This window comes from Comamonas squillarum, assembly GCF_025309455.1.
Lineage (GTDB): Bacteria > Pseudomonadota > Gammaproteobacteria > Burkholderiales > Burkholderiaceae_C > Comamonas > Comamonas squillarum.
The window spans coordinates 3,616,693-3,732,035 of the sequence record NZ_CP104377.1 but is presented as its reverse complement, the minus strand read 5'-3'; the positions used below and the strand labels follow the sequence as shown (position 1 = coordinate 3,732,035).

The 115,343-nt window shown below is 61.9% G+C and carries 89 protein-coding genes (2 of these 89 only partly in view); 23 read left to right on the top strand and 66 right to left on the bottom strand.

Annotation, left to right across the window (positions count from 1 at the left end; translation table 11 throughout):
• Positions 1 to 2,257 carry the 5' end (the start) of a DUF5979 domain-containing protein gene (locus N4T19_RS17165; RefSeq protein ID WP_260718614.1) on the bottom strand. The gene continues 3,041 nt to the left of window position 1, outside the view, so 2,257 of the gene's 5,298 nt are visible here — the first part of the coding sequence; it begins with the start codon at positions 2,255 to 2,257; its stop codon lies off the left edge, out of view.
• 1,065 nt (positions 2,258 to 3,322) lie between these two features.
• Between N4T19_RS17165 and N4T19_RS17160 the strand changes: the two genes are divergently transcribed.
• The gene (locus N4T19_RS17160; protein WP_116925448.1) at positions 3,323 to 3,571 is read left to right on the top strand and encodes a TIGR04438 family Trp-rich protein; all 249 of its coding nucleotides are present in this window, start codon (positions 3,323 to 3,325) and stop codon (positions 3,569 to 3,571) included.
• A gap of 180 nt (positions 3,572 to 3,751) precedes the next feature.
• Positions 3,752 to 5,200 carry a CitMHS family transporter gene (locus N4T19_RS17155; RefSeq protein ID WP_260718613.1) on the top strand — a complete coding sequence of 483 codons (1,449 nt, stop codon included), beginning with the start codon at positions 3,752 to 3,754 and terminating at the stop codon, positions 5,198 to 5,200.
• A 46-nt stretch (positions 5,201 to 5,246) separates the two neighbouring features.
• Here the strand turns inward: N4T19_RS17155 and N4T19_RS17150 are convergent, their stop codons facing one another.
• Positions 5,247 to 5,501, bottom strand: coding sequence for a hypothetical protein (locus N4T19_RS17150; RefSeq protein WP_021026177.1), 255 nt, complete (start codon positions 5,499 to 5,501; stop codon positions 5,247 to 5,249).
• A gap of 635 nt (positions 5,502 to 6,136) precedes the next feature.
• On the opposite strand from N4T19_RS17150, the gene N4T19_RS17145 reads away from it, so the two are divergent.
• Positions 6,137 to 7,051 (top strand): LysR family transcriptional regulator, encoded by a 915-nt coding sequence (locus N4T19_RS17145; protein WP_182344501.1) that lies wholly within the window; start codon positions 6,137 to 6,139, stop codon positions 7,049 to 7,051.
• A 101-nt stretch (positions 7,052 to 7,152) separates the two neighbouring features.
• Here the strand turns inward: N4T19_RS17145 and dld are convergent, their stop codons facing one another.
• From dld to N4T19_RS17110, 7 genes are all read right to left on the bottom strand, one after another.
• Positions 7,153 to 8,907, bottom strand: a complete 1,755-nt coding sequence (gene dld, locus N4T19_RS17140; RefSeq protein ID WP_260718612.1) for a D-lactate dehydrogenase — start codon at positions 8,905 to 8,907, stop codon at positions 7,153 to 7,155.
• Positions 8,908 to 8,932: 25 nt separating this feature from the next.
• Positions 8,933 to 10,069, bottom strand: coding sequence for an FMN-dependent L-lactate dehydrogenase LldD (lldD, locus tag N4T19_RS17135; RefSeq protein ID WP_116925444.1), 1,137 nt, complete (start codon positions 10,067 to 10,069; stop codon positions 8,933 to 8,935).
• 61 nt (positions 10,070 to 10,130) lie between these two features.
• Complete coding sequence (gene lldR, locus N4T19_RS17130) at positions 10,131 to 10,907, bottom strand: transcriptional regulator LldR (RefSeq protein WP_116925443.1); 777 nt, start codon at positions 10,905 to 10,907, stop codon at positions 10,131 to 10,133.
• A gap of 67 nt (positions 10,908 to 10,974) precedes the next feature.
• Positions 10,975 to 12,657: an L-lactate permease gene (gene lldP / locus N4T19_RS17125; RefSeq protein WP_260718611.1), complete on the bottom strand. Its 1,683-nt coding sequence runs from the start codon at positions 12,655 to 12,657 to the stop codon at positions 10,975 to 10,977.
• A gap of 661 nt (positions 12,658 to 13,318) precedes the next feature.
• Positions 13,319 to 13,927 carry a hypothetical protein gene (locus N4T19_RS17120; protein WP_260718610.1) on the bottom strand — a complete coding sequence of 203 codons (609 nt, stop codon included), beginning with the start codon at positions 13,925 to 13,927 and terminating at the stop codon, positions 13,319 to 13,321.
• A 3-nt stretch (positions 13,928 to 13,930) separates the two neighbouring features.
• Positions 13,931 to 14,620 (bottom strand): hypothetical protein, encoded by a 690-nt coding sequence (locus N4T19_RS17115; RefSeq protein WP_133248106.1) that lies wholly within the window; start codon positions 14,618 to 14,620, stop codon positions 13,931 to 13,933.
• A 7-nt stretch (positions 14,621 to 14,627) separates the two neighbouring features.
• Positions 14,628 to 25,019 (bottom strand): putative Ig domain-containing protein, encoded by a 10,392-nt coding sequence (locus tag N4T19_RS17110; RefSeq protein WP_260718609.1) that lies wholly within the window; start codon positions 25,017 to 25,019, stop codon positions 14,628 to 14,630.
• Positions 25,020 to 25,606: 587 nt separating this feature from the next.
• Between N4T19_RS17110 and N4T19_RS17105 the strand changes: the two genes are divergently transcribed.
• The gene (locus tag N4T19_RS17105) at positions 25,607 to 26,317 is read left to right on the top strand and encodes a response regulator (protein ID WP_116925438.1); all 711 of its coding nucleotides are present in this window, start codon (positions 25,607 to 25,609) and stop codon (positions 26,315 to 26,317) included.
• A 29-nt stretch (positions 26,318 to 26,346) separates the two neighbouring features.
• Entirely contained in the window at positions 26,347 to 28,341 is a 1,995-nt protein-coding gene (locus tag N4T19_RS17100; RefSeq protein WP_260718608.1) for a sensor histidine kinase, read from the top strand.
• A 158-nt stretch (positions 28,342 to 28,499) separates the two neighbouring features.
• Here N4T19_RS17100 and N4T19_RS17095 read toward each other — a convergent pair whose 3' ends face one another.
• The 11 genes from N4T19_RS17095 to N4T19_RS17040 form a co-directional block, all read right to left on the bottom strand.
• Positions 28,500 to 34,409, bottom strand: coding sequence for a pilus assembly protein (locus N4T19_RS17095; protein ID WP_260718607.1), 5,910 nt, complete (start codon positions 34,407 to 34,409; stop codon positions 28,500 to 28,502).
• A 145-nt stretch (positions 34,410 to 34,554) separates the two neighbouring features.
• Entirely contained in the window at positions 34,555 to 35,139 is a 585-nt protein-coding gene (locus N4T19_RS17090; protein WP_182344487.1) for a pilus assembly PilX family protein, read from the bottom strand.
• Positions 35,136 to 36,293: a PilW family protein gene (locus N4T19_RS17085; protein WP_182344485.1), complete on the bottom strand. Its 1,158-nt coding sequence runs from the start codon at positions 36,291 to 36,293 to the stop codon at positions 35,136 to 35,138. The genes N4T19_RS17090 and N4T19_RS17085 overlap by 4 nt, the downstream gene beginning before the upstream one ends.
• A gap of 10 nt (positions 36,294 to 36,303) precedes the next feature.
• Positions 36,304 to 36,771 carry a PilV family protein gene (locus N4T19_RS17080; protein WP_182344482.1) on the bottom strand — a complete coding sequence of 156 codons (468 nt, stop codon included), beginning with the start codon at positions 36,769 to 36,771 and terminating at the stop codon, positions 36,304 to 36,306.
• A gap of 56 nt (positions 36,772 to 36,827) precedes the next feature.
• A complete protein-coding gene (locus tag N4T19_RS17075; protein ID WP_260718606.1) occupies positions 36,828 to 37,328 on the bottom strand; it encodes a GspH/FimT family pseudopilin in 501 nt (166 codons plus the stop codon).
• Positions 37,328 to 37,816 carry a type IV pilin protein gene (locus N4T19_RS17070; RefSeq protein WP_269780256.1) on the bottom strand — a complete coding sequence of 163 codons (489 nt, stop codon included), beginning with the start codon at positions 37,814 to 37,816 and terminating at the stop codon, positions 37,328 to 37,330. Before N4T19_RS17070 ends, N4T19_RS17075 begins: the two co-directional genes overlap by 1 nt.
• 676 nt (positions 37,817 to 38,492) lie before the next feature.
• Positions 38,493 to 39,485, bottom strand: a complete 993-nt coding sequence (locus tag N4T19_RS17060; protein ID WP_260718605.1) for a metal ABC transporter substrate-binding protein — start codon at positions 39,483 to 39,485, stop codon at positions 38,493 to 38,495.
• Positions 39,482 to 40,375, bottom strand: a complete 894-nt coding sequence (locus tag N4T19_RS17055; protein WP_260718604.1) for a metal ABC transporter permease — start codon at positions 40,373 to 40,375, stop codon at positions 39,482 to 39,484. The genes N4T19_RS17060 and N4T19_RS17055 overlap by 4 nt, the downstream gene beginning before the upstream one ends.
• Positions 40,372 to 41,106, bottom strand: coding sequence for a metal ABC transporter ATP-binding protein (locus tag N4T19_RS17050; protein WP_116925525.1), 735 nt, complete (start codon positions 41,104 to 41,106; stop codon positions 40,372 to 40,374). Before N4T19_RS17050 ends, N4T19_RS17055 begins: the two co-directional genes overlap by 4 nt.
• Before the next feature lie 652 nt (positions 41,107 to 41,758).
• A complete protein-coding gene (locus tag N4T19_RS17045) occupies positions 41,759 to 42,187 on the bottom strand; it encodes a Fur family transcriptional regulator (protein ID WP_021026186.1) in 429 nt (142 codons plus the stop codon).
• A 27-nt stretch (positions 42,188 to 42,214) separates the two neighbouring features.
• Entirely contained in the window at positions 42,215 to 42,475 is a 261-nt protein-coding gene (locus N4T19_RS17040; protein ID WP_260718603.1) for a hypothetical protein, read from the bottom strand.
• 172 nt (positions 42,476 to 42,647) lie between these two features.
• Here N4T19_RS17040 and zigA point away from each other — a divergent pair, with 172 nt between their 5' ends.
• Positions 42,648 to 43,889, top strand: a complete 1,242-nt coding sequence (zigA, locus tag N4T19_RS17035) for a zinc metallochaperone GTPase ZigA (RefSeq protein WP_260720313.1) — start codon at positions 42,648 to 42,650, stop codon at positions 43,887 to 43,889.
• A 75-nt stretch (positions 43,890 to 43,964) separates the two neighbouring features.
• On the opposite strand, the gene N4T19_RS17030 is transcribed toward zigA, so the two are convergent.
• The 10 genes from N4T19_RS17030 to N4T19_RS16985 all read right to left on the bottom strand — a co-directional run bounded on the left by N4T19_RS17030 (position 43,965) and on the right by N4T19_RS16985 (position 57,540).
• Entirely contained in the window at positions 43,965 to 45,134 is a 1,170-nt protein-coding gene (locus tag N4T19_RS17030; protein ID WP_260718602.1) for a glycosyltransferase family 4 protein, read from the bottom strand.
• Between the two features lie 94 nt (positions 45,135 to 45,228).
• Complete coding sequence (locus tag N4T19_RS17025) at positions 45,229 to 46,179, bottom strand: acyltransferase family protein (RefSeq protein ID WP_260718601.1); 951 nt, start codon at positions 46,177 to 46,179, stop codon at positions 45,229 to 45,231.
• A 28-nt stretch (positions 46,180 to 46,207) separates the two neighbouring features.
• Positions 46,208 to 47,548, bottom strand: coding sequence for a phosphoglucosamine mutase (glmM, locus tag N4T19_RS17020; RefSeq protein WP_260718600.1), 1,341 nt, complete (start codon positions 47,546 to 47,548; stop codon positions 46,208 to 46,210).
• 48 nt (positions 47,549 to 47,596) lie between these two features.
• A complete protein-coding gene (locus N4T19_RS17015) occupies positions 47,597 to 48,853 on the bottom strand; it encodes a glycosyltransferase (RefSeq protein WP_260718599.1) in 1,257 nt (418 codons plus the stop codon).
• The gene (gene wecB / locus N4T19_RS17010; protein WP_260718598.1) at positions 48,850 to 49,959 is read right to left on the bottom strand and encodes a non-hydrolyzing UDP-N-acetylglucosamine 2-epimerase; all 1,110 of its coding nucleotides are present in this window, start codon (positions 49,957 to 49,959) and stop codon (positions 48,850 to 48,852) included. The genes N4T19_RS17015 and wecB overlap by 4 nt, the downstream gene beginning before the upstream one ends.
• Positions 49,960 to 49,966: 7 nt before the next feature.
• On the bottom strand, positions 49,967 to 53,464 hold the full coding sequence (locus tag N4T19_RS17005; protein ID WP_260718597.1) for a glycosyltransferase: 3,498 nt from the start codon (positions 53,462 to 53,464) through the stop codon (positions 49,967 to 49,969).
• A gap of 2 nt (positions 53,465 to 53,466) precedes the next feature.
• A complete protein-coding gene (locus N4T19_RS17000) occupies positions 53,467 to 54,771 on the bottom strand; it encodes an ABC transporter ATP-binding protein (protein ID WP_260718596.1) in 1,305 nt (434 codons plus the stop codon).
• Positions 54,761 to 55,591 carry an ABC transporter permease gene (locus tag N4T19_RS16995; protein WP_260718595.1) on the bottom strand — a complete coding sequence of 277 codons (831 nt, stop codon included), beginning with the start codon at positions 55,589 to 55,591 and terminating at the stop codon, positions 54,761 to 54,763. Before N4T19_RS16995 ends, N4T19_RS17000 begins: the two co-directional genes overlap by 11 nt.
• A gap of 80 nt (positions 55,592 to 55,671) precedes the next feature.
• A complete protein-coding gene (locus N4T19_RS16990) occupies positions 55,672 to 57,150 on the bottom strand; it encodes a mannose-1-phosphate guanylyltransferase/mannose-6-phosphate isomerase (RefSeq protein WP_260718594.1) in 1,479 nt (492 codons plus the stop codon).
• Positions 57,151 to 57,186: 36 nt separating this feature from the next.
• Positions 57,187 to 57,540 carry a DUF2304 domain-containing protein gene (locus N4T19_RS16985; protein ID WP_260718593.1) on the bottom strand — a complete coding sequence of 118 codons (354 nt, stop codon included), beginning with the start codon at positions 57,538 to 57,540 and terminating at the stop codon, positions 57,187 to 57,189.
• Positions 57,541 to 57,845: 305 nt separating this feature from the next.
• Between N4T19_RS16985 and dinG the strand changes: the two genes are divergently transcribed.
• Entirely contained in the window at positions 57,846 to 60,029 is a 2,184-nt protein-coding gene (gene dinG, locus N4T19_RS16980; protein WP_260718592.1) for an ATP-dependent DNA helicase DinG, read from the top strand.
• A 134-nt stretch (positions 60,030 to 60,163) separates the two neighbouring features.
• On the opposite strand, the gene N4T19_RS16975 is transcribed toward dinG, so the two are convergent.
• Positions 60,164 to 61,078 (bottom strand): pirin family protein, encoded by a 915-nt coding sequence (locus N4T19_RS16975; RefSeq protein ID WP_116925423.1) that lies wholly within the window; start codon positions 61,076 to 61,078, stop codon positions 60,164 to 60,166.
• 324 nt (positions 61,079 to 61,402) lie between these two features.
• On the opposite strand from N4T19_RS16975, the gene N4T19_RS16970 reads away from it, so the two are divergent.
• Positions 61,403 to 61,645: a hypothetical protein gene (locus N4T19_RS16970; RefSeq protein ID WP_021026201.1), complete on the top strand. Its 243-nt coding sequence runs from the start codon at positions 61,403 to 61,405 to the stop codon at positions 61,643 to 61,645.
• A gap of 251 nt (positions 61,646 to 61,896) precedes the next feature.
• Here the strand turns inward: N4T19_RS16970 and N4T19_RS16965 are convergent, their stop codons facing one another.
• Both N4T19_RS16965 and gap read right to left on the bottom strand, forming a co-directional pair.
• Complete coding sequence (locus N4T19_RS16965) at positions 61,897 to 62,304, bottom strand: OsmC family protein (RefSeq protein WP_116925422.1); 408 nt, start codon at positions 62,302 to 62,304, stop codon at positions 61,897 to 61,899.
• A 154-nt stretch (positions 62,305 to 62,458) separates the two neighbouring features.
• Complete coding sequence (gene gap, locus N4T19_RS16960; protein ID WP_021026203.1) at positions 62,459 to 63,460, bottom strand: type I glyceraldehyde-3-phosphate dehydrogenase; 1,002 nt, start codon at positions 63,458 to 63,460, stop codon at positions 62,459 to 62,461.
• Between the two features lie 378 nt (positions 63,461 to 63,838).
• On the opposite strand from gap, the gene N4T19_RS16955 reads away from it, so the two are divergent.
• On the top strand, positions 63,839 to 64,834 hold the full coding sequence (locus tag N4T19_RS16955) for a glycosyltransferase family 2 protein (RefSeq protein ID WP_116925523.1): 996 nt from the start codon (positions 63,839 to 63,841) through the stop codon (positions 64,832 to 64,834).
• Between the two features lie 109 nt (positions 64,835 to 64,943).
• Here the strand turns inward: N4T19_RS16955 and tkt are convergent, their stop codons facing one another.
• Positions 64,944 to 66,983: a transketolase gene (tkt, locus tag N4T19_RS16950; protein ID WP_182344451.1), complete on the bottom strand. Its 2,040-nt coding sequence runs from the start codon at positions 66,981 to 66,983 to the stop codon at positions 64,944 to 64,946.
• 217 nt (positions 66,984 to 67,200) lie between these two features.
• Between tkt and N4T19_RS16945 the strand changes: the two genes are divergently transcribed.
• Entirely contained in the window at positions 67,201 to 67,719 is a 519-nt protein-coding gene (locus N4T19_RS16945) for a PepSY domain-containing protein (RefSeq protein WP_260718591.1), read from the top strand.
• A gap of 67 nt (positions 67,720 to 67,786) precedes the next feature.
• Here N4T19_RS16945 and N4T19_RS16940 read toward each other — a convergent pair whose 3' ends face one another.
• The 15 genes from N4T19_RS16940 to N4T19_RS16870 all read right to left on the bottom strand — a co-directional run bounded on the left by N4T19_RS16940 (position 67,787) and on the right by N4T19_RS16870 (position 82,050).
• A complete protein-coding gene (locus N4T19_RS16940; RefSeq protein WP_260718590.1) occupies positions 67,787 to 68,314 on the bottom strand; it encodes a GNAT family N-acetyltransferase in 528 nt (175 codons plus the stop codon).
• A gap of 33 nt (positions 68,315 to 68,347) precedes the next feature.
• Positions 68,348 to 68,917, bottom strand: coding sequence for a carboxymuconolactone decarboxylase family protein (locus N4T19_RS16935; protein ID WP_260718589.1), 570 nt, complete (start codon positions 68,915 to 68,917; stop codon positions 68,348 to 68,350).
• A gap of 35 nt (positions 68,918 to 68,952) precedes the next feature.
• Positions 68,953 to 70,293, bottom strand: a complete 1,341-nt coding sequence (locus N4T19_RS16930; RefSeq protein ID WP_260718588.1) for an aspartate aminotransferase family protein — start codon at positions 70,291 to 70,293, stop codon at positions 68,953 to 68,955.
• A 158-nt stretch (positions 70,294 to 70,451) separates the two neighbouring features.
• On the bottom strand, positions 70,452 to 70,754 hold the full coding sequence (locus tag N4T19_RS16925) for a hypothetical protein (protein ID WP_116925416.1): 303 nt from the start codon (positions 70,752 to 70,754) through the stop codon (positions 70,452 to 70,454).
• 98 nt (positions 70,755 to 70,852) lie between these two features.
• On the bottom strand, positions 70,853 to 72,085 hold the full coding sequence (locus N4T19_RS16920) for an ammonium transporter (protein ID WP_116925415.1): 1,233 nt from the start codon (positions 72,083 to 72,085) through the stop codon (positions 70,853 to 70,855).
• Positions 72,086 to 72,327: 242 nt separating this feature from the next.
• A complete protein-coding gene (locus N4T19_RS16915; protein WP_260718587.1) occupies positions 72,328 to 73,755 on the bottom strand; it encodes an FAD-binding oxidoreductase in 1,428 nt (475 codons plus the stop codon).
• A gap of 134 nt (positions 73,756 to 73,889) precedes the next feature.
• On the bottom strand, positions 73,890 to 74,717 hold the full coding sequence (gene hutG, locus N4T19_RS16910) for an N-formylglutamate deformylase (RefSeq protein WP_116925413.1): 828 nt from the start codon (positions 74,715 to 74,717) through the stop codon (positions 73,890 to 73,892).
• 3 nt (positions 74,718 to 74,720) lie between these two features.
• Positions 74,721 to 76,118 (bottom strand): formimidoylglutamate deiminase, encoded by a 1,398-nt coding sequence (locus tag N4T19_RS16905; protein WP_260718586.1) that lies wholly within the window; start codon positions 76,116 to 76,118, stop codon positions 74,721 to 74,723.
• 4 nt (positions 76,119 to 76,122) lie between these two features.
• A complete protein-coding gene (locus N4T19_RS16900) occupies positions 76,123 to 76,713 on the bottom strand; it encodes a HutD/Ves family protein (protein ID WP_116925522.1) in 591 nt (196 codons plus the stop codon).
• 16 nt (positions 76,714 to 76,729) lie between these two features.
• Positions 76,730 to 77,506, bottom strand: coding sequence for an amino acid ABC transporter ATP-binding protein (locus tag N4T19_RS16895; RefSeq protein ID WP_269780255.1), 777 nt, complete (start codon positions 77,504 to 77,506; stop codon positions 76,730 to 76,732).
• Positions 77,503 to 78,171, bottom strand: a complete 669-nt coding sequence (locus tag N4T19_RS16890) for an amino acid ABC transporter permease (RefSeq protein ID WP_116925410.1) — start codon at positions 78,169 to 78,171, stop codon at positions 77,503 to 77,505. The genes N4T19_RS16895 and N4T19_RS16890 overlap by 4 nt, the downstream gene beginning before the upstream one ends.
• Positions 78,172 to 78,234: 63 nt before the next feature.
• Entirely contained in the window at positions 78,235 to 78,975 is a 741-nt protein-coding gene (locus tag N4T19_RS16885; protein ID WP_260718585.1) for a transporter substrate-binding domain-containing protein, read from the bottom strand.
• 44 nt (positions 78,976 to 79,019) lie between these two features.
• A complete protein-coding gene (locus N4T19_RS16880; RefSeq protein WP_260718584.1) occupies positions 79,020 to 79,799 on the bottom strand; it encodes an IclR family transcriptional regulator in 780 nt (259 codons plus the stop codon).
• Between the two features lie 317 nt (positions 79,800 to 80,116).
• Positions 80,117 to 80,851, bottom strand: coding sequence for a 16S rRNA (uracil(1498)-N(3))-methyltransferase (locus tag N4T19_RS16875; protein ID WP_116925407.1), 735 nt, complete (start codon positions 80,849 to 80,851; stop codon positions 80,117 to 80,119).
• Positions 80,852 to 80,904: 53 nt separating this feature from the next.
• Positions 80,905 to 82,050: an aminoglycoside phosphotransferase family protein gene (locus tag N4T19_RS16870; RefSeq protein ID WP_116925406.1), complete on the bottom strand. Its 1,146-nt coding sequence runs from the start codon at positions 82,048 to 82,050 to the stop codon at positions 80,905 to 80,907.
• Between the two features lie 123 nt (positions 82,051 to 82,173).
• On the opposite strand from N4T19_RS16870, the gene N4T19_RS16865 reads away from it, so the two are divergent.
• The 3 genes from N4T19_RS16865 to rsmA all read left to right on the top strand — a co-directional run bounded on the left by N4T19_RS16865 (position 82,174) and on the right by rsmA (position 86,980).
• Entirely contained in the window at positions 82,174 to 84,639 is a 2,466-nt protein-coding gene (locus N4T19_RS16865) for an LPS-assembly protein LptD (protein WP_409935121.1), read from the top strand.
• Positions 84,640 to 84,653: 14 nt separating this feature from the next.
• Entirely contained in the window at positions 84,654 to 86,081 is a 1,428-nt protein-coding gene (locus N4T19_RS16860; RefSeq protein WP_182344438.1) for a peptidylprolyl isomerase, read from the top strand.
• A gap of 119 nt (positions 86,082 to 86,200) precedes the next feature.
• A complete protein-coding gene (gene rsmA / locus N4T19_RS16855; RefSeq protein WP_260718583.1) occupies positions 86,201 to 86,980 on the top strand; it encodes a 16S rRNA (adenine(1518)-N(6)/adenine(1519)-N(6))-dimethyltransferase RsmA in 780 nt (259 codons plus the stop codon).
• A 73-nt stretch (positions 86,981 to 87,053) separates the two neighbouring features.
• Here the strand turns inward: rsmA and N4T19_RS16850 are convergent, their stop codons facing one another.
• From N4T19_RS16850 to N4T19_RS16840, 3 genes are all read right to left on the bottom strand, one after another.
• Positions 87,054 to 87,479 carry a barstar family protein gene (locus N4T19_RS16850; RefSeq protein WP_027010748.1) on the bottom strand — a complete coding sequence of 142 codons (426 nt, stop codon included), beginning with the start codon at positions 87,477 to 87,479 and terminating at the stop codon, positions 87,054 to 87,056.
• A 135-nt stretch (positions 87,480 to 87,614) separates the two neighbouring features.
• Positions 87,615 to 88,025: a guanyl-specific ribonuclease gene (locus tag N4T19_RS16845; protein WP_182344436.1), complete on the bottom strand. Its 411-nt coding sequence runs from the start codon at positions 88,023 to 88,025 to the stop codon at positions 87,615 to 87,617.
• 165 nt (positions 88,026 to 88,190) lie between these two features.
• Positions 88,191 to 90,503, bottom strand: coding sequence for an NADP-dependent malic enzyme (locus tag N4T19_RS16840; protein WP_116925520.1), 2,313 nt, complete (start codon positions 90,501 to 90,503; stop codon positions 88,191 to 88,193).
• Between the two features lie 321 nt (positions 90,504 to 90,824).
• On the opposite strand from N4T19_RS16840, the gene N4T19_RS16835 reads away from it, so the two are divergent.
• From N4T19_RS16835 to N4T19_RS16825, 3 genes are all read left to right on the top strand, one after another.
• Positions 90,825 to 91,457: a hypothetical protein gene (locus N4T19_RS16835; RefSeq protein ID WP_116925402.1), complete on the top strand. Its 633-nt coding sequence runs from the start codon at positions 90,825 to 90,827 to the stop codon at positions 91,455 to 91,457.
• Positions 91,458 to 91,538: 81 nt separating this feature from the next.
• Positions 91,539 to 91,910 (top strand): hypothetical protein, encoded by a 372-nt coding sequence (locus tag N4T19_RS16830; protein WP_116925401.1) that lies wholly within the window; start codon positions 91,539 to 91,541, stop codon positions 91,908 to 91,910.
• Between the two features lie 61 nt (positions 91,911 to 91,971).
• Entirely contained in the window at positions 91,972 to 92,508 is a 537-nt protein-coding gene (locus N4T19_RS16825) for an ureidoglycolate lyase (RefSeq protein WP_116925400.1), read from the top strand.
• Positions 92,509 to 92,512: 4 nt separating this feature from the next.
• Here the strand turns inward: N4T19_RS16825 and N4T19_RS16820 are convergent, their stop codons facing one another.
• The 6 genes from N4T19_RS16820 to N4T19_RS16795 all read right to left on the bottom strand — a co-directional run bounded on the left by N4T19_RS16820 (position 92,513) and on the right by N4T19_RS16795 (position 99,501).
• The gene (locus N4T19_RS16820; RefSeq protein WP_116925399.1) at positions 92,513 to 93,697 is read right to left on the bottom strand and encodes an amidase; all 1,185 of its coding nucleotides are present in this window, start codon (positions 93,695 to 93,697) and stop codon (positions 92,513 to 92,515) included.
• Positions 93,698 to 93,738: 41 nt separating this feature from the next.
• On the bottom strand, positions 93,739 to 94,755 hold the full coding sequence (locus tag N4T19_RS16815) for an ABC transporter ATP-binding protein (protein ID WP_116925398.1): 1,017 nt from the start codon (positions 94,753 to 94,755) through the stop codon (positions 93,739 to 93,741).
• A 15-nt stretch (positions 94,756 to 94,770) separates the two neighbouring features.
• On the bottom strand, positions 94,771 to 95,820 hold the full coding sequence (locus N4T19_RS16810; RefSeq protein ID WP_260718582.1) for an ABC transporter ATP-binding protein: 1,050 nt from the start codon (positions 95,818 to 95,820) through the stop codon (positions 94,771 to 94,773).
• 3 nt (positions 95,821 to 95,823) lie between these two features.
• Complete coding sequence (locus tag N4T19_RS16805; RefSeq protein ID WP_116925396.1) at positions 95,824 to 96,726, bottom strand: ABC transporter permease; 903 nt, start codon at positions 96,724 to 96,726, stop codon at positions 95,824 to 95,826.
• Positions 96,727 to 96,753: 27 nt separating this feature from the next.
• Positions 96,754 to 97,704, bottom strand: coding sequence for an ABC transporter permease (locus N4T19_RS16800; protein WP_021024900.1), 951 nt, complete (start codon positions 97,702 to 97,704; stop codon positions 96,754 to 96,756).
• A 126-nt stretch (positions 97,705 to 97,830) separates the two neighbouring features.
• Positions 97,831 to 99,501, bottom strand: coding sequence for an ABC transporter substrate-binding protein (locus N4T19_RS16795; protein WP_260718581.1), 1,671 nt, complete (start codon positions 99,499 to 99,501; stop codon positions 97,831 to 97,833).
• A gap of 162 nt (positions 99,502 to 99,663) precedes the next feature.
• On the opposite strand from N4T19_RS16795, the gene N4T19_RS16790 reads away from it, so the two are divergent.
• Positions 99,664 to 100,917, top strand: coding sequence for a Zn-dependent hydrolase (locus tag N4T19_RS16790; RefSeq protein ID WP_116925394.1), 1,254 nt, complete (start codon positions 99,664 to 99,666; stop codon positions 100,915 to 100,917).
• A 60-nt stretch (positions 100,918 to 100,977) separates the two neighbouring features.
• On the opposite strand, the gene N4T19_RS16785 is transcribed toward N4T19_RS16790, so the two are convergent.
• From N4T19_RS16785 to N4T19_RS16770, 4 genes are all read right to left on the bottom strand, one after another.
• Positions 100,978 to 101,868, bottom strand: a complete 891-nt coding sequence (locus tag N4T19_RS16785) for an IclR family transcriptional regulator (RefSeq protein WP_182344425.1) — start codon at positions 101,866 to 101,868, stop codon at positions 100,978 to 100,980.
• Between the two features lie 89 nt (positions 101,869 to 101,957).
• Positions 101,958 to 103,475, bottom strand: coding sequence for a CoA-acylating methylmalonate-semialdehyde dehydrogenase (locus tag N4T19_RS16780; RefSeq protein ID WP_021024904.1), 1,518 nt, complete (start codon positions 103,473 to 103,475; stop codon positions 101,958 to 101,960).
• Positions 103,476 to 103,584: 109 nt separating this feature from the next.
• Positions 103,585 to 104,946 carry an omega-aminotransferase AptA gene (locus N4T19_RS16775; protein WP_021024905.1) on the bottom strand — a complete coding sequence of 454 codons (1,362 nt, stop codon included), beginning with the start codon at positions 104,944 to 104,946 and terminating at the stop codon, positions 103,585 to 103,587.
• A 91-nt stretch (positions 104,947 to 105,037) separates the two neighbouring features.
• Positions 105,038 to 105,187, bottom strand: coding sequence for a hypothetical protein (locus tag N4T19_RS16770; RefSeq protein WP_182344423.1), 150 nt, complete (start codon positions 105,185 to 105,187; stop codon positions 105,038 to 105,040).
• A 65-nt stretch (positions 105,188 to 105,252) separates the two neighbouring features.
• On the opposite strand from N4T19_RS16770, the gene N4T19_RS16765 reads away from it, so the two are divergent.
• Together N4T19_RS16765 and N4T19_RS16760 are read left to right on the top strand one after the other, a co-directional pair.
• Positions 105,253 to 106,860, top strand: coding sequence for an alkaline phosphatase D family protein (locus tag N4T19_RS16765; RefSeq protein WP_260718580.1), 1,608 nt, complete (start codon positions 105,253 to 105,255; stop codon positions 106,858 to 106,860).
• 149 nt (positions 106,861 to 107,009) lie between these two features.
• Positions 107,010 to 107,414 carry a VOC family protein gene (locus N4T19_RS16760; protein WP_260718579.1) on the top strand — a complete coding sequence of 135 codons (405 nt, stop codon included), beginning with the start codon at positions 107,010 to 107,012 and terminating at the stop codon, positions 107,412 to 107,414.
• A gap of 18 nt (positions 107,415 to 107,432) precedes the next feature.
• On the opposite strand, the gene N4T19_RS16755 is transcribed toward N4T19_RS16760, so the two are convergent.
• The 4 genes from N4T19_RS16755 to N4T19_RS16740 form a co-directional block, all read right to left on the bottom strand.
• Positions 107,433 to 108,296 (bottom strand): methylglyoxal synthase, encoded by an 864-nt coding sequence (locus tag N4T19_RS16755; protein ID WP_260718578.1) that lies wholly within the window; start codon positions 108,294 to 108,296, stop codon positions 107,433 to 107,435.
• A 169-nt stretch (positions 108,297 to 108,465) separates the two neighbouring features.
• Entirely contained in the window at positions 108,466 to 109,746 is a 1,281-nt protein-coding gene (locus N4T19_RS16750; protein WP_260718577.1) for a YeeE/YedE family protein, read from the bottom strand.
• A 91-nt stretch (positions 109,747 to 109,837) separates the two neighbouring features.
• Positions 109,838 to 110,794 (bottom strand): sulfurtransferase, encoded by a 957-nt coding sequence (locus N4T19_RS16745; RefSeq protein WP_260718576.1) that lies wholly within the window; start codon positions 110,792 to 110,794, stop codon positions 109,838 to 109,840.
• Positions 110,795 to 111,043: 249 nt separating this feature from the next.
• Complete coding sequence (locus N4T19_RS16740; protein WP_260718575.1) at positions 111,044 to 111,583, bottom strand: cysteine hydrolase family protein; 540 nt, start codon at positions 111,581 to 111,583, stop codon at positions 111,044 to 111,046.
• 395 nt (positions 111,584 to 111,978) lie between these two features.
• On the opposite strand from N4T19_RS16740, the gene N4T19_RS16735 reads away from it, so the two are divergent.
• The 4 genes from N4T19_RS16735 to N4T19_RS16720 all read left to right on the top strand — a co-directional run.
• Complete coding sequence (locus tag N4T19_RS16735; RefSeq protein WP_260718574.1) at positions 111,979 to 112,659, top strand: hypothetical protein; 681 nt, start codon at positions 111,979 to 111,981, stop codon at positions 112,657 to 112,659.
• Positions 112,660 to 112,673: 14 nt separating this feature from the next.
• Positions 112,674 to 113,780 carry an ImmA/IrrE family metallo-endopeptidase gene (locus tag N4T19_RS16730; protein WP_260718573.1) on the top strand — a complete coding sequence of 369 codons (1,107 nt, stop codon included), beginning with the start codon at positions 112,674 to 112,676 and terminating at the stop codon, positions 113,778 to 113,780.
• A 343-nt stretch (positions 113,781 to 114,123) separates the two neighbouring features.
• Complete coding sequence (locus N4T19_RS16725) at positions 114,124 to 115,287, top strand: NADH:flavin oxidoreductase/NADH oxidase (RefSeq protein WP_260718572.1); 1,164 nt, start codon at positions 114,124 to 114,126, stop codon at positions 115,285 to 115,287.
• Between the two features lie 48 nt (positions 115,288 to 115,335).
• On the top strand, positions 115,336 to 115,343 hold the beginning of the coding sequence (locus N4T19_RS16720) for a LysR family transcriptional regulator (RefSeq protein ID WP_116925381.1). The gene runs 979 nt beyond the window's last position; 8 of the gene's 987 nt are visible here — the first part of the coding sequence; it begins with the start codon at positions 115,336 to 115,338; its stop codon lies beyond the right edge, outside the window.

Below are 115,343 nucleotides of genomic sequence, written 5' to 3'. Positions count from 1 at the left end.
CACCGGTGTAGTCGGCAAAGCTCAGGTCATTGTTGGCTGCCACCAGGCCCACCAGCGGGTAGGTGCCCACAGGAGAGATATAGGCTGCCTGAACCTGGAAGGTGATGGCCGGGTGGGCCGTGGCATGGCCCTGGTACGGGGCCGGGCCCACCGCGCCACCGGGTGCTGCCAGGTCGCCCAGGTTCAGCACCAGCTTGGCGGGAGCGCCATCGTCAGCCGTGCCGGGCAAGCCGTCCGGGCCCAGATTGGCGGGCGTGAGCACATAGGTTGCCCCGGGCGGCAAGGCCGGTGCAATCGAGCTCTCCAGCGGCTGGATATAGGTGTTGGGAAAGTCAAGGGTGATCTGCACATTGCGTGAGACGCCATTGACCCCGGGCGTGGTCGCGCCAATGGTGGTGGGCGTGACGCTGATCGGGAAAATATCGCCAGGCGAGACGCTGCCGGGCAGCGCAATGCTGTGCCGCACCAGCGCAGAGGCCGCCTGCACATAGCCGCCACCGTTGGCGCCAGCGGTGCTGCTGTTGCCGTCAAAGGTCGAGTACACGCGTCCGCTGGCTGCCGTGAAGTACTGGAAGAACCAGGGCAGCGGTGCATCATCGGCCAGGGCCAGCGATGCCGCGCTGCTGCTGCGCTGCAGCGGCAGCACCAGGCCCAGCGTTTGGCCAGGCGTCAGATTGGGGATGTACGCGTAGCGCACGCTGGTGATGGTATTGGGCGGCAGCGATGCGTAGTTGCTGGTCCACAGCGGGTTGCCATCACCGGCGACCCCGCAGTTGGCCGCGCGGCGCGCCGCATCATCGGCATAGGGCTGGGCCGAGTACTCCATCACCATATTGGCGGGCGCTACATCGGGCGACAGCAGGTTGGTCGGCTGGTAGAAGATCGCCAGGTTGCTGAGCTTCAGGCTGGCGGCCGCGCGCAGCTCCAGCAAGGCCGGGTTCCAGGCCACGCAGGATTGCGCATCGGTGGCCGGGTCTTCGGAGGTCGGGCGGTTGCCCACGCCCATCAGCGCATTAAAGGCCTGGCCGGGTACCACCTTCTCAAAGTTCTGGGTATAGCCATGGCCATCGCCGTAGATCAGGTTGACGTTGTCATACACCGCGCCGCCACTGATGGCCAGCTGCAGGGTTTGGGTACGGCTGACCGTTGCAGTGGCACAGGTTTGCGTGCCGTTCGCGCCAGCCGGGCAGACATAGCCGGGCTGGTAGCCAGGCGCTGGCACCGCATCGGGCTGGCCGCCCAGGCCCAGTGGTGCAAAGTTGACCAGCTGCGCCGTGATAGCGCTGTTCTGGCCTGCCGGGAAGTTGGGAATCTCAGGCACACCAATTTGCACAATCGCCGTAGCGGTTTGCCGCCATGTCGCCTCATAGCCGCCGGGATTGACTGCATCAAGGAAATGGGTGGTGGGGCTAGTGAACTGCACCGTTACATCGGTGCCCGGCCCGCCGGGCTGGCTACAGGTAGCGCCAGCGGGGCAGGTACGGACCACGGCGCCCGTCTGCACCTTGATGGTGACGGACACCGGGTTTTGCAGCGCCTCATAGCCCTTGAAGTTGCCGCTGGCGGGCAGCAAAGCGCCCAGGCTGATGGTGACCGGCATGCGCCGCTCCCACACGTTGGAGCCGGTGGAGGTTTCCGCACGCACAATATTGGCAGCCTCCACTCGCGTGCGGGTGTCGGTTTTGGGCGTGGCAGACACGGTAACCGGCGCCGATGTGACCGACGAGCCGCTGGACGCGGCCGTCAATGCCACCGAGGCGCCATTGGCGACATTGCCCACCCAGCTGAGCACCTGGAACGACTCTACGCCCGCACTGGCGGGCTGGCGGTTACAGGTCAGCACGGTTCGGGCAGCATTCAAGCTGCCGCCGCCGGGGCCATTACACACGGAGGCAGCAGTGGCAGTGGGATCCCAGCGCATGCCCGCAGGCAATGTCGCGGTGATCACGCTGTTGCTGGTGTCCGAAGCGTTGTAGCCGATGGTGTAGAGGACGGTGTCCTGGCTGCGCACGACGCCATTGGCAGGCCCGCTGTCATTGCCGGGGTTGTTGTCGGCGTCGAATGGGCCGCTGCCGTCGGCACTGACCACCGCGCTGGTGATGGTGATGGCCGCTTGCGCCGGGCTGGCCAAGGCGCACAGGCCCGCCAGGGCCAACAGGGCCCTGCCAATCACCGCGCCGCGTAGGGCGCCTCCGTTGGGCCGGGTCGCAGGCCCTTGCGCCTCCCAGCGCATGCGATGCAGATAATTTTTTATCACATCAACTCCATTCATTGGAAATATTAATATGTACAAATTTTAATGGCCTCGTTACCTAAATTAGCACCGCGGACAATGGCTGGCACAAAAACCACTGTTTTCGTCTTGGTTTGAAAAAATTAACATTCATACGTTACATATGCCACAACCTAGGGTTTACGCGGGCGCTCCGGGTCGGCTGTTCGGTGCCTATTTTGTCGCCACCAAAACCTCGCAAACGCCTATGGGATAAGGGTTCTACCTCTGACATGCGACATCGCTGCAAACCCATCCGCCAAGGCATTCGGTTAACAATTCGTCGCCAAAATGGCATAACGCTCTCTTTGGTTTATTTCGTAACCTTTCGTTTTTTTGCATGCAACCCACAGTATTTACCGTTTATCAGCACGCGCACAAAAACTACCACTTCTCGAAAAATTTGTTGTATTAGCAATGCTCTAGGCATCTGCCGATTTTCATAAGTTCTGATCAGAAAAGTGTCAGATATGACTGGCTAGTTATTCAGTTAATGACTTTATCTATACACTTTTGATTTGTTAACTTCTGACAACCCAGCGCTGTACCTGACTGGCACCACAGGGCTCTAAAACCCTAGAAATTCACAGCAAAAATCGCATTTGACGCTTGCCAGGTCACTGCACCTGAACGCGCCCAATGGGCTGTAAAAAAAACCGCGCCCCCGCCATCAAACCCTGTAGCTCCAAGGGTTTGACCACCTGCAGGCATGGTATCGACGGCCTTTTTCCGCCCCCACACCCAGCAGCAGCGCCAGCACAGAATGCGCATTCAACATAGCTGTTAATGATTTGATTCATTGATTTATTAGCATAAAGCTATAATTTATGCGCATGTGTCGCTGTATGCCGCCCAGTCTCTACAGATGGCGGCCCAGACACGCTTTCTTCAGGTCTGCAGGCACAGGGTGGGGTACCGCCCAGCCATTGCGGGCCTGATTCCCCGCTTCATCCCGGGTGGTGAGGTCACCGCCCGCCTTGCGCTACCGCTGCCTGCGGGTCGTACCTATCCGCCCCTCGCAGGCAGCACAACACGCCCCTTCTTTCTGCCATGTACCTCTTGATCATTGCTGTCAGCCTGTTGATGCTGAAAATCTATGAAATTCCACCGATAGATAGCTGGCCATGGCCCCATGTGCTGGCGCCCTCGTTGCTGGCCCTGCTGTGGAAGCTGTGGGCCGACTGGTCCGGCTACACACGCCGGCGCAGCCGGGCGCGGCGCGCCCGCAAGCAATCGGCCCGCTATGTGAAAGACAAGGACCTTTTCAGATTCAACGCGACCCGGTCCCGCGACAGATAAGAGCGGCCCACACCGCCCCGGCAAACCCACCCCGTGTTTGCCCTGGAGACGAGAGGCGAGCCGCTGGCGGTGCCACAAGCACTGCCGGGCCTGGCTACCGGGCATGTGTGGGCCACTCAGCGCCGGCTGCATACCGCGCAAGGTATGCGCCATTTCCCCCACGCACTAGAAGAAGTAGTTATGCTCACCTTGATTGGCTTAGCCATTGTTGTTGTCATCGTCGCCTTGCTGCTGAGCGAGAAGGTCTCGCCCGTGATCAGCATGGTGCTGGTGCCCCTTGCCGGCGCCCTGATCGCTGGCTTCAGTACCAGCGAGATCACCGGTTTCTACCGCCACGGCATCAGCTCCGTGGTGCAGGTGGTGACCATGTTCATCTTTGCCATTTTGTTTTTTGGCGTGATGAACGATGTGGGCTTGTTTGACCCGCTGATTCGCGCCATGGTGCGCATCACGCGCGGCAATGTGATTGCCGTGGCCGTGGGCACGGTGCTGATATCGGCCATCGCACAACTCGATGGCGCAGGCGCCTCCACCTTCTTGCTGGTGGTGCCGCCGCTGCTGCCGCTGTACCAGCGCCTGAAGATGAGCCCCTACCTGCTGTTTTTGCTGCTGGCTTCCAGCGCCGGCGTGGTCAACATGCTGCCCTGGGGTGGGCCGGTGGGCCGCGTAGCCACCGTGCTGGAGATGGATGCCGTGGCGCTGTGGCGCGAGCTGGTGGTGGTGCAAGGCCTGGGCCTGGCCTTGCTGCTGGTGCTGGCGGTGTTTTTGGGCCTGCGTGAGCAGCGCCGCATCCGCCGCCAGGCGCTCAAGGCCGAGCTGGCGCAAGCCATGCCTGCTGCGGTGTCCGGCTCTGCGTCTGCAGCTGCGTCTGCGTCGGTGGCGACATCGGCGCCCGCATCCGCCCATCCCAGCCATGTCGACGAGCTGGCCGCGGCACTGCAGCCCCATGCCGCCACCGAACTGGCCATGCAGGCGGCTGCGGCCAAGGCGGCCGATGAGGCGCGCGCGCAGCTGTTGCGCCCCCGGTTGCGCTGGGTCAATGCGCTGGTGTTTTTGCTCACCCTGGCGGTGCTGGTGATGGGCGTGTTCCCGCCCGGCTATACCTTCATGATTGCGCTGTGCGTGGCCCTGGTCATCAACTACCCCCAACCCAAGGTGCAGATCGAGCGCATCAATGCCCACGCGGGCGGCGCCATCATGATGGCCAGCATCATCTTGGCGGCCGGTACGTTCCTGGGCATCCTCAAGGAGTCGGGCATGCTCAACAGCATTGCGCGGGCCTTGGTCGATGTGCTGCCGGCCGTGCTGCTGCCCTATATGCACCTGGTCATTGGCGCCATCGGCATTCCGCTGGAGCTGGTGCTGAGCACCGATGCCTACTACTTCGCGCTGTTCCCGGTCGTCGAGCAGATCACCTCGCAGGCGGGGGTGCCGTCGACTTCGGCAGCCTACGCGATGATCATCGGCAGCATTGTGGGCACCTTTGTCTCGCCGTTCTCGCCAGCGCTGTGGATGGGCCTGGGCCTGGCCAAGCTGTCGATGGGCCAGCATATCCGCTACTCGTTCTTCTGGATCTGGGGCTTGTCGCTGTCACTGCTGGTGCTGACCTGGATGCTGGGCATTATCTGACCGGCACGGCGCCAGCCCTGCCCCGGGGCAGGGCTGGCGCACCGTGCTAGCGGCGCAGCAGACGGCTCGCTGCAGCGCGCGCAGGCGCACTCTCCTCGGCCGGTGCCGGCCGCGCCTGCAGGGACTGCCGGAAATCGCGCGCATAGCCAAAGCTGGGCGCCGGGTGGCGCGCAGCAAACCAGAAGGTGGTGGCCGCGGCAATCTGCGGCCTGCAGTACCAATAGGCATGGCCATCACCATCCATGGCCCACCAGCGCGCATCCTCTGGCGCCTGGCTCCAATCGATGCTTGAGAAATTCATAGTTGAGCTTGTAAAAAAATAAAAGACATTCCCGCGCCGGCTGTCCGGCCCGTCGATGGGCCCGGTCTGCTGCACCAGCAGCGGAGTTTCGGAAAAGCACCAGGGGACGCCATTGCGCAGCGGCAGCGCCGGCCCGGTCAAGACATGGCATCCGGGCAAAGGGGCAGGCTGCTGCGGGCATGCACAGCGCATCGGCAGCATGGGCAGCAGGCTGCGGCAGGCAGTGCGCTGGCCCAGGGCCAGGGAGGCGCTGAACGCCACCGGTCAAAACGCCCTGTGGGCGGCACGCCAACCTCGGGTCGATCTGTGCGAAAAAACCAACTTAAATAATATACTATATCTATCGTTAATAAATAGCGATAAATTCAACAAATGTTAGGTATACCTACGATCTACCCCATCTGTGGCACAGTCGCTACCACCCCGGCGCCATCACTTCGCCATTCATCGGTAAAAACACCGATGAAACAGAGGCAATTTCGTAAAAATCTCTGGAACTTTTACGCTTCTGTTGGTGCAATCCAGCTGCCATCGGCGACCGTTCCCACCCATTTTTTTACGCATCTGTAAAAAATTTAATTACATAGCAATTTACAATTGGAGTAATTATTTTGATTTGAAAAAATGAATTCATCATGACCCACGTTTACCAGCCGCAGAGATCGGCATCCATCCCCACATTGCGGCAGCTCAGCTGCTTCAAGCAGGCCGCTGAGCACCCCACCTTCACCCAGGCTGCCCAGTCGCTGGCGATGAGCCAGCCGGCCTTTTCCTCCGCCATCCGCGAACTCGAAATCACGCTGGGCGTCACCTTGTTTGACCGCAGCATGCGGCGCGTGCGGCTGACACCAGCGGGCGAATCGGTGCGCGCCCAGGTCAGCTGGATGATTGCCACCTTTGACCAGGGCATGGAGGAGATGCTCCAGCGGCTGCAGCACCAGAGCCGCTCTATCCGCATCCACTGCATCCCATCGGCATCGCAGTGGATTGCGCCGTACATGGCCCAGTTCCAGCAGCGCCACCCGGAGGTGCATTTCGTGCTCGACGACATGCACAGCGACACGCTGATCGAGTCGATCACGCAAGGGGATGCGGATATTGCGGTCGGGCTGCATTTCGATATGCCTGCGCACATTGATTCGCGCCTGATCACCAGCGATGAGATCGTGGTCGTGGTCTCCCCGCGCCATCCGCTGGCCCAGCAGGCCAAGCTGCACTGGCACGATCTCAAAGACCAGCCGCTGGCGGTGCTGCGGCGGGGCAATACCTATGACATGATCACCACCGTGCTGCGCGAGCAGGGCGTGCATGTCAATGTGCCGCACAACCTGTCGTCGATCGAATCGCTGTACGCGCTGGTGCACAGTGATCTGAAAGTCGGACTGATATCCAGCCTGAGCAAGCAGGCGCACACTGACCCGCAGCTGTGCTACCTGCCGATCGCCCGGCCACAGCTGGCCAGAAAAATCTGTCTGATGAAGCACGGCAAGCAGGCCGACACCCCGTTGCTGGTGCAAGCCTTCTGGGACATGCTGTGCGAGACGCTGTGAGCCCGTCCAGACCACCGCCTATTGGCTGCAGGCCAGCGATTGCTTGCCCTTCCTTCCCCGGCGCCAGTGCGTTATCGCCAGCGCCACAGCCCCGCCCTGCGCTAGTCTGAATACCCTTTGGGCCAGGCACTTGGCCGCTCACAACAAGCCTCCCAGTTCTTGCCCCGCGCCGTATGGCCAATGCCGGGGTTCAAGCTGTTACTGGGGTCCAGCTGGCGGTAAAAATCGGCCAATGCAGGCTTGGCCACATAGAGGTGGCCCACATTGTGCTCGGCCGGGTACTCGGCCCGGCGCGCATCGAGCAGCGCCCACATGCGGTGCTCCATGGCCAGCGGATCGACGCCCTTTTTCACGATGTAGTCCTGGTGGAAGACATGGCAGAAAAAGTGGCCGTAGTAGAGCTTGTGCACTATGTCGGCCTCGACCTCGGCGGGCAACTGCTCCACCCAGTCACGGTCATTGCGGCGCAGGGCGACATCGAGCGCGACAATGTCTTCGACCTGGGCGCGGTGCACTTCGCGGTAGCGGATGGCAGCGCCGGCAATCGCAAAGCGGTGCAAAAAGGCCTTGCGCCCTTCATCGGCATCACACTCAAACCAGCCGCCACTGGCGCTGCCAGCAAAATGCGTGCTCAGAAACGCGCGTGTGGCGTCCGCCGTGTCGTTCGATACGCGCAGCAGCAGGTGGTGCTCATAGCGCTCGCGCCACTGGCGCATGCGCGCGGGCAGGTGGCTGGGCAAGAGGTTGGTGAACGCCTGGATGATGCGGTCGCTGACGCCGCGCAAGCCCAGCCGCTCAAAGAAGCCATCGACCCGGCTTTTGAGCGCAAAGGCCGCAGGCACGCGGGCGGTGCCAAAGCGGTCGATCAGCAAGAAGGTATCCTTGCCGTATTGCTCGCCAATGTCGTAGGCGGTGCGGTGGATGTACTCACCGGCAATCGGCAACTCCGGCAAGGCGGTGAGCAGATGGCGGCGCACCGTGGTCAGGTCGTCGGCCGCATTGCTGCCGATATAGAAGACGGTGCTGGGCACTTTCGGAAAAGTATCGAGCCGCACTGCAAACAGGCAGAGCTTGCCGGCCGAGCCCGAGGCCTCAAACAAGCGCGAGGGATCGGCATTGAAGCGCGCGGGCGAATCCTGGTCCACATCGCGCACGGCGGCGGCGTAGCGCGGGTCGGAGGCGGCGCGCTGCGCATCGTGCGTGATGTCGGCCTCGCGGTAGTCGCCGTTGTGCAGGCGGGTCAAAATCTCTTGCGGGCTATCCCCCAGCGCAATGCCCAGGTGGTTGACCAGCGCCAGCGAGCCATCGGCCCGCACCTGGGCGTAGAGCGCCAGCTCGGTATAGGCCGGTCCGCGCCGCACCAGCGAGCCGCCGGAGTTGTTGCAGATGCCGCCGAGCACCGAGGCGCCGATGCAGGACGAGCCGATGACCGAATGCGGCTCGCGCCCCAAGGGTGCCAGCACCTGCTCCAACTTGTCCAACGTGGCCCCGGGCAGGCAGATGACCTGGGCGCCACCGCCAATCACCTGCACTCCGGTGATGCGCAAGGTGTTGATCAGCACGATCTCGCGGTCATAGCCGCTGCCATCGGGCGTTGACCCGCCGGTGAGCCCGGTGTTGGCCGCCTGCATGATGACAATGCGGCCTGCGGCCACAGCGGCCTCCAGCACCTGCCACTGCTCCCACAGGCTGGCCGGGCGCACCACCGCCAGCACCGGGCCTTCGCCAGTCCGGTGGCCTTTGCGAAAACGGCGCGTGGCCTGGTCGCCCGTCAGCACATGGGCGGGGCCGACGGCGGCGCGCAGCTGGTCAAGCAGCGCTTCGCGCGAGACGGAGGTGGTGTTGGCAGCGGTCATGGCAGGTCTTGGTAGGGTGCGTCGTTTACTGGCGCACCAGCAGATCGCCGTTGATATCGGCGACCTTGGCCACGCTGGTCAAGGTCATCGCCACGCGCATTTCCTTTTCCATCAGCTCCAGCAGGTGCTTGACGCCGGCCTGGCCCGACGTGGCCAGCGCATAGATAAAGGCGCGGCCGAGCAAGGTGGCGTCCGCCCCCAAGGCGATGGCGCGCACAATGTCGAGCCCATTGCGGATGCCCGAGTCCGCCAGAATCTTGATCTGGCCCTTGACCGCATCGGCAATGGCCGGCAACGCGCGGGCCGAGGACAGCACGCCATCCAACTGGCGGCCCCCATGGTTGCTGACCACAATGCCATCGGCGCCAAAGCGCACGGCATCCTTGGCGTCTTCCGGGTCCAGGATGCCCTTGATGACCATCGGGCCCTTCCAGAAGTCGCGGATCCATTCCAGGTCCTTCCAGGAGATCGATGGATCAAAATTGCTGCCCAGCCAGCCGATGTAGTCGGCCAAGCCGGTGGGGCTGCCCCGGTAGGCGGAGATATTGCCCAGGTCGTGCGGTCGGCCGTTCAAGCCCACATCCCAGGACCAGGCCGGGTGGGTGACGGACTGCCAGTAGCGGCGCATCGCGGCGTTGGGGCCGCTCATGCCCGAATGCGCATCGCGGTAGCGGGCGCCGGGCACGGGCATATCAACGGTGAACACCAGCGTGGAGCAGCCGGCGGCCCGCGCGCGCTCGAGCGCGTTCTTCATAAAGCCCCGGTCCTTGAGCACATAGAGCTGGAACCACATGGGCCGGCCCAGGCCGGGTGCCACCTCTTCAATCGGGCAGACCGAAACGGTGGACAGGGTGAAGGGAATGCCATGGGCAGCGGCGGCGCGTGAGGCCTGCACCTCGCCCCGGCGTGCAAACATGCCCAGCAGGCCCACGGGCGCGAGGATGGCGGGGATAGAGAGCTTCTCGCCAAACAGCTCGATGCTGGTGTCGAGCTGGCTCATGTCCTTGAGCACGCGCTGGCGCAGGGCCACATCGGCGTAATCAGCCACATTGCGCTTGAGCGTTTGCTCGGCGTACGCGCCGCCATCGATGTAGTGGAACAGAAACGGCGGCAGGCGCTTTTGCGCGGCGGCGCGGTAGTCGGATGCGGAAGAGATGATCATGGTGGCGCTCTCAGGGCTGGGAGGTTTGTCTCGGTATGTTGGTTGTCAGGGTCCGCGCAGATCAGGGCGCCCCGGGCGGGCTGGGCATCAGCTCGGCCGGCAGGCGCATCGATCGCTCGCGCCGCGCGCGCTCTTCGTCCATCTGCAAGATGGTGTGGCGCACATGCTCCAGGTGCTCGCCAATGCAGGCGCGGGCGCGCTGCGGGTCGCCCTCCAAAATCGCCTGCATCAGGCTTTGGTGCTGCACGGTGAGCTGCTGCAGCGTGACGGGGGCGCTCAAGCGGAACATGTCATGGCGGTTGCGCTCCACGGTAGACAGCACCACGGTGAACAGGCTTTGCATCACCTGCACCAGCACCAGGTTGTGCGATGCCTCGGCAATCGCCAGGTGGAACTGCGCATCGGCGCGTGCGGCCAGCTCGGCATGGCCGCTTTGCTGGTGCTCAATCATCACATCAAAACAGCGCTGGATGCGTTCCTTGTCTTGCGCGGTGGCACGCTGCGCGGCCAGCCAGGCGGTGCTGCTCTCCAGCGCATGGCGGGTCTCCAGCACGTCATAGCGGTAGTTGGGGTCCGATTCAATCAGCCCGGCCAACGGCCCCATGGCCTCTTGCAGCCAATCGGCCGATGGCACCGTTTGCACATAGGTGCCATCGCCGCGCCGGGCCGACAGCACCCCCTGGCTGATGAGCTTTTGCAGCGCCTCGCGCACCGATGTGCGCGACACCCCCAGCTCCAGCGCCAGTTGCCGCTCCGCCGGCAGGCGCTGGCCCGGCTGCAAGCCACGGGCCTGCACCAGGGCAAGCAGTTTTTCGACAACATGGTCAGCGAGGCGCATGGGGAGAGCTTTCAGGTGGTATGTGTTGCCGTCGCGGGCTCCATCAAGGGCGATGGCGCAGCGACGCTCAATGACCCGGAATCATCCACGGAAACACATAGGCCTGCAGCGTAGTCATCAAACCGATGATGACCGCAAAGATCAGGCTGTGCTTTACCGTGAAGCGAAACAGATCCGATTCGCGCCCCGCCAGACCCACGGCCGCGCAGGCAATGGCGATGGACTGGGGCGAGATCATCTTGCCCGTCACACCGCCGGTGGTGTTGGCGGCCACGGTCAGCACCTGGGGCAGGCCCAGCTGCTGCGCAGTAGTGGCCTGCAGCGCGGCAAACAGTGCATTGGCAGAGGTGTCCGAGCCCGTCAGGAACACCCCTATCCAGCCCAGGAAGGGCGAGAAGAAGGTAAAGGCCTGGCCGGTGTGCGCCAGTGCCAGCGCCAGGGTGGCCGACAGGCCCGAGTAGTTGGCGACAAAGGCAAAGGCCAGCACCATACCGATGGAGTAGATCGGCACGGCCAGTTCCTTGAAGGTCTCGGCCAAGGTTGCCACTGCCTTGGACGGCGACAGGCGGGTGAAGGCAATGGTGATCAGCGCCGCAATCAGGATGGCGGTACCGGTGGCCAGCAGCCAGTTGAAGGTGTAGACGGCGCCGTAAGGGGCGGCAGCGGCCACGACGGGCGGTGTCTTCTCGACCAGGTTGTGCAGAAACGGCACCGGAATATTGATGACGGTGGACGCCAGCGGGCCACCCGCGGCAAACAGCGCCTTGAAGGGCTTGATGCTCCAGACCGTGACCATGGCCGTCAGGATGATGAACGGCGACCAGGCCTTGATGACGGCAACAGCCGTCAGCGGCGCGCCCGACGACACAGGCGCTGCGGGCACGGCCGTTGCAGCCGGCTCACCCGCCTCAGGTGTGAAGCGGAAGATGCGCTTGGGCTGCCAGACTTTGAGGAACAGGGTCAGCGCAATCAAGGACACGATAGCCGAGGTGATATCGGGCAGCTCCGGGCCAATGTAGTTGGCGGTGAGAAACTGCACGATCGCAAACGAGCCGCCACCGACCAGCACCGCAGGCCAGGTCTCCTTCACACCGCGCCAGCCATCCATGATGGCCATCAGCCAGAACAGCACCAGCACAGTCATGAAAGGCAGCTGGCGACCGGCCATCTGGCCAATCGCAAAGGCATCGACGCCTGAGACCTGGCCGGCGACGATGATCGGAATGCCCATCGCACCAAACGCCACCGGTGCGGTATTGGCGATCAGGCACAGGCCTGCGGCATACAGCGGCTTGAAGCCCAGGCCCACCAGCAAGGCCGCCGTGATCGCGACCGGCGCGCCAAAACCTGCCGCCCCTTCCAGAAACGCGCCAAAGCAAAAGCCCACCAGGATGAGCTGCAGGCGCTGGTCCGGCGTGACCGACAGGATCGACGAGCGGATCACATCGAACTGCCCCGTCTTGACGGAGATCTTGTACAGAAACACCGCAGCCACAATGATCCAGGCAATGGGCCAAAGGCCATAGAAGAAGCCATAGACGGCCGAAGCCAGCGCCGCGCTGACGGGCATGCGGTAGAACAACAACGCCACCGCCAGGGCCAGCACCACCGTGATGGTGCCCGCCTGGTAGCCCTTGAGCCGCAACTTGGTTAATGCCAAAAAGAAAAACAGGATCGGAATCAATGCCACCAGGGCCGACACCCAGATGTTGCCAGCCGGGTCGTAGTTTTGCTGCCAGAGAGTTTGCATGGCGATGTCTCGAAGTTATTGGACGGGCGCATGGCGCGCCTTGTTCTTGGGCTGTTCACTGGAGGCTTGGCGCTGACGGGCTGCTAGGGCTGCCCTGTGCTTGGCCTTGCTTGGTGAATGGCTTGTTCGCTATGCCGTTGGTTGGACCTTTGGTCTAAATTGGTATTACCAATAAACCATGAAATCGCCAATCTGCGGCAAAGTTGGGCGATTATTGGGGAATCATGCAAATTTATTGCCAGGGTAAACCCTTAATTTGACAATCTAGTGTGCCATTTTCCATATTGGTCATACCAATATGAAGCAATCAAAGCGCAATGGCTTTGCATGGAACACGTCCGGGTTCCATCAGGCATGGCCTGCCCATGTGCATGTCCAGACGCCGCGGAACCTGCGGTTTTGAGGTTGACTGGATGTGGATGGGGTTGGCGTCGCTGGCAGCAAGAACTTGTCTTGGTTACTGGCGCATGGCGTGTTCAGAGGAAAGCATGCCGAGGGAACCGTAAGCATGCGGGCCTGCGGCTTTCCAACTGGCATGCCGCATCGAAGAAGCGTTGCGCTTCTCCGGTTTTCAACATGGGGCTGAGCTGATCAGCCCCCGTGCAGCACGTTCATCAGCTTCTGCATACGTCACTGCCTTGGCGTATCAATTCTCAAGAGACTAAATTACCGCGTCTTTATAGGCAGCCATCGTGATATTTTTCATTTGCGCCCAATCCTCCAACGAAATGGACTGTCCACACCAAGACCAACGAGGGGCCGGATCATACTTTTCAAAATCATCTGGATATAAAAATTCAGAGAATTTCATAGGATTTGGAAAATCAAAATTATCCAACAGACTATATTTCGTCAAAAATAATCTAGATTTCTCTCTCAGCTCTTGCCAACATTCTCCATTCTCAAACCCATTCAAAGATGTATTAAATTCAAGATTTTCAAAAAATCTATTTGACACCTCATCATCAAACAGATTTTCTCGTTCATTGTTTATCTCGCGATATATATCACCACCAAACAGGCCCTCCAATAGCGGCATTATCTTTAGCGAATTCAGAAAACAAGATATAAACAGCTGATACAAAGGGTTTATAATGTTCGAATTGAAATCATGATCCAGATCGATGGCTTGAAAGTGCGACTCTGCACAAACAGGCATAATCCTCTTAACGTAGAAATGCGCCAGCTGTGATTCAGGCTTAATCAAAACAAAGTTCATTAAACAATAAACTTCGTATTGGTAAAATGCCTTGTCACTTAGAGAAAGCATTTATCACATTCCAGGCGGTAACTGCAGACGCAGCGGGTTCAAAACCGGATCTTTTAAATATTCTTCACGGCTGTAGTAGTCGCACTTCCCTACAAAGAAGGGATGGTTCTTAAGTTGCTCCACAACCTCAATCTGCTTACAAAAAAGAATGGGGCGAAATGGATCATCGCCTCCCATATCCCCCGTCAAATAAAAATCCAATGCCTCACCAACCATATCCATATCCTCAAATACAGTTAGTACTGAGTCATAGGCATTTAAGGCATTGAGCTCCAAATCAAAATTCAACGCATTTATTGCAAGTGCATGAAATTTTATCGCTATGTCTTTTGAGCAATCAGTACAAGAGTAAGCAATAAAATTAATATCCCAGCAATACCAAAAAGAAATCAACCACAAGAAGGATGAATTCACCTTGGTCAGCACATCAAAAGAGCATACACCTAGGCGTGGAAAATCAGCCAATTCCCAAACTGGTCCAATTGTCGGCCAGTTCTCCCTCAAAAATCTAGGTGGGTCGTAGTCTGCATCATACGACGCAACATTTTCCATTGCCTCTTTAAAACACGACTGCCAGTCCTCTTGGTGCTTTGAAATCAAACTGAAATGAGGAAATTTGCCATTCAACTCTGACAGCAAAATATTCATTTCATCGGTTGTCAGCTTCTCAAAAATAAGTGCATTTTTATTCATGGCATGCCTATTTTGCGCAGTGATAATGATATGACCCTCCTGCAATAGGAAAGCACAAACTTTGGGAGTTATGGCCCACAGCGCTATGCCAATCCTGCCGGAACCATTGCAAATTCCCTTCGCGGCTCCATCGATGACCGGCGCCGAGCATGCGGCCCCCTTGCTGCGATCTAACGCCAAATTCAACATATATGTCTCGATGCGATTTGCTGAGAGACAACGTGCCCACCTTAACCTGTTTAACCGGAAAAGGAGAAACTTTACCTGGTATTTCGGGGGTTGGCCCATAAATCAGCAGCGCATTTCTGGTACCTCTAATAAATTCCCCCATAGCTTTAGCGACCCCCTTATTTGCAAATATTGCAGCAGACTTCCCTGCCAGCTCTGCAACCGCTACATCAAAATTTTCCATGGCATTCACAAAACCCTTTTGATTTTTTGCATCCTTCATGGAATTTTGCCACTCTGGGCCTTGGAAAACACTCCATACCTGTTGGTATGCATGTACCAACTGCAGCAAGGTCAGCGCATGGTCTAGCTTGTCCAAAATCCCGAGCGCTCTGGTACCTGCGGAAGTTACGCGCATCAAATGTCCAAAATTGGGCATCGCCATGGATATAAAAATGTTCCCACTCGGATCCACCGTATTCACCGGGTCCGCATTGCCATACAGGTACTTGTTCAAAGTCAGCGGAATGCGACTCGCGCCGGGGTGCTCATCCATCGAGATAAACCGGCCAAGCTGTGGATCGTAATCACGCGCACGGAGATGCAGCAGCCCCGTCTGGCTGTCGGCATATTCGCCGGTGTAGCGGTGGCTGGTAGCAGCGGCATCGGCCGCATTGGCGAGCATGCCTTCAGTGGCGCCCAGCGCAATGCCGAATGCGTCGTAGCTGAAGACATGGCTGGTGGCAGCGGTTTGGGCCACACGCACGCTGCCCAGGCCATCGCTGAACAGCTGGGTTTGCGCGCCAGCCGAGGTGCTGGCGATCAGCTCACCTAAGCCATCGGGGGTGTGCACATGCACGGTATCGACCCAGGCGCCGCTGTTGACCTTGGTGCTCTCGACCAGGATCTCGCTGTAGCTTCGCTGGTGGTCGACCTTGTAGTGGGTCTCCGTGGTGGTGGCGCCCTCTTTGACCAGGCGCTTGATGCGGCGGCCGCTACTGTCATAACCGTACTCAACCGTTTTAGCGCCGGTGCTGACCTTGGCCAGGCGGTTGTCCACCGTCCAGGCATAGGTGGTGGTATCGGCGGGTGATGCCTTCTGCACCAGGTTGCCGCGCTCGTCCCACTGGTAAGTGGTGGTGCCGCTCAGGCTATCCACACTTTGCGTGAGGCGGTCATGGCTGTCGTACTGGTAGGTGGTGACCTGGCCGTTGTGGCTGACGCTGCGACGGCTGCGGTTGCCCACGGCGTCGTAGACGTAGTCGATGGTCGAATCAAACACCGCAGGTGCGGTTTGTGCTACGCGCTCTTGCAGCAGCTTGCCGGCGGCGTCGTACTGGTAGCGCACGGTGCGCTCCACCGTCTCTGCCGGGCTGCCTACCCCCACCATGCGCTCGGCCACCTGGGTGCGCTGGCCTGCGGCATTGAGGGTGTAGACAAAGCTGGCAATGTCTGCACCGTCTGCCTTTTTGTGCAGCACGGCTGTCAGCTGGTTGGCCAGGTTGTACTGGTAGTCGGTGGTGCTGCCATCGGCCCGCGTCACCTGCACGCGATTGCCGGCGTTGTCGTAGGCAAAACGGGTGGTGCTGCCATCGGGGTGGGTCAGGGTCTCCAGCTGGTTGAGCGTGTTGTAGCCGGCCTTGATGGTCTGGCCCGAGGTGCTGACCTGGGTGCGGTTGCTGTTGGCGTCCCAGGCGTAGTCCAAGGTCGCACTGAAGCTGGTGCCCAGGCTGCTGTGGCTCCAGACCTCGCGGGTGACGCGGTCGTTGCCGTCCAGGGTCAGGCCCAGGTTGCCATAGGCGGTATCGGTCTGGCTGTTCATGCGGCCAAAGCTGTCATAGCCTTGGCTCAGGCTGCGGCCATCGCTGCGCGTGACTTTGCTGAGCTTGCCGCCTACGTCATAGCTGTAGATGGTCTGGCTGCCGTCAAAGTCAGTACGGCTTACCAGACGGCCTTCGCTGTCGTAGACCAGGCCTTCGCTCTTGCCGCCTGGCAGGGTGCGTGCCACACGACGGCCAGCGCTGTCGTAGCCATAGCGGGTGCTGTGGCCGTTGGCGTCGGTCTGGGTCAGCAGCTGGTTGCTGCCATTCCAGGTGTAGCCGGTCGCCTTGCCCAGCGGGTCGGTCACGGTCTTGAGGGCGCCCAGCGGATCGTGGCCAAACTGGTAGGCATGGCCCAGCGGGTTGGTCTCGCTCAGCAGCACGCCATTGGCGTCATAGGCAAACTGCGTCACCGCGCCATTGGCCAAGGTGGTGCTGGTGCGCTTTTGGGTGTTGTTGTAGACGTGGACCGTCGCCCGGCCCAAGCCGTCGGTGGTTTTGACGAGGTTGCCCGCCAGGTCGTATTCGCGCGTCACCTCGATGCCAGCGGCATTGGTCTGCTTGGTTTCACGGCCAGCCAGGTCGTATTCAAACGCCGTGCTGTTGCCGCGCGCATCCTTGCTAGATGCGAGCTGGCCTGCTGCGTCGTACACGCTCTCGACGACAAAGCCCATCGGGTCGGTGACCTTGGTGGCGCGGTCCAGCGCATCGTAGGCTGTGCGCGTGCACAGGCTACCGATGCAGCTCTGGGTTTCGTTGCCGTTGTTGTCATAGGCCCAGCTTTCTACCCTGCCATCCGGGTAGGTGGTCTTGGACTTTTCACCGCGCAGGCTGTACTCATGCGCTGTCTTGCGGCCCTGGCTGTCGGTCTCTTGCACCAGCTGGCCCGCCGCATCGTAGAGGTAGGTGCTGGTGTCGCCCACCGCATTGGTGCGGCTGGTGACATTGCCCTTGGTGTCGTAGCTGCTCTTTTCTACCACCGTGGTGGCAGGTTGGCCCGGCTGGGTGACGATGGCGCGCGTAGTGGAGATGACGTTGCCTGCGCTGTCGTAAGCGTAGGTGGTCACCGTACCGTCCGGAGCCGTCTCGGTCTGCTTGAGCGTGGTGCCATTAATCTTGGCATAGGTGTAGCGGGTGGCATTGCCGACCTTGTCGGTCATGCTGCTCAGGCTACCCGTCGGGCTGTAGCCCATGCCAAAGGCCTTGCCAGCAGCATCGGTGATGGCTGTTAGATCACCGCTGGCGTTGTAGCCATTGGTGGTGACGTTGCCTGCCGCATCGGTGATGGTGGTGACATTGCCTTGCGCATTGAAAGCCGTCTTGGTCACACGGCCGGCGGGATCGGTTTCGCTGGTGACATTGCCGAAGGCGTCGTAGCTGCGCGTGGTCTTGCGGCCCAACGCGTCGATCACCTCGATCTCGTTGTCATTGGCGTCATAGGCGTACTGGGTGGTGCCGCCTGCGGCATCCAGCACGCGGGTGATGTTGCCCCGGTCATCAAACTCATACACGGTGGTGTTGCCGTTGCGGTCCTTGATGGTCTGCTTGTTTGCCGTGTTGTCGGTGCTCACCGTCACGGCCTTGCCGGCGGCATCGGTCTGGCTCAGCACGCGCCCGGCGTCATCGTACGTGGTCTTCAGCGCCAGCCGGCCCAGTGGATCGGTATAGCTGGTCAGGCCATGCGCCACCTTGGGGTTCTCGTAACGGAAGTCGGACGCCGCATTGCTCTGGTCGACCACCGAGATCAGGTTGTCGGCCGCATCGTAGCCATAGTTCAACACCTGGCCGCCGGGGCCGCTGATCTTGCTAATCTTTCCCTGCGCATCGCGGGTAAAGGCCAGCGCCCAGCCGCCAGAGTGGCTGATACCGCTGCGCGTGAACTGCAGGCTGTTGCCATTGCGGTCCTTGATCTGCTGAATGCCGAAGTCCTTGTTCAGGATGTATTCGATGCCATCCAGAGTGGTGAGCTTGTACTGGCTGGGGTTGAAGGTCTCGGTCGTGCCCATGTCGAACAGATCACCACCGGCCAGACGCAGATCGCTGTAGCCCAGCGCTTCGAGCTTGCTGCCGCTCTTGTTGCTGGCCTTGGCGCTGAATGCGAGGCTGACGCTGGGGTTGGACGCCCACTGCAGCACGCTCACGCACTCCGGACTGGCCCGCAGGTCGAACTGCTCAAGCCTGCCGTCGGGCATACGCACCGATGCCACGCGGGAGCCTTGGGGCCGCACGCAGATCTTGCGGTTGAAGCCCGAGCCCGTCTCCTGCATCACCCAGGAGCGGCCCAGTACGCCATTGGTCTGCAGCCAGACGTCCTGGTAGTCCACCGACCAGCCGTAGCCAAAGTCCATGCGCTGCGCGCGTTTGAGCGAGTCATAACTGCGCCGCACAGTGAGCGGCAGGCCTTCGATCTCAAAAGCCATATCGGTAAAGGTCAGCTGCAGGGGCGCCGTCTTTTGCTCTCCGCTGATAGCCACCGTCACCTTGGCGCTGGTCTCATTGCCCGAGATATCGCGCACGACCAGGCCCAGGTCGTACAAGCCGTTGGCCAGGGTCTGGGGGTTGAGGTCGCCCAACTTGGCGGCCGTCACGCTGGCGCTGCCGCCGCCAATCTTGCTCCACTGGTTCTGGCCCGCTGGCGAGATCATCAGCAGGTACTCAGCCAGGTTGGCATCGGAGGCCGTGCCCACGATGGCCGTGGGCTCGAACACGTCCGTCACCGTGATGTCGTCCGAGCTGCCCGGCGCGGTGATGGCCGCCAACGGCGCCAGCACATCGCTGGGGTCCTTGACGCCGAACCAGTCGTCCACGGTCACGCTGCTGCCCTTGGCATCGCGCAAGGTGAGGCGCAGGTTGTGCTTGCCCATCGCCGTGGGCGTGAAGATGGCCTGGTAAGCGGCGTTTACCGTCACGGCACGGCCGTTCACGGTCAGACTGCTGACGGTGTAGGGCGCTGTTCCGCCCTGCGCAAACACCTGCAGGGTGGTCGATTCACCCAGGTTCAGGTATTTGGGCGATGGCGTCACGCCCGCCTCCAGCGGTCCGCCCGCTGCGGGCTCGGTCACGCGCAAGGTCCAGCTCTGGGTGACGGAGGCCTGGCCGTCCGACACCGTCACGGTGATCGCATGCGTGCCTTGCGAAGTCGGCGTGCCCGAGATCAGGCCTGTGGCCGACATGGTCAAGCTGGCCGGTGCGCCGCTCATTCGGTAGGTGAGGAAGTCACCATCCGGGTCTGTGGCCACCACCTGGTAGGCATAAGGCGCAGCAATGGCCGCAGTGGGCACGGGCGCGCTGGTGATGACCGGCTCGCGGTTGGCCGCAATCTGCAAGGTATAGCTTTGCACCACATAGGCGCCACGGCTGTCCTGCACCTTGATCTCTACCGCATGGCTGCCCAGCACCGGGCTGTTCCAGGTCAGCAGGCCGCTGGCCGATATGGCCATGCCCGCAGGGGCCTTGTCCAGCGCATATGTCAGCGGGTCGTTCTCCGGGTCGGTCGCCGTAACCTGGTATTGATAAGGCACGCCCGGGGCCCAGCGCAGCGCGGGCTTGCTGCTGATCTGGGGTGGGTTGTTGGTTGGCAGCTGCACGTAAACGCCAAAGCTTTGCGTGGCATAGGCCCCCTTGGCATCGGTGGCGCGCACGGCTACTGCATGGGTGCCGCCTTGCGCCAAGGTGGGCGTCCAGCTGATGGCGCCCGATGTGGCATGGATCGCCATGCCGGCGGGGGCTGAGACCAGCGTATAGCTGATGGCATCGCCATCCGGATCGGTCGCCCGCGCCGTGTAGGCGTAGGCCGAACCTGCGGTGGCCGAAGTCACCGGTGTGGAGCTGAATGCGGGTGCGCGGTTGGAGGCGCCCGAGACCGAGATGGCGTAGCCCTGGGTGGCGATGCCACCCTTGCCGTCCGTCACCTCCACCATCACAGGTGCCAGCCCAGCCACATTGGCAGGAACGCTCCACTGGATGGCACCGGTGCTGCTGTCAATCAGCATGCCCTGCGGGAACTCCGTCAATGCATAGACCAAGGTATCACCATCGGCATCCACGGCCTTGAGCGCATAGGTATAGCTGGCGCCCGAGACAGCGCTGGTGCCAGGCTGCGTGGTCACCCGGGGTGGGCGGTTGCCGGGCTGGCCCACGCCAATGGCATAGGTCTGCGATGCGGTGCCGCCCTTGCCGTCGGTCACCTGCACGGTCAGCTGCACCTGTCCGCTCGTGCCTGCCGGCACGGCCCAGGAGACCCGGCCCGTCTGCGCGTCCACGGTGATACCGGGCTCGCTGGTGGAGACGCTGTAGGTCAGCACATCCGCATCGGGATCGCTGGCCAGAATCTGGTACAGATAGGCCGCGCCGGCCGTGCCGGTGGCGACCGGGGTCGAATTGATCAGCGGCGGCCGGTTGGCGGTAACGCCCACGCCTATCGCATAGGCCTGGGTCACTTCGCCATCCCGGCCATCGGACACTTTAATCTCCACCATCTCGCTGCCGGCAAAGCCAGCGGGCACGGGCCACTCCAGCTTGCCGGTGGCAGAGATCGTCATGCCTGCCGGGCCGGTCAGCAGCTGGTAGCTGAGCGGGTCACCATCGCGGTCGGTGGCAACCACCTGGTATTCATACACCCCACCGGCAACGGCCGTCACCTTGGGGGTGGAGCTGATCACCGGCGGCTGGTTGCCGCTGGCGGGCAGCACTTCGAGCTGCCAGTTCTGCTGCGCGACATTGCCGGCGGTATCGGCCACCTCGATCAGCAGCGCATGCACGCCCACATCGGCCACGCTGGTGGCCCAGCTCAGCTGATTGCCAGCCCAAGCGGCTGCGGCAGGCCCGGAGGCGAGGCGGTAGCTGAGCGTCTCGCCCTCAGGGTCAGTAGCACTGACCGAGTAGCTATAGATGGCGCCAGCGCGCACCTGGCTAGGCGGGCGGCTGGTGATGGCGGGGGCGCCATTGCCATACACCGGCAGCTGGATTTCAAACGCCTGCTCGGTCTGGCCACCACGCTGGTCGTCCACTTGCACGCGCACAGCAAACTTGCCAGCGACGTTGCTGGCAAACTTCCAGGCGATCGCGCCCGTGCGCTCACTGATCGTCATGCCAGCAGGTGCCTGCAGCAGCTTCCAGACCAGGTTGTCACCATCGGCATCGCTGGCCGAGGCCGTGTAGCCGTAAGTGGCGGGGTAGGCCACATAGGTGACCGGTGTGGCGATAAACACCGGTGCCCGGTTGGGCGTTGCCGTGGTGCGAATGCTGAAGCTTTGCTTGCCCTGGTTGCCATCCGGATCAGTGGCTGCCAGGACGACCGCGGCCGTCCCCGCCACAGGCGATGGCCAGGTCACGGCGCCGCTGCTGGCGTTGATCACCAGGCCTGCAGGGCCACTGAGCACGCTGTAGACAATAGCGTCACCATCGCGGTCGCTGGCCAGCGCCTGGTAGGTATAGGGCTGGGCCACGGTGGCCGTCAACACCGGCAGGCTGGTGAATGCCGGGAACGCCTGCACGGACACCACCACGCGCTGCACATCACGGGCACCAAACTGGTCGGTGACCTGGATCACCAGCGGATAGGTGCCGGGCTCGGGGTTGGTCCAGTAAATGCCTCCAGAGGCATTGATGCTGATCCCCGCCGCCTGGCTGCCCAAGGTGTACTGCAACGGCCCTCTCTCGGGATCTGTGGCGGTGACCTGGTGGGAGAAACTCACACCCGCAGGTACCTTGGCAGGGAACTGGCTGGTGATCTGCGGCGGCAGGTTGCCATCCACCACATGGATGGAGAAGGCCTGGCTGGCCAGCAGCCCCTTGCCGTCGCTCACCTGCAGGTTCACGCGGAAATCCCCCATCAAGCCTGGCTGCCAGCTGATCTTGCCGGTGGCGGCATCCACGGTCATGCCCACGGGGGCATACATCAGCTGGTAGCTGAGCGGGTCGCCATCGGCATCGATGGCCGTGGCCTGGTACTCATACAGTTGGCGCACATCCCCAGCAAGCACCGGCTGGCTGGTAAAGATCGGCGGGCGGTTCACCGGGTCGCCCACACTCCAGTGCGCAGGCACATAGGTCGCTACCTCGCCAGAGCTGCACAGCGCATGGCCATCCACATCCAGCGCCCGGATGCTGTAGTAGTAGGTTTTTTGCGCCTGCACCGTGCGGTCCAGCCAGGTAGAGTGGCGCGACTGCGTGGTGCCCAAACGCACAAAAGGACCTTCCAGCTTGTCTGCGCGGTAGACCGCATAGCTGGCGGCGCCGGTATCGGCCCAGGTCAGCTGCACATTGCCAGGTTTGGCGCGCAGTTGCAGGTCATTGACGCAGGCGCCCTGCGGCGGAATGCTGACCGAGCCAAAGGCATCGACATAGACATAGCCGCCATGGCCGCCTTGGGAGCAATCGGCACCCACTACGCGGATCTGCAACTCGTTGCCCAGGCTGCTGTCGGGCACCTCCAGGTCCACATCGATAAAAGGGGTGGATAGCCATTTGCTGCCCTTGTAGACCGTGGTGTAGAACACGCGGCCGGGCTGGTTGGCAAAGGCAAAGTCGTAGTACAGCGTCTCGCCCTTGGTCAAATCCTTGATCTCGACAAAGAAGTAAGGCTGGTTTGTGGGATTGTGGCTGGGGTCCTCCAGCACGGCGGCATACCTGAAGCGCACATGCAGCTTGCCGTCACCCGGGTCGCGGTCGGTTTCGGCAATCACACCCTTTTGGCTGATCTCGTTGATGTGTGCGCCGTTGTCGTCGTCGTTGACCTTGGCCGAAAAATTGCCCTGGCGCGGCAGTACCAGCTGCGGTGCGCGCGGGTCAAAGCGGCCATCCACCACGCTGACCTTCTCCACGCCGCCGCCATTGAAGCGCACATCGCCAACTTGAAAAGGCGGCGCGCCGGTCAAGCCCGGGTTCAGGCCAAAGCGCTTGGTCCAGCCCGTCACCGTTTGGCTTTCAAAATCGCCATTGACAAAGATGGCGTGCGAATCACCCCCCGCGCCCAGGCCCAGCACCAGCAGCAAGGCCAGCATCCAGCTGCGCCGGCTGCCCAGCCCTCCTTTGCGCTGCAGCCACCGTGCGCCCAGCAACAAGGTGCAGCCCGACAGCAAACTCAGCGCCAGCCAGCCCATGGTGGGAATGGATTTGAGGGCGCCCGCAGGTGCATTGACGGAGGCGGATGCGCTGTTGTTGGACAACACGGGATCGGGCAGCTCGGACGCGACTGAAGCGGTATTCACCAAGTGGCCACCGGCCTGCGCCATGGCGCCCGTCACATCGATGGTGATGGAAGCGCCCACCGGCATCTCCGCCAGCACTTGGATATCGCCGCCTTGCCCTGACGCTGTGCCGCATACGGCACCACCGCGCGCACTGCAGGTCCAGCGCATGTCCTCCACGCCCGAGGGCATCAGGTCTTGCAGTCGCGCTGCGCTGACCGCTGCCGGGCCATGGTTGACAGCCACCAGCTGGAAGGCCAGCTTGCCGCCGTGCAGCACGTTGGGTGTGCTGGTGGTTTTGAACACCGCCAAATCGGCCTGCGCAGCCCCAGCAGTGCTGACACTGACCTGCACCAAGCTGTCATTGTTGGCTACATTCGTGTCCACGGTATCGGCGTTCGTTGGCGCCACCGAGGCTCGGTGCGTCAGCACGCCATCTGCAGTCGCTTTACCGGTCACCGTCACCACCACCTGGTTGCCAGCGCCAGCGGGCACCTGGGCATCCACCCGCAGCTGGTGGCCCATGCCTGGGCTGGCATCGCAGGAAGCCAGGCCCTGGGCAGTACACACCCACTGCACATCGGCCAGCGAGGCTGGCACCGTACTGCTCAAGGTCACGCCCGAGCCAGCAGCCAGGCCGGCATTGCTGACCACCAGGCGGTATTGCACCAACTCACCCACCTTGTATTGGGTACTGGCCACCGTCTGCGTGACGGCGTAATCCACTTGCGCACGGTTATCCGGTGCCGCGTCTTTGAATAAATAGAACTGCGCAAAATGCTTGCGCAGCGATGCCAGGTCATTTTGCGTAGCCCCGGCATTGTCCTGGTCACCCACAACCAACCAGACGCTGAGCTCCTGTCCGGGAGCCAATTGCCCGGGTATGGCGGACAGGGCGATCGCCATATCCTCGCCAGCAGCCGGTGCCTGGGTGCTATTTCGCAGATCACCGACCGCAGCGCGTGACAGCAAGGAGCCAGCCATATAGCCCATCTCTCCCGCTTCCCATCGATCCGCAGCAATATGGCCAGCAGGTGCGGTCAGCGTCGGGGCCAACACCGATTCGTTGAAAAAGGTGTTATCGGCAGCATCCTGGTCAATATCCACAAAGCCGGTGATGCGCACATCGTCAAGCGGCGATAAGGTGCTATTGCGAAGTAACCACTTCCACTGCACGCCACTTGCACCAAAGCTAGATTTCTCGTCATTGATAAGCGTCAAGCCGTTTTTAAGCGGTGCTTGGGCTTGCGCAGGGATTTGTCGTATTTCCTCAGCTGAAACGCCATCGCTGAAGAAAAGACTTACCCGCTCCAAAGTCATATTGGCAGTCTGTGCGGCAGCAGATGCGGACCACAGCCATAAAGTCATCAAAAATATGCTTACTCAAACTATATTTTGTTGCAGCTCTTGTCTTTGCGGCTGCGATACCTTCTGACCTGTCATACCCCGCCCGTCATCCAATTATAGAAATGGGCGCCATTCTCTCTTGAAACCTTTGTTTCTCTCTATCACTGTTTTCAAAAAGAACTATATTTACTTATGGTTTCTAAAATTATAGATTACTTACGGTGTGACTTCCGTCAATCTATTTGCCGAACCTATAAATAGAAAACTGCATTTTCAGGTAGGTTGTTTTTTCGCAAACGTCAGATTTAAAACCCGCATTAACTGCTTCTTCCCCTGCCATTCGCTGCGCAGGCCTGGCTCCAGCCGGAGCGATTCCGCGCAAATTCCCCACTTTCAGGGATAGCATTTTTCGCCCACTCGCATACCATCGCGGGGTCCGCCCGCGCGTTTTTTGGTTATCCATGCTTGAACCTTCGTTGCTTGTTGAAGATGCTCTTTTGCCTGTCCCCGTCCTGGTCGTGGAGGACGAGCCGCTTCTGCAGCAACGCTTGCGCCAGGTGCTGCACCAGCTTGGCTATGAGGACGAGGCGCTGATCTTTGCCGGCACGCTGGCAGAGGCGCGGGCCGTGTTCGCCGAGGGGCCGGTGGGCCTGGCCTTGGTGGATTTGCGCCTGCCCGATGGCAATGGCCAGTCGCTGATCGAAGAGCTGCGGGCCGAGGATCCGGGGCTGGGCATTCTGGTGGTGTCGGCCTGGAGTTCCGAAGACTTGATCCTGAGCGCGTTGCGCGCCGGGGCCACCGGCTATGTACTCAAGCAGCGCGACGATTTCGAGGTGATGCTGTCCATCCGCAGCGTGCTGCGCGGGGGCGCGCCCATCGACCCTTTTATTGCCCGGCGCATTTTGCAGCTGCTGCCACTGCGCGCGCCCAAGCCGGCCGGCCACGCAGCGCCCGCTGCCAGCGGCGGCGAGCCCGATGTGGGCCTCACGCCCCGGGAGGCCGAGATCTTGCGCCTGGTGGCCGATGGCATGAGCAACCGTGAGATTGCCAACGAAGTGCATCTGTCCCGCCATACGGTGGAGAGCCATGTCAAGCGCATTTACCGCAAGCTGGCCGTCTCCTCGCGCATGATGGCGGTGCGCGAGGCGCGTGCCCGGGGAATGATTGAGTGAGCCCGCGCGCTCACCCCCTGCCCCGCCTGTTGCAAGCCGGGGCGTACCTGCTGGCGCTGCTGCTGGTACTGCTGTTTGTGCTGCTGGCTGGACCTGCGATGGCCCAAACCGCGCCAGCCAGCACTCTCCAGGCTGGTAGCTGCAAGGCGCAGATCCTGCACGTGGATGCGGCACGCGCCAGCGCGCTCAACCCGCAGCTGCCCGCCCCTAGCGAGGGCTGGGAGCCGGTCACGCTGCCCGATCTCTGGACCCAGCGCTGGCCTGCGCACGATGGCGCGGTCTGGTACCGCATTGCCTGGCAGCGCAGCTGCGCCAGCCCACAGCCGGGGCTCGATACCGAGTCCACAGCGCCCCCCGAGCCCATCGCACTGGGCATTGATGGCATCAGTGTGGCCGGCGCGGTGTATGTGAACCATGACCTGCTCTGGAGCGATGCCTCCCTGGTCGAGCCGCTGTCGCGCAGCTGGAATGTGCCGCGCTGGTGGCTGCTGCCCGAATCGCTGCTGCAGCCCGGGGTCAACACCATCTGGGTATATGCGGTAGGCCACCGCGCCTTGAGCCCGGGCCTGGGCCAGCTGCGCCTGGGATCGCCGCAAGAGGTGGCCCAGGTGCAGGCGGGCAAACAATGGCGCCAGCGCACGGTCTACTTTGTCAATGCCGTGCTGTGTGCGATGGCCGGGGTGCTGTTCTTCAGCATCTGGTTGCTGCAGCGCAAAGCCCGCACCTATGGCTGGTTTGCACTGATGGCCTTGTGCTGGATGCTGTATTTGAGCACCTACCTCGCGGGCAGCCAGTGGCCCTGGCCCGATTCACTCACCCGCGCCCGCTTCAGCCTGGTGGCGCTGCTGGGCTATGTGCTGAGCGTATGCATCTTCACCTTCCGCTTTGGCGCGCAAAAGCTGCCCTGGGTAGAGCGCTTTTTGTGGCTGCTGGCCTTTGTCGGTGCAGCGGTCACCTGCCTGGTGCCGGCCGAGCATGCGCGCCAGGGCTTTAGCCTGGTGTGGCAGGGCGCGACGGCGGTGTTCCTGGTCAATGGGCTGCAGTTCCAAGTCCATGCCTGGTTTCCGCGCAAACGGCCGCGCAATCTGGCGCATATCCTGCTTGCCTGCATCTGGCTGCTGTTGACTCTGGTGGCGCTGAACAACCTCTACTCGGTGCTGGACCGCTGGCAGGTGGCGCGCGACTGGGCAGCGCTCAGCGGCGTGCTGGTGATTGGCCTGCTGATGCTGCTCTTGGGCGGCCAGCTGGTGCGGCAGATGCATGAGGTACGGCGCTTTAACCGCGAGCTCAAGGTCGGGGTGGAATCGGCACGCAGCGAGCTGGCCCAGGCGCTGCAGCGTGAGCATGTGCAGGCGCTGGAGAACGCCAAGCTGCAAGAGCGCATGGCCCTGGCCCATGACCTGCACGACGGCCTGGGCGGTGCCCTGGTACGCAGCATGGCGCTGGTCGAGCAGGCGGACGAGACCATCAGCAGCGCGCGCGTGCTGTCCTTGCTCAAAAGCATGCGCGATGACCTCAACCAGCTGATCGACTACGGTTCCAGCGCCGGCGCATCGGTGCCCGACACCCCCGTGCAATGGGCCGCGCCCCTGCGCCACCGCATCACCCGCATCTTGGATGAGATTGGTGTGCAAACGCACTGGAGCATTGCCGCGCAGTGGCAGGGCAGCGTCGAAGAAGGCAAGCGCCCCAATGCGCTGCAATGCCTGCTGCTGACCCGGCTGGTGGAGGAGGCGCTGTCCAACGTCATCAAGCACAGCCATGCCAGCAAGGTGCGGGTGGAGTATTCGCAACCCCGGCCCAACCAGCTGCTGGTGCGGGTTGAGGACGATGGCGTGGGCTTTGATGTGCAGGCTGTGCAGCGCGCCGGCCAATCGGTGGGCATGCGCAGCATGGCTGCCCGCGCCGAACGCCTGGGCGCCAGCTTCAGCGTGCAATCGAGCCCGGCCGGCACGATGGTGACGGCGGTGCTGCAGCTGGGGGCGGGCTTGCCTGCGGCTGCGCCGGGGGCCGCTGCGCGTTGAGCGCGGTCTGCCTTGCTACAGACAACGGGAGGGGGTGAGGTGACGGGCTTTGCTGCCGCTCGCGGTAAAGAAGGCCACTGGCTCACCATCCAAAAAAGGCCACCACAGACAGCTGCCTGTGGTGGCCTTGAGTCTTTATCCGCAACAAAGATCAGCGCTTAGTGCTTGACTGCCTCGCGCCAGCTGATGCGCTTGCCCTGGGGCTTGGGCGCTGCCACGGGGATACGGATATCGATCGGATCGCCCACCACACCGGTTTGAACGTGGCTGGTGACCGTGCCATCTTTGTCAGCGGTCAGCGCATTGCCAACGATAAGGGTATCGGGCACCTGCACGCCCGCCTGTCCGCCATCAGGGCCATCGACCACCGCCTGCCCGGTTTCCACGTTGAGGTAGTTGAGCCAGCCATAACCGCCTGCCTCGCAGGGCTCATCCGTAGGCACATTGCTGGCAACGACCAAGGTCGTGCCGGCCAGGCGCAGATTGACGTTCACCCGCTCACGCCTATCGGGCAGGTCCACATACCAGCCTTTTTTGCGGTCTTTGCAGGCCGCCTCGTTGCTTGCGCAGCTGATGCGGCGCGTCTTCGTGCCATCGGCCGCGGTGGTTGCTGTCAATACAGACTCCTTGAGATCTGCGCGGAAGGAAGGGCCAGTGGCCGTGTAGCCCTCTGCCCTGTCATCAAAGCCATAGATGGACTGCGGGTCCTCATTGCCCATATCCGCAGGCCCAAACAGCCGTCCGGTGGCAACCAGAATGCGCGGCAGCTGGGTGCTGCCCTGCACCAGCTCCACCCGGGTGGTGATGGGCTGGGGTTTGCCGCCATGGACCAGTTGCACCACCTTGTTCACCTCGAAGCGGCTGGTCGCCACATTCCACTGAAAGCGCCAGACATTGCCGTCCAGATCGCCGCCGTAGAGCAAGCGGGTGGTGTTGTCGCCAGCAGGGTCGCGCAGGTAGTTGTTGAGCTCGCGCAGGCCGCTGCCGGTGGGGGTGGTCATTTGTTCCATGACTTGCCCGGTGCTGGCATTGAGCACAAACACATGGTTGCGCCCATCGGCATTGTTGTAGCCCGAGGTCAGGAACACGGCCCAGGTGCCATTGGGGTGCTTGGAGACCAGGGGCCGGCCAAAGCTCAGGCCCATGTTCGGCAAGCTCGCTTCCCACAGGGGCTTGGGGTTCCTGGGGTCGCTGATGTCGAGCGCGTAGTAGCCTTTGCCACCCTTGTTGAAGCCGCCCACCAGGATGGTTTTCCAGCCGTTGGCGTCGCGGATATCGGCCACGACGGGCGTGCCATCGACAAAGTAGCGGTGGCCGCCGTCGTAGTCGACGCTCGCCAGCCGGGCCATCTCGGGCATAACGGCGGTGGGGACAAAGGCCCAGCGCTCGCGCGCTGCCTGGGGCACGTCCCGGCCACCAACGGTTTCGGTCTTGCGCAGGTCGGTCTCGGCATCAAAGGCATGCAGCATGCCGTCGTTGCCGCCCACATACACCATGGGCTTGCGGTTTTGCTGGCTCAGGCGGTAGGCGGCGTAGCCCTCATCCCGGTAGCGGCGGGTGGGCTTGCCCACAAAGAGCGGCTGCGAGCCGATGATGTCGCCCAGCCGGCTCTCGCGCGGGCGGTAGAGGCGCTGGGCATCGCCCAGTGCAAAGCCTTCCAGGCTGCGGTCACCGCGCAGAAAGTTCACCAGGTTGGCGCCGGCAGCGGCCTGCTGTTGCGTATCGCTCATCTGCGCGTACTGGGCCAGGCGGGTGCTGATGGCCGGGGCATCGAAATGGCTGCGCAAGCTGCCCAGGTTGGCATAGCTGAATTCGGCCAGCGCACCGGCATTCATAAACAGAATGCGGCGGTTGTCGGTGGCCAGGTCGCGCTTGTCCAGCGCCTCTTTGGCCGACCAGCCGACGATGGGCGTGCGCCGGCCCGAGTTCAGCCCGATTTCAAAGGCCTGCAGATCGCCCGACCAGCGGCCGGTGCGGTAAGTGGCGGCATAGGCAAAGTTGTTGCCCGCCTCGGTGATGGGCGAGGACACGCCGACACTGGCGCCAGAGCCCAGAGCCGCACGGATATCGGCAAACACCTCGGCCAGGCCAGCCTGGATGGCGACCGGGTCGTTGGCGCTGAAGTACAGCCCACGGCCATTGACGGCGGTGTGCCAGAAGTCATCGATGGACTCGGGGCGCTCGTAGTCGCGGGTGTCGTCCTTGGGCCAGATGGGCCAGGTCTTGAGGCCGCTGCGCAAATGGGCAAAATCGCCCGCGCCGTTCTTGTAGTTCTTGTCATAGCGCAGGGCACCCGAGACGCCCATGCCGATCACATAGGTGCTCATGTGCTGCCAGGTGGCCTTGTCATCTTCGGCGCCCGTCCCCACGGGCCGCACCTTGTTGTCCCAGCCGCGCGGCGTATCGCTGCTGCTGCCCGGGCGCAGATCGGTGGCGTAGTAGTACTGCGCCACATCGGCCAGCGAGTTGCTGCTGCCGCCCGTAGCCGGGCCCAGGTGCTCTTCGTCGCAGGGCAGCTTGCCGCAGCGGGTATGGGCCGCTGGCAGCGCAGACCAGGGGGCCGTGCCAGGCTGGGGTTTGCCATTGGGAGGGTCGGGAGGCTGGACCACCGTCGGCGCTGCGTCGAGCGGATAGCAGACCGCGGGGGATTCCAGATCGCCGCTGAAGAGGACAATGCCCGGTGGGCTGACCAACGTACGGCCTGTTTCTGCGGAGCCCACCAGGCTCACGTTGTAGGTCATGTACTCACCGTGGTAGACCTTCTTTTGGCCCTTGTACTCTTGGCAGGTGGCTGCCGGGCAGTCATCCGGCTTGGTGGGCACAATCGTGGTCGAGCCCAGGCCCACACCGCTGCAGTCGGTCACCACATGGGTCGCCGGGTTGTAGCCGGGCACGCACAGCTCGCCTTGGGGCACGTTGATGGTGGTGGGGCCTTCTTGCACGCACTGGGTCTCGACGCCACTGATGGGATTGGTGCCCGCCTCGCAGGCGGCAAAGGCTTCAGCCGATTGCAGGTAGACCAAGCCTTCAGGGGTGCTCTCGTCGACACTCTCGCAGGTGCTGGTGGTCCAGCCATTTTCCTGAACGGGTCGCCCTGCGCCCACCGCCTGCGCGACCAGCGCTTCACAGGTTCCATAGGCCAAGTCAATGTCACTGCTGCGTGCTCTGCAGTTCCCGATGGCTTTGTAACCATCGACCAGGCCTTGGCAGCTGGCAACACGCACGCCATTTTCTTGCATCCGTTCACAGCTGGTTCGCGTCCAATCCGGAGGGCCGGATTCCTCAATCACGCAATGCTGCACATTCTCCGTGCGCTGGACCCCCGGCACGCACGAGCTGTAAATACAGCCATTGGCTGGTGTGGCATTTTGGGGGGTGCAGGTAGCCGGATTGGTTGGCGTTGGAGGGGGCAGCTGCACGCCCTCCATACCCGGAGCGGGTGTGCACTGGCCCGGTTGGGGCGTCCATTCCTGCCTGTCCTGGCATTCGATGCCCACCCAGCCGTTGTCGGCCGAGGGGGCCCGTGGCGTGCACGATGGCACCGCCCGCCAAGGGTTGCGCTGCTGCGCGCATGTCAAATCGATGTTTGACGAGAAAAGGGTACGGCAGCTCGCGGAGTCTTGCTGCACCGGGCCGCTCCAGGTGCTTTGGGTATTGTTGCATTCCACCGTGTAGTTGCCCTCGATCCCGGCCTTGCAAGCGCTGGGCGCCACCGTGCTGCTTACTGGGGCGCCTCGTGCCTCACACTGCATGTTGATGCGGCCGGGTTGGTTGGGCAAGTCGCCGGGCACGCAGGCGGCCACTTTTTCTGAGGCGCCGCGCTGGCGGCACTCGGTATAGGTGCTGCTGGCCGCATCCCATACCGGTGCGCTGGTGACCGGGCAGCTGTTGTCGGTTTCGCCTTCGTCGCCATTGACGGCCTCACGGGTGCAGCTGGTATGCCGAAAACCATTGGCCTGGCTGGCCGCCTGCGGAACACACTGGTCCTGGGGCACATAGCGCTCCTCACGGTGGCTGCTGTCGCAGTTGCTGTATTCCACCAGCGCGGTGCTGCCGCCTGCAGCGGCAATATCGGCCGCCAACTGGGGGTGCAGGCTGTTGCAGGCCAGCACGGGGCCGCTGTAGGCCGGCACGGCTACGCCTTCGCAGGCAATGGTGCCCACGCCGGGCACATACTGGCCATTGCGGCTGCAATAGGCCGAGGCACTGACATCGCGCTCGGTGGGGCCGTCGCACTCCACCTGGTAGTCCCCTGCCCTGCCGGGTGTACAAGACTGCACCACCTTCCAGCTGTCGCCCCCGGGCGGTTCGACCTTGCAGCCGCTGGCAAAGGCCTCGCACACGGACTTGTCGGTGGTCTTGAGCTCCACCTCGCCCAGTGCCGGGTTTTTGTACCAGTAAAAATAGCGCTTCTCACGCGTCTGGCTGGCTACCGCCCGGGCCCATGGCGTTTGGGTTTCCGTGCTCCAGGTGGTAACAAGCTTGTTTTTGTACTGCTTTTTGTTGATGTAGTTCCAGTTGATTTGCTGCTGGTACTGGTTTTTGGTGACGGTATGCGTGCCTTGGGCATACCAGTACTCGCTTTGCATCGCCGACAAATTGCCGTCCCATGGACCAGGGGCTTTGTGGGACACCCGCAATGTTTGGTTGAAGTACCTTTTGATCCACGACAGATCGCCGTTATGCCAGCTTTGGCGCAGCACATCCTTTTTGATGATCTTTTTGTAGACCGTCTCGGTCTTGGTGCCGCCACCGGGCACGGTCACCTTCCAGCCCACGGTGCAGGCGGCCAAGCCGTAGGTCACCGATGCATCCCGCTCCAGCTTGTAGCCACTGACCGAGCCATCGTAGACCGGGCGGGGACGCAAGCCATCGGGCCCGGTCAGCGACAGCGGCGGGCCATCCTGCTGGCCGACCAGGGTGGTGCCATCGATTTGCACCGGGCCTTTGCCCTGGGTCTCCTGCCCCACGTTCCAGTAGCCATCGGTGGTGACGATGGCATAGTGCCGCTGGCAGGCGGAGACGACGGGATCGACAAAGGGCCGCATGCTGTCATTGATGCTGTCGCTTTTGCCCGCGTAATAGCGGCCGACCCGCGCCAGCGCCTCACGCGTGGGCGAGGTGCCTCCGGTTTGGGTGCCCTGGATGGCCTGAAACCAGGCCTGCTTGTCGCTGCCGGCAAAATCTTGCACCGGCAGAAAATGGCTGTGCGCGCCCGTGCCTGGCTTGGCCACCGTCAAAAAGCCGACCCGGAAGTTGTCATTGAGCGCGCCAAAGGCCAGGCTGACAGAGGACTTGGCCATGTTGATGCGCGTGCGGTAGTAGCTGTACCAGATGGCAAAGTTGCGCTCTTGCGCAGCAGCGTTGGCCAGCTTGACGCGGATCCAGCGGCCGCGCATCTGGCCGCCTGGCACCCCCTCGATCGGCTGGGCCACGGTGCCGCTGTCCTGCACGCTGCCGTCATCGACATGGAGGCTGGGGACATCGGGCCAGGTACAGCTGGCCTCCCGCTCCCAGCTGGGCATCGTGGGGTAGGTGGCGCTGCTGGGCTGCCATTGGAAATAATAGGCCCGCTGGGGCGGGTCGTCGTTCAGGCTCTGCCGGCGTGTGTCGCCGTCATAGGCGCGAAAGGCGTTGGCGAGGTTGACGGCGCCGCGCGCCTGGTCATAGCCATCCTTCCAGGCCGCCGAGAAACTGGGCACCGGCATGTCGGTGATGCCATCGGCCTGCTTGGGCAGCGGATAGCTGGTATCGGGGTTGTAGTAGAGCGTATTGCACAGCGCGCTTTTGTAGCCCACCGGGAAAAAGTTGGCGTTCTTCTCCCAGTCATCGGGCATATGGCTCCATTTCATGGAGTCCGAGGTGTCGAGCAGCAGCATCACATTGGGCTTGACCTGGTCGGCCAGAATGCCCAGCGGAATATCGGCAATGTCCACCGCATCCGACGATGCGGAATCGGCTGCCGCACTGCTGGCAAACAAGCCCGCTGCCACGGCGGCGGCAGCGAGCATGGCCCCCAGGCCTGCGGCCCGGCGCCCGCGCAGCGGGGGTTTTAATTTCTGAAGCATTTCCCTCTCCTTCGTCCTCGTGGCTGTTCGGCCCCTGCGGGCCTGCGGCTGCTGCGGGCGTCTGCGCGCCGGGCACTGCCGCCCTGTTTGCGTTTTTCAGTCCCGGCCCTTTGCGGGGGCCGCCCTCTACCGAGCGCCTTCGCCTTCAATACACCGTCATCTGCACATAGCTCACCGTCGCGCGCGGGCCCAGGGCCCGGGCGCTGATGCGGTACATCGGCCGGTCGTTGCAGGGCAGCACGCTGCCTGCGTCGTCCGACGAGCCCGGGCAGCCCGTGCTCGGCGGCGTGACACAGGACTGGCCATCCGCATTCCAGGCGCCGGCATGGCTGCACAGGCGGTGGATCATGTAGTGCACCTCGTTGCCCAGGCCGTCATCGGCGCTGGCTTGTTTGGCACCGGCGTTCCATGGCAGGTCCTTGGCGGGGACGCTGGGAACGACCTGCGCGTAATAGCCTTCGCTGGGGTTATCTCGATCCAGCGCGGTGCCGTTTTGCGATAGCTGTTCGAGCTGTGCCAGACCATGCTCCAGGCCCAGATCGGCCCCGGTGGTCGCGGTCTGCTTGAAAGCCAGGCTGCCTGCAATGGACGAGCCCGTGGTGGTGGTGCGCACCAGCGCAAGGCTGGTGAGCGTCATCACCAGCAGCACGATGAGTGCTACGAGCAGCACCACGCCGCGCGCGGCCTGCGGGCGGGTTGCGGACAGCGGTGTACAGTTTTGGCGTTTCATGGTGCTTGTTGCCCCCACAAGGTGTTGCGCAGCGGGATCACGCTTTCGTAGACCCGGTAGCGGTAGTGCTTCCAGCCATCGCCAGTCATATCAAATTGCTTGCTGCCATTGGCCCAGCGCGGAGGGTCCTGCGTGACTTCATCGCGCTCGTACTGGGAGCTGCGCACCAGCACCGCCAGGCGCACCGCTAGCACCCTGTCCCAGGTCGAGCCGCTGCTCAAGGTCGCCGTCCACTGGTCATTGCCGTCAATCTGGCCGTCACCGTTCAGGTCATAGCCATATTCGGCCTGAAAGCTGAGCACATCGTGTGCCACCGCCACGCTGCCCGTGCTGGTCTCGTTCAGGTGGTTGTAATAGACCAGCTCCTGGCCTTCGAGGCTCCAGACATGCAATTGCGGATCGGGCCCCAGGTTGTAGAGCGCGCCCTCGCCCAGGCTGGTGGTGCCGCCATCGAGCATGTTGCGGCGGCCGCCATGGTTGAAGCGAGGCGCCACTTCACTGCCGGTATAGAAGTTGATGTAGCTGCCGGTGCCCTGGCTCACCCGGTTGCTGGGATAGGATGCGCTGCCCGTGTCCGTCGCCACCGTAGAGCCTGCGCCTGCGGTGATTTCCATCATCAGGCAGTCTCGGCTATCGCTGTCCGAGGTGCCCACCGCCACATCGCCCGCATGCAGGCCCGCATTGGATTTCTCCATGCTGAGGACGCCATTGGCACTGGCCTCGTAGCGCGATCCGCTCACCATATTGGCCGTAGAGCCGCTGAGCACCCAGAGCTGCGTACGACCTTCGGAGGCGGCAATGCGCACGGGGACCAGCGGAAACGTGAAGGCACGGCCATTGTTATTGGCTTGCACCGAACAGCCCAAATGCCGCGCCTCCATCGCGGCAAAGCCCAGGCCCGCCGAGCGGATGTCGCGCTCAATGCTGAACAAGGCCAATGCACCCGCCGTTTGGGCGTCGGTCACCGCAGAGACCGTGCGGCGCTGCTTTTCAGACACGCCATAGAGCTGGTAGATCACCAGCATGCTGGCCATGCCAATGGCCACGCCAACGAGGATTTCGATGATCGAAAATCCCGCTTGCGAGCGGCGCTGCACCTGGCCGCAGCCCGTGTGCCTGCTGCGCTGCAGACGGGGCATGGACGTCGTTTTCATGCGGGGGGGCCTAATGGACATAGGCCTGGATCTGGTAGTTGCGCAAGCCGGCGTCGTGCGGGGCTTGCCAGCACAGGGTCACCGTCACTTTATTGAGGCCGTCTGTGGTGTCGACCAAAATCTGTTGCCCTGTGGGTACCGCACCAGGTAAACCCAACACATGCTGCGGGCCACCGCGCGCGGCAGAAAGCAGGTTAATGACATCGTTGTTGTCGGCCTCAGCCCCGCTGAAACTACATCGCTCAACACTGCCACTCACCCTGTGCTGCATTTTTTGCAGTGACGCAGCAAGCGCCTGTGGCGAGCTGCGATCGACCTTGAGTGAGATGGCCTGCACGATTTGGGAGGCATACATGCCCGCCTCCGTGCGGTAATGCGCCTGGCCCGACCAGTTGACAGATCGTGCCGTGAGCCCGGCGATGCCCAGAATGCCAAACACAATGATCATGATGGCGACCAGCGATTCGATCAGCATCATGCCCCTCTGACCTGCTGCAGTTGCATGGGAATGGGCGGGCAAGGCCATGCGAGATATCAGCATTGGCGGTTGTCTCCCTCATCGGTGATGGACGGATCGCACAGCCGGACCTGGCCGCCCGGCGAGATGACCACGCGCAGACAGCGCTGGCTACCACTGTCTTCCAGGCAGGCAGCGTTGCTGGATTTGAAGTTCACGGCGATGGCCTCGGATGTGCGGCCCAGGCTGTCAAAGGTGACCGTCTCTTGCTCGGTTTCCACCGTCACGGCCGTTGCACTCTCTGCTGGCTTGCTGGCGATCGGTGTGTCACCCACCATCAGCCTCCAGCCCAGGCCGCTGTCCGTCAGCCCAAGCACTACATTGGTGTTGCGGCGCAGCGCTTCAGCCCTTGCGAGCTGGGCTCCGTCATAGTAGGCCTGGGCAACCGTGCGGATCTTGGAATCCAAGATATAGATACTGGCCGATGGCATGGCCATCAGCAGCAAAAAGACGGTGAGCGCCAAGCCCACCATCAGCTCGATCAAGGTAAACCCCTGGTTGGTATGGAGCCTGTGCATCAGCAGCTTCCGTCCTTGCGGATAGACCAGCAGCCGCTGCCCTTGGTCCAACCCGAAGGTGTGCTTGCGGTGTTACGCGCGCCTTCGTGGGTCAAGACGAAAACAAAACCGGACATGGATCCTTTGCCCTCCGCCTTCACCGTGTAATAAGATTTGTGCCCGTCACAGATGTATTTGAAGCGGGCAGTTTCCGCTGGCTCCGCAGCTATCCTGCTTTGACAGGCGCCCACATAGGTCCTGTGATCCTGGTAAAACTGCTCCATCTTGGCCCCCATATCGGCCAATGGCGTGATGCCCGCCACGATCTGCCCACGCTTGACGTACTCGTCATAGCTAGGCAAGGCAATCGCCGCCAGGATGGCCACAATGGCCACGACGATCATCACCTCGATCAACGTAAAGCCGCGCTGCATCCAGCGCCGTACAGGGCCGCTGCAGCCCGTGTGGACTCGCGTCAGCGGTATGCGGACCGCTTGAGAAACCTTCATAACGACACCCCCTCACCGCCGCTGCACCAGAGGCGGCAATGCTCCAGAAAACCGGCTGGTGGATTCCTCCCCGCAGACTCCACCAGGGAGTCGGAAGGCTTCCATCCATCGATTTCATTTATTGAAATTTAGAAATTCATACGAACTTCATCAGGAGGGCATCATACGTGTCTGTTAGTAAATTACTTTCCAATAACTTACATCAATAGTTATTTTATAAATCTATAACTCCCTAGATTTTGAGCGAGTGAATGCGCGCTGCGCAGAGGACGTGGAGCGGTCCGCAACGCCGTAATAGAAATATTTTGATAGCACCCTAGATAGCAACAACGTTGGTTATCGGGGGCTGAAAGGCTGGAGAGCCACGGGTGAGGGTAAAGAGCGGCGTGCGTTTGGCAACCCGCAAGCGCGCAGGCGCAACCGATGGCCGGGCATCGTTTTACACAGCCTATGCTGTTGCAAATGTGCAGCTTGATGCATATCAAGCTTGCAGCTGCAAGGCCAGGCCATTGGCCGCCAAGCCACGAAGGCGCCGTCGCACTGGCCATCGAGGCGACAGCAAGCAATGGTGGCTAAGCCGCTATGACCAGACCACCCCCATACACAGGCCGCCGTACCCATTGCGATCTGCCATGGCGCAGCGCCAGGCAGTGCTATGGGCCAAAGCAGGCCTGGTTCAGCGCGCCTGCAAGGCCTTGAGCAAGGTAGCCGCGTTGGTCTCGACCATGTCGACGTAGGTGCTGGCAGGGCCGCCGTCGGGCGACAGCGCATCGGAGTAGAGGCGCCCACCTATGGCAGCGCCGGTCTCGCGAGCGAGTTGCTCCAGCAAGCGCGGGTCGGAGATGTTCTCCAGGAAGATGGCGCCAATGCGCTCCGCGCGGACCTGTTTGACGAGGGCCGCCAGATCACGGGCAGAAGGCTCGGACTCGGTCGACAGGCCCCGCACCGGCACAAAGCGCAGACCGTAGGCCTGGGCAAAATAGCCAAAGGCATCGTGGGTGCTGACGACACTGCGCCGTTCGGCCGGCAGCGCGGCAAAGCGCTGGCGCAGGCTGGCATCCAGCGCCGTCAGGCGGGCGATGTACTGCGTGGCCTGCTTGTCGTACTGCGCCGCGTTGGCCGGGTCTGCTTTGGCCAGGCCTTTGGCGATATTGCGCACATAGACGATGGCGTTTTTCACATCCTGCCAGGCATGGGGGTCGTTGGGGCCATGGTGGTGGCCGTGCCCATGGTCATGGTCATGGTCGTGGTCATGCCCTTCCTTGCCAGCGCCGTGGTCGTGCCCGTGGTCATGGCCTTGGCCTTTGGGCAAGCTGCGTACCGCAATGCCCTGCGATGCGACGATCTCCTGGCCTTGAAAGCCGGACGCTTTTTTCAAGCGCGGCAACCAGCCCTCAAAATCCAGGCCATTGGCCACCAGCACCTTGGCCTGCTGCAGCTGGCGCGCCTGCTGCGGGGTGGGCTCAAACACATGGGCGTCGCCGTCGGGACCGACCAGCGCAGAGACGCTGACCCGATCACCGCCGACCTGGCGCGTCAAGTCCTGCAAGATCGAAAAGCTGGCCACCACGGGCAGCGGCTGGCCCGCAGCCCAGACGGAGCCGACAGGCAAAGCGCTGGTCAGTGCCAGCCCCAGCAGCGCACGGCGGTTCAAGTAGAAATTGCTCATTCGGATACTCCCATTGGTTCAGACACAGAATCGTTGGCCGGCCGCTGGCGTTGCGCCCGCACGCTGCCCAGCCGCCCCAGGCAGAGCGACAGCAGGTACAGGCAGCCGAGGCTCAAGGTGATGGCGGCCGACGCCGCAATGCCCGCGTGGTAGGACAGCAGCAGGCCCAGCAGGCTGCCGGCCATCGCGATAGCGGTGGACAGCGCCATCTGCAAGCCCACGCCGCGCAGCCAAAAGCGCGCACTGGCGGCGGGCAGCACCACCAGGGCGACTGCCATCAAAGTGCCCAGCGAATGGAAGCCCCCCACCAGGTTGAGCACAAGCAGCAGCATGAACAGTGCATGGCTGATGCTGCCCATGGGCCCCTGCAGGCGCAAAAAGCCGGGGTCCAGGCATTCCATCAACAAGGGCCGGTACACCAGCGCCAGGCCCAGCATCGACAGGCTGGCGATGGTGGCGGTCAGGTACAAGGTGGGGTCATCCAGCGCCAGCACCGAGCCAAACAGCACATGCAGCAGATCCACATTGGAGCCGCGCAGCGAGATCAGCAGCACGCCCAGCGCGAGCGAGATCAGGTAGAGGCCGGCAAAGCTCGCGTCCTCGCGCAAGGCGGTGTAGCGGGTCACCACGCCCGAGAGCATGGCCACGATCAGGCCGGCCGCCAGCCCGCCGATCGTCATCGCCGGCAAGGACAGGCCAAACAGCAAATAGCCCAGGGCGGCCCCTGGCAAGATGGCATGCGACATCGCATCCCCCACCAGGCTCATGCGGCGCAGCAGCAAGATGGTGCCCAAGGGCGCGGCGCCAGCGCTCAAAGCCAGGCAACCCGCCAACGCGCGGCGCATAAAGCCGTAGTCCACAAAGGGCTGCCACAACAGCTCGGCGATCATGCGCGCCTCCTGGCACCCGCGCGTGCTGCGAGACTCGGCAGCACATCGGCGCTTGCCCCCCAGGCCAGCTGCGTGCCCGCCAGCGCCAAGGCCTGCGGAAAAAATGCCTCCACCATCTCGCGGTCATGCAGCACGGCCAGCACGGTGCGGCCCCGCGTATGCCACTGCTGCAACAGCTGCAGCAGCACATCGATGGAGGGCTCGTCGACGCCAGTGAAGGGCTCGTCCAGCAGGATTACCGGCGGGTTCTGCACCCACAGCCGGGCAAAGCGCATGCGCTGGAACTGCCCGCCCGAGAGCTCGGCAATCCAGCGCGGCTGCCAGCCCTGCAAGCCCACCGTCGCCAATGCCATGCTGATCTGCGCGCGTTGCGCATCGCTGACGGCCCCCAGCGCACCCGTCTGCGCCCACAGGCCCATGCTGACAAAGTCCTCCACGCTGATGGGAAAGTCGCGCTCTACCTCGCAGGCCTGCGCCAGGTAGCCCAGCGCAGCGCGCGGATAGCGGCAGCGCAGCGACCCCTGCATCGGCGCAAGCTGCCCCAGCAGGCCCTTGAGCAACGTGGATTTGCCGCCCCCATTGGGGCCGACGATGGCCGTCATCGAGCCGGCCGCAAACTGCCCACTGACCCCGCGCAACGCCAGCTTGCCGCCATAGCCCAGGCCCAGGTTGGAGAGTTCGAAATCATTGCCATGCACGGCCGCCGCTGCCAGGCCGGAAACGGACTGCATCATGGCTGCTGCACCGCCCATAGCACCACGCCCCAGAGCAGCACGCTCAGGCCCAGCGCCAGCAGGCAGCGCGAAAGCGCAGACGCCTGCAAGGCACTGCGGCGCCTGGTTGTTTGTATTGATCCCATAGCTCGCCCATTCGCAGGCGCCCTGCCGACCAGTCAAACTGGCAGCATCGACGATTCACCTGCAGCATTTTCAAAATGTGATGTTATAACATCAAATGAAAATACCAACGCAAAAAGCGCAGCCCAGCTTGGCGGTGGCTGCCATGCACTAAAGCAGAAGAATCGTGTGTTGTGAGGAGAGAAGGGAGCTGGCCCAGGCGCTTAGAACCTGTTCAAAGTCTCCTCGCGCCGCGACAGTGTCTTTGCGGGATGGGATGCTAGGGGGCGCCCAGCCGCGCAACACCGCAGCAATAGCCCAGCTATTGCGAGGATTTGCAACAACGCAGACCGCCCCTGCCCGGGCGGCCCTAGCCGGGCGCCCCTTCCCGGGCAGCGCAAAGCCACTGTCCCGAAGGGTTGGAGTGAAATCGGGCGATTTCTGCGCGCTGGCCCTGGCTTGCACCCCGGTGCAAGCTGCGTTCCATCCCTTCGAACTCATCCCGATTGCACTCCAACGCGGCTGCGTAGAGACTTTGAACAGGTTCTTAGGCCGCCGGTGCCGCAGCGCAGCGGCTGCAGATGCCATGCATCTCGACATGGGTGCTGCTGGGCCGGAAGCCATTGGCCTTGGACCAGGTCTTCAGGCGCCGCTCCACCGCAGGCTCCAGAAACTCATCGACCTGGCCGCAGGTATCGCAGATGGCGAACACCACCAGGCCATGGTCATGGCCTTCGGCATGCGTATGGGCGCAGACCACAAAGGAGTTAAGGCTTTCCACGCGGTGCACCAGACCGTATTCGATCAGCTTGTCCAGCGCGCGGTACACCTGCTGGGGCGCGCGCAGGCCTTCGTCACGCAGCTGGTCGAGCAGCGCATAGGCACTGGCCGGATTGGCCTCGCGCGCAAGCGCTTGCAGCACCAGGGCTTGGTGCTTGGTCAACTCGGGCTGTGGCGTTTTGGCGGCTGTGGACATGGTGACAACAAAGGCAGAGGCCCGAGTTTAGCCGGTCTGCTGTGCGGGCGCCGCCAGCGGGGGCACCGCAGCGGTGCCCTCCTGCTTTTGCTCCTGCGCCGCCTGCACAAACCAGCGCTGCACCGCCTGCCAATGCGCGTCGCCATAGAGGCGCCTGAAGCGCTGTGTTTCTTCCAGCCCCGGATTGCGCCATACCGCCAGGCGTTGCGCGATGAAGTCGGCGCTCAAGGGGATGCCGCATTCGACGGTGATGCAGTGCCGCCACTGCGCGTAGGTTCTGGGAATCATCGCTGTCCTTCTTCAATCTTCACAGCCACCAAGCCAGGTTCTCGGTAAACGGTTGAGAAAGCTGGTTTTCATTTGTTATGTTATAACATATCACACTGCAGTTGAACCATAGCCAAGACCTGGCCTGGACATGCACCACGCCACCCAGACCCGCACCAACCCGCATTCCACGATGACCTCCACCACACGCTCCTACCCGCTGGCCAACACCGCCCAACCCAAGCTCCCCGTCACCGTACTCTCGGGATTCCTGGGCGCCGGCAAAACCACCTTGCTCAACCACATCCTGAACAACCGCGAAGGCCGCCGCGTGGCGGTCATCGTCAATGACATGTCCGAGGTCAATATCGACGCGGCCTTGGTGCGCCAGGGCGGGGCGGAGCTGTCGCGCACCGATGAGAAGCTGGTGGAGATGAGCAATGGCTGCATCTGCTGCACCTTGCGCGAGGATTTGCTGCTGGAAGTCAGCCGCCTGGCCAGCGAAGGCCGCTTTGACCAGCTGGTGATCGAATCCACCGGCATCTCCGAGCCCCTGCCCGTAGCAGAGACCTTTACCTTTGCCGGCGAAGACGGCCGCAGCCTGGGCGATGTCGCGCAGCTGGACACCATGGTCACGGTGGTCGATGCCTTCAATTTTCTGCGCGACTACAGCTCGCGCGACCACCTGCAGGCACGCGGCCAATCGCTGGGCGATGAGGACCAGCGTACCGTTGTGGACCTGCTGGTCGAGCAGATCGAGTTCTGCGATGTGATCGTGCTCAACAAGGCCGATCTGGTGTCTGACGCAGAGCGCGAACAGCTGATGGGCATCTTGCGCGGCCTGAACCGCCGCGCCCGCATCGAGCTGGCCGCGTTTGGCCAGGTGCCCCTGCACAAGGTGCTGCTAACGGGTCTGTTCGATTTTGAGCAGGCCTCCCAGGCCCCTGGCTGGCTGCAGGAGCTGCGTGGCAGCCACCAGCCCGAAACGGAGGCCTACGGCATTGGCAGCTTTGTCTACCGCGCTCGCCGGCCTTTCCACCCCGAGCGCTTCTTTGCGCTGATCAACCAGGAATGGCCGGGTGTTGTGCGCTCCAAAGGTTTTTTCTGGCTGGCCAGCCACCCGACGTTGGCAGGCCAGTGGTCACAAGCCGGAGCGGTGGCCCGCCACAGCGCCGCCGGCTACTGGTGGGCCGCCGTGCCACAAGAGCGCTGGCCGCAGGACGAAGAGGCCCTGGCCCTGATTCGCGCCGCCTGGGACGAGCGCGTGGGCGATGCGCGCCAGGAGCTGGTGCTGATCGGTATCGACATGGACGAGGCGGCGTTGCGCACGCAGTTGGACAATTGCCTGCTCAGTGATGCGGAGATGGCGCAGGGGCCTGGGGTGTGGACGGGGTGGCGGCATTCGTTTGTGGATTGGCCTGATAGCGCTGTATAAGCAGCCTTTATGCGTTGGTAGCCTTACAGGATCTGCCGACTTTGCCCCTGCGCTGGCCGACCAAGGCCAATGCCATCACACCAGCTTCTTGTACACCTCAATGGTCTCTCGCGCGCAGCGGTCCCATGACAGCTGTGCCGCTCGTGCGAGCCCTTTGGTCCGCGCATCGGCCTGCCATGCCTCGTCGCTCAAACAGTGCTCCAGACCGTGGCGGATGTCATCCACATCGCGTGGGTTGACCAAATAGGCGGCCCCCCCAGCCACTTCGGGCATGCAAGAGGCATTGGAGGTGAGCACCGGTGTACCACTGGCCATCGCCTCCACAATCGGCAGGCCAAAGCCTTCGTAGAGCGATGGGTAGGCCATCAGCCGTGCACCAGCGTATAGCGCAGGCAGCCAGCGCTGGTCGATAAACGAGAGATAGCGCAACCAACCCTCTGCCTCGGCACTGGTCAACTCCGCATGGATGTCTTCGGAGTTCCATCCCTTGCCGCCCGCGACCACCAACGGATAGGCCTGGCGCAGGGCTGGTGAAAGCTGTCGGTACGCCTGGATCAGGCGAGCCACATTTTTACGCGGCTCTACGGTGCCGACAAACAAGCTGTACTGCTGGGCCTGCAGGCCCAGTGCCTGCATCGAAGGTGCCAGCATTTCCTGGGTGTGAGGGCGATAAGCACTGTCGGCTGCCAAATGGATGGCCTGGATGCGATCCGCAGACATGAGCCCATGGGCCAGCATTTCTTGCCGCACCGTTTCCGAAACAGTGATGACCTGGTCCGTACGAGCCAGACTGGCATCCAGCGCAAGACGCAGATAGTCCACACGGGCCTGCGGATGGAACTCCGGGTGCAGCAGGTGGGACAGGTCGTGGACCGTACTGACCGTCTTGCCCGAAAACGGCGGCACGATGTAATTGGGCGAATGGTAGATAGCGCCTTTATTGCCACGCAGCCGCCAGCCAAAAAGCGCTGGAGTCAATGCAGCAAACACGCGCACTGCAACCCGGTTGGAGGACAAGTGATCGCGCAAGGTTTTGCGCTCTGGGGTGGCAACCGGCGCATTGTCAGCCACAGGTTGGTTTAAAGCCGCAACTGGATTTTCAACCCATTGGCCCATGGAGAAATAGCGCAAGCGTGCGATTTCTTCATGCTGACCCAGCCTTTTTGCCAACTCATAGGTATAGCGGCCAATGCCAGTGAGTGGCGGGCGAAGCGCGTCAGCTGCGAGAATCAGATCAAGCTTCATACATAAAGACACTCTGAAAACATATGGCAGTTAATAGATTTTTCAGGAATATCGTTTTCGCACTGAGGTTTGAAAACATCCAAAAAATTTACGACTATGTCACTTGAATCTTAGTTTTGACGCGTACAAAACCAAGCATGCAATTAAGCATGGGCTGCTCGATCCAGCGAAAACAAATAACCCCGAAGAATATAGAAAGAAAAATTCCAAAAAATAAGACAACTATACTGCCAGAGTAATTTCTTTCAAACGCCCATATTACAAATGGATGAACTAAATAAATAGAGTAACTTGCATCCCCCATCATCTGGACAATCTTATTCCTAAATATAGCCTTATTTTCAAAAGAGTAGCAACCCAAAACAAGTAAAATGCTTGGCACGCCCCAAGCAATAAAGCCTTCAGATTTGAAATAGTTATGAAGAGCAAATAAAGCAAAGCTAAATATCAGAAATAGAATTCCTACGCCTCTTTCTATTTTAATGTTTCTTTTAAAGAGAGAACCAATTAGTATACCCAATGAAAATTCTAGAAGATAGTATTTAACGAAGTAAAATTCATGAAAATGTCCAATTTCAGACAATGAGCCCAGAAAAATGAATACCAGAGCGACAAAAGGCAAGCAATATCTACGAAAAGAAATAAATAGCGCCAATACTACATAAAAGAGCATTTCATAGTTTAGAGACCAGCCTGGATAGAGGAGGGGCATTGAGCCATTTGCCGGCTTAAGAAATAACATCGAACGAACAACAGCATCGGAACCTACGGATGCGCCGGGATAAAAAATATAGACATTTAGGATTGCCAATCCAGTCATAACCCAGTAGAGAGGTACAACCCTGATAACTCGACGAAGGAGAAAAATTCCAGGCTTTGCATTTTCTTTAATGGAAAGCGCCATTACTATGCCGCTTATCACAAAGAATATATCAACACCTGCCGCACCCGCCCGGAAATTCAGTTCTGGGTAGAGAGTTAGCGCGTGAAAAATAACTACAGCAACTGCACCAAAACCCCTCAGGGCTTGTATTGAGTAGAGCATTGCACTTAGCCAACGTTATAAGAAAAAGTCATTGGAGCTCTGTAGCGAAAACCGCTGCAAACTGTTTGGCACAATTGCGTGCTTGCGCCACATCGATGGCTTCCACCATCACACGCAATAATGGCTCCGTGCCGCTGGCACGGATGAGTACCCGGCCCTGCCCCGCAAATCGTTCGCTACATTCTCGCTGCAGGTCGGCGAGCTTTTGATTTTTTGTCCAGTCTTGTCCTCGGAGCAATGGCACGTTGAGCAAAACCTGAGGGCATAAATCAACACCGCGTAGCTGTTCAGCCATGCTTTGTTGGCGACGCACACAAGCCTGTAATACTTGCAGCGCGCTAACCAAGCCGTCCCCCGTAGTGTGCTTGTCAAGCGCAAGCAGGTGCCCCGAGCTTTCGCCACCCAAAATCCAACCACGACGCCGCAGCTCTTCAAGCACATAGCGGTCACCCACTTTGGCACGAACCAACTCGATGTCCTGTGCTTGTAGGGCTGTTTCGATCGCTAAATTGGTCATCAACGTACCCACTACACCTGACACCGTCTCGCCCCTATGCACCCGGTCCATGGCCATCAAATAGAGCAACTCATCTCCGTTGAACAGACGACCTTGGGCATCGACCAATTGCAAGCGATCAGCATCGCCATCTAATGCAATGCCCAGGTCAGCGCTGTTGACTAGCACCGCACGAACAAGCGCATCCGGATGCGTAGCGCCCACCTCTTGGTTGATATTCAAGCCATCGGGATTACAGCCAATAGTGATGACATCTGCACCCAGCTCATGGAAAACCTGAGGAGCAATCTGGTAAGCCGCGCCGTGTGCAGCATCTACCACCAACTTCATGCCCCGAAGCGATAGGTCTGGGTCAAAAGTGCTTTTGCAAAACTCGATATATCGGCCTGGCGCATCCTCCAGGCGACGTGCCCTGCCCAACTGGGCTGACTCCACCCAGTCAGGCATCTCGGCCAAAGCGACTTCTACTTGCGCCTCCCAAGCATCAGGAAGTTTGGTGCCCTCTGCACTAAAAAACTTGATTCCGTTATCCGCAAAAGGATTGTGGCTAGCGCTGATGACAATGCCCAAACTCGCGCGCAACGCACGGGTCAGATATGCCACTCCGGGTGTAGGCAATGGGCCCAATAGAACAACATCAACGCCAGCGCTGTTCAGGCCGGATTCGAGGGCACTTTCAAGCATGTAGCCGGAGATACGGGTGTCCTTGCCAATCAGTACGGTTGGGCGCTGCTCATGGCAACGCAGTACACGCCCGACCGCATGGCCTAAGCGCAGCACAAAGTCTGGGGTAATAGGCGAAGTGCCTACGGTTCCGCGTATTCCATCGGTTCCAAAGTACTGGCGTGACATAGTTATGATTTCTGAAATTTAGGCAAAGCGTCAGTGCAAGATCTGCGCTTACTTGGCGAGCAGGGAAAGCAGTCGTCTGTAGAGATTGGCTTTGCTGGTCCAAGTATGGCTCTGGATCAGTTCCTCATTTCTGGAGGGTAGAGGCCAATGCAGCTGGTGCTGCCATTGCGAAAACAACTGTTTGAGCGCGACTGCAATCTCCTGGGAATCGTTCGTCACAACGACGCCCGCTTGGGTCTCGTTGATCAAGGTCGCACCCGGATCCGTCGACTCGCTGGTCTGAATGTGCAAGATTGGCGTGCCTGACCCCAGATACTCATAGATCTTGCCGGGGATCTGATAATTTTGTACGTTACCAATATTGATCAACAGATCAGCGCGACGCTGCCACTCCAGACACTCTCTATGGTTCTTCTGGCCCAAAAACTCAATGCCCTGGATTCCCTCGAAGAGGGGCTTGAACCGGCCATTGTTGCCAATGATCTGGAAAGTGAAATCGACCCCTTGCAGCGTGCGTAGCGCTTCCGCGAGCTGCTTGGGATTTCTGAAGTCACTGTAGAAGTTGCCAGTGAAGCAAATGCTGAAGCTAGCGTTGGCACTTTTTTGCTCAGCAGGTGCTGATGCAGGAAACCCTTGAGAGATTGTCGACATCCGCTCTCGCAGATGGGCGCCATGCCGCTCCACCAGCAATTCAATGACCTTGTCATCTGTGACTACCACATGGTCAGCATGGCGCATGACGCGGCGCTCCACGCGCAGATCGATTCCCCTGCGCCAACGCGGAGAATATGGTGTGAGCAGCGGGTCGCCCAAGTCCACGACCCATGGCAGCTTCGCCTTTTTCGCATGGAACCCTACGAAGATGTCCACCGCGGGCTCGTGCGAGCTCAACACGATGTCGTACCGATTCGCTGCCAATAGCTGCTTGAGTTTCTTGCGCGCAAAAAAATACCATTCGCTTCGGATGTCGGGATAGACAACGCGATTGAGCAGATCTCGAGCGATCCCATAAGCTCTTGACAGCAGCGAAGGCGCAGCCGATGCTGCGCCTTCGGACACTGAACCTTGCGCTGCAGCACGCTTGGCTGCATATTCACCAAGGCCAATGAATGGGCCTGGCCAAACCCGGTGGGTAATAACGCGGCGGTCCAACAGCAACGGAAACGCCGGGTTAGGAGCGATGTCTGGGCAGATCACCTCTATCTGAACCCCCTGTGCGACCAGTTCGTTCGCTAAATGGAGCCAGCGCAAAGACTGCGCCGCCAAGATAGGAGGAAACTCATAGGCGATCAGCAGAACCTTCACAGAAGTTGCTCTTGAAGTAGACGAGCGATGCGCTCAGAAGCGTGGCCATCACCGTAGGGCGATACACCCCGCGCCATTGCTTTGTAGGCTGCTTCATCGTCAAGCAGGCACTGAGCCTCAGCAACGATCCTGTCGTAGTCGGAACCCACCAGTTTGACAACACCTTCCTGAACGGCTTCTGGGCGTTCCGTTTCCTCACGCAACACCAACACCGGCTTACCCAGCGCGGGCGCTTCTTCCTGAACCCCGCCGGAATCAGTCAGTATCAGATAGGCGCGCTTCATCGCCGCGACAAAGGGCGCATAGTCCAACGGCTCGCACAAGGTGACGTTCGGAATCTGCGCAAGATACTCATACGCCACATCCTTCACGTTCGGATTGGGGTGAACCGGATAGAGAAACTGTACATCCGAATTGTTGTGTGCCAGCGTCTGCAATGCGCGGCAGATGTTGCGGAAAGGTACGCCAAAGTTCTCTCGTCGGTGAGATGTCACCAGCACCATGCGCTTGTCTGCCGGCAAGGTGATGCCCAGATCCAGATCTCGCTGAGCGGTGGCCAGCAAGGCGTCCACCACGGTGTTGCCCGTGACGATGACGTCTGAATCAGCGATTCCATCTTTCAGCAAATTCTGGCGCGAGCCCTCTGTGGGGGCAAAGTGCCATCTTGCCAACTTGCCCGCGATAACGCGATTGGCCTCTTCGGGGAACGGATTCTGCATATCCCAGGTGCGCAGGCCGGCCTCCACATGCCCGATTGGAATACGGTGATAGAAGCACGCCAACGCCACGGTCATGACCGTCGTTGTATCGCCTTGAACCAGGACCACATCCGGCTTCTCTGCCTTTAGTACCGCGTCCAGCTCCAGCAAAAGGCGCGCAGTGAGTTCAGTCAGCGCCTGGTTGGGGCGCATGATATTCAGATCGATGTCAGGCTGAATATCGAAAAAAGACAACACCTGGTCCAGCATCTGGCGATGCTGGGCGGTAGCCAACACGCGCACGTTAGCCCATGGCTGCTTGCGCAACTCAAGGATCACGGGGGCCATCTTGATCGCCTCGGGACGCGTGCCTACTACGCAGAGAATATTCTTTTTAGATGATGACATTTGTATTTTATTCAGTGTAATCAATGAACAGATCACTGCGATGCTTCCACTTCTCTCTAAAGTAATCGGCATTCCGCTTGAATAACTTCACATAAGCATCTGATCCGCCGCTTGCACTTGTAGTTTGATGAGGCTGATGACGAATGCCTGTCAAATCTCGATAGCAGATATCTAAACCAAGATCCTTAATTTGAAGCGACATATCTGTATCTTCAAAACAGGTTGGGTCATAAGCAACATCAAACCCTTGGGTGGATCTAATCACAGCTGCACGTGCAAAAAAACCTCCTGTGCCTAAGTACGCGACATCACTACGGTAGCCTTTACGAATTGCCTGAGCATTCATCCCCCGATTGGGACAGTAATCAGTAATCATGCCGCCAAAGTCGTCCCGGCTCGCGTCAAACCAACCCGCCGCCCATCCAATTGCACCCACGTTCGCATCTCGATCCAAAATAGACAAAGCCTCATCAAAGCAACTAGACGATGTAAACCACTGATCAGAATCAAAGAAAGAAATATATTTTCCAGTGGCAGATTGCAGCCCCAAATTTCGCCCGGAAGCACATCCATTAACTGGATTTGAAACGACCAATACGGATGGGAATTTTTCCCGCACCAATTGAGCACCTCCGTCGACGCTACAATTATCTACAACAATGATTTCTTTAATATAATCTGTACAATGACATAATAATGAAGAAAGCGTACGCTCAATTATTTTTATGTTATTGTGAATTAAAATAATAACGCTAACAGATTTTTCAAAACGCGTTTTTTTGTTCTTAAGTGTTATCTTGTCAAGTCGCGAAAACCATGAATTTTCCCAAATGAAATTATCATTTAGCGCATTTAATTTTCCGCAATCCGCCTTGACCACTTCAGCGCACGCGGCAGAGTATTCAGCAGGCGTGTTTTTGATAATTAATCCAGGATACCCATTTATTTCCGGTAGATTGGTGGAGACAACAGGCTTCCCTGCAAACAGATACTCAAAAACTTTAATTGGAGAAACTGCGTCCGATATCTTACCAGGCGTAAATGGCAGTAATGTAAAGTCCGAGTATGCAAGATAAGCAGGAAGTTCATCAATCTGCTTTGGGCCAAGTAAAATAATATTTTTAGGTAGATGCTCTCTTTGAGGACGGTCCCCAATCAATACAAATTTAATACCCGGATTATTATGCGCAGCCTCCTCCAAGAATTCCCATGCAAACCACTCACCATACAATGAACCAAAATAAAGACCTATATACCCATCCGCAGGAAGATCTTTAGGACGCTGATAGTTTTTATATTTATCAAATATATATTCATTTGCCGCATTCGGCAAATACAGAGCATCTGCTCTTCCAAGATTACGAAGGCGTTCCACCAGCAATCTTGCGGTGCCAACTACGCTCTCCGCCTTCTCAACGAAATCGCGATACACACCCATATTGAACCAGTCACCGCCTAAACTGGTCTCCCAGTCATCGATCAATTCAAAGACTGTCCGCATACCCGAATAGCTGAATGCCTTTAGATATGGCAATGCTGCAGGATGAGGCAGCTCAATCAGCAGTGTTGAATTACTCGAAATACAACGCAGTAGTTTTTCGGGACTAATTTCATCAATATGAAAATGATCAAGACCAAAAATCGAAATATGAGAATCTACATAAGCGTTGACCTCAAAATCAAATTTTTTATAAATGTGAATATAAGTAACGCGTCTACCAGTTTTTAGAGCGCACCGCGCCAACTGCGCTGAGCGCTGCCCTCCACCAACATCATCAAAAGGAACTCCTGCAATAATAACCAGATCATCTTCAAGTACCTGCTGCCTTGAATTATCAAATGTATTATTTGTCGATTCTGAAAAATCACTTGCTAAATTCTTAAAAGCTATTTCTGATCTATTTCCCGAAACAGAATGAACTTCTGGATTAATTTTATTTAAAACCTGACGCTGAAATTTAACGGGCAATTTAGTGAAGAGAGGAGTACCAAATTTGCTTATAGCTGAATAGGTCAGTCGTAAAGGATAGGTGATTCGCCACGAAGCAGAGCAATGTATATTTTTTAACGATTGCTCATTACTACTGGCAGACTGACTGAAATGATTCACCTGACTGTTAAGTGCAACAATATTTTGGCGAAGCCCATTAATATTCAAATTCAAATCTGTCAGCTGTTGTTTCAGATCAGATATCTGCACGTCTTTATCTGAGATCTTAGCAACCATATTCGCTGCGACCTTGTTATCCAACTCCCTTTCTAGACGACATTTAGCCAATAAAATAGAAATCTCGAACCTCCTCCAGTTGGCGGTATTTTCACTGATTTCAGTCTCCAACTTGCTTAAAAACTCTAGGCTGTTGAGATATGGAGTTTCATCGTTCACGGGCATCGTTTGCAAGCACGCGTAGATATGTTGCAAATAGGGCTGTCGTGGAGGCTGGGCTGCGCCCATATATTTAGCAAAATTTTCCCATACAAACTTTTCGTCAAAGTCCTTCTGGGCGAGGTTATGCAAATGCTCGAACTCGGGAGATGATTCGAGAATTGCCAACTGCTCGCGTAATCCTGCGCCATCTACTGTAGGAAGCCCTCTTCCAGAGAAATTGGCACGAGCAGCCCTTTCGAAAAGACTATAGTCCAATACGCCTTTGACACCGTCGTAGCCCACTAGTACCACTGGCTTACACGCAGCGATACCCTCAAGTAAAACTCTCCCCATACCTGCAATACCGGCGGCACGCGACATGAGAGCGCCGACATCTGCAATAGCACCTAAAAACTGCACAAAGTCTTCCAACCCCCGTTGCTGCAACCAAGACTCCAACATCGGACGCGCTGCACCGTCTCCCGCAATGAGGATACGAGGTATACCGCTTTCTTTAGCTTTGACACAGAAATCTAGAACGCCCGGAACTTTCGCATCATCCAGACGTGAAACGACTAGCCAGTGATCTGTATGTGCATGCGCCGATTGAGTCCAGCGTCCCATGGACACAGCATTGGGGATGTACTGGATTGCGCTGTCAGCGACGTAAACTGCGGCCAACTCTTTCACTTCAGGAGACACTGCGAACACCGCACTGCAATTTGGCAAGACTGCGTCCTTGAGTACTGCATCGAAAGTCGGACCATAGAAACTTCCAAGCGAATCCGGCCCATGCAGAGTCAACGCATAGGGTGCTGCTTCCAGCTCCGCAGCAATGGCCGCAGGCACAATCGAAGTAAAGGGGTGGATATGAAGCCGATCAATGCGATGTTCTCGGATCAGCTGTCTTAACTTTTCAATCGCTTTTAAGGTTTGCTGCGCAGTAGCTGATGGCTCTAAAACAAGGCCGGCTGTGATGGACTTCAAACCAGATGGCAGAAGTGTCTTGTCGAGTGTGGAGCCTGTCGCCAGATGAACCTCAATACCCATAGCCGACAGCTGCTCAATCTCTCCGCGAATGTGGGTCTCCAGTCCGCCGATGGTGAACTGTTGTGTGACGATCAGAATAGATTTCATTTTTATTCCTGGATCTCGCTGACGGTAATGTTGGCGTCTAGCATTGCGATGCCACTGGCGAGTGTGCGCGGCTGGTGCACGGTGATAACAATGACGTCCGTCTTTCTATCAAGATATTGCATATCACTGTGTGAAATGGCTTCTGCTATAGCCAAGGTGATGAAATAACTACCAGCACATAGACTTACTTCAACCTCGAACTCGACTTCATAGCGGCTGCCTTTTCTAGGGGCTGTAATGTTTTTCTTGTGATACAGCGTACTTGTGCCAAATGCACTGACACCCTCGACCGTGCGCATCAACATACCTGCCTGAATTTCATGGACTGAATGAAGAACGTCTATAAGCATCCTAACTTTGAATGTTTCACCAGTTTTGTATTGCTCACATGGATTGCCATAATGGTCAAAAATATCCCATCCAGAAATGACTGCACGAAGACCAGAAGTATCTTCGACGCCGAAGCCAGCTGACATTCCCTCTTTGCTTCCATGCTGATTCTTATTCTGCGTCGTTGATGAATTCTGCACTACCCCTCTAGTGGCTTGGTAACGCAAATAGGCTTTTTCATCCGAGTACAGGAGCGCATGGTATTGGTCCACTATTTCTTTGGCTGGACCTATACCTCGCATTTCTCCTTTATGCAATAAAACTCCGCGCTGACAAAACTTTTCCACTGTAGATGTAGAGTGCGTGACAAGCAAAATAGAGCAGCCATCTTTCCGCAGCTTCTCAATATATTCAAAGCATTTACGCTGAAACTTTTCATCGCCAACTGACAGCGCTTCATCAACAATCAATACCTGCGGTGAAACACAGGCTTGAACAGCAAACGCTAAGCGAACCGTCATACCACTGGAATATGTCTTGATCGGTTGGTCCAAATGGTCACCAATATCTGCAAAGCAGACTATCTCATCAAAGCGCTTATCCATCTCTTGTCTGGAAAAACCAAGAATCACGCCATTCAGATATATATTCTCGCGCCCTGTAAACTCAGGATTGAAGCCCGACCCCAATTCGAGTAGAGCAGCCATTACACCACTGGTGCGCACGCTCCCGGTTGTCGGGGTGAGCGTCCCAGCAATAATTTGCAGCAAGGTACTCTTACCACTACCATTGCGGCCCAAAATTCCTAGAGTCTCTCCTTTTTTGACATCAAAGGAGATCTTTTGCAATGCCCAAAACTCTTTGAAGTATTGCTTATTGCCAGAGGAGAAGAACTGCAGTAGACGGTCCCTCGGCTTAGAATACATCTCGTAGCGCTTGGAAACGCCGTCGACAGATATTGCAATTTCAGAGGACATCACTAAATCCACTTCTTGTTTTCTGGAACCAAGCAAAACCTAAAAATGCGATCATCAACGATGCCACTAAAGTTAAACCCCAAACTGACCAGTCAACAGCACGTCCCCAAATCATGACACTCTGTGCTTGCTCGATCAAAGTAGCTAAAGGATTGAGCCGCAAGAGAGGGCGGTATTTTTCAGGCAAAGCGGATATAGGATAAAAAATAGGCGTCATAAACATCATGACCATCAAGATGACGCCAATAATATGACCGGTATCCCGCAGGTAAACACCAAGCGATGACAGAAACCAGCTTAACCCGAGAATGACAAATGGTAAAGGTAAGAGCGCTATAGGCAACAACAGCAACGTAGGATGGGGCAGACCAAAGAATGCAACGTAAAACAGCAGCCAAACAATAAAACTAATACAAAAATGAAACAAGGCTGCACCCATTGCCACAATTGGCAATATTTCCAGAGGAAATATTATCTTCTTGACATACCCAACATTTCCCACAATAAGCCCTGGCGCTCTACTTATACATTCTGAAAAGAAATTAAATATCATCAATCCTGAAAAGAGCACCAACGCAAACTCTGATTTCGATCCAGAACCACCAGGCCACCGTGAATTAAAAATAATTCCAAATACAAAGGTATATACCAAAAGCATTAAAATCGGATTGAAAAATGACCAAAGCAAGCCCATAAATGAGCCGCGATAACGCCCAACAATATCTCTCTGAATCAGTTCATTGATCAGACTTCCATTGTTCCTGATAGCGCGCACGATGGCCAACGGAGACATGGAATTTCGGTCAGAAGTAATGGTCATAAGAAATTCATCATCGTATTTGCAGACGCAACGATGCAATAACAATACACGGTACCCTATGCGCAGGATGGGGTCGAAACTTAGATGGTCTTCTTCCCGAGGACACTTGAAGATGTGGGAGATCCCCGTCCATAAGGATCTTCGAAACGAACTATGTCGTCCTCGCCCAGGTAACTGCCCGACTGCACTTCAATGATTTCTAGAGGCAACATCCCTGGATTGGCCAGGCGATGAATATGACCCAGAGGGATAAATGTCGACTCATTCTCCCCAAGCAGAAATGTCTCTTCCCCCTTAGTCACTTGAGCAGTACCTTTCACCACAATCCAATGCTCGGCACGGTGGTGGTGCATCTGCAAACTCAGTTGGGCACCTGGATTGACCACAATACGCTTGACCTGGAAACGGCTGCCGCTGTCAATGCTGTCGTACCAACCCCAGGGGCGGTGCACCTTGCGGTGGGCCGAGGCCATGGTGCGGTTCTGGGCCTTGAGGGCAGCCACCACCTTCTTCACATCCTGGGTGCGCGATTTGTCGGCAACCAGCACGGCGTCGGCCGTCTCCACCACCACCACGTTGTCCAGGCCCACTGCAGCGATCAGGCGGCTTTCGGAGAACAGCAGGCTGTTGTTGGTGTCGATGGCCAAGGTCTCGCCGCTGCCGGCATTGCCTTGTGCATCGCGCGGCAGTACATCCCACAGGGCATCCCAGGCGCCCAGATCCGACCAGCCGGCATCTAGCGGTACCACGCGCGCAGGCACGCCCAGCTCGGAGCGCACCGGCAGCTTTTCCATCACCGCGTAGTCGATAGAGTCTGCGGGGCAGGCGCCAAACAGTTCGGCATGGGGGCGGATAAAGTCCATGTCCCGGCTGCTCTGCGCCATGGCTTGCTCGCAGGCCTGCAGCATGGTGGGCTGCAGGGCGGCCATGGCCTTGAGCCACTGGTCGGCACGCACCATGAACAAACCGCTGTTCCACAGGTACTGGCCGCTGCGCAGGTACTGCTCGGCCAGCTCCAGCGTTGGCTTCTCGGCAAAGCTCTCAATGCCAAAGGCGCCATAGCTGTCTGCAGCGCCCTTTTGGATATAGCCATAACCCGTCTCGGGGCGGTTGGCCACAATGCCAAAGGTGACCATCGCGCCTTCGCTGGCCAGCGGCCAGGCCGCTTCCACGGCACGGTGCAGTTGCTTGGGGCGCGTCATCACATGGTCGGCCGGCATGGCCAGCAAAACGGCGCCTGGCTCAGCCACCAAAGCAGCCAGTGTCAGTGCTGGGGCCGTATTTTTGCCTGCTGGCTCCAACACCAGCTTGGCGTCGGTAATACCTTGCTCCTGCAGTTGCTGCGCAGCCAAAAAGCGGTGGTCGGCATTGCAAACCAGCACCGGGCTGGTTTGCACGATCTCAGAGTGGACGCCCTGCAAGCGCATCGCCGTGTTCTGCAGCATGGACTGGCCGTCCCCCACCAGGCTCAAAAACTGCTTGGGGTGGTGTTCACGCGACAAGGGCCACAGGCGGGTTCCACTGCCACCGCAGAGGATGACGGGGGTTAGTTTTGGCATTCGGATAACCTCAACGGATGAGCTTACGGAAGCGCCTCAGCGCTTGTCGTTGACTGCTTGCTGGTTTTTGAGCTGCAGCAGCGCCAGGCTTTGATTGAGGCGGCGCACCTGCCGCTCGATGCGGGTATTGACCATATCCGCATGCAGGGCCTTGATAAACAGCACGCCGACTGCACAGACCAGCAGCAAGGTGGGGGAGTAACGAATCCCCAGCCCGTCGGCAAAGTGGTCCAGCAGGCGCGGCCACACGCCCAGCAATACGGCCAGCAAGGCAACAGCCATCCAGAACAGGCCCAGGCGCAAATACAGCCGGTCGCCGCGGATCAGAAACAAAATCACCGCAGCAAAAAGCACACCCAGAACGGTGGTCGTAATTTGATAATTGGCCATTCCAACCTTGATGCACAGGGACATAACGACGGCCTGGATAAGACGCAAGCGGCGCGTGTCCCATGGTGGCGTCTTTACTGCCTGACACAGAAAATTCTTTTACCCTGCTCAAATCGCTTATTTGAACAGCCGCATGATTCTACTGTGCAGGGACGCCAGGGATTGCAGCCAAATGTCACTGCCTGGCGGGGGTTCCGCCTCTGAATGCCCTGGTTGCGCTGCTCCTGAACTGCCGACCACGGCCAACTACCGCATAAAACCCCAGTACCCGCGATAGCGGCCAATCCATGCCACACTCCCCGCCTATGTCTAGTTCCGAATGGGCCCGCAGCGCTGTTTCCGCCTTCGATCGCATGGTCAATGTCGAGGGTGGCTTTCGCTCGCGCCCCGGCCAGCGGCTGATGGCGGAGAAAGTGGCAGAGACTTTTGCAGCTGCCCAGCTGGGCAAGCTCGAAGAGGACGAAGAGCCGCAGCGCGCCATTGCGGTGATCCAGGCGGGCACGGGGGTGGGCAAGTCGCTCGCCTATGCGGTGCCGGCGATTGCGATGGCGCTGCAGCGTGGCACCCGGGTGCTGATTTCGACGGCCACCGTGGCGCTGCAGGAGCAGCTGGTGAACAAGGATTTACCGGCGCTGGCCCAGCAGATGGACCAGCCCTTCAAATACGCGCTGGCCAAGGGCCGGGGCCGCTATGTCTGCAAGCTCAAGCTCGAGCGCCTGGCCAGTGTGGCCCAGGGCGATGGTACGGAGGGCGGCGAGCCCATCGACGACGATTTCTTTCCCGAAGAAGCGGCGCAGGCACGCCAGTCGCAGCGCAGCCCGCAAGAAAACGCCGCGCGCCTGCAGTTCTACACCAGCATGGCCGATGCGCTGACCACCCGGGGCTGGGATGGCGACCGCGACAGCCTGGACACGCCGCCCGAGCCCGAGGTCTGGAGCCCGGTCGCGGCCGAAGGCAGCTCCTGCACCGGCAAGCACTGCCCGGTGTTTGGCAACTGCAGCTATTACGAAAAACGCAAGGACTTGGTCCAGGCCCAGGTGCTGGTGGCCAACCATGATTTATTGCTGTCGACCCTGGGCGCGCGTTTGCTGCCCGAGCTGGACAACTGCCTGCTGATCCTGGACGAGGCGCACCACCTGCCCGCCACTGCGCTGTCGCAGTTCGCCTGCGAGATGAACCTGAGCCAGCTCACCTGGATCGACAAGCTCGCCAGCCGCGCCCAGCGCGTGGGCGCCTTGGTGGAGGTCAGCGAGATTGCCGACATCCCGCGCCACTCGGGCCAGTTGCGCCAGCATCTGCAGGATTGCGCAAGGCTGTTGATGGATGAATACGGCGAGGGCATGCGCCAGCAGCTGCAGTCGGGCGGCCGGGGCCCGGCCCGCGTGCGCCTGCCCCGGGGCGAGCTGCCGCCCGCGCTGGTCGAGCCGCTGGCCCAGGCCGCGCACCATGCCAGCGCATTTCTGGATGTGCTGCAAGCGATCTCCAAGGCCCTGCGCTCGCAGATGCGCGACCGGCCCGACGAAGCCAAGCGCCTGTCCACCTTGTATGCCCAGGTGGGCAGCCTAGCCCCGCGCCTGGAGGCCGTGCATGACACCACCCAGCTGCTGCTGCAGGATGCGCCCCAGGGCAGCGTGCCGGCCGCCAAGTGGTTCACTCTGGATGTCGTGGGCGATTTTGTTGCGATAAAAGCCTATGCGAGCCCGGTGATTCCGGGCTCCACCTTGCGCCACCACCTCTGGAGCCAGGTGCGCGGCGCAGTGCTCACCTCGGCCACGCTCACCAGCGGTGGGCAGTTCGATTTCTTCTTGAGCGAATCGGGCCTGTACAACGATGCGGCCGTCTCGACCTTGGAGGTCGCCAGCCCCTTCAACTATGCCGAGCAAGGCAGTCTGATCGTCACCGAGACCCAGGCTGACCCGCGCACGCCCCAGCAGTTTGCCAACGAGATGGTCGATGCGCTGCTCGAAGACCTGGCCCAGGTGCAATCGGGCGGCCTGGTGCTGTTCACCTCGCGCGAGCAGATGCGCTTGGCCGTTGACGCACTACCCACCGCGATGCGCCAGCATGTGCTGGTGCAAAACACCTTGCCACGCAGCCAGCTGCTGCACCAGCACCGCGAGCGCGTGGCCGCTGGCCTGCCCAGCATCATCTTTGGCATGCAAAGCTTTGGCGAAGGGCTGGACCTGCCCGGCGCGCTGTGCGAATCGCTGTTCATCACCAAGCTGCCCTTTGCGCCGCCCGATGACCCGGTCGACGAGGCCCGCGCCGAATGGCTGAAGAACTCGGGCCGCGACCCTTTCAGCGAGATTGTGGTGCCCGCCACCGCCATTCGCCTGGCCCAGTGGGTCGGGCGCGCGATCCGCACCGAGGTGGACCAGGCCCATGTCTACTGCTACGACAAGCGCCTGGTGCGCACCGGCTATGGCCAGCGGCTGCTGGCCAGCTTGCCGCCTTTTACGCTGCAGCGCCGCACGGCCAGCGCTGCTTAGAGTCGCTAAAACGACCCAGCAAACCGAAGGTTTGCGGTTGAGACTAGGCGTCCCCGACTAGGCGCCGAGCTGCAGGCAGTACAGTAGTACGACAAGGCTCGGTAACGACGTATCAAGGGTTGTGTTACCGACTCTTAGTCCTTGGTGGGCGCCTCGCCCGGACTGCGCAGGTGCACGCCTTCGAGCGAAGGAGCCACCAGCGGCGGCAGCGGCGAGGCCACCGGCGCCCCAAAGCCTTCACCGTTTTGCCAGTCGCGCAAAAAGCCCTCGATCTCTTGCTGGCTCTGGCCAACAAAGTTCCACCAGATCATCACGCCGCCTTCATAGGGCGTGCCGCCCAGCAAGATGCAGCGGCTGCCGGCGCCGCATTGCAGATCTAGGCTGGTTTGGCCATCGGGCAGGTAGACCAGTTCATTGCTGGGGGCCGCCTCGCCATTGACCTGCACTTCGCCGTAGAGGCAGAGCACCGCGTATTCAAAATCGGGCCGCAACGCGAGGCTGGCGCTGCTGGCCTGCGCCGCTTCCATATCGACTGCTACCAGCGGGCTGTGCACCTCGGTGGGTGCCTGCTGGCCCAGCCAGTCTCCCGCCAGCACCGTCATCTGGATGCCCTGATCCTGCAGCCGGGGCAGCTGCGGGTAGTGCTGAAAACGCGGGGGCATAAAGCGCTGGTCCTTGGGCAGCGCAATCCACAGCTGCACCGCATGAAAGTCCGGCTTGCCCAGGCTCTCTTCCGAATGCGCAATACCCTTGCCAGCGGTCATCAGGTTGACTTGGCCAGGGCGGATCGGCTGCTCGCTGCCCAGGCTGTCGCGGTGCAGGATCTCGCCCTCGATCATCCAGGTGAAGGTCTGCAAACAGGTGTGGGGGTGTGGGCCCACCTGCATGCCGGGCCCGCTCTCAAAGTGCGAAGGACCCGCATGGTCCAGAAAACACCAGGCGCCCACCATGCGCCGTCCGCGCTGGGGCAGCGCGCGCAGCACCGGCACACCGCCCACATCCGCAACCCGCCCGGGGTAATGCCGCAAGGCCTTGTTATCGTTACTCATATTCCATCTCCTTCATCGGGGGCGGGTGCGCTTGCGCGAAGGCGCGCACATTCCGCCGAAACAGACCTACACATCACTGCCTTGCAGGTATGGTACAAACAAGTGGTGCGGAAGTGATGACCAGAGAGGGCGTCACTGCCACATATTCCAACGTGTTAGCGCCCGGCAGCAGCTGGCGCGACGACAGGCTCCCAGGGATTCGCTCTGGCAGCCGGTGCAACTCTCAGATTTGCCAGGTCGTGCTGGCGGCTTCCATGACTCCGGCTTGGCAACGCATGATGCCAGGCTGGAATTCGGTGCCCCCTCATTGAAAGGAGACAACCAATGACGACTCAACACTCCCACAACTACCCTGAGAACTTCAAGGCTCGCGTGGTAGGCATTGTTCAGCACCGCATCGGGGACGGTCAGCTCGAAACCATCCCAAGCCCCATGGAAGTCGATGTATCAACGGCCATCGCCAGCTTTGTGCTGTCCTGGACCATCGAAGGCCAACCCGTGACCGTGTCGCTGGCCAAGCCCGACTTTGACTACCATATCGACCACAACAATATCGTTGTGCAATAACGCGCCGTCAATCGCGCTCCAAAGCAAGCCTTCAGGGCCTGCTTTGACTCTCCGGGTGTCCGGCCAGCCTTCATGAGGCGTTAATACAGCCCAGCAAACCGAAGGTTTGCGGTTGAGACTAGGCGTCCCCGACTAGGCGTCCCCGACTAGGCGTCCCCGACTAGGCGTCAAGCCGCAGGCAGTACAGACGTACGACAAGGCTTGGCGCGGCCGGCCAGGCAACGACGTATCAAGGGCTGTACTAGCGTCTCTCAAGCCAGCGCCGTGACCACCCGCACCTCCCCCACCAACAACTTGTGCACCGGGCAGGCTTCTGCAATCTGCTGGAGGCGGCTGCGCTGCTCGTCGCTCAGATCGCCTTCGAGCTGAATGCGGCGCACGATGTCGTTGCCCGCTGCGGCGCCGCCATCGGGGTTCAGCGCCAGATCCACCTTCACCCCCGTCAGTGGCCAGGCCTTGCGCTGTGCATACATCTGCACCGTAATCGTCGTACAGGCACCCAGGGCCGACAGCAGCAGCTGCATGGGGCTGGGGGCCGTATCGCCACCGCCCACGGCCTGGGGCTCATCGCCATGCCATGCATGGCCTTGGGGGTTGTGCAAATCCACGCGGTAGTTGCTGGTCGTGCTCTGTGCCTGGGCTTGTGCCTGCTGCGCCATATCAGTAGATCTCCTCAAATTGATCAGGCAATATAGGTGTTTCTGCCAGACGGCGCTTGCAAACGGGCACAAAAAAACCAGCACGGTTGCCGGTGCTGGTTTTCTGGGTAGGGTGTGCCGTGCGCCGGGCCTGCGCCCGGGCCGCCCACCGCGCTTACTTGGCGGTGACGACGCGCACCATCTCCAGGCACTTGTTCGAGTAACCCCACTCGTTGTCGTACCAGGAGACGACCTTCACAAAGGTCTTGTCCAGGGCAATACCGGCTTCGGCATCGAACACCGAGGTGCAGGTCTCGCCACGGAAGTCGGTGGCCACGACCTTGTCTTCGGTGTAGCCCAGCACGCCCTTGAGCGCGCCTTGCGACTGGGCCTTCATCTCGGCGCAGATCTCTTCGTAGGTCGCTTCGCTGTTCAGCTCCACGGTCAGGTCGACCACGGACACGTCAGACGTAGGCACGCGGAAGGACATGCCGGTCAGCTTCTTGTTCAGCTCAGGAATCACCACGCCCACGGCCTTGGCTGCGCCCGTGCTCGATGGGATGATGTTTTCCAGAATGCCACGGCCGCCGCGCCAGTCCTTGTTCGAGGGGCCGTCCACGGTCTTTTGCGTGGCAGTGGCTGCGTGCACGGTGGTCATCAGGCCGCGCTTGATGCCCCACTTGTCGTTGAGCACCTTGGCCACAGGGGCCAGGCAGTTGGTGGTGCACGATGCGTTGGAGATGATCGCTTGACCGGCATAGGTCTTGCAGTTCACGCCAAACACGAACATGGGGGTGTCGTCCTTCGAGGGGGCCGACAGAATCACCTTCTTGGCGCCCGCATCGATGTGCTTTTGTGCCGTTTCCTTGGTCAGGAACAGGCCGGTCGATTCGATCACCACATCGGCGCCGACTTCGTCCCACTTCAGGTTGGCAGGGTCGCGCTCTTGCGTCAGGCGGATCTTCTTGCCGTTGACGATCAGGGTGTTGCCTTCGACGGCAATCGTGCCCTGGAAGCGGCCGTGCACGCTGTCGTACTGCAGCATGTAGGCCAGGTAGTCAGGCTCGAGCAGGTCGTTGATCGCAACGATTTCGATATCGGAAAAATTCTGCACCGCAGAGCGCAGCACATTGCGGCCGATACGGCCAAAGCCGTTGATGCCTACCTTGATTGCCATAGTGATCTCCAAGTAATGAAATGCCGCATGCCCGCCGGCCTGGGCCACGCTCGCTGCCGCTGGCGCCACTTGCCGGATGGGCCAGACCTGCCAAACCGCAGCCAGGGGCACGCTACAGAGAGCGGGCCGGGAAGGTGCGAGGAGAGGGCGGTCTGATTTTGCCGCGTATTGTAGAGAACACTGGCTGGGCCCTGGAATAGTGGGCCATTGCCAGCCCCCAGCCAGCTATCGCCGGCGTGACTACCGGCACGCAACAGCCGTTGGCGGCCCTGGCCCCCAGGCTGTGCAACAATCCTTGCCAGCACGGGGGCCCTCCCGGCATCCTTTCAACAGCCTGCAGCAACACTGCCCCAGATGGTGGGCCGCCTCACAAACGCCATGAGTCTGTCGCTCCCCTCTTCGCCTTCCAGCCTGCGCACGGCAGTCGTCATTCCCTGCTACAAGGTGACGCGCCATATCCTGGCGGTGATTGCCGAGATCGGCCCCGAGGTCGATGGCATCTATATCGTCGACGACTGCTGCCCCGATGGCAGTGGCCGCTTTGTGCAGGAACACTGCCCCGACGCGCGCGTGCGGGTGCTGTTCAACGAGCTCAACCTGGGCGTGGGCGGCGCGGTGATGGCGGGCTACCGCGCAGCGATTGCAGACGGCTATGGCGTGCTCGTCAAGATCGATGGCGACGGGCAGATGGACCCGACCCTGGTGCCCCGCTTTGTAGCCCCCATTGCCAGCGGCCGCGCCGATTACACCAAGGGCAATCGGTTTTTCAACCTGGAGAAGATCGCCCGCATGCCGCGCATCCGCATCTTTGGCAATGCGGTGCTGTCGTTCATGACCAAGTTCTCGTCGGGCTACTGGAGCAGCTTTGACCCCACCAATGGCTTTACCGCCATTGCCGCCAGTACGGCCGCGCAGCTGCCGCTGCACAAGATCAGCCAGCGCTATTTTTTCGAGACCGACATGCTGTTCCGGCTGAACACGGTGCGCGCGGTGGTTCTGGACATCCCCATCGATTCGCGCTACGAGGACGAGGTCAGCAACCTCAAGATCCACAAGGTGCTGACCGAGTTCATGAGCGGCCATCTGCGCAACTTCTGCAAGCGCATTTTCTACAACTACTATCTGCGCGGCATGTCCGTGGCCTCGCTGGAGCTGCCGCTGGGCCTGCTGCTCATCACCTGGGGCACCGTGTTTGGCCTGTTCCACTGGGTCCAGTCCATCGTCTCCAATGTGGCCACCACCGCGGGCACCGTCATGGTCAGCGCGCTGCCCATCATCCTGGGCGTGCAACTGGTGCTGGCCTTTATCGCGTTCGATGTGGCGTCCGAGCCCACGCAATCGCACCGCCACGACGGCGAAGGCCTGGGCCGATAAGCACTGCCCTGCCCGCTACGGCGATCACTCAGCAACAGGCATAAAAAACGCAGGGTGCAGGCCCTGCGGCCCGCATCCCTGCGTTATTGGTTGGTGAGGCGGTGCGCGTTTAACGCTTTTGCAGCGCCACTTGCACCGTGTTGGCCACGTTGTCGGCGGTAAAGCCAAAGTGCTCGAACAGCACGCCAGCGGGGGCCGATTCGCCATAGGAGTCAATACCCACTACGGCCGCGCAGCCGTACTTCCACCAGAAGTCGGTCACACCCATCTCGACGGCCACGCGTGGCAGGCCAGCGGGCAACACGCTGCGCTTGTAGGCCACGTCTTCGCGGTCGAAGGTGGTCGTGCTGGGCATCGAGACCACGCGCACAGCAATCTTGCGCTCGGCCAGCAGGCGCTGGGCCTTCAAGGCCAGCTGCACTTCCGAGCCGGTGGCGATGATCACGGCTTGCGCCTTCTTGTTCAGGCCGATATCCGAGGGCTCGGACAGCACATAGGCGCCGCGGCTGATGTTGCCGATCGCGTCGCCATTCTTGGGCGCATAAGGCAGGTTCTGGCGCGACAGCAGCAGCGCGGTGGGTTTGTTGCGGTTGGTCAGTGCCACGCTCCAGGCCACGGTGGTCTCTGCCGTATCAGCCGGGCGCCACACATCCAGGTTGGGGATCAGGCGCAGGCTGGCGGCGTGCTCGATCGACTGGTGGGTGGGGCCGTCTTCGCCCAGACCGATGGAGTCGTGGGTGAACACATGCACCACGCGGCGCTTCATCAGCGCTGCCATGCGGATGGCATTGCGGCTGTAGTCGCTGAAGGTCAGGAAGGTGCCACCGTAGGGGATGAAGCCGCCATGCAGCGCCACGCCATTCATGATGGCGGCCATGCCGAACTCGCGCACACCGTAGTTGATGTGGCGGCCGATCTTGCCGTCTTCGGTCTTGACCACGGCGCCGCTGTCGTCCACGCGGAAAGCGGGGGTCGACTTGGTGTTGGTCAGGTTGGAGCCGGTCAGGTCGGCCGAGCCGCCCAGCAGCTCAGGCATGGCAGCGGTAAAGGCTTCCAGCGCCAGCTGGCTGGCCTTGCGGCTGGCCACGGTCTCGCCCTGGGTGTGGGCCTGGGCCACGGCTTCCACGGCCACTTGGGCAAACTGCTTGGGCAGGTCGCCGGCCATGCGGCGCTTCAGTTCTGCGGCCAGCTCAGGGAAGGCCTTGGCATATTCGGCAAACTGCGCATCCCAGGTGGATTCGGCCTTGGCGCCAAAGGTCTTGTGGTCCCAGGCTTCGTAGACATCGGCCGGGATCTCGAACGGGGCCGAGGTCCAGCCCAGCGCGGCGCGGGTCAGGCCGATTTCTTCAGCGCCCAATGGCTCGCCGTGGGCCTTGCTGGTGTCCTGGCGGTTGGGGCTGCCCTTGCCGATGGAGGTCTTGCAGATGATGAACGTGGGCTTGTCTGCCACCTTCTTGGCCTTGGCAATCGCGTCGCTCACGGCCTTGGGGTCGTGGCCGTCGATCGGGCCGATCACGTTCCAGCCGTAGGCTTCAAAACGCTGGGCGCTGTTGTCCACAAACCAGGGCTGCACCTTGCCGTCGATGGAGATGCCGTTGTCGTCGTACAGCGCGATCAGCTTGTTGAGCTTCCAGGCGCCAGCCAGCGCGCAGGCTTCGTGGCTGATGCCTTCCATCAGGCAGCCATCGCCCAGGAACACATAGGTGTGGTGGTCCACCACATCGTGGCCGGGGCGGTTGAACTCAGCGGCCAGCAGCTTTTCTGCCAGCGCAAAGCCCACGGCATTGGTCACGCCCTGGCCCAGCGGGCCGGTGGTCGTCTCCACACCGGGGGTGATGTCCACTTCGGGGTGGCCCGGGGTCTTGCTGTGCAGCTGGCGGAAGTTCTTCAGCTCGCTGACCGGCAGGTCGTAGCCGGTCAGGTGCAGCAGCGCGTAAATCAGCATCGAGCCGTGGCCGTTCGACAGGATGAAACGGTCGCGGTTGATCCACTGGGGATTGAGCGGGTTGTGCTTGAGGTGCTTGCTCCACAAGGCCACTGCCATATCGGCCATGCCCATTGGCGCACCGGGGTGGCCGGAATTGGCTTGTTGAACGGCATCCATTGCGAGTGCGCGGATCGCATTCGCCATATTCTGATTGTTGACCATGGGAGTGGAGGAAGAAAAAAGCGACAAAGGCCGCATTTTAGCGGGCTGCCGTCTCACGCGTCCGGCATGGCAGTCTTGGCCTACGGCGGCGCAGGGCCACCGCCTACCCCAAGGGCTTGGGCAAACACTGACAATGCGCAAGCTATCGCCAATAAAATTCTATTAGTATTATTCATACTGACTATCGTTTGTCAGCTACCGCTTGAAAGGATTGACCATGCAACGCACCCTCTCCACCACCGCTCTGGCCTTGACGCTCGCCCTGGCATCGCTGAGTGGCAGCGCCCTGGCCAGCACCGCCGACAAGATCGCCGCCGTGCAAGCGGCACGCTTCGACCTGGCCCAAGCCATCCAGAGCGCGCAGAGCCAGCATGGCCTCAAGGTGCTCAAGGCCGAGATCGATACCAAGAAAAAGCAGCCCATCTACGAAGTCAGCGGCATCAACGCCCAGGGCCGTGAGATCAAGCTCAAGTTCAGCGCGCTGGACGCCGCCAAGGTCATGGAAAACAAGGACGATGGCGCCGCCGAGAAAAAGGACAACGACCGCCTGGCTGCCGCCAAGATCGGCATCAACGACGCCATTGCCACCGCCTTGAAGCACACCCCCGGCAAGGCCATTGACGTGGACCTGGACGACCACCTGGGCGTGCTGACCTATGACGTCAAGATCCTCAACGCGGCCAATACCGAGGTGGAAGTGCGCGTCAACGCGGTTGAAGGCAATATCCACCAATAAACGGCTTTAAAAGCAAGACGCCAAGGCCAGCTCCCGTGCTGGCCTTTTTTGCGTCCGGGGTTTGGACTCAGACCAAAGCTTGCGCCATGTACTGCGCATCCTCGCCATAGCTCAGCAAGGCCTCACGCTCCTGTGCCGACCAGGGCAGCAGCGCTGCATAGCCTTTGCGCTGCCAATACGGCTGCGAGCCCATCACCGACACCAGCGCCGAGTAACGCAGCCCATCGGCCTGCGCTTGTTGCAGCATCGCCTGCAGCAGCGCGGAGGCCAGGCCCTCGCCGGCCCGCTCGGGCGTGACGGCCATGTCATGCAGGTACAGCGTGTCGGCTGCCGATGCACAGGCAAAGCCGCCATGCAGCGGTGTTACCTTGCCCAACACGGAGCGGTAGGCCGCCAGATAGGCCAGCACCTGGCCTTGCTGCACGGCCACCAGCGAGCACTGCACAGGGCTGGCCAGCCGCGCTGCATACAGCGCGGCACTCTCCATAAAGTCCGCGCCATAGCAGGCCAGCTGCACCTGCATCAGGCCATCGAGGTGCTGCGCGGTCAGGGGTTCAAGGGACCAAAGGGGCTGGTCGTTGGAATGAAAACGCATCGGCCCATTGTCGGCGATGCGGCAGCCATCACATCAGGCCAAGGGCGCCAGTGGCTGGGCGGTCGATGCCGGCACCGCCGTGCGCGCCGCATTCATCACCATCGACAGCAGGCTGTAGTAGCCATTGATGCCGATCAGGTCCATCACGCCCTGGTCGCCCAACAGCTGCTGGGCCCGCGCCCAGGTGGCATCGCTCACCTGGCGCTGCTGGTGCAGCTCGATGCAGAAGTCATGCACAACGGCCTCATCCTCAGGCATCGCATCGGGGCGGCGGCCTTGGGCCACGGCGTCCACGGTGGCCTGGCTCAGGCCTTCGCGCAGTGCAATCGGCGCATGGATGGCCCATTCCACCTGCTGCGTCCACTGGCGGGCCGTGACCAGGATGGCCAGCTCGGTCAGGCGCAGGCCGATGGCGCTGCGGTAGCGCAGGTACTCGCCCAGGCGCTGGGTGTGGTCCATCAGCTCGGGGCTGCGCAGCAAGGGCACAAAGGGCGATATCAGCGCGCCGCGCGGGCCATCGATGATGGGCTGGGCATAGCGGCGCTGCTCTTCGCTCCAGGTCTCGGGGGGCAAGGGCGGCATGCGGTCCTGGAAGGGCGTCATCGGGCAGGTTCTTTCAGATCGTTTCGGGGGCGTGTTCAGGCGGCTACCGGTTGCTGAGCCAGCACTTTGTCGATGGCATCGCCCAGGCGCTCGACCACCTGGTCCAGCTCGGCCTCGCCGCTGATAAAGGGCGGCGCCAGCAGCACATGGTCGCCATGCAGGCCATCGATCGTGCCACCCATCGGGTAGCACAGCAAGCCCTGCTCCATCGCCTGCGCCTTGACCTTGGCATGCAGCTTGAACGCCGGGTCAAACGTCGCCTTGCTGCTGCGGTCCTGCACCAGCTCCACGCCCCAGAACAGGCCCCGGCCCCGGATATCACCGACATGCGGGTGCTCGTCAAAACGCGCATGCAGCTGCTTTTGCAGATAGGCGCCGCGTGCCAGCACCTGGGGCAGCAACTGGTCGCGCTGTATCACCTGCTGCACCGCCAGCGCAGCGGCCGCCGCCATCGCATGGCCGATATAGGTGTGGCCATGCTGGAACAGGCCACTGCCGCGCCGCATCGCCTCCACAATCTTGCGCTGGGCCAGCACCGCGCCAATCGGCTGGTAGCCGCCGCCCAGGCCTTTGGCAATGGTCATCAGATCGGGGCTGATGCCCTCTTGCTCGACCGCATGCAAGCTGCCGGTGCGGCCCATGCCGCACATCACCTCGTCGGCAATCAGCAAGATGCCATAGCGGTCGCACAGCGCGCGCAGGCCTTGCCAGTAGCCGGCAGGGGCGGCCACCGCGCCCAGGGTCGCACCCACCACGGGCTCGGCGACAAAGGCGATCACCTTGTCCGGGCCCAGCTCTTGGAACTTGGCATCGATCTCGGCCAGCAAACGCGCCACATAGGCGGGCTGGCTCTCGCCGTCCAGGCGGTCGCGGTATTCATAGGCGGGGGCCACGCGCCCCACGTCCATCAGGATGGGGGCAAACTGCTTGCGGCGCCATTCATTGCCGCCCACGGCCAAGGCACCCAAGGTGTTGCCGTGGTAGCTTTGGCGGCGCGCGACAAAGTGCGTGCGCTCGGGCTGGCCGATCTCGACAAAATACTGGCGCGCCATTTTCAGCGCGGCCTCGACCGCCTCGGAGCCGCCGGAGACAAAGTAGACATCGGTCATGCCCCCGGGCGCATGCGCGACCAGGTGGTCGGCCAGCGCCTCTTGCACCTCGGTGGTGAAAAAGCTGGTGTGGGCATAGGCCAGCTGGTCGAGCTGGCGGTGCATCGCTGCCAGCACATCCGGGTGGGCATGGCCCAGGCACGACACGGCTGCCCCGCCACTGGCATCCAGGTAGGCCTTACCGGCCTGGTCAAACAATTCCACGCCTTTGCCGCCGACCGCAACAAGAGGAACCTGGGCCAGAGAACGATGGATGACATGGCTCATGCGAGCACTCCTTCACAATGCGTCACCAGCCCTGCGCCGGCAGCGATACGCACAGTATAAGGATCATTTGTAATTTTTCAATAGATTAATGGATCATTTGCTCCATTTCCACCTATTTCTGTTCCCAGGCTTCCCCTTCCCTCCCTGTCGCTATCCGTTCAACGCAAGCCGCCTACATAGCGCTTGGCCGAGGCCACCAGCCCCTGCGGTGCAGCCGGATCGCTGGCAGGGGCCGGCGCCGCTGGGGCGGGTGCGCCCGGCAGGCTGGCCGCAAAGCGCTGCGCCAGGCGCTCCAGCTCCGCATCCTGGTTGGCCAGCGCATGGCTCAGCGCAAAGCGCGCCATCGCCTGGCCGTAGGCGGTATCGCTGGCCATCCACTCGGTATCGGTCACCCGGCCCGTCTTGCGGCGCAGCGCCACATGCAAATGCGCGGCGATGGCCAGGCGTTCACTGTCGTTCATACAAGCTCCTCCATGGCAGAACCTGAGGGGCAGGCGGCAGGCACAGAGCGCTGCTGCCTGGTGGCCCGGCGGCACCCGGTGGCGCCGGGCCTATCACGCTAGTTTTGGCTTTCCTGGTGCAGGCTGATATCCAGCCCATCGATCTCCTGCTGCGCCGTCACCCGCAAAGGCAGAACCACGCGGATAACGGTCAGCAAAATGGCAGTGCCCGCCGCGCTGTAAATAGCCACGGCCGCCACGGCCACCAGCTGGTTGAGAACCGTGGCATCCACGCCGGCAATGGCGCGGTCGGCAAACAAGGCGGTGAGCAGCGAGCCGGCAATGCCGCCCACGCCGTGCACGCCAAACACATCGAGCGAGTCGTCCACACCCAGGCGGCGCTTGAGCCAGGTGGCGCCCCAAAAGCAGGCTACGCCAGCCATCAGGCCGATGGCGACTGCGCCGCCCACCTGTACAAAACCGGCCGCCGGTGTGATGGCCACTAGACCGCCAATCAGGCCCGAGAGCACGCCCAGCAAGGTGGGCGCGCCGCGCACCCACCACTCGACCAGCATCCAGGACAGCGCGCCGGCAGCAGCGGCCACCATGGTCACCAGCATCGCCAGCGCCGCACGGCCATCGGCCGACAGGGCAGAGCCCGCGTTAAAGCCAAACCAGCCAATCAGCAGCAGCGCGGCACCCATCGCCGTCCAGCCCAGGCTGTGCGGCTCAAAGGCCTGGCGGCCATAGCCCTGGCGCCGGCCCAGCATGGCCGCGCAGACGAGGGCCGAGACGCCCGCATTGACGTGCACCACCGCGCCACCGGCAAAGTCCAGCGCGCCCAGCTTGTTGAGCCAGCCATCGCTCTCCCAGACCCAGTGGGCGACCGGCGCATAGACCAGCACGCTCCACAGCGCCGAGAACAGCAGCAGCGCCGAAAAGCGCATGCGCTCGACCACGGCGCCAATGATCAAGGTGGTGGTGATGACGGCAAAGGCCATCTGGAACAGCGCATAGAGCGACTCGGGCAGATGGGGCGCCAGGTGGCTGACCGACACGGTGCCCGCTGCCGCATCCAGGCGCATCGATGAGAACCAGGCCCGGTCCAGCCCGCCCAGCCAGGCCGTGGACTTGCTGAAGGCCAGCGAGTAGCCCAGCGCAAACCAGGTGAGTGACACCACCGCCGCCACCGCAAACACGGCCACCACCGTGTTGACCACGTTCTTGCGCCGCACCAACCCGGCATAGAAGAGCGCAATGCCCGGCAGTGTCATCAGCAACACCAGCACCGTAGAGACCAAGAGCCAGGCCGTATCGGCCTTGTCAATCGCAGCCATCTGCACCATTTGCATGCCATCCCCTTTTTACGTTGTCATCCATTGCGGGTTTGTTTCAAAAGGTAGCAGTTTCTATGCCATGGAGCGGGAAAGCGCCTGGATACGCGGTCTGCGGGCATGCGCAGGGGTGGCCAGGCCGCCGGCCTATGCCCGATCGCACCACATCGGTGCCATGGGCCTTGGAGCAGCCACCAACGGAAAACCGGCGCATGCATCGCTGCAGGCGCCGGTTCTGTCTGAGGGGACTACAACGGAATTCAGTCCGCAGCCAACACCTTGCCCGGGTTCATCAGCCCCAGCGGATCGAGCGCCTGCTTGATCGCCCGCATGGCGGCCAGCTCCTGCGGCGTGCGGCTAAAGCCCAGGTAGGGCATCTTGTGCAGGCCAATGCCATGCTCGGCCGATACGCTGCCCTGGAACTGCTGCACCAGGCCGTACAGCACGGCCTCCAGCGCCTCGTCCTCACCGCCAATGGTTTTGCTGTCGGTCGTGACATGCAGGTTGCCGTCGCCCACATGGCCAAAGAACAGGCTGTGGTGACCAGGCCAGCGCGCATCAAAGGCGGCGCGGCAGGCCGCAGCAAAGTGGCCAATATCCACCTGGGGCAGGCTGACGTCAAAGTTCACCGGCGGGTGCATGTGCGCGGTCATCTCGGCCGGTGCCTCGCGCAGCTTCCACAGGCTTTTGGCCTGCTCGCTCGACTGCGCAATCACTGCATCCACCACCTCACCGGCCTCCATGGCCTCGCCCAGGGCCTCTTCCACCGCAGCGCGCAGCGCAGCCTCGTCCTTGCCATCCACATCGATCAGCGCCTGCAGCGGGTGCTGCTGGGCAAACGCCGGCTGCAGCTTTTGCCACTGGATGGAGGTCTGCACAAAGTCGCTCCACATCAGCTCGAACGCGGCCACGCTGTTGCCAAAACGGGCCTGCATGCGCGCCAGCACCGCCAGCGCCTCGTCAAAGCCCGGCAGCGCCACCATGCAGGTGGCCTTGGCCTGGGGGGCGGGCCGCAGGCGCAGCAGCACGCGGGTGATGATGCCCAAGGTGCCTTCGGCACCGATAAAGAACTGCTTGAGGTCGTAGCCGGTGTTGTTCTTCAGCATGGGGCGCAGCATCGGCAGCACCGTGCCATCTGCCAGCACCACCTCCAGCCCCAGCACCTGCTCGCGCATCATGCCGTTTTGCAGCACGCCATTGCCGCCCGCATTGGTCGAGACATTGCCGCCAATCTGGCAGCTGCCGCGCGCGCCCAGGTCCACGCCAAACACCCAGCCCGCCGCCACGGCCGCTTCCTGCACCGCCTGCAGGGTGACGCCGGCCTGCACCGTCATCAGGCCGGTGCGTGCATTCACGTCCTCGATCTGCTGCATGCGGTCGAAAGCCACCGCCACGCCCTGGGCCACTGGCACGGCCGCGCCGGCCAGGCCGGTCAGCCCGCCCTGGGGCACCACGGGCACCCGGTGGGCATGGCAGATGCGCAGCAAGGCGCTGACCTCTTCGGTGCTGCGCGGGCGCAGCAGCGCCCGCGGCGGCACCGGCGGGGTTCCGCTCCAGTCGGTCCAGTACTTCTCGGGGATGGCGCCCGCGCCGCGCGAAAAGCCGTTGGGGCCCAGCGCTTGCTCAAGATCGGTCCAGAAAGCCGCCGCAGGAGCGGCTGCCGCGTTGTCGGTGCGAGAGGTAGTCATAGACCGCTATTGTCGGGCGGTTTGCCTGACAGGCGCGGCCCGCCAGCAGCAAAACCTGCTGGGCCACTACAGCAAAAAACGGCATCCCAGGCCTGCCGTGCAAGCCCTGGATACCGTTTGCGGAGGCGTCGGAATCAGCGTGCCGATTGCTGCACGTAAGCCAGCAAGGTCTCCACCATGCGGCGCACATGGGGCTGCACCTTGGCGGCCACGGCCGGCAGGTAGTCAAAGGGCATGTGCTCCTGCATATAGCTGCTCTGCGTCATCTCCAGCTGGATGGCATGCACGTTCAGCGCCGGCTGGCCATAGTGGCGCGTGATGTAGCCGCCCTGGAAGCGGCCATTGAGCACGCTGGTAAAACCGTCAGCCTCACCTTTGCGGGCCTCGGCCAGCAGCGCCTCGCCCAGGCCTTCGCCGCAGCTGGCGCCCTTGTTGGTGCCCAGGTTCAGATCGGGCAGCTTGCCGTCAAAAAAGCGCGGTAGCACCGACTGGATCGAATGCGCATCCCACAGGCCTGCTGCGCCATGCTGGGCCTTGATGCGGGCCAGCTCAGCGGCCAGCTGGTCGTGGTAGGGCTTCCAGACCTGGTCGCGGCGCTGGGCAATCTCGGCGTCATCGGGCTGCAGCGCGGCGCTTTGGTAGACGGGGGTGTCGGCAAAGGTGTCGACCGGGCACAGGCCCGTCACGCTCTGGCCGGGGTAGAGGCTGGCGCCATCGGGGGGGCGGTTCATGTCCACCACCAGGCGCGAATGCGTGGCCACCAGGGTCGAGGCCCCGATCTCCTGCGCAAAGGCGTAGAGCAGCGGCAGGTGCCAGTCGGTGTCATGCACCTCGCGCGCCTCGGGCGTAAAGCGCTCGGCCAGCGCGGGCGGCACATAGGTGCCCACATGGGGGAAGGAGATCAGCAGCGGCGCCGTGCCTTGGCGGAATTCAAACGCTGCGCGGTCGGTTTCAAAATGCATGGATCACGTCTCCTGAAGAAGTTCGCTGCGCGCGGCGACAAAGCCGCGCTGCGCGCTGTGGTGCAGCCGGTGGCGGCCGTCGGCCACGCGGCACTGGCCGCCCACCCAGACACTGGCCACCGCACTGCTGCGGCTGCTGGCAAACACATGGGCATCGAGCTGCTCGGCAGCGGGCAGCCCGGCCAGCGCCAGGTGCTGGCCATCGAGCACCACAAAATCGGCCTGCTGGCCCACGGCCAGGCCGGCCACTGCGCGGCCACTGGCCTGCGCGCCGCCCTGCACCGCTGCCAACAGCATATGGCTGCCCACATGGGGCTGCTGGGCACTGGCCGCCACATTGCGCTGCTGCGATTGCAGGCGCTGGCTGTACTCCAGCATCATCAGCTCTTCGGCGGCGTTCACGCCGATGTGGCTGTCCGAGCCAATGCCCCAGCGGCCGGCACCGGCCTGCCAGCGCGGCAGGTCAAAGATGCCGTCGCCCAGGTTGGCTTCCGTCAGCGGGCACAGGCCCGCCACCGCCTGCGAGGCGGCTGCGGCTGCGTATTCGGCCTCATCCATGTGCGTGGCATGCACCAGGCACCAGCGCGCGTCCACCGGCATATGGTCCAGCAGCCAGGCCACCGGGCGCTGGCCGCTCCAGGCGACGCAGGCGTTGACCTCAGCCATCTGCTCGGCAATGTGGATGTGTACGGGCGCCTGGGCGCTCAGCGCATGCAGGCCCTGCACGGCCTCTTGCAAGGCCTCGGGCGCCACCGCGCGCAGCGAGTGCGGCGCCAGGCCCAGCGCCGCGCCTTGGGCGGCGCAGGCGGGGGCCAAGGTCTCCAGCAGGCGCAGCATGTTGTCGGTGCTGCGGATAAAACGCTTTTGGCCGTCATTGGGTGCCTGGCCGCCAAAGCCGCTGTTCTGGTAGAGCACCGGCAGCAAGGTGATGCCGATGCCCGCTGTCTGCGCGGCACGCAGCAGCGCCAGGCTCAGCTCGCCATCGGGGGCGTAGGCCTGGCCATCGGGCTGGTGGTGCAGGTAGTGGAACTCGCAGACGCTGGTGTAGCCCGCTTCGAGCATCTCGATGTAGAGCCAGGTGGCAATCGCCTCCAGGTGCTGGGGCCCCAGGCGCGCGGCAAAGCGGTACATCAGGTTGCGCCAGCTCCAAAAGCTGTCCTGCGCCTGGCCGCGGAACTCCGAGAGCCCGGCAAAGCCGCGCTGGAACGCATGCGAATGCAGGTTGGGCATGCCCGGCAGCACCGGTCCGCCGGCCTGCGCCACACCCGCGCAGCGGGCCGCATCCACTCCCGTTTCGATGGAGCTGAAGAGGCCTTGCGCATCCCAGCGCAGCAGCACGTTCTGCGCCCAGCCCGTGGGCAGCAAGGCCTGGGCGGCAAACAGTTGGTTATGGGTATTCATCGCATCAGACACCGGCTGCTACCTCCTGCAGCGCGACAGCGATCAACAGGGCGTCGTCGCTGCTCGCTTCCAGCTGCAGCGGCTGGCCGGGCGCAGCGGTCCAGTACAGGCCATCTTCGCCACCGGCCACCAGCGCAGCGGCTTGCGCAGGCAGGCGCCAGCTGCCAGCCCGCGCCAGCAGCAGGCCCTGGGCACTGCCCAGCTGCAGGCTGCCACCCCGGTGGATCGTCACCTGCGCCTGCACGCGGCCGCGCCGGGTCATCACATTCAAATCCTGCGAGGCGCCGCCCAGCAGCTGGCAGTCCAGCGCCACATCGCCCGAGAACGCAAAGGGCTGCAGGCAGTGCTGCAACAAATGGTCCACGCTGCCATCGGCAGCCTGCAAATGCACGCCATCACCACCCAGCAAGGTGATGATGCGGTCCACCCCAGCAAAGGCCGAGAACGGCCCACTGCTGGCGATCTGCGCAATGCTGATGCGCCAGGCAAAACTGTCGATGCTGGCGCCAGGCGGCCAGCACAGCACCTCTTGCGTCGTGCCGCCGCCGTTCTTCCATGGCGCGGCGGGCAGCGCGCTGCTGCTGAAAAATTGCATGCTCATCCCTGCCCGTTTATTGCTTTGTCAACACGGCCTGCAAAAAGCTGCGTGTGCGCTCCTTGGTCGGGTTGCTGAAGATGGTCTGCGGGTCACCGGCTTCGATGATGCCGCCGCCATCCATGACGACGACCACATCGGCCACTTCCTTGGCAAAGCCCATTTCATGGGTGACCACCATCATGGTCATGCCTTCGGCGGCCAGCATCTTCATCACCTGCAGCACCTCGCCCACCAGCTCGGGGTCGAGCGCCGAGGTCGGCTCGTCAAACAGCATCACCTTGGGCCGCATGGCCAGCGCGCGCGCAATCGCCACGCGCTGCTTCTGCCCGCCCGAGAGGCTGCCGGGCATCGCATCGGCCTTGTGGCCCAGGCCCACTTTTTTCAGCAGGTCATGCGCCAGCGCATCGGCATCCTTGCGGCTCAGGCCGTGGAGCTTGCGCGGGCCCAGCGTCACGTTGTCCAGCACCGACAGGTGCGGAAACAGGTTGAAGGACTGGAACACCATGCCCACCTCTTCGCGCAGCGCATTGAGGGCTTTTTCGGGCAGCATCTGGCCGTCCTGCACCAGGGTGCGGCCACAGATGTCGATGCGGCCGCCCTGCGGGGCTTCGAGCCCATTGCAGCAGCGCAGGAACGTGCTCTTGCCCGAGCCGCTGGGGCCGATGACGACCACCACCTGCTGGGGCTGCACATCGAAGTCGATGCCATCGAGCACCACATGCGTGCCAAAGGCCTTGCGCAGGCCACGGATGCGGATCATGGATTCGGAAAGTTGGGGAGCTGCGGTCATTGCACCATGCCTCCAGCGCGCAGGCGCTTTTCAAAATGGCGCAGGGCCAGGGTGGTCACGCCGGTCAATACAAAATAAATCACGGCAATCGCCAAATACACTTCCAGCGAGCGGTAGGAGACGCTGATGATCTTCTGGCCCTGGTGCATCACATCATGGATGGTCAGCAGCGAGACCAGCGCCGAGTTCTTGATCAGCGCGATGAACTCATTGCCCAGTGGCGGAATCATGCGCACGATGGCCTGGGGCAGGATCACCGAGAGCATGGCCTGGCCCGACGACATGCCGATGGAGCGCGCCGCCTCCATCTGGCCGCGGTCGATGGACTGGATGGCGCCGCGCACCACTTCGGACACATAGGCGCCCGAGTAGATGCCCAGGCCCAGCACGCCGCAGGCAAAGGCCGGCAGCATGATGCCAAACTGCGGCAGGCCAAAGAACAGAATGAACAGCTGCACCAGAAGCGGCGTGCCGCGGATGGCGGCCACATAGGCCGTGCAGATGCCGTAGATGATCCTGTTCTTGGGGTTGAGCCGGCCAATGCCGATCAGCAGACCCATCACGCAGCCCAGCACCAGCGCAGCGGCCGTGATCTCCACCGTCACCGCTGCACCGCGCAGCAGATCGGGCCACCCTGCCCAGACGGGCGAAAAATCCAAATCCATAGTCAATCCTGTCGTCTCAGATCAGCGCACTGCCTGGGCAGCGCGCTGCGGCACCCTTGCCAATTACTTGCTGCTGGGGAACCACTTGTCCACGATGGCCTTGTAGCCACCGTCGGCCTTGAGCTGCTCGAGCGCCTTGTTCACGGCGGTGGTCAACTCAGGCGTGTCCTTGCGGATGGCCATGCCGTATTCCTCGGTGGTGATCTGCTCGGCCAGCACCTTCATGCCGCCGCGCGTGCGGTTGTACTGGAACGCGGCAGGCTTGCCGGTCACGGCGGCATCGGCGCGGCCGATATCGACCAGGTTGAACATTTCCTGGTTCTTTTCGACCTCAACACGCTGCACCTTGGGGAAGTGCTCGGTGAGGTAGCCCACCGACTTGGTGCCCACCTGCACCGAGACCTTCTTGCCGTCCAGATCGCTCAGCTTGGTGATGGGGCTGCCTTCCTTGACCATGGCCACCAGGCCACCGGCGTAGTAAGGCTGGGTAAAGTCCACCACCTTCTTGCGCTCATCGGTGATGTAGATGGCAGAGACAGCCATGTCGTAGCGCTTGGCGATAAGACCGGGCACCAGGCCCTTGAAGTCGATATCGACCCATTCGACCTTCTTGCCCAGCTTGGCCGCCACGGCCTCGACGAGTTCGACATCAAAACCGGTCTTCTTGCCGTTTTCGACAAATTCCATCGGCGGGAAAGTGGCATCGGTGGCCACGCGCAGCACATTGTTCTGGGCAAAGGCAGCACCTGCACCACAGGCCAGGGCGATCAAAGAGGTCTTCAAGACCAGGCGACGGAAGTTCATGGGAGAGTCCTTTTTCAATTCAAGTACCAAGCAAAATCGCAATGTCATCCAGCCAGACTGCGGGAGATGCGGGCCGCTGCTGCCAAGGTTGCCTGCACCAGCTGGGCTTGCTGGTGCTGCACGCGCTGCTGCGGCGCCATCAGGCTGAGCGCAGCGACCGCGCGGCGGCCGCTGGCAAACACCGGCACGCTGCAACCCCAGACACCGGCGTCGACCTGGCCCACCGTGGTGATGTAGCCCTGTGTGCGCAGCTCCTGCAGCTCGGCAGCGGCCTCGGCGCGAGCGGGGGTGCCTTCGCCGTAGTGCTGGTTGAGCAGCGCTTCGCGTTGCACGGCGGGCAGGTAGGCCAGCACGCACTTGGCAGAAGCCCCCACCTTCAGCGGCACGCTGCTGCCCTTGTCGAACGAGCAGCGCAGCGACAGCGGGCTTTCCACCATGTCCAGGCAGACGGCCTGGCCATTGGCCGCTACCAAGAGGCCTGCGCTCTCCTGGGTCTGCTGCGACAGCTGCACCAGCACAGGGCGGGCCACATGCACCAAATGGGAGCCATCGTCAAAGCCACGCGCCAGCTGCAGGCCCAGCGGCCCGGGCGCATACAGCGCGCCACTGTCGGCCACAAAGCCAAAGCGCTTGAGGCGCGCGAGCTGCCGGTACAGGCTGCTGCGGGGCAAGCCGGTGCCCTGCATCAGCTCGCTGGCCGACAGCGGCCGCCCGGCGCAGGCCAATACCGCCAGCACCTGCAGCACCCGGTCGGCCGCCGACACCTCGGAACCCGGGGTATCCGCTGCCGTGTGCTCGCTGACCAACAACTCTGTAGCATCCATTCGCAATTCCCATTCTTCGGGACTAATGACAACAAGGATCTTGCAAGATCAATGCCAGAATTGTCGATTTGCTCTCTGTATTGCACCCTAGCGCAAACCCTAGGTCGGAATTGAATGGCCCATTCAATTCCCACTTATTGGGAATTTGAAATGTAAAAAACACCGGCGTGGTGCGGCGCTTGGCGCGCAGGCCAGCGCCGCCGCACCCGTGCAGGGCGGGGTGGACGGGAGAGAGAGGGGAGTGTTTGGGCGGGCCCGTGGTGGGGGCGCCGCTCCATCAGCGTTGAGTCAACGCTTCGTCAGCGCACAGGCTGCGGTCAAAGTGCTGCCAGATAGCCCAAAGCAGCGAGCGGCGCCGTCTCGGCGCGCAAAACACGCGGGCCCAAGGTCACCGGTGCAAAGCCGTTGCCGCGCGCCAGCGCTTCTTCGGCGGGCGACAGGCCGCCTTCGGGGCCAGAGAGGAAAACCAGGGGCTGGGCGCCCGCTTGCTGTACCGCCTGGGCCAGCGGCTGCGTGCCGTCTGCCAGCGACAGCACCAGGCGCTGTGCATCGGCCAGGCCGCCGGCCTTGATCCATTGCACCAGGTCCACCGGTGCATGGATGCGTGGCACCTGGTTGCGGCCGCACTGCTCGCAGGCGCTCGCGGCAATCGCTTGCCAGCGCTCCTGGCGCTTGGTGGCGCGGTCGCCCTTGAGGCGGGTGACCGAGCGCTCGGCCTCCAGCGGGGTGATGCTGGCGACGCCCAGCTCGGTCGCCTTCTCCACCAGCCATTCCATGCGCTCGCCAGCGGTAATGCCGGCCAGCAGGTGCACGGCGCGGGCCGCTTCGCGCTCGATCGCCGTGTGGCCCTCAATCTGCACGGTCACATGGCTGCGGCCCATCTGCACGATGGTGGCGTCATATTCACCTGCGGGGCTGCCGGCTACGCCATTGAACAAGGTGATGTGTTCGCCCGGCTGCATGCGAAACACCTGCACATGGCGTGCAGCCTCGGGCGGCAGATCCAGTGCAGCGCCTACGCGCAACTCAACGGGGCAGTAAAAACGGGGCATGGTGCTGGGTCAAAGTGGATGGCAGGAAAGGGCAGAGATTGAAGCAACGAGGTTCAGCCCCGGCCCATCATCCAGCCGCCTTGCTCCTCGATGCCCTCGACCTCATGGATCAGGCGCATCAGCGGTACCAGCTCGCGGTAGCGCGAGGCCGTTGCGCGGATGTAGTGCAAAAAGCGCGGTGCATCGGCCAGGTAGCGCGGCTTGCCGTCGCGCAAGGTCAGGCGGGCAAAGATGCCAGCCACTTTCAGGTGGCGCTGGATGCCCATCCATTCGACTGCGCGGTAGAAGTCACCAAAATCGGCACCAAAGCCCGAGGGGCTGTCAGCGCCCAGCAGGCCAGCCTTGCGCGCCTTCTCCCAGTAGCGGATGGTGATGTCCACGACAAAGTCTTCTTCCCAGCTGATGAAGGCATCGCGCATCAGGCTGGCAATGTCATAGGTGATCGGGCCGTAGAGCGCATCCTGGAAATCCAGCACGCCCAGCGGCGCACCGGCGCTGGGGGGCACCATCAGGTTACGCATCATGAAGTCACGGTGCACAAACACGCGTGGCACCGACAGGTTCTGCGCCACGATGGCGTCAAAGGCGTTTTGCAGCACGGCCTGCTGTTTGTCGCTCAGCTGCACCTGGCGGTGCTGGGCGATGTACCAGTCAGGGAACAGCTGCAGCTCGCGGCGCAGCACGGCCTCGTCATAGACGGGCAGCACGCCTTCGCGCGATGCCTTTTGCCAGTCCACCAAGATATCGACCGCCTGCATGTACCACTGGTAGGCGGCCTGGGAATCGGGCGGCTGGAGCTTTTCGATCACCGTCTGCGTGCCCAGATCGGACAGCAGCATGAAGCCGTGAGCGGCATCCCAGTCCAGCACCTGGGGGGCATTCAGGCCAGCCTCGGCCAGCAGCGCTTGCACCTTCACAAAGGGTTCGCTGTTTTCCTTGTCCGGCGGCGCATCCATGATGATGCGCGTGCCGCCCTGCAGGTCGTCCACCCGCAAATAGCGGCGAAAGCTCGCATCGGCAGACGCCAGGCGAACGCTCTCGGGTCGCAGACCATGGCGGGCCGCTACCGCTGCCAGCCAGGGGGCAAACTGCGCGGCGCGGGTGGCATCGGCCCACACGACTGGGGTAACGCCCTGTAAAGATTGCTTGGCGCTGTCAGGCTGGGGTGCTACAGAAGATGCAGCAATAGGGTCAGACATGGGGGAAATAGATTGGCTCATGGATAATGCAGATTCTACAAAGCCCTGCCGCCCGGCTGGGCCCCAGATCCAGATCCGTGTGCATGTATGCACCGCAGATGCACAGGCCAGTGGCTATTTCCCATGGATATTCACGCTTTAACCGATGTGGCGCCAGCCTCGCCCCGCCCTGCAGGCGCCGCCGCAGGGCTGCGCGCGCGCGCAAACACCAACACATCGCCCCGCACCTTGTCCCGCACCCCCCTTAGCTTCTCCCCCACCACCATCGCCCGGCTGTGCATGGCCATGCTCTGGGCATCGCCCGCGCTGGTACTGGCCCAGGCGCCCGCTGGCAGCGACGATGCCGGCCTGGTGCTGCGCGCCAGCCCCCGCTTGCAAGAGAGCCTGAGCTCCGAGCAGCGCGGCAAGATGCCGGTCTACCTCGAGGGCGACGAGCTCACCGGCCAGACGGCGGACATGACCACCGTCACTGGCAATGCCAGCCTGCGCCGCGCCGACACGATGATCCGCGCCGACCGCCTGCGCTTTTACGAGCCCAGCAACACCGCCTATGCCGATGGCAATGTGCACATCAACCGCGCCGGCAGCGTGTTTGACGGCACCGAGCTGCAGATGCAGCTCGATTCGAACGAGGGTTTCTTCAAGGACGCCAACTACCGCCTGCTGCCCAACAACGGCTATGGCGTGGCCTCGCGCGTGGATTTCATCGACCGCGAGCGCTCGGTCGTGCATGACGGCACCTACACCACCTGCCAGCGCGACGACGAGGCCAGCTGGCAGCCCGACTGGATCATCCGTGCTGAAAAAATCAGCATCGACAACCTTGAAGAGGTCGGTGTGGCCGAGAACGGCGTGCTCGAATTCAAGGGCGTGCCGATCATCCCCATCCCCAAGATGAGCTTTCCGCTGTCGGAAAAGCGCAAATCGGGCCTGCTGCCGCCCACGATGTCGCTCGACAGTGACAGCGGCTTCACCTACGCCCAGCCCTATTACTGGAACATTGCGCCCAACCGCGATGCGACGATCACGCCGACGGCCATGGTCAAGCGCGGCCTGGCGCTGGGCGGCGAGTTCCGCTACCTGGAGCCGACCTACAGCGGCACCCTGGCGGGCCTCTACATGCCCGGCGACCGCCTGCGCGACCGCGACCGCTGGTCCTGGCTGTGGATGCACAATGGCAGCCTGGATACGCCCATTGGCGGCCTGGGGCTAAACATCAACGCCAAGCGCGTGAGCGACTCGGACTACTGGCGCGACTTCCAGGGCAACAGCTACAAGCTCAACGAGCGCCTGCTCAACAGCGAAGCCTCGGCCAGCTGGTCGCGCGATGACCACAGCCTGCTGCTGCGCGCGCAGAAGTGGCAGACCCTGCAGGACCCGCTCTCGCCGATCGTGCCGCCGTATGACCGCATGCCCCAGCTGCAGTACCGCTACACGCCGCAGAACCTGCCGCTGGGCCTGGAAGGCTCGATCGAGGCCGATGCCACGCGCTTCCGTGCCGACACCAGCCTGCTCAACCAGCCCAATGCCGACCGGGGCTATATCCAGGCCGAGCTGAGCCGCCCCTTCATTGCGCCGCAGGGCTACATCACGCCCAAGCTGATGCTCAACACCCGGCACTACAACTTTGACAACTCGGGCCTGGCCACCGTCAGCAGCGCCAGCATCACCGTGCCCACCGTCAGCCTCGACAGCGGCCTGACCTTTGAGCGCAGCACACGCCTGTTTGGCCGCAACCTGATCCAGACGCTGGAGCCACGCGCCTTCTACACCTACACGCCCTACCGCGACCAGAGCATGATCCCGGTCTACGACACGGCGCCGTACGACTTCAGCTTTGCGACCATCTTCAGCTCGAACTCGTTCAGCGGCTATGACCGCATTGCCGACAACAACATGCTGACCGTGGGCGCCACCACGCGCTTTCTCGATGCCGAGACCGGCGCCGAGGCCGCGCGCTTTGGCATCGCCCAGCGCCTGCGCTTCTCGGACCAGCGCGTGGTCATGCCCAATGCCAGCTCGGTCGAAGAGCGCTGGTCGGACATCATGCTGGGCGCGGGCATCAACTGGACACCCAAGTGGGGCTTTGACACCACGGTGCAGTTCAACCCGGACAGCGGCCGCTCGGTGCGCTCGACCATGCAGGCGCGCTACAAGCCCGGCGACTACAAGACGCTGGCACTGGCCTACCGCTACCAGGCGCAGAACAGCGAGCAGATGGACCTGGGCTGGCAGTGGCCAGTCAATGAGATCTTTGGCTCCGGGGGCAAAAAAGCCAAGGGCGAAGGCCGCTGGTACACTGTGGGCCGCCTGAACTACAGCATGCGCGACAAGAAACTGGTGGATTCTGTGGTCGGTGTGGAATACGCCGGATGCTGCTGGAGCAGCCGCATTGTGCTGCAGCGCTTGCAGAACTCGCTGGTGCAGTCCAACACCAAGCTGCTGTTCCAGATGGAATTTACCGGCCTGACCAAACTCACCCTGGGCGCTGACCCGCTGGCCAGCATGCGCGAAAACGTGCCCGGCTACCAGTCTCTGCCCAGCGGCAACGGCGCTGCAGTACCCAGCCGTTTCAGCAATTACGATTGAAGCATTCCCTGACCATGAAACAACGCATTCTCTCTTTGAGCGTGGCCTGCAGCCTGGCTTTGCTGGCCGGAGCCAGCGCAGCGCAAGGCATGAAGGCCAGCGGCGACAGCGCATCGGCTCGCATGCGGGCCCCTGGCGCAGGCCTGGCCACGCCGACGGCCGTTCCTTCGGTGGCCATCCCGGCGGCCGCTGTTGCCCAGCGCAGCAGCAATGCCCCGCGCTCTGCGGACTTCATCGTCGCGGTCGTCAATTCCGAGCCGGTCACCAACGTCGAAGTGCAGCAGCAGTACGAACGCCTGCGCGCCCAGGCCGAGGCCAACAACATGCCCGCCGAGACCGCTCGCCGCCAGGCGCTGGAGATGCTGATCGGCCAGAAGATCCAGCTGCAGATGGCTGCCGAGCGCAACATCACGGTGGACAACTTCGCCGTGCAACAGGCCGAAGAGTCCGTCGCGCGCCAAAACAGCATGACCATGCCCGAGCTGCGCCGCCGCCTGGCCAGCGAAGGCATTCCGGAAGCGCAGTTCCGCGCCGATCTGAAAAAGCAGCTGGTGATCCAGAAGCTGCGCGAGGCCGAGGTGGACTCCAAGGTGCGCGTGAGCGACCTCGACATCGACCAGTACCTGCGTGAGCAAAAGGCCAAGGCCGGCATGGCCAGTGCCGCCACCCAGCTCAACCTGGGCCACATCCTGATCACCGTGCCAGAAAACGCCAGCGACGACCAGGTCAAGCAGCTGCAGGCCAAGGCCCAGCAGGCGGCCGACAAGATCCGCGCTGGCGAAGACTTTGGTGCCGCCGTGGCCGAGTTCTCCGATGTGCCCGACGGCAAGGGCGGCGGCGCCATGGGCCTGCGCCCGGCCGACCGCTACCCCGAGCTGTTCGTCAAGGCCACACAGTCCACCCCGCTGGGCGCCATTGCCGGCCCGGTGCGCTCGCCTGCGGGCTTCCACATCCTGAAGGTGCTGGAGAAGACCAGCGGTGAGGTGCCCGCCATCGTCACCCAAAGCCATGCCCGCCACATCCTGCTGCGCCCCGGCCCCCAGCTGAGCGAAGCCCAGGCCGTGGAGCGCCTCGAAGACTACCGCCGCCGTGTACTGGCCAAGCAGGACACGTTCGAAGACCTGGCCAAGCGCTACTCGGAAGACGGCAGCGCCAAGGAAGGCGGCGACCTGGGCTGGGCCAGCCCACGCAAGTTCGTGCCGGAGTTCGAAGAAGCGCTCAACGCACTGCAGCCCGGCGAGATCAGCCAGCCCATTGCCAGCCGCTTTGGTATCCACCTGATCCAGCTGCTCGAGCGCCGCGAAGCCAAGCTCAACCAGCGCGAGCAGCGCGACATGGTGCGCTCCATCGTGCGCGAGAACAAGCTCGAGCAGGCCTTCAGCACCTGGGCGCAGGAAGCCCGTGCGCGGGCCTACGTGGAATACCGCGAGCCGCCCCAGTAACCCATCCAGCGGCCTGGGGCGCGATGACCCTGCCCGGCGCTGTGGCGCTGCGGCGGTGTCATCATCGGCCCAGGTCTGCCCACTCCAAGAGCGGTGCTTTCGCACCGCTTTGTCATTGCATGAAACACATTCCCCGCAAGCGCTTTGGCCAGAACTTTCTGACCGATCGCGCCGTCATCGACGCGATTGTCGACGCCATCCACCCGCTGCCCGGCCAGACGGTGGTGGAGATCGGCCCGGGCCTGATGGCGCTGACCCAGCCGCTGGTCGAGCGCCTGGGCAAGCTCAGCGTCATTGAGCTCGACCGCGATCTGGCCGTGCGCCTGCGCACGCACCCGCAGCTCGATGTGGTCGAGTCCGATGTGCTGAAGGTCGATTTCCGCGCCCTCGCCCAGCGCCTGGGCGTGGACAAGCTGCGCGTGGCCGGCAACCTGCCCTACAACATCTCCAGCCCCATCCTGTTTCACCTGCTCGACCAGGTCGATGTGGTCGAAGACCAGCACTTCATGCTGCAAAAAGAGGTGATCGACCGCATGGTGGCTGCACCCGCCACCTCCGACTACGGGCGCCTGACGGTCATGCTGCAGTGGCGCTATGCGATGGAGAACGTGCTCTTTGTGCCGCCCAAGAGCTTTGACCCGCCCCCCAAGGTGGACAGCGCCGTCGTGCGCATGGTCCCGCGCGCCGAGCCCGCCCAGCTCGATGCCAAGCTGCTCGAAGACCTGGTGCGCGTGGCCTTCAGCCAGCGCCGCAAGATCTTGCGCAACACCTTGGGCAAATGGCTGGAGGAAAAGGGCTACAGCGGCAACTTCGACCTGCAGCGCCGCGCCGAAGAGGTGCCGGTGGCCGAATACGAACAGGCCGCTGCCAGCCTCTCAGCAGCTTCCAAGGTGGCCTGAGCGTTGGGGCCCCGCCCATAAGCAAAACGCCCGGCGCAAGCCGGGCGTTTTTTCTGGGTCATCAGCAAGCCGATCAGAGGAAAGAGTAAAAGCAGCGAAAAGGCACCTTGCGCTCGGCCCAGTACTCGGCCGCATCGCGAAACACATCGAGCAGCTGCTCGCGCGCTTCGCGGTCAAACTTCATCGCAGTCGGGATCTGGTCCAGCACCACGACAAAGCCGGGCTGGGGGCCACTCTTGTGCAAAGGGTCGGTCAGGCAGTCGAACAGCGCGTCGAAGTTCTTGCCGTAGTGCGACGGAAAATAAAACTGCATGCCAATCAACTCGAGCACATCGGCCTTGGACAGGGCGTGCGCCAGATTGGCGTACAAAAAGTGCTGCCCCAGGTTCTGGGCTGCGTCGCGCAGGTCTTCCAACCGGTAGGCACGAATGGCCTGCACGATGTTGGGACGCACAAAACGCAGCGATGTATCTTGTACCTGACGAAGTGGAGTGTCCATCTCCGTTGCTCTTTCCATTAGCATTTTTTAAAAACCACACCCCATCCCTGGGGCTCATTGGGCATTGTTGACTTAGCACATCACTCTGCGCAAGACATCTCTTGCGGAAAAGCGACATAGGAGGAATCTGACTGGCTAATTCACAATACGCCGAAAGCTGCTGTAGTGATCCTGGGTGTAGTAGCAAGTATCGGGCATTGTGGCGACCTGACCGCCACAAATAATGCGACGCGCCCCCCGATCACGGGAGCCGGGTGTCTTGACGGTGTATTCCCGGTAGTAACCACGCGGGTGCCTGGGCAGGTTGCGTTCACGGTTACCAAATACCGAGCCGTCCTTGTCATAAGGAAAAGGGCCGCCCTCGAAGATCAATGCATAGGTTTTGCGGCCTTGTGGCGGCAATTCGGCCACAGCCACGACCGGCCCATCGAATGCGGAAAGCCCGCTGCCTCGGGCCTGAACCCCAGGCGGCAGCGCAGCCATGACCGCAGCGAGCACACCAGCCTTCACAGACGAGCGGGCCAGAAAACCCCATGCTTTGAGCATCGACAACACCTTTCAGAACTGCGGGCGCACCGAAAGTTCAGCCGGTCAGTGTGACGGATTGCCCCCCAAAATGCAAGAAGCCTGCCCAAAATTTGAGCAGGCTTCTCAGTATTTTACAGCTGCAAGCGTGGCAGACTCAAGCCAAATGCGCTGTAAATATCTTTATCAGCGCGCAAAATTCGCGTCCGCTACCGCAACAGCCGTCATGTTGACAATGCGGCGCACCGTGGCGCTGGGGGTCAAAATATGCACCGGTTGCGCGGCGCCCAGCAGAATCGGGCCAATGGCGATATTGCCGCCAGCGGCCGTTTTGAGCAGGTTGTAGCTGATATTGGCCGCATCGATGTTGGGCAGCACCAGCAGATTGGCGTTACCTACCAGCGGGCTCTCGGGCATGATGCTGGCGCGTTGCTTCTGGTCCAGCGCCACATCGCCGTGCATCTCGCCATCCACTTCCAGCCAGGGCGCCTGGATGCGCAGCAGCTCCAGCGTCTGGCGCATCTTGATGGCGCTGGGCTGGTTGCTGGAGCCAAAGTTCGAGTGCGACAGCAGCGCGGCCTTGGGCTTGATACCAAAGCGCATCATCTCCTCGGCCGCCATGATCGTGATCTCGGCGAGCTGCTCGGCGGTCGGGTCGTAGTTCACATGGGTGTCGACCAGGAAGACCTGGCGCTCGGGCAGCAGCAGGCCGTTCATGCAGGCGTAGGTCGCCGTGCCGGCGCGCTTGCCAATCACCTGGTCGATGTAGTGCAGGTGGATGGCGGTGTTGTTCCAGGTGCCGCAGATCAGGCCATCGACCTCGCCCTTGTGCAGCAGCATGCAGCCAATCAGGGTCAGGCGGCGGCGCATTTCGATCTTGGCGATCGGCACCGTCACGCCCTTGCGCTCGGCCATGCGGTGGTAGGACTGCCAGAAATCGCGGTAGCGGTCGTCATGCTCGACGTTGACCACATCGTAGTCCGTGCCTTCCTTGAGGCGCAGGCCGAACTTCTCGATGCGCTGGGCAATGATCGCCGGGCGGCCGATCAAGGTGGGGCGCGCCACACGCTCGTCCACGACGATCTGGGCCGCACGCAGGATACGCTCTTCCTCGCCTTCGGCGTAGGCAATGCGCTTTTTCGCAGCGCGCTTGGCCGCCATGAAGATGGGCTTCATCGCGGTGCCGGAGGCGTAGACAAAAGTCTGCAGGTGCTCGCGGTAAGCATCCATGTCCTGGATCGGACGCTCGGCCACGCCGCATTCCGCTGCCGCCTGCGCCACAGCGGGCGCAATCTTCATCATCAGGCGCGGGTCAAACGGCTTGGGGATCAGGTACTCGGGGCCAAAGGACAGGTCCTGGCCGGCATAGGCATTGGCAACCTCTTCGGTCTGCTCGGCCTGGGCCAGGTCGGCAATCGCGTGCACCGTGGCGATTTCCATCTCGGTGGTGATCGTCGTTGCGCCGCAATCGAGCGCGCCCCGGAAGATATAGGGGAAGCACAGCACGTTGTTGACCTGGTTCGGGTAGTCCGAACGGCCGGTCGCCATGATGATGTCGTCGCGCACCGCCTTGGCGTCTTCGGGCGAGATCTCGGGATTGGGGTTGGCCAGCGCAAAAATGATGGGGCGCGCAGCCATGCGCTGCACCATGTCGGGCTTGAGCACGCCGCCCGCCGACAGGCCCAGGAACACATCGGCGCCGTCAATCACCTGCGACAACGTGCGCTTGTCGGTTTCTTGCGCGAAAAGCTCCTTATCTTCGTCCATCAGCTCGGTACGGCCTTTGTAGACCACGCCAACGATGTCGGTGACAATCACGTTTTCGCGCTTGAGGCCGATCTCCAGCAGCAGGTTCAGGCAGGCAAGCGCTGCAGCGCCCGCCCCCGAGGCCACCAGCTTCACTTCTTCAATCTTCTTGCCTGCGACCTTGAGCGCATTGACCATGGCCGCTGCCACAGTGATCGCGGTGCCGTGCTGGTCGTCGTGGAAGACCGGGATCTTCATGCGCTTGCGCAGTTCACGCTCCACATAGAAGCACTCGGGCGCCTTGATGTCTTCCAGATTTACGGCGCCAAAGGTGGGCTCCAGCGCGGCGATCACTTCCACCAGCTTCTGGGGGTCTTTTTCGTTGATTTCGATGTCAAAAACATCGACACCTGCAAATTTCTTGAACAGAACACCCTTGCCTTCCATCACCGGCTTGGAGGCCAGCGCGCCGATGTCGCCCAGACCCAGCACAGCCGTGCCGTTGGAGATCACGGCCACCAGGTTGCCACGGCTGGTGTACTTGAAGGCAGCTGCCGGATCCTTGACGATTTCTTCGCAAGGTGCAGCCACGCCGGGCGAATAGGCCAGCGCCAGGTCATGCTGGTTGGCCATGGGCTTGGTCGCGGCAATCGCCACCTTGCCGGGGCGGGGAAACTGGTGGTACTCCAGTGCGGACTGGCGCAGCAGCGCACGCTTGTCCACCGCAGTGGGGGTTGAATTCTTCTCAGTCATGGCGGTCTCCGGCATCACGCAGCATTCACTACGAAAAACAGCTGGAACATGCTGCCATCTGCATGCATGTCTCAACAGTATGTCCAAGGGCCCAGAACGATTTTCCCACGGCCAAATGCTGTGGATCGTATACAAGGCACTCACCATTCTAGGCGCAGGCTAAAAATCAAGTATTCCAGTCGCCGTCTAGAACTATGAAAAAGATGTATAGCTTTTTCCAGTTTAGGCATACATTGCGTAAAGCCCGCCCATCTCGGCGGAAGCCAAGGTCTACAATGGCTCACGTTTGCGCTATATAGGCCCTGCAAGGCCTCATTTGTCATGGATTTAATGCTGCTGGTCGTTCTCATCCTGGGCGTGAGCTATGTGCTGCGCGCCAAGGCCCAAAAGCAGCGCATCGCCTTGCTGGCCCAATATTTGCGTAATTACGACATCGAAAAGCTGATGGAGCGCCTGGTCAGCAGCTACATGCGGGCGCTGGACGAGAAAGACAGCAACCGCCAGCAGCAAATCTGGGAGCTGCAGGCATCGGTGGAAAACAGCCTGGCCAGCCAGTTCAGCAGCTTTGCCGACACCTTGGCCAAGGCGCCCGAGCCGGCCAATGGTGCCACGTTCAAGATCAGCACCCAAAGCTTTTACTTCCCCTTCTCGCAGCTGATCGACAAGCTCCAGGGCGGCAGCAGGTCCTTTGACCTGCGCACCGCCATCCGCCTGCATGCCGATGGCATTGCACGCGTAGTGGCCAACACCGCCGGCCGCAGCCCCAAGGACCGCGCCTTTACGCTGCTGGCCGAGATGTATCTGATGCAGCACACCTGCCACTGGTACTGCAAATCCAAGGCCGTGGCCTCGGCGCGCATGCAGCTGCGCAACCAGACCACCTATGAGCAGGTTATACAGAGCGTCTCGCCCGAGACGCGCAATGCCTATCTGGCGCTGCTGGGCGAGCGCTGATTGCCGTGATTGGCTGACACCTGGGCGCCCGGCCTGCGGCGACAATGTCGGTGTTACCAGTACCACTACAGGGAAAAGCCCATGCCAGCCATTCCAACCCGACTTGCCGCCCTGGCAGCCGTCGTTGCCACTGCCAGCCTGCTGAGCGCCTGTGACGAACGCCCCGGGCCCATGCAGCCTATCTCCGGCACGGTAGCGGCTTCGCGCCAGCCCTTGCCCGACAAGCCGCTGTTCAACGCGCCCATCACCGACAGCCACTCGGTGCTGCCCCCCGCCAAGGCCGACAAACACGATCCGCTCCCCCCTGCGGTGCCACTGGCTTCTGCCGATGACCCCAAGACCTCCAACGGCGGCACCACGGCAGAAGGCGGCAGCGTGAACCCCTCGGCCGGCATGGGCGCCGTCATCACCGACAGCAAGGGCGCGCAGCACGAAGCCGATGGCAAGCCTTGACCGGTCTGCGGCGCGGGTGCCGCATCGCCAATCAGGCACCGTCCTTGCTAGCTAGCTGGCCATGACGACCTCCAACACCCACCCCGCTGCGCTGGTTCTGGAGGCGCGGCCTCTGACCGCGCACAACTTCTCGGCCTTTGGCACCGTGATTGGCCTGGCCGACCCCAGCCTGCCCAGCCAGTCCATCAACCAGGGCAATGCGCTGCGCTATGACCTGCTGCCCGATCTGCAGCTGACGGCGCAAGGCGGCTGGCCGATGCTGGCGCTGTTTCGCGCGCAGGCGCGGCAGTTTCCGCTGGCGGTGACCGAGGTCGAATGCCATGCACTGGGCAGCCAGAGCTTTGTGCCACTGGGCACCCAGCGCTTTGTCGTGGTGGTGGCCGCTGCCGGCCCCGCCCCCAAGGCTGACGACATGCAGGCCTTTGTCACCGATGGCCGCCAGGGCATCGTGCTGGCACCCGGCACCTGGCACCATGCCTTGCTCGCCGTCGAGGGCGGTGATTTCGCCGTCATCGAGCGGCGCGCCGATGCGCTGGACTGCCGCTGCGAAGCAATCAGCGCGCCGCTGCAGGTCCGCCTGCCCGCCGATCTCGCTTAATCACTTACACCGCAGCCGCCAGCTGCTGCGCAATCGCGATCAAGCTGCGGTCCGTGCCTGCCGGGCCCAGCAGCGAGATCCCCAAGGGCGCGCCGTCGCGGCTGGCCAGCGGCAGCGAGATCTGCGGAAAACCCGCCAAGCCCGCCAGGCACAGCATCTGCACCGCCTGGTTGCGGTAGGCCTCCAGCGATACCTCATCGGCGCTGCGCAGTGGCGCAATATCGGGCATGGTCGGCATCACCAGCACGCCATCGCTGCCCAGCAGATCGGCCAGATGCTGGCGGAAGCGCGCACGGAACTGCTCGGCCTCCTGCACCTGGGCATCGCTCACATTGCTCGACCAGTCAAAGCGCTCCTTCACGCCCGGGCCCAGCACCGGCGCATAGCGGCTGATAAAGGCGCCATCGGTCATCCAGGCTTCGCGCCCCTGGATATAGCGAAAGCTCCAGTACATCGCGTCGAAAGAATCGAGCACCGCATTGCAATCCTGCGCGCTGCCCAGCAGCTGTGTGATCTGCTGCAGCGCGCCATCCCAGGCCGGGCGCACGGCGCTGTCCACCAGGCCCCAGACGTCGCTGGGCATCAGCAGGCGTGGGCGGGCCGGCAGCAGCGTCGTGTCGGGCGCCAGCAGCACATCGGCCACGCGGGCAAAGGTGTGGGCATCGCGGGCCAACCAGCCGCAGGTATCCAGGCTGTGGCACAGCGCCAGGGCTGACTCCAGGCTCACCCGGCCATGCGTGGGCCGTATGCCGTACAGGCCGCAGTGGCTGGCCGGCGCACGCACCGAGCCGCCCGTGTCCGTGCCCAGCGCAAAGTCGCACAGCCGGCTCGATACCGCCGAGGCTGAGCCCGATGACGAACCGCCGGTGATGCGCGCGGGCGCGTTGCCATTGATCGGCGCGCCAAAGTGGGCGTTGTTGCCATTCATCGAGAACGCCAGCTCATCGGTCACCGTCTTGCCCGCCAACGCCGCGCCGGCATCGAGCAGCTTTTGCACCGTGGGCGCCGTCTGCGTCTTGATGCCGGACAGGGCCAGCAGCAGCGGGTTGCCGCCCCCCGTGGGATAGCCGGCAATGTCGAACAGATCCTTCACCCCAAAGTACAGGCCGCTGAGCGGGCCGGTGGCGGCATGGCGCACCGGCACATCGGGGTAGGGAACAAAGGCATGGGCAGGGTCGTGCAAGGGCATGGTGGGGTCAGTCCTGGGCAAAAAAATAGAAATGCAGGGGCCTAAGCAGCGGCCAGCACGTTGGGCGCAAAGGCTGCCGCCGTTGCAGTGTGCACGCAGCGCGCCATATGGCCAGGCGCCAGCGTGACCGGCTCCGGCACCGCTTGCAGGCAGGCGGCCGTGGCCAGCTTGCAGCGCGGTGCAAAGGCGCAGCCCGGCGGGATGGCGGTCAGATCGGGCGGCGCGCCAGCAATGGTCTGCAGCGGCTGGCCGCGCTCCATAGCGCCATGGGATCGGCTTTGCAGCAAGGCCATGGTGTAGGGGTGGCGCGGGCTGCGGATCAGCTGCTCGGCTGTGCCCTCTTCGACGATGCGGCCCGCGTACATCACCGCAATGCGGTCGGCCACTTCCACCGCCGCGCCAATGTCGTGGGTCACAAACACAATGCCCAGGCCCAGCTCACGCTGCAGCTCGCGCAGCAGCAACAGGATCTGGATCTGCACGGTGGCATCGAGGGCGGTGGTGGGCTCGTCGGCCAGCAGCACCTGCGGGTTGCAGGCCAGGGCCAGCGCAATCATCGCCCGCTGGCGCATGCCGCCCGACATCTCATGCGGATAGGCCTTGAGGCGCTGCTCCGGGCTGGGAATGCGCACCCGCTCGAACAGCGCCAGCGCGCGCTGCTGCGCCTCGCTCTGGCTCACGCGCTCGTGCCGGCGTATGGCTTCGACAATCTGCGCGCCCACCGGGTAGACCGGGTCCAGCGCCAGCAAGGGGTCCTGAAAAATCATCGCGCAGGTCTTGCCGCGAAAGTCGTTGAGCGCACCGCCGCGCAGCGCCAGCACATCCTGGCCGGCGACCCGGATCTGGCCCTTCATCGTGGTCTTGCGCTCGGGGTGCAGGCGCAGCAGGCTGCGCAGGGTCACGCTCTTGCCCGATCCCGATTCGCCAATCAGCGCCACCGCTTCGCCCTTGGCGACCGACAGGCTCACGCCGCTGACGGCCTGGACCACTTTCTTGCCGCTGGCAAACTGCACATTCAGGTCCTGGATCTGGACCAGGGGAGGAGAGGCTGTGTTCATCGTGGTGCTCCGGGTTCAGGCGGCCAGCGCAGCAGCGGCGGCCAGGGGGTGGCCACTGCCAGGCTCATGCACCAGGCAGCGCGCGGCATGGTGCAGCTGCACCGGGGTGACGGCCGGCGCGGCCTGGGCGCAGACCGGCGCCGCCTTGGGGCAGCGCGGGTGAAAGCGGCAACCCGTGGGCGGGTTGATGGGGTTGGGCGGGTCACCAGCCAGCGGGGCCACCAGGGTGCGGTGGCTCGGGTCCATCGACGGCACCGACGACAGCAAGGCCTTGGTGTAGGGGTGGGCCGGCGCGGCAAATAGCGCATCCGACGGGCCGATCTCGGCCACCTGGCCGAGGTACATCACCATCACCCGGTCGCTGATGTAGTGCACGACGCCCAGGTCATGGCTGATGAAGACATAGGTCAGGCCAAACTCGCGCTTCAGATCAGCCAGCAGGTTCAGCACCTGGGCCTCCACCGATTTGTCGAGCGCCGAGACCGCCTCGTCCAGGATCACCATGCGCGGCTGCAAGGCCAGCGCGCGCGCAATGTTGATGCGCTGGCGCTGGCCGCCCGAGAGCTCATGCGGGTAGCGCTCCGCAAAGCGGGCCGGCGCCAGGCCCACCCGGTCCATCAAATGGTGCGCGCGGGCGACCGCCTCCTTGCGCGAGACGCCATGCACCTGCGGGCCAAAGGCGATCGAGTCCTCGATGGTCAGGCGCGGGTTGAGCGAGGCATAGCTGTCCTGGAAAACCATCTGCACCTGGCGGCGAAACTCCTTGAGGCTCAAATCCCGCGAGCCCACCGTGCGGCCATCGAACACCAGCTCGCCGGCGGTCGGGTCCATCAGGTGCATCAACAGGCGCGCCGTGGTCGACTTGCCGCAACCGGACTCGCCCACCACGCCCAGGGTCTCGCCCTTGAGCACCTCGAAATCGACACCATCGACCGCGCGCACCAGCTTGCCTTGCTTGAGCGGGAAATGCTTGGTCAACCCGCGCACCGTCAGCAGCGGCTGGGCCGGGCCACCCACATCGGCGGCCAGGGTGGCAGCCGGGTTCAGAGAAGAAGGCTGGAGCATGGCTTACCCCTTGTTGTCCATGGCCGTGCGCAGGCCATCGGAGAGCAGATTGAAGGAGATGGAGGTGATGAAGATCATCAGCCCCGGCAAGGCCGCCACCCAGGGCTGGGTGTAGATCGCCGTGCGCAAGGTGTTGAGCATCAGGCCCCATTCGGGCTCGGGCGGCTTCACACCCAGGCCCAGAAACGACAGGCCCGAGGCCAGGATCATCGACACCGCAATCAGGCTGGTGGCGTAGACAAAGATGGGGCCCAGCACATTGCCCAGCACATGCACGCGCACGATGGTGAAGGCGCTGGCCCCGGTGGCGCGCGCGGCCTCCACATAGTCGCGGTTGCGGGCCTGGGCCGTCACGCTCTCGGCCACGCGGGCGATCTGCGGGATAAAGACAATCGTCAGCGACACCAGCGAGTTGAAGATGCCCGCGCCCAGCGCACCCGACAGCGCAATGGCCAGCAGCACCGAGGGGAAGGCATAGAACACATCGATGGTGCGCATGATCACCGTGTTGGTGCGCCCCCCCGCGTAGCCGGCCACAATGCCGATACCCGTGCCAATCACAAAGGCCAACAGCACCGGGGTGATGCCCATGAACAGCGACAGGCGTGCGCCCATCATCAGGCGCGAGAGCATGTCGCGGCCCAGCTCATCGCTGCCCAGTGGCAGGCCCGCGGTGCCGATGGGCTTGAGCCGCTTGAGCATGGAGGCCAGGTAGGGGTCGGACGGCGTGATCCAGGGCGCCAGCGCCGCCACCACAATCAGCAGCACAATGACGGCGGCCGCGCCCATGGCCACCGGGTCGCGCAGCAGGCGCTGCAGCACCGAGGACCAATAGCCGCGTGAGCGCTGGGCCGGCAGCGGCTGCACCTGGGCCGCTGCTGCATCGGGAAGGGAAAGACTGGTCATGGGGACGGAACCTCCAGAAATCTGCGCTCAGCGGGCGATGCGGGGATCGAGCAAGGTCTGCACCACGTCGATGATGAGGTTGAGCAGCACAAAGAAAACGGCCAGCACCAGGATGGAGCCCTGCAGCAGCGGCAGATCGCGCTGGAAGATGGCCTGGTTGAGCAAAAAGCCGGTGCCCGGCCAGGAGAACACGGTCTCGATCAGGATGGAGCCGCCCAGCAGGTAGCCCAGCTGCAGGCCCATCACCGCCAGCGCCGTGGGCGCTGCATTTTTGAGCACATGGCGGAAGATGCCCAGATGGCCCAGGCCCTTGGCCTTGAGGCCGAGGATGAACTCCTGGTCCAGCAGCTCAGCCACCAGCGCCCGCACCGTGCGCGCAATGATGCCCATGGGGATCACCGACATGGTGATGGCCGGCAGGATCATGAACTGCACATGCGCCCAGTCCCAGGCCCAGTCGCCCGAGCCACCCGGCCCCGCGCCCGTCGCGGGCAGCCACATCAGCTGCGATGAGAAGACGATCACCATCACCATGCCCAGCCAGTAGTGCGGCACGCTGACGCCCAGCATCGACAGCATCGAGCAGCTGCGGTCCACCCAGGAGTTGCGGAAATAGCCCGCCACAAAGCCAAACAGGCTGCCCAGCACAAAGCCGATCAAGGTCGCCACCACGGCCAGGCGCAAGGTGTTGACCACGGCGGCCATCACCTCGGTGGTCACCGGCCGGCTGGTGGCAATCGACTGGCCCAGATCGCCCTGCAGCGCGCGCCAGACCCAGCGCAGAAACTGCTCGGGCAGCGGCCGGTTAAAGCCATAGAGCTCGCGCATCTGGGCCTGCAGCTCGGCCGATGCATCGGCGGGCAAGACCGACACCAGAGGGTCGCCGGGCGCGATATGCACCAGGGCAAAGCACAGCAGGGCCACGCCCAGCATGATGGGCAGGGTGTAGACAATGCGTCTGAACAGGTAGGCAAGCATGGCGGATCAGAGGTTCGTGGGGGAGAAGCGGACCATGCGGGGTCGCACTGGCGGGTTGGGCCATCGGCCTGCGCCCGGCATGCAGCGATGTCTCAGCACCGGTCTGCATGCCCGGGGACGCCCGGCTTACTTCATCGTCATCGTTGCGATATCGATGAACCAGCTTTGCGGCTGCACCACATGGCCAACCTTGGCCGACATGGCGCGCGGGCCTACATCGTGGGCCACAAACAGGAAGGGCGACTCATCGACCACCAGGGTGTGCAGCTCGGCCAGGGCCTTGTCGCGCTCCTTGGCATCAAAGGTGGTGCGGGCCTTGTCCACCACCGCGTCCACCTGCTTGTTGCTGTAGAAGCCCCAGTTGTTGGACAGCGGCGGGAAGGACTTGGTGCTGACAAAGCGCACCATCGCAAAGAAGGGGTCCATGGTGGCGGCCGTCACATTGGTCGCACTGGCCTTGTTGGCGCCCGGGTCCTTGGCGCCCAGGCGCCAGCCGGAGAACAGCGTGTTCCACTCCACCACGTCGAACTCCACATCAAAGAAGCATTCCTTGAGGTTCTGCTGGATGAACTCGTTCATCGGCAACGGCTGCATCTGGCCCGAGCCCGACGCGGAGGTCTGGATCTTCACCTTGATCGGCTTGCTGGCGCTGAAACCGGCCTGCGTCATCAGCGCCTGGGCGGCCTTCACGTCGTACTTGATCTGGAAGCTGGGGCTGCCGCGCCAGGGGTGGCCGGGCTCAAAGATGCCGGTGGCCGGCTCCATCTGGCCATTCAAGAGCTGCTTCATGCTGGCGCGGTCCACACACAGATTGGCGGCATGGCGCACGCGCTTGTCCAGCCAGGGTGAGCCCTCGACAAACGAAAACTGCCAAGGCCAGATGTGGGGCTGCAGGTTGGAGTACACCTTGAAGCCGCGCGCCTTGATCGCGTCGAGCGCATCGGGCGCCGGCGCCTCAATCCAGTCCACCTGGCCGCTCATCAGCGCGGCAGTGCGTGAGTTGGCCTCGGGCAGCGGCAGCAGCACCACCTTGTCGATGGTCGGCGTACGCTTGGGGTCCCAGTAGCTGGCATTCTTCACCATCTCAAAGCGCTCGCGCGGCACCAGGCGTGCTCCCTTGAAGGGGCCGGTGCCCGAGGGGTCGGCGGCAAACGCCGTCCAGGCGGCCTTGCTGCGCTCGGCCTTGCCGCTGACGGAGGCCGGCACTGCAGCCAGCTTCTTGGCCCAGTGCGCGGGCGAGGCCATGAACAGATTGCTCAGGTTGATCGGCAAGAAGGAATCGGGCTCGCTGGTGGTCAGCTCGACGGTCAGGTCATCGATCTTCTTGGCCGACTTGAGCGTGGGCATGCGCGAGGCAGTCACGCCCACCTGGGCCGGGTCAAACTGCTCGGCCTCCTTGTCCAGCACCTTGTTCACGTTCCAGACCACGGCATCGGCCGTGAAGGCGCTGCCATCGTGGAACTTGACGCCGGGGCGCAGCTTGAACAGCCACTTGGTCTTGTCCTTGGCATCGACCTCCCAGGACAGCGCCAGGCCCGGCACCAGCTCGCTGGGCTTGTCGGCCTTGCTCAGGTCCCACTGGGTCAGCGCGTCATACATCGGGATGCCGGTAAAACGGTTGCCCTCAAAACCCTGGTCGGGCTGGCCCGAGGTGCGCGGGATATCGCCCGCAGTCATCGCAATGCGCAGCACCTTTTCCTGGGCCATGGCAGCTCCCGCGCCCAGCGCCAGGGTGACAGCCAGAGCCAGGCTTTTGAGCGCGGGACGGAAGACGGAGAAACCGGAAGACGCTTGCATCACAGGACCTTTCCAAGGAGTGGGGGGATGACAAGTCCAAAGCAAGCTGCGTGCCACATCACACATATCGATAATCGATACAAGTGTTTGATTCATCGATATTTTTGGCATGCTTTATGCGAACGCTCTGCGCATTGTTCGCCTCAACCCAGGAGTACCCGCATGACCCCAATAGACCACCTGCGCATTGATGAAAACCGCCTCTGGCAATCGCTGATGGACCTCGCCCAGATAGGGGCCACGCCCAAGGGCGGTGTCTGCCGCATCGCCTTGACCGACGAGGACAAGGCCGGCCGCGACCAGGTGGTGCAGTGGTTCCGCGACGCAGGCCTGCAGGTGCGTGTGGACGAAGTGGGCAATGTGTTTGGCCGCCGCCCCGGCACCGATCCGCAGGCACGCGCCGTGGCCACCGGCAGCCATATCGACACCCAGCCCACCGGAGGCAAGTTCGATGGCAACTACGGCGTGCTCGCCGGGCTGGAGGTGATGCGCACGCTCAACAGCCATGGCATCCAGACCGTTGCGCCGCTGGAAGTGGCCTTCTGGATGAACGAGGAGGGCACGCGCTTCACGCCGGTGATGATGGGCTCTGGTGCATTTGCGGGAATTTTTGGTGCAGACCACATCCGCTCGCAACAAGATGGTGCAGGCATTACCGTCGGCGCTGAGCTCGCCCGCATCGGCTACCTGGGCGATGTGGCCTGCGGTGATGTGCCCGGTGGCGCGTTTGCCGCTTACTTTGAAGCGCATATCGAGCAAGGCCCGGTGCTGGAAGCCTATGACAAGCCGATTGGCATCGTCAGCGGCGCGCTGGGCCAGCAGTGGTATGACGTGACCGTCACTGGCATGGACGCCCATGCCGGCCCCACGCCGATGGACCTGCGCCATGACGCGATGCTGGCCGCAGCCCGCATGGTCGATGCCGTCAACCGCATTGCGCTGGACCAGGCGCCGCACGGGCGCGGCACCGTCGGCCATCTGCAGGTGCTGCCCAACTCCCGCAATGTGATCCCCGGCCAGGTCAAGTTCAGCGTCGATTTTCGCAACCTCTCGCAGACCGGGCTGGATGCGATGGACGCCGCCATGCGCACCGAGTTTGCGCGCCTCGCTGCCCAGTGCCAGTGCGAGGTGGCCATCGATCAGGTGGTGCGCTTTGCGCCCTGCATCTTCCACCCCGACTGCGTGGCCAGCGTGCGTGGCGCGGCCGACACCTTGGGCTATGACCACATGGAGGTCGTCAGCGGCGCCGGCCATGACGCCGTCTATGTGCACAGCGTCGCGCCCACCGCGATGATCTTTGTGCCCTGCAAGGATGGCATCAGCCACAACGAGATCGAGGACGCCAAGTCCGAGCACCTGGCCGCTGGCTGCAATGTGCTGCTGCATGCGATGCTGGCGCATGCCGGCGTGGCTTGATGCGGCGCTGAAAGGCCATCAAAGCGGTAGAAGAACGTGGAGCGCTCGGGCTCCGCGTTTTTAGTCAGCCGGCAATAGCTGCGACACCGCCCGCGCGCATTCAATCACCAGCGGCGCCAGCGCCTGCTGGGCATCGGCCATGTTCCAGCGGCTGGTGGGCGGCGCCAGGTGGATGGCACCCACGACCACGCCGCGTGCATTGAAGACCGGCGCGGCAATGCCCATGTCGCCCAGAAACAGCTCTTCGCAGTTGGTGGCATAGCCCGTTTGCTGGCACAGCGCCAGGCGCTCCATGACGGCATCCACCGTCGTCAAGGTGGCGCGGGTGCGCGCGGGCATCGGGGCCTGCTGCAGCAGTGCGCGCGCCTCTGGCGCAGGCAGCTGGCTCAGGTAGGCGCGCCCGCAGCTGCTGGCATACAGCGGCACCTGGGTGCCCACCGGTGTCAGCACGGGGATGTGCTGCGTCGTCAGCACCTGGGCCAGGTAGACCATGTGCGTGCCCGCCGGCTCGGACAGGGTCGCCGTCTCGCCGCTTTGCCGCGCCAGCTGCGCCAGATAGGTGTGGGCGGCGCTGATCATCGGGTGCGCCTCCAGGTAGTTGAAACCCAGTTCCACCACGCGCGGCAGCAGCACAAAGCGCCGCGTACTCGGGTGCTTGCCAATATAGCCCAGCGCCTGCAAGGTATGCACCGAGCGCTGGGCTGAGGCCTTGGTCATGCCGGCGGCCTGCGCAATCTCGGCCAGCGTCATGCTGCGGTGCGCGGCGTTGAAGGCGCACAGCACCTGCAGGCCCTTGGCCAGCGAGAGGTTGAACAGGCTGTCGGAGGCGGGCTCAGACAAAGCCGCCACCGATGGGTGTGCCGGTGGCGTGCTGGGGGAGGTGCTGCGGGCTGCGGCTTCGGCTGAAGCGGCGGTGTCCGACGATCGGCGGTGGGCGGTGCTGGTGCGCATGGTGCAAAGGCTGGGGGCAATGCCTCAGCCTTCGCAAGAAACGCACCAACTTGCAGCCTGGCCCTTCGCGGGGCGGCTGCATCCAGGTATTAGCGGCTGCTTGGGAAGCTGAACACCGCGCCGTCGCGCACACCGGCGCTGGGCCAGCGCTGGGTGATGGTCTTGCGCTTGGTGTAGAAGCGCACGGCGTCAGGCCCGTAGGCGTGCAGGTCACCAAACAGGCTGCGCTTCCAGCCGCCAAACGAGTGGTAGGCCACAGGTACCGGCAGCGGCACATTGATGCCGACCATGCCCACCAGAATGTGGTCGCTGAAGTAGCGGGCCGCTTCCCCATCGCGGGTGAAGATGCAGGTGCCGTTGCCGTACTCGTGCGCGTTGATCAGGTCCATCGCCTCCTGCAAGGTCTTGACCCGCACAATGCCCAGCACCGGGCCAAAGATCTCTTCCTGGTAGATCTTCATGCCGGGGCGCACGTTGTCGAACAGGCAGGGGCCCAGGAAGTAGCCTTCCTCGTGACCTGCCACCTGCAGGCTACGCCCGTCGATCAGCAGCTTGGCGCCCTCTTGCACACCGCTGTCCACATAGGCCTTGACCTTCTCGAAATGCGGCTTGGTGATCAGCGGACCCATGTCATTGCCGTTGTCGGTGCCCGGGCCCACCTTCATCTTGGCGATCTCGGCGCTCAGGCCGGCAATCATCTGCTCGGCCACCTCGTCGCCCACGGCCACCACCAGCGGCACGGCCATGCAGCGCTCGCCGCAGCTGCCGTAGGCGGCGCCCATCATCGCGGTCACGGCGTTGCTGATGTCGGCATCGGGCATCACCACCGCATGGTTCTTGGCACCGCCCAGCGCCTGCACGCGCTTGCCGCTCTTGCAGCCTTCGCCATAGATGTACTCGGCAATCGGGGTCGATCCGACAAAGCTCACCGCCTTGACGCGCGGGTCATGCAGCAGGGTGTCGACCGCTTCCTTGTCGCCATTGACGACGTTGAGCACGCCCGGTGGCAGGCCGGCCTCCTGCGCCAGCTGGGCAATGAAGAGTGCGCTGGTCGGATCGCGCTCGGAGGGCTTGAGCACAAAGGTATTGCCGCAGGCCACGGCCATGGGCCACATCCACAAAGGCACCATCGCGGGGAAGTTGAAGGGCGTGATGCCTGCCGTCACACCCAGCGCCTGGAACTCGCTCCAGCTGTCGATATTGGGGCCCACATTGCGGCTGTGCTCGCCCTTGAGCAGCTCGGGCGCGTAGCTGGCGAACTCGACGTTCTCGATACCGCGTTGCAGCTCGCCATGCGCATCGGCCAGCACCTTCCCGTGCTCGGCGGTGATCATCGCTGCGATCTTGTCGGCGTTCTGCTCCAGCAGCACCTTGAGCTGGCCCATGATGCGCGCGCGCTTGAGCGGCGGCGTATTGCGCCAGGCGGGGAAGGCCTTTTCGCCAGAGGCAATCGCTGCCTCCACCGTGGCCTTGCTGGCCAGCTCCACGCTCACCGTCGATTGGCCCGTAGCCGGGTTGAACACCGGCTGCGTGCGGCCGCCATCGTGCACGATCTTGCCGTCGATCAAATGGCCTACCGTGGCCGTCACATTCTTGTCGTGGTTCATCAAAGTCTCTCTTGGAAATGTCTCGAAATGGGGGGCGAAATAACGCGGGTCTGAACGCAAAATGCTGCTGGCCGGTGCGTCACCGTCGCCAGCAGCCAGGGGCGCTCCATCAGTTGGTTTCAGCCAGTGCGTCACCCAGCGCGTTGATCAGGCGGTCGATCTCGGCCTTTTCGCTGATGAAGGGCGGCGCCAGCTGGATGGTGTCGCCACCATAGCGCACGTAGAAGCCTTTTTCCCAGCACTTCATTGCGATCTCATAGGGGCGCTTGGCCGGCTCGCCGGGCAGCGCGGCAATCGTAAAGCCAGCAGCCAGGCCATAGTTGCGGATGTCGGCGATGTGCTTGGCGCCCTTCAAGCTGTGCACAGCGTTTTCAAAGTACGGCGCCAGCGCCTTGACGCGGCCGGGCATGTCTTCTTTTTCCAGTATGTCCATCACCGCCACACCGGCCGCGCAGGCCACCGGGTGGGCCGAGTAGGTGTAGCCGTGGGCAAACTCCAGCATGTACTCGGGGCCGCCGGCGGCCATGAAGGTGTCGTAGATTTCCTTCGTGACCACGCAGCCGCCCAGCGGCTGGGCGCCATTGGTCACCTGCTTGGCAAAGTTCATGATGTCGGGCACCACGCCAAAGGCTTCGGCACCGGTCCAGGCACCGCAGCGGCCAAAGCCGGTGATGACCTCATCAAAAATCAGCAGAATGCCGTTTTGCGTGCAGATCTCGCGGATGCGCTCCAGGTAGCCCTTGGGCGGGATCACCACGCCGGCCGAGCCCGAGAACGGCTCGACGATCACCGCCGCGATATTGCTGGCGTCATGCAGCGCGATCACATCGAGCAGCTTGTCGGCCAGCGCGCGGCCGCCTTCATCGGACATGCCCTTCTGGAAGGTGCCAGCTGGCGGCTGGGTGTGGGGCAGGTGGTCGGCCACAATGCCCTGGCCAAACATCTTGCGGTTGCCGGCAATGCCGCCCACCGAGATGCCGCCGTAGTTCACGCCGTGGTAGCCCTTCTCGCGGCCCACCAACACCGTCTTGCCGGCCTGGCCCTTCAAGCGCCAGTAGGCGCGCACCATCTTGAGCGAGGTGTCGGCCGCTTCCGAGCCGGAGCCGGTGAAGAACACATGGTCCAGGCCTGCTGGCGTGTGCTCCTTGATCTTGTTGGCCAGCGCAAACGACGCGGGGTGGCCAAACTGGAAAGCCGGTGCGTAATCGAGCTGCAGCGCCGCCTTGCCAATCGCCTCGGCCACTTCCTTGCGGCCATGGCCAATGCCCGAGCACCACAGGCCCGAGAGGCCGTCAAAAATCTTGCGGCCATCGGCATCGGTGTAGTAGGCGCCCTGGCCGCTGACGATCATGCGCGGCTTGGCCTTGAAGTTGCGGTTGCCGGTAAAGGGCATCCAGTGTGCGTCCAGCCAGGCCGCATCGGTGCGCAGCTGCGTGCTGCCCGTCGTGTCGTCAATCTGCACAAAGCTCATGTCTGCTCCTTGAATCCGCCTAGCGGCTACCGGTGTTGATACGCCATTGTGGAGTGCGCGGATGCTTATTCAAAGAATGAGATATCAAAGCTCACTTGCTGAATTGTGCAAGTAATACCGTCCACACAAGCCCGCAAAACGCAGCCAGCCGTTGCTCCATCTGCTGCTGTCCAGCATAGAAAATGCTACTAATACTATAGCTTTCATCGTTGAAGAAGAAAGCGTTAACACGCTGTTTCATGCTTCATCCCGGTGTCACAGGCCCTGGCTATCGTGGCGTTTTTTGCTGCCACCGGTACCGCCACCATGACTTCCCACGACCCTTCCGCCCGCCGCCGCTTTCTGCTCTCTTCCAGCGCCATTGCCGGCACGGGCCTGCTGCCCGGCATCCTGCGCGCGCAAACGGCCCCCGCGGCCATCACCCAGGATGCCGCGCGGCCGATGCTGCTGTCGGGCCTGCAAAGCGGTGATGTGCTGGCCCACAGCGCCATCGTCTGGGCGCGGGCCAGCCGCGAGGCGCGCATGCGCGTGGAATGGTCCACCACCAGCCACTTTGCCCAAAGCACGCTGGTGCGCGGGCCCGATCTGCTGCCCGATACCGATGGCACCGGCCGCGTCGATCTGCAGGGCCTGCCCGCCGGGCAGGACATCTTCTACCGCGTGCTGCTCGATGACCTGGCCAGCAGCAACACCCGCAGCCCGGCGGTGCTGGGGCACTTTCGCACCCCGCTGGCCAGCCAGGGCCCTGCCACCCGCCCTTTTCGCCTGGTGTGGAGCGGCGACACCGTCGGCCAGGGCTTTGGCATCAACGAGGACATCGGCGGCATGCGCATCTATGACGAGATGCGCAAAGCCAACCCCGATGTGTTTTTGCACAGCGGCGACACCATCTATGCCGATGGCCCCATCGCCGAGACCGTCGCGCTGCCCGATGGCAGCACCTGGAAGAACCTGGTCACGCCCCAGGTCGCCAAGGTGGCCGAGACGCTGGACGAGTACCGGGGCCGCTACCGCTACAACCTGATGGACCGCAACGTGCGCGCGCTGGGCAGCGAAGTCGCACAGATCTGGCAGTGGGACGACCATGAGGTGACCAACAACTACTCGGACAGCAAGAGCGTGGCCAACGACAAGCGCTATACCGAAAAGAATGTGCAGCTGCTCACGGCCCGGGGCCGCCGCGCCTTTATGGAATACGCGCCCATGCGCCCCTTTGGCGCGGCCGAGCAGCAGCGCGTCTACCGCCACCTGCCCCAAGGCCCGCTGGCCGATATCTTTGTGCTGGATATGCGCAGCTACCGTGGCCCCAACAGCCACAACCTGCAGGCCGCCGAAAGCGCCGAGACCGACTTCCTCGGCCGCCCCCAGCTCGACTGGCTGCTGGCGGGCCTCAAGGCCAGCACCGCCACCTGGAAGCTGATTGCCGCCGACATGCCCATCGGCCTGTTTGTGCCCGACGGCAAGGACGCCCAAGGCCGCGACCAGTGGGAGGCCATTGCCAATGGCGAGCACGGCGTGCCCAAGGGGCGCGAGCTGGACATGGCGCGCCTGTTGACGGGCATCAAGGACGCGGGCATCCACAACGTGGTGTGGCTCACCGCCGATGTGCACTACACCGCCGCCCACCACTACAGCCCCGAGCGCGCGCAGTTCAAGGATTTCGCACCGTTCTGGGAATTTGTCTCCGGCCCCCTCAATGCCGGCGGCTTTGGCCCCAATGAGGCCGACCAGACCTTTGGCCTTGATGTCGTCTTTCACAAGGCGCCACCCAAGGCCAACTCCGCCCCCAGCGAGGGCTACCAGTTCTTTGGCCAGCTCGATATCGACCACCAAAGCCGCGCGCTGACCGTGGTGCTCAAGGACCTCAACGGCGCCGCGCTCTACACCAAGACGCTGGCGCCCCAGCAGGCCTGAGCCACGGGCCGCGCCCCATAACGGTCAGCCGCAGACGCCATGGGGCGCTGCGGCTTTTTGACATGGGCACCGCTTGCAACGCGCAGCACAGAGCACCGCCCAGCTTGGGCGCATACTGCCCCCTGGAATCCACCTTTGGAGCAAGCCCTATGCCTACCACCACCTCTCTGGTCGATGCCCTGGACCACCTGGTGCTCACCGTGCACAGCATCCCGCGCAGCATTGCCTTTTACGAGCGGGTGCTGGGCATGGAGGCCCAGGAGTTCAAGCCCGGCCGTTATGCACTGCACTTTGGCCGGCAAAAAATCAACCTGCATGAGGTCGGCCATGTCGTCGACCCGAACGTCAAACATGCAACCCCTGGCTCTGCCGATATCTGCTTTCTAACCCGCATGCCCTTGGCCGAGGTCATCGCCCACCTGCAGCGCGAGCAGGTCGCCATCGTGCAGGGGCCGGTGCGGGCGACGGGTGCGCAGTCCCCGCTGCAATCGCTGTATTTCTACGACCCCGATGAGAACCTGATCGAGGTGGCCAACGAGGTGCAGGCAGGCTGATTTCTGACGAGGTAGGGCTTAGCGTTTGACCGCCGCATCGCACCAACGCTGGGCCACCGCTGGCGAGGTCATGCACACCACCTCTTGGGTGACGGTCGTCACCGCCCGCTCCAGCAGCTGGATATCGGCCTCATGCTGGCGGGCCACATGCGGGTCTTCAAAGAAGATCGCGCGCTGGCAGCGGCGCTCCAGCACCAGGTCGGCAATTTGTGCGTCACCTCCCAGCGGGCCGCTGTTGAAGCGGTCCACCCAGGGCTTGTCCGCCGGCCAGCCCTTGCTCCAGGCCAGCTCGTTGAGCTTTTGGCCGGTGGTGCCGGTGCCCACGCGGCGGCGGTAGCGCGAGAGCAGCGCAAAATTGCGCTCGCAAAAATCCAGCATCGCCGGCTTCATCGCATCGTGGGCGATCAGCGCCAGGGTCTGGTTGCCATAGTCGTGCAGGCGGTCGGCATGGCGGTCGGGCGCGAGCCGGGCATGGATGCGTTCCATCTCCACCCAGTCGCGTGCGCTGGCGGCTGTTGAGATAAAGGGCTTCCCATGGATCACGCACTGGCGCTTCAAGGCCAGTGCTTCGGGGAAGATCGACGACGGGTCCACCGGGTCAATCAGGTAGATCGCGCCATCGAGCACGCGGTTGTCACCGGGCATGCCCACGACCTCGGCCACCAGCTTCATCAGCCCGCCTTCGCGCCCATAGGGGTAGCGCACCATGCCCTTGTAGCCTTTGAGCATTTCTGCCGCTGCAATCGCGTCATAGGTGCGGCCCACCGCATGGAACCCGATATTCAGCTCCCGAATGCCCTGCTCGCAGGCGCGCAAAAAGCTGAACAGCGCAGCATCCTCGTTCTGGTGGTGCAAACGGTTGGCGGCAAGGCCTAAAAGCATGGTCGATCCCGTGGGTGTGGCAAGCGACTGGAAATATAGCGCCAAAACCACAGTTTGGGTGTGACAGCCGACTGGCGCAGGGGCTCAATGCACTACCAAATCCATAGCATCAAGCCACCGGATCACAGCCAAGCAACTGCCCTCAACCCAGCATGAGCACCCTGCCCCATCAAGCCCGGCTCGCCCACCAGGTCTGCCACCGGAACCCCAGCCACAGCACCAGCAGCATGGCCGCACCAAACACCCAGCCGCTCAGCGCACCCGCCATGCCGCCCGACAACAAGGTGCCCACGGTGCAGCCAATGCCGGTCATCGCGCCCCAGCCCAGCAGCACGCCGCCGAGCAAACCCCGGCCGGCATCACGCCCGGTGGGCAGGCGCGGACGGAACTGGCCGCTGGCAAAGGCGGCGATAAACGCGCCGGCCAGCAAGCCCAGCAGCACCAGCGCATTGGGCGTGGCCCAGGTGGCTGCCGGCAAGGTGGCGCAGCCGGCAAAGCCATCGAGGCCATTGAGCCGCTCAGGCACCCAGCCCTGGCCTTGCAGCGCGCCCCGCACCTGGCTACCGATCAGAGCCGTCACGCCCAAAGGCCGCATGCGCACAATCGCGGCGGTGGCGATCAAGCCCACCAGCAGGCCGCCCAAGGCATAGTTCCAGCGCCCTTGCCACAGGCTGCGCCATAGCGCGGGCAGGCTGCGCGGCGCAGCCGTTGCGGGTACTGCAGGCAACGGCAAACTGCGCTGGCGCTGCTGCACATGGCGCTGCCACACCCAGGCGGCCCAAGCCGCCAGCACGCCCAGCTGCAGCAGCAGCGCGCCGCCATAGCCCAGGTGCTGCGGCAGCCAGACAACGGGCGCATCGGCCACCGCCAGGCTGTAGAGCGGGTTCCATGTCTGGAAGCCCAAGGCAAAGCCCAGCGCCGTGCCCAGCAGCGCAAATGGCGATGCGGCCGATCCCTCCGCCAGCCGGTACCAGTGCGCGCTGATGCAGGAGCCCGACACCAGCATGCCCGCCCCAAAGGCCAGGCCCGCCAGCACCAGCACCCAGCTCACCGGGCCAATGTGCATATCCGGCGGCAACTGCCCCGCCTGCGGGTTGGGCACCCAGCTGCTTTGCACCACGGTCATGCCCACCACGCCCACGGCCAGCGCCAGAATGATCGCCAAAATCCCGCGCGGGTCATCGCGCTGCAGCCAATCGCGCGCATGGCAGTAAAGGCAAAAGCGCGAGCGCTGCAGCACCACCCCCAGCGCCAGCCCAATCGCCAACGCAAACACCAGGGTGCGCCCGCCATCGCGCTGCAGCAGTGCCTGCTGCAATGGCCACAGCGCCAGCAGCAGCACCACGGCTGCCACCGGCTGCCAATAGGCGCTCGCAGCGCTGGCAGCCCCGGCCGCGCGCTGCCCGGCAGCAGTGCCCGCACCTCCCAAACTCCCACTGGAATCAGTCATCGCATTCCATCCAAAAAAATGCCCGCGCTAGGCGGGCAGTGAACACAGGACCGAGCCCATGCGGAGACATTCAATACACCAAAGAATCGGCTTACTTGGCTGCCCAGATCGTGCCGGCCGGGTTGTTGATCGGCACACCGACGCTGTTGCCGTATTCGGTCCAGGAGCCGTCATAGTTCTTCACCTGGTAGCCCAGGATCTTGCTGAGCGCAAACCAGGTGTGGCTGCTGCGCTCGCCAATGCGGCAGTAGGTGATGATGGGCTTGCTGCCGTCGATGCCGGCATCGGCATAGAGCTTTTGCAGATCGGCCCGCGATTTGAAGGTGCCGTCTTCATTGACCGCCTTGCCCCAGGGCACATTCACCGCACCCGGGATATGGCCGGCACGCACGGCCAGCTCGGGCACTCCGGCCGGTGCAAACACCTTGCCCTGGTATTCGTCGGCCGAGCGGATATCCACCAGCTGCGTAGCGCCCTTGCCCTCCACCGCCGCCAGCGCATCGCCCAGGCGGGCCCGCAAATCGGTGTTGACCTGGCCCACGCGGTAGGTGGTGGCGGCGTAGTCGGGCGCGCGGTTGTTCAGCGCACGGTTCTCCGCCTCCCACTTCTTGCGGCCACCATCGAGCAGCTTGACGTTCTTGACGCCATACACATCAAACACCCAGGCGCCCCAGGCCGCAAACCAGTTGTTGGTGTCGCCGTACAGCACCACGGTGGTGTTGTCGCCCACGCCGCCCTTGGACAGCAATTGCTCGAACGCCTCCTTGCTGACAATGTCGCGGCGCACCTTGTCATTGAGGTCGTTGTGCCAGGAGAAGTTGACCGCGCCCGGAATATGCGCCCGCTCATACAGCCCCGGGTTCACGCTGACCTCGATCACCCGCACATCGGGCCGCTGCAGGTTGGCCGCCAGCCATTCGGTGCTGACCAGCGCGCCCGCAGGCACCGCCTGCGGCGTGTTGGCAAAGGCAGGGCTCGCGCCCCAAACGGTCGCCGCGATGGTGCCGGCAATCAAAACGCGCCAAGGCGCTGCTGTGCGGATAGTCATGCTGTGTCGTCCTTCAGGTCATGGGAGAAAAGGCTGCCATCACGGCAGGGCCTGCTTGCACTGTGCCGGTTGCAAGCAGCTACTCCAACTGAGGAATGCGCAGATGCATATGTGATCTGCGCGCTTGACAGGGGCCAGGCATGAACGAAAAGGGTGCAGCGCTAGCGTGCACTGCGCTGGGCTGCTTCGACTTTGGGAGCTAGAACGCCTTCCTAGCGCCTTGGGCTAACCCCAGCCAAGCCGGGTTTCTCAAGCCTGGCTGACCGAGTCCGCCCACTGCTGCGCCGTCTGCAGCCGCGCACGCGGGCCAAAGCTGCTGGTGCTGCTGAGGGTGATGTTGTGGTGCGCAATCACCTGCTGCGGCGTGACGGCGGCATTGCCGCAAGTGGTGTGCGCATCCTCCAGCAGCACCACCGGGTAGCCATGGCGCAGCGCTGCGCGCGTGGTCACATCCACGCAGTACTCCGTGTGCATGCCGCCAATCACCAGCTCCTGCACGCCCAGGTTTTGCAGCATGGGCAATAGGTCGGTTTTCCAGAACGCATCGCCGGTGGTTTTGTCCAGGGTCAGGTCGCTGCTCTCCACCTGCAGGCCCTCGGCCAGTTGCCATCCGGGCGTACCCGCTTCCAGGCCAGGCTCGGCGTGGCGCACCCAGATGATGGGTGTATTGGCTTGGCGTGCTGCGGTGGTGACCTGGTTGATGCGGGCGATCAGGCTGGGGCAATCCCAGGCGGCGTTGGGGCCGGTGCAGAGGGATTGTTGGATGTCGATGAGGAGGAGGGCTGGCATGGGAGGGGTTGCTGTGGTGGGTCGACAGGTCTGGATTCTAGGGTGAGACATGTGCAGTCAATATGGCAGTTCCATCAAGTTCTAAGTTATGAATTTTCCGCAGGTTGGCTGTAATCAGTCATCAATGTTTGTGACTCGGTTGACCCAATTTCCGCAGGAAGAGGTTCGGCGAGTTTTCGCACCCCTTTTGTGCTGTCCCTCAACTCTGTCTACCCAAGTCGGCCGCTAAATGAACCACGCAACCTGAGGGTCAGGACATTGTTAGCTTAAGACTATGGAATCGCTACATTGGCTAGTTCAGATCCATCACTCATACCAATTCGATGGATTGAAATTTTCCGCTTTTCAATACTCAACATGAGGTATGATTTGCGGAAATTCATGCAGGAGTCAAAGTGTCGAATTCTGATTTCCAATTAGCCCCCGATCCCTTCAACCAGCTTGCCAAGACTGTTGTCGATCCCGAAGAGGTGCGTGCACGGCTCCTGCAGCTTCACCCTGACCTTACGCCAGAACTCTTGGCTAGGGCAATTCTTAAGGGTCTTGGTGCTCGCAATGACACCACCAAAGCATCTGCACCGACCGCTGCAGGCGGAAAGCAATGGTTTGACACACTAGAGGAGCTTCGCAATTTACTGCTTGAAAAGCGGTGGAATCCTCATGACCAGAGAAACTGCCCCTTTGCCATTGCACCAGATCGCAGCATTTCAATCGTAGTGATGACAGGCAATGCTGAAACTGGCAGACAAGGACTGGAAGATCCTAGTACCGCCGCAGATAAAGGTGCGGTTGCTGAAAACTATGTCAGCGCCAATCGTCAGCAGGTGCTTTTCAACCAAGCCCAAGAACAACAAGGTACGCAAGTCTGGGCACTGCTCTATCACTACGATAAGAATTTGAAAGAAGTTCGATACGAACTTTCACTTCCAACGGACTTCAGTAAAAAGAAAATCACTGGCTGGGGTGAACGCCTAATTCTGGGCAGCATCCCTAACAGTCCAACAGACTTCACCATCCGTGAGGACGTACCCAACGCCCCCGCTACGGTTGACGTCAAGCCTAAAACCGGTACTTAATTGAGTAAGAAACCATGTCAGAAATCAACCCCAAGCAAATCACATTTGCCCGGGTTCGACGGCGCTATACCAAAGCGCAGTTAGCAAAGGAGCTGGGCGTTACTAGCCGCACCGTACAAAACTACGAAGCGGGAACGCCTGCCCCTGACTTAGAAACCTTGGGCCAAGTCGCAAAACTGCTGAATTTTCCTCAGCAGTTTTTTTATATTGATGAAGACATGCCAGAGCTGCAAGAGCACGCAGTTAGCTTTCGTGCGCTCTCAAAAATGTCTGATGCTATGAAGAAATGCGCATTCAGCGTGGCCTCTATAGCCTTCAAGGTGAATGACTGGATTGAAGAACGCTTCAATTTGCCGCAAGCAGACTTGCCTGATCTCAGCGATCTTGGGCCAGAAGAGGCCGCCGCAGCCCTACGCCGAATTTGGGGATTGGGCAGTGCACCGATACCAAACATGATTCACCTGCTGGAATCCAATGGCATCCGCATCTTTTCTCTGACAGAAGAAGCCCGAGAGGTTGATGCTTTTTGCACATGGCACAACGGCAAACCCTTTGTTTTTCTCAACACGTTGAAATCCGCTGAGCGCAGCCGCTTTGATGCAGCCCATGAACTGGGTCATCTGGTGCGCGACGTCTACTCCATGCAGCACGGCAAGGCCCCTGATCCGGAAATTGAGAAGCAAGCAAATGCTTTTGCCTCCGCCTTTCTAATGCCGAAGGAAAGCGTCGTGGCCAACCAACCTCCTGCATACACCATCAACTACCTTATGAAGCTCAAGCATTATTGGGGTGTATCACTGGTCGCTATGGCTTACCGCTTCCATTCACTCGGTCTCATTACCGAATGGAACTATCGCACCCTATGTATTGAAATGGCTAAAAAAGGCTATCGAACCCAAGAACCAGAAGAGATGGAGCGTGAAAAGTCTCAATTACTCTCCAAGGTTCAGGACTATCTGCAATTGTACAAACAAGGTTGGCGGGATATTGCACAGAGTTTAAGCTTGAGCATTGACGAAATTAATGCACTCACTTTCCGACTAACGCAACTATCTGTTGTCAAAGGAGAATCAACAGCTGAGCCAGTAAATAAGACCCCTCCTAAACTGAGGTTAGTGTAATAAGCTAATAGTTCTGATTCAAGGGCTGGGATAGATAAAATGCTTATCATCAACCACTTTACAGACCAGTGGGCAAAAGACGCGGTAGCTGACATGACCAATTCGCAGGATCCCATGTCATTTCAACCTTAAAACGCTGGTCTCGGATAGTGGACATAAAGTTGGTGTTGCCCTACCTATGTCCCCCACAGGTCAACTAGTTGCTATCCCTTACAGCATCTAAATCGGAATATAGGGCTACGCTGTACGGAGGCTCAAGCAACCTGTCGATGAACCCACAGTGCTCCCCCCTGTCGCAGCGATAGCCCGTCTCCACAGCGCACAACGAACCGGACACCCACCCATGCAAAGAACCACCGACCCGTCGCTCACCCCCGCCAGCACCACCACCCCCTCGCAGCTGTTCCAGCCCCTCACCCTGTCCCAGCTCACCCTCCCCAACCGCATCGTCATCGCCCCGATGTGCCAGTACTCGGCGCAAGAGGGCAATGCCAATGACTGGCATTTGATGCACTACGGCAGCCTGGCGGTATCGGGCGCGGGCATGCTGGTGCTGGAGGCCACGGCGGTGTCGGCGGTGGGGCGTATTACCGATGCGGATCTGGGCATTTATTCCGCTGACAACCAACAGGCGCTGGGGCGGCTGATGGGGTCGCTGCGCAAGCTCTCGGCGATTCCGGTCGCTATCCAGCTGGCCCATGCGGGCCGCAAGGCCTCCAGCCATCTGCCTTGGGAAGGTGCTGCGCAGATTGCGCCTGATGCGCCCCGGGGCTGGGTGGCGCAGGCGCCTTCGGCGATTGCCCATGCGGCGGGCGAGGTGCCGCCGGCCGAGATGACCCCCGCCGAGCTGGCAGAGGTGAAGGATGCGTTTGTGGCAGCAGCCAAGGCGGCCGATGCGCTGGGCATCGATGGCATCGAGATCCACATGGCCCATGGCTATTTGCTGCATGAGTTCCTCTCGCCGCTATCGAACACCCGCAGCGATGCCTATGGCGGCAGCCTGGAGAACCGCCTGCGCTACCCGCTGGAGGTGTTTGCCGCTGTGCGCGCGGCTGTGCCTGCGGCCAAACCGGTGTGGGTGCGTATCTCGGCATCGGATTGGGCACCGGGCGGCTGGGATATCGATGGCTCGATCGCGCTGGCCCAGGGGCTGAAAGCGCTGGGTTGCAGCGCCATCCATGTGTCCTCGGGGGGGCTGTCTACCGCCCAGCAGATCCCCGTGCAGCCTGGCTACCAGGTGGGCTTTGCCGAGGCCATCAAACAGGCTACGGGCCTGACCACGATTGCCGTCGGTTTGGTGACCGAGCCTGCGCAGGCCGAGCACATTGTGGCCTCGAGCCAGGCCGATGCGGTCGCCATTGGCCGCGCTGCCTTGTACGACCCGCGCTGGCCCTGGCATGCGGCCGCCAGCCTGGGAGCGCAGGTGGATGCACCACGCCAGTACTGGCGCAGCCAGCCGCGGGAGTACAGCAAACTCTTCCGTGGCGCAGCCGTAGGCGTGCGCTAAACACGTTCTGTAAACACTGAGGGCGGCAGCGCCCAAAGCCGCTAAGCTATGCGGAT

Coding starts and splice junctions, on each gene's coding strand:
- N4T19_RS16990 (WP_260718594.1), bottom strand. CDS start 57,150: ATGCCAAAACTAACCCCCGTCATCCTCTGCGGTGGCAGTGGAACCCGC.
- lldP (WP_260718611.1), bottom strand. CDS start 12,657: ATGCAAACTCTCTGGCAGCAAAACTACGACCCGGCTGGCAACATCTGG.
- N4T19_RS17160 (WP_116925448.1), top strand. CDS start 3,323: ATGTACCTCTTGATCATTGCTGTCAGCCTGTTGATGCTGAAAATCTAT.
- N4T19_RS16745 (WP_260718576.1), bottom strand. CDS start 110,794: ATGACTATCCGCACAGCAGCGCCTTGGCGCGTTTTGATTGCCGGCACC.
- rsmA (WP_260718583.1), top strand. CDS start 86,201: ATGAAACACATTCCCCGCAAGCGCTTTGGCCAGAACTTTCTGACCGAT.
- lldR (WP_116925443.1), bottom strand. CDS start 10,907: ATGCGCCTCGCTGACCATGTTGTCGAAAAACTGCTTGCCCTGGTGCAG.
- N4T19_RS17090 (WP_182344487.1), bottom strand. CDS start 35,139: ATGAAACGCCAAAACTGTACACCGCTGTCCGCAACCCGCCCGCAGGCC.
- N4T19_RS16835 (WP_116925402.1), top strand. CDS start 90,825: ATGGATTTAATGCTGCTGGTCGTTCTCATCCTGGGCGTGAGCTATGTG.
- N4T19_RS16730 (WP_260718573.1), top strand. CDS start 112,674: ATGTCAGAAATCAACCCCAAGCAAATCACATTTGCCCGGGTTCGACGG.
- N4T19_RS17150 (WP_021026177.1), bottom strand. CDS start 5,501: ATGAATTTCTCAAGCATCGATTGGAGCCAGGCGCCAGAGGATGCGCGC.
- glmM (WP_260718600.1), bottom strand. CDS start 47,548: ATGTCACGCCAGTACTTTGGAACCGATGGAATACGCGGAACCGTAGGC.
- N4T19_RS16800 (WP_021024900.1), bottom strand. CDS start 97,704: ATGCTTGCCTACCTGTTCAGACGCATTGTCTACACCCTGCCCATCATG.
- N4T19_RS17120 (WP_260718610.1), bottom strand. CDS start 13,927: ATGCTTTCTCTAAGTGACAAGGCATTTTACCAATACGAAGTTTATTGT.
- N4T19_RS17045 (WP_021026186.1), bottom strand. CDS start 42,187: ATGTCCACAGCCGCCAAAACGCCACAGCCCGAGTTGACCAAGCACCAA.
- N4T19_RS16920 (WP_116925415.1), bottom strand. CDS start 72,085: ATGCAAATGGTGCAGATGGCTGCGATTGACAAGGCCGATACGGCCTGG.
- lldD (WP_116925444.1), bottom strand. CDS start 10,069: ATGATCATCTCTTCCGCATCCGACTACCGCGCCGCCGCGCAAAAGCGC.
- N4T19_RS16970 (WP_021026201.1), top strand. CDS start 61,403: ATGACGACTCAACACTCCCACAACTACCCTGAGAACTTCAAGGCTCGC.
- N4T19_RS16760 (WP_260718579.1), top strand. CDS start 107,010: ATGCCTACCACCACCTCTCTGGTCGATGCCCTGGACCACCTGGTGCTC.
- N4T19_RS17075 (WP_260718606.1), bottom strand. CDS start 37,328: ATGCACAGGCTCCATACCAACCAGGGGTTTACCTTGATCGAGCTGATG.
- N4T19_RS17085 (WP_182344485.1), bottom strand. CDS start 36,293: ATGAAAACGACGTCCATGCCCCGTCTGCAGCGCAGCAGGCACACGGGC.
- N4T19_RS17040 (WP_260718603.1), bottom strand. CDS start 42,475: ATGATTCCCAGAACCTACGCGCAGTGGCGGCACTGCATCACCGTCGAA.
- N4T19_RS16785 (WP_182344425.1), bottom strand. CDS start 101,868: ATGCGCACCAGCACCGCCCACCGCCGATCGTCGGACACCGCCGCTTCA.
- N4T19_RS16825 (WP_116925400.1), top strand. CDS start 91,972: ATGACGACCTCCAACACCCACCCCGCTGCGCTGGTTCTGGAGGCGCGG.
- N4T19_RS16945 (WP_260718591.1), top strand. CDS start 67,201: ATGCAACGCACCCTCTCCACCACCGCTCTGGCCTTGACGCTCGCCCTG.
- wecB (WP_260718598.1), bottom strand. CDS start 49,959: ATGTCATCATCTAAAAAGAATATTCTCTGCGTAGTAGGCACGCGTCCC.
- N4T19_RS16930 (WP_260718588.1), bottom strand. CDS start 70,293: ATGAGCCATGTCATCCATCGTTCTCTGGCCCAGGTTCCTCTTGTTGCG.
- N4T19_RS16725 (WP_260718572.1), top strand. CDS start 114,124: ATGCAAAGAACCACCGACCCGTCGCTCACCCCCGCCAGCACCACCACC.
- N4T19_RS16810 (WP_260718582.1), bottom strand. CDS start 95,820: ATGCTCCAGCCTTCTTCTCTGAACCCGGCTGCCACCCTGGCCGCCGAT.
- N4T19_RS16750 (WP_260718577.1), bottom strand. CDS start 109,746: ATGACTGATTCCAGTGGGAGTTTGGGAGGTGCGGGCACTGCTGCCGGG.
- N4T19_RS17080 (WP_182344482.1), bottom strand. CDS start 36,771: ATGATGCTGATCGAATCGCTGGTCGCCATCATGATCATTGTGTTTGGC.
- N4T19_RS16755 (WP_260718578.1), bottom strand. CDS start 108,296: ATGCTTTTAGGCCTTGCCGCCAACCGTTTGCACCACCAGAACGAGGAT.
- N4T19_RS17000 (WP_260718596.1), bottom strand. CDS start 54,771: ATGTCCTCTGAAATTGCAATATCTGTCGACGGCGTTTCCAAGCGCTAC.
- N4T19_RS16905 (WP_260718586.1), bottom strand. CDS start 76,118: ATGAATACCCATAACCAACTGTTTGCCGCCCAGGCCTTGCTGCCCACG.
- N4T19_RS16925 (WP_116925416.1), bottom strand. CDS start 70,754: ATGAACGACAGTGAACGCCTGGCCATCGCCGCGCATTTGCATGTGGCG.
- N4T19_RS16900 (WP_116925522.1), bottom strand. CDS start 76,713: ATGCAATTTTTCAGCAGCAGCGCGCTGCCCGCCGCGCCATGGAAGAAC.
- N4T19_RS17105 (WP_116925438.1), top strand. CDS start 25,607: ATGCTTGAACCTTCGTTGCTTGTTGAAGATGCTCTTTTGCCTGTCCCC.
- N4T19_RS16865 (WP_409935121.1), top strand. CDS start 82,174: ATGGATATTCACGCTTTAACCGATGTGGCGCCAGCCTCGCCCCGCCCT.
- gap (WP_021026203.1), bottom strand. CDS start 63,460: ATGGCAATCAAGGTAGGCATCAACGGCTTTGGCCGTATCGGCCGCAAT.
- N4T19_RS17025 (WP_260718601.1), bottom strand. CDS start 46,179: ATGCTCTACTCAATACAAGCCCTGAGGGGTTTTGGTGCAGTTGCTGTA.
- N4T19_RS16915 (WP_260718587.1), bottom strand. CDS start 73,755: ATGACTACCTCTCGCACCGACAACGCGGCAGCCGCTCCTGCGGCGGCT.
- N4T19_RS17145 (WP_182344501.1), top strand. CDS start 6,137: ATGACCCACGTTTACCAGCCGCAGAGATCGGCATCCATCCCCACATTG.
- N4T19_RS16780 (WP_021024904.1), bottom strand. CDS start 103,475: ATGAACCACGACAAGAATGTGACGGCCACGGTAGGCCATTTGATCGAC.
- N4T19_RS16770 (WP_182344423.1), bottom strand. CDS start 105,187: ATGAAACAGCGTGTTAACGCTTTCTTCTTCAACGATGAAAGCTATAGT.
- N4T19_RS17005 (WP_260718597.1), bottom strand. CDS start 53,464: ATGAAATCTATTCTGATCGTCACACAACAGTTCACCATCGGCGGACTG.
- N4T19_RS16775 (WP_021024905.1), bottom strand. CDS start 104,946: ATGAGCTTTGTGCAGATTGACGACACGACGGGCAGCACGCAGCTGCGC.
- N4T19_RS16870 (WP_116925406.1), bottom strand. CDS start 82,050: ATGTCTGACCCTATTGCTGCATCTTCTGTAGCACCCCAGCCTGACAGC.
- N4T19_RS16850 (WP_027010748.1), bottom strand. CDS start 87,479: ATGGACACTCCACTTCGTCAGGTACAAGATACATCGCTGCGTTTTGTG.
- dinG (WP_260718592.1), top strand. CDS start 57,846: ATGTCTAGTTCCGAATGGGCCCGCAGCGCTGTTTCCGCCTTCGATCGC.
- zigA (WP_260720313.1), top strand. CDS start 42,648: ATGACCTCCACCACACGCTCCTACCCGCTGGCCAACACCGCCCAACCC.
- N4T19_RS17030 (WP_260718602.1), bottom strand. CDS start 45,134: ATGAAGCTTGATCTGATTCTCGCAGCTGACGCGCTTCGCCCGCCACTC.
- N4T19_RS16820 (WP_116925399.1), bottom strand. CDS start 93,697: ATGCCCTTGCACGACCCTGCCCATGCCTTTGTTCCCTACCCCGATGTG.
- N4T19_RS16815 (WP_116925398.1), bottom strand. CDS start 94,755: ATGAACACAGCCTCTCCTCCCCTGGTCCAGATCCAGGACCTGAATGTG.
- N4T19_RS16940 (WP_260718590.1), bottom strand. CDS start 68,314: ATGCGTTTTCATTCCAACGACCAGCCCCTTTGGTCCCTTGAACCCCTG.
- N4T19_RS16885 (WP_260718585.1), bottom strand. CDS start 78,975: ATGAACTTCCGTCGCCTGGTCTTGAAGACCTCTTTGATCGCCCTGGCC.
- N4T19_RS16805 (WP_116925396.1), bottom strand. CDS start 96,726: ATGACCAGTCTTTCCCTTCCCGATGCAGCAGCGGCCCAGGTGCAGCCG.
- N4T19_RS17070 (WP_269780256.1), bottom strand. CDS start 37,816: ATGAAGGTTTCTCAAGCGGTCCGCATACCGCTGACGCGAGTCCACACG.
- tkt (WP_182344451.1), bottom strand. CDS start 66,983: ATGGTCAACAATCAGAATATGGCGAATGCGATCCGCGCACTCGCAATG.
- N4T19_RS16840 (WP_116925520.1), bottom strand. CDS start 90,503: ATGACTGAGAAGAATTCAACCCCCACTGCGGTGGACAAGCGTGCGCTG.
- N4T19_RS16975 (WP_116925423.1), bottom strand. CDS start 61,078: ATGAGTAACGATAACAAGGCCTTGCGGCATTACCCCGGGCGGGTTGCG.
- N4T19_RS16790 (WP_116925394.1), top strand. CDS start 99,664: ATGACCCCAATAGACCACCTGCGCATTGATGAAAACCGCCTCTGGCAA.
- N4T19_RS17095 (WP_260718607.1), bottom strand. CDS start 34,409: ATGCTTCAGAAATTAAAACCCCCGCTGCGCGGGCGCCGGGCCGCAGGC.
- dld (WP_260718612.1), bottom strand. CDS start 8,907: ATGACCGCTGCCAACACCACCTCCGTCTCGCGCGAAGCGCTGCTTGAC.
- N4T19_RS16935 (WP_260718589.1), bottom strand. CDS start 68,917: ATGACGCCCTTCCAGGACCGCATGCCGCCCTTGCCCCCCGAGACCTGG.
- N4T19_RS16875 (WP_116925407.1), bottom strand. CDS start 80,851: ATGCCCCGTTTTTACTGCCCCGTTGAGTTGCGCGTAGGCGCTGCACTG.
- N4T19_RS16890 (WP_116925410.1), bottom strand. CDS start 78,171: ATGGATTTGGATTTTTCGCCCGTCTGGGCAGGGTGGCCCGATCTGCTG.
- N4T19_RS16740 (WP_260718575.1), bottom strand. CDS start 111,583: ATGCCAGCCCTCCTCCTCATCGACATCCAACAATCCCTCTGCACCGGC.
- N4T19_RS16995 (WP_260718595.1), bottom strand. CDS start 55,591: ATGACCATTACTTCTGACCGAAATTCCATGTCTCCGTTGGCCATCGTG.
- N4T19_RS17115 (WP_133248106.1), bottom strand. CDS start 14,620: ATGAATAAAAATGCACTTATTTTTGAGAAGCTGACAACCGATGAAATG.
- N4T19_RS16985 (WP_260718593.1), bottom strand. CDS start 57,540: ATGGCCAATTATCAAATTACGACCACCGTTCTGGGTGTGCTTTTTGCT.
- N4T19_RS16765 (WP_260718580.1), top strand. CDS start 105,253: ATGACTTCCCACGACCCTTCCGCCCGCCGCCGCTTTCTGCTCTCTTCC.
- N4T19_RS16895 (WP_269780255.1), bottom strand. CDS start 77,506: ATGACCGCAGCTCCCCAACTTTCCGAATCCATGATCCGCATCCGTGGC.
- N4T19_RS17155 (WP_260718613.1), top strand. CDS start 3,752: ATGCTCACCTTGATTGGCTTAGCCATTGTTGTTGTCATCGTCGCCTTG.
- N4T19_RS16860 (WP_182344438.1), top strand. CDS start 84,654: ATGAAACAACGCATTCTCTCTTTGAGCGTGGCCTGCAGCCTGGCTTTG.
- N4T19_RS16965 (WP_116925422.1), bottom strand. CDS start 62,304: ATGGCGCAGCAGGCACAAGCCCAGGCACAGAGCACGACCAGCAACTAC.
- N4T19_RS16830 (WP_116925401.1), top strand. CDS start 91,539: ATGCCAGCCATTCCAACCCGACTTGCCGCCCTGGCAGCCGTCGTTGCC.
- N4T19_RS16880 (WP_260718584.1), bottom strand. CDS start 79,799: ATGGATGCTACAGAGTTGTTGGTCAGCGAGCACACGGCAGCGGATACC.
- N4T19_RS17060 (WP_260718605.1), bottom strand. CDS start 39,485: ATGAGCAATTTCTACTTGAACCGCCGTGCGCTGCTGGGGCTGGCACTG.
- N4T19_RS16795 (WP_260718581.1), bottom strand. CDS start 99,501: ATGCAAGCGTCTTCCGGTTTCTCCGTCTTCCGTCCCGCGCTCAAAAGC.
- N4T19_RS16955 (WP_116925523.1), top strand. CDS start 63,839: ATGAGTCTGTCGCTCCCCTCTTCGCCTTCCAGCCTGCGCACGGCAGTC.
- N4T19_RS17055 (WP_260718604.1), bottom strand. CDS start 40,375: ATGATCGCCGAGCTGTTGTGGCAGCCCTTTGTGGACTACGGCTTTATG.
- N4T19_RS16845 (WP_182344436.1), bottom strand. CDS start 88,025: ATGCTCAAAGCATGGGGTTTTCTGGCCCGCTCGTCTGTGAAGGCTGGT.
- hutG (WP_116925413.1), bottom strand. CDS start 74,717: ATGCATTTTGAAACCGACCGCGCAGCGTTTGAATTCCGCCAAGGCACG.
- N4T19_RS17050 (WP_116925525.1), bottom strand. CDS start 41,106: ATGCAGTCCGTTTCCGGCCTGGCAGCGGCGGCCGTGCATGGCAATGAT.